This is a genomic window from Pseudonocardia sp. ICBG1034, from assembly GCF_020131375.1.
Classification (GTDB): Bacteria; Actinomycetota; Actinomycetes; order Mycobacteriales; family Pseudonocardiaceae; genus Pseudonocardia; species Pseudonocardia alni.
Map to the genome: position 1 here is coordinate 2735568 of NZ_JAHLEK010000015.1, position 115009 is coordinate 2850576.

A 115009-nucleotide genomic window follows, 5' to 3' on the forward strand; every position below is an offset into this window, starting at 1 on the left:
GGCCGCCACGTGGTCGTCAGTGCCGGTGGGACCCGGGAGGACCTCGACCCGGTCCGGTTCCTCGGCAACCGGTCCTCGGGCCGGCAGGGCTGGGCGCTGGCCCGGGTCGCCGCCCAGCGCGGCGCACGGGTGACGCTCGTCGCCGGGCACACCGCGGACCTCGGCGCCCCGGCCGGGGTGGACGTGGTCGTCGCGGGGACCGCCGTCGCCATGGAGGCCGCCGTCCGCGGTGCCGCCGCCGACGCGGACGCCGTGGTGATGGCCGCCGCCGTCGCGGACTTCCGGCCGGTCGACACCGCCGCCGACAAGATCAAGCGCGGCGACGCGGAGCCGGCGCCGCTGCGCCTGACCCAGAATCCCGACATCCTCGCCGGGCTCGTGGCCGACCCGCCGCGGCCGGGTCAGGTCGTGGTCGGGTTCGCCGCCGAGACCGGTGACGCCGACGGCGACGTGCTCCACCACGGCCGCGCCAAGCTCGCCCGCAAGGGCTGTGACCTGCTGGTGGTGAACGCGGTCGGCGACGGCAAGGCCTTCGAGACCACGGACAACGCCGGCTGGCTGCTCGCCCGCGACGGCGGCGAGGACGAGCTGCCGTTCGGCTCCAAGGCGCTGCTCGCCTCCCGCATCTGGGACGCGGTCGTCCCGCGCCTGCGCTGAGCATCCCCGCACACGACGACGGGCCCGCACCGGAGAACCACCCCCGGCGCGGGCCCGTCGTCGTGTGCGACCGGACTCAGTCCTCGTCGAAGAAGGAGCTGCGCGTCGGCTCCGCCTCGTCGGAGGAGGAGTCGGACCCCTCGCCCGACCCCTCACCCGACGTGGACGGCGTGGCCGACGAGGTCGACCGCGGCGAGGACGTGGACGGCGTCGCCGAGGAGGTCGAACGCGGGCTCGCGGTCGACGGCGACGAGGTCGACGGGGCCGACCGCTCGGTGCTGCTCGGGGTCAGCGAGTCCTCCGAGGACCCGGAGCGCTCGGCGCCGGAGGTCGAGACGTACCGGGACATCGCCCAGCCGCCGTACTCGGGGAGCTCGACGAACCCGTCCTGGGTCTCCCCGGTCGAGGTGGACTCACCCCGCTCGCACACACCGACGATCGGCGCGTCGGCCTCGGGCTCGGAGCGGACGTTGACGCTCTGGGTGCAGGTGCCGGTACCGGCGGCCGACGCGGTGCCGGCGATGATCCCGGTGGTGGTGACGCCGGCCACGGCCAGTGCGCCGAGGACGGCTGCGACGCGTCGCGAGTTCGGCTTCATGGTGGAACAACCTCCGTGCCGCCGGGGCCGGGGCGGCCACCGTGCGGATCCGTTCGTGGGCGACCCCGCGGGGCGTGCGAGGTGTTGTCCCGCCCAACGAGCCGACGCCCGTTCGATTCGTGAGCGGAGGGTCAATCACCCCATCCGGCGACGCCGGGTAGCGAACTCGCCGGGTGTCGTCACGCTCCGTGTGTGAGTTCCCTCCTGCGAGTCCCGTACGGGCGGCCGGTCTGGACTACCCTGCATCCCGAGGGGCGCTCGCGATCATGGTCGCGCGTCCGAGCGAGCGCGGCGGGGTCGTCGCGCCGGAGCGGAGAACGTTTCCAACGGGATGGAGAAACTGCGCGTGTCAACCACGAGCCGTCGCCTGTTCACCAGCGAGTCGGTCACCGAGGGCCACCCCGACAAGATCTGTGACGCGGTCAGCGACACCATCCTCGACGCGATGCTCGCGCAGGACCCGAGCAGCCGGGTGGCCGTCGAGACCCTGGTGACCACCGGTCAGGTGCACGTCGCCGGGGAGGTCACCACCAACGCCTACGTCGAGATCCCGCAGCTGGTCCGGGACAAGATCCTCGAGATCGGCTACGACTCCTCCGCCAAGGGCTTCGACGGCGCGTCCTGCGGCGTCAACATCGCGATCGGTGCGCAGTCGCCCGACATCGCCCAGGGCGTCGACACCGCCTACGAGAAGCGCGTCGAGTCCGCCGAGGACGAGATCGCCAAGCAGGGCGCGGGCGACCAGGGCCTGATGTTCGGCTACGCCTGCGAGGACACCCCCGAGCTGATGCCGCTGCCGATCGCGCTGGCGCACCGCCTGTCGCGCCGGCTGACCGAGGTCCGCAAGAACGGCACGCTGCCGTACCTGCGCCCGGACGGGAAGACCCAGGTCACCATCGAGTACGACGGCGACAAGCCGGTCCGCCTCGACACCGTGGTCCTGTCCTCCCAGCACGCCGCGGACGTCGACCTCGACGGCATGCTGGCCCCCGACATCCTCAAGCACGTCGTCACCCCCGAGGTGGAGGCGCTGGGCTGGGACCCGTCGCAGCCGCGGCTGCTGGTCAACCCGACCGGCCGCTTCGTGCTCGGCGGCCCGATGGGGGACGCGGGCCTCACCGGTCGCAAGATCATCGTCGACACCTACGGCGGCATGGCCCGCCACGGTGGCGGCGCCTTCTCCGGCAAGGACCCGTCGAAGGTCGACCGCTCCGCCGCGTACGCCATGCGGTGGGTCGCCAAGAACGCCGTCGCCGCCGGGCTCGCCGGGCGGATCGAGGTCCAGGTCGCCTACGCGATCGGCAAGGCCGCCCCGGTCGGGCTGTTCGTGGAGACCTTCGGCACGGAGAACGTCGACCCGGCGCGGATCCAGGCCGCCATCGAGGAGGTCTTCGACCTGCGCCCGGCCGCGATCATCCGCGACCTGAAGCTGCTGCGCCCGATCTACGGCCCGACCGCCGCGTACGGCCACTTCGGCCGCACCGACGTCGAGCTGCCGTGGGAGGACACCTCCCGCGCCGACGCCCTGAAGTCGGTCGCCGGCGGCTGAGCGCCGAGCACGTGCCCCGTGGCCGTCGACCGTCCCGCGCGGTCGGCGGCCACGGGCGTCTCCGGGGGGCGTCGGTGCCGCGTGGTAGACCCTCGGCGTGAGCTCTCCGCGTCCGGCCCCGGCGGCCCGCGCCCGCCGCCCGGGGCGCGACCGGGGGCAGTGGCAGCCCGCCCCGGCCCGTCCGGTCGCGCGGGTGCTGGTCGACGTCGCGCTGCCGCACCTGGACCGGGCCTTCGACTACCGCGTCCCGACCCATCTCGACGACGCCGCCGTCCCCGGTGTGCGGGTGCGGGTGCGGTTCGCCGGCCGGCTGGTCGACGGCTTCCTGCTGGAGCGCTCCGACGACACCGCCCACGCCGGGAAGCTCGCCTGGGTCGACAAGGTCGTCTCGCCCGAACCGGTGCTCACCGCCGAGGTGGCCGGGCTGGCCCGGGCCGTCGCCGACCGCTACGCCGGGGTGATGGCCGACGTCGTGCGCCTCGCGGTACCCGCCCGGCACGCCCGCGTCGAGTCCGAGACCCCGCGGGAACGCGGCGCCGCCGAGCCCGCCCCGGTCGACCGTGCGGGCTGGGAGGCCTACCCGCGCGGCGGTGCGTTCCTCGACGCGCTGGCGGGCGGGCGCGCCGCGCACGCCGTCTGGCAGGCGCTGCCGGGGGAGGAGTGGGCGGCCCGGCTGGCCGAGGCCGCCGTCGCCACCCGGTCGGCCGGCCGCTCGGCCCTGCTCGTCGTGCCCGACCAACGCGACGTCGCCCGGCTGCACGGCGCCTGCGCGGCGCTGCTCGGCGAGGACGGGGTCGTCGCCCTGACCGCGGAGCTCGGGCCCGCCGAGCGCTACCGGCGCTGGCTGGCGGTGCGGCGGGGGAGCGTGCGGGTCGTCGTCGGCACCCGGTCCGCGGCGTTCGCCCCGCTCGGCGAGCTCGGCCTGCTGGCCGTCTGGGACGACGGCGACGACTCCCACTCCGAGCCCCGCGCCCCCTATCCGCAGGTCCGCGACGTGCTGGTGCTGCGTGCACACCGCGAGGGCGCCGCGCTGCTGCTCGCGGGGTTCGCCCGGACCGCCGAGGCGCAGGTGCTCGTCGAGACCCGCTGGGCGAGTCCCATCGCGGCCGACCGTGCCGGGGTGCGTGCCCGGATGCCGCGGGTCACCGCGATCGGTGAGACCGACACCCAGCTCGTGCGTGACCCGGCCGCCCGCGCGGCCCGCGTCCCGGGCGTCGCGTTCGAGGCCGCCCGCGCCGCCCTGACCGCCGGGCGCCCGGTGCTGGTGCAGGTGCCGCGGTCGGGCTACCTGCCGTTCCTGGCGTGCGCGTCCTGCCGCGACGCCGCCCGCTGCCGGCACTGCGCGGGCCCGCTGGGCCTGCCGCGTTCCGGCGCGGGTTCCGAGGGTGCACTGCCCGCCTGCCGCTGGTGCGGCCGGGCTGAGCCGGCGTTCCGCTGCGGGCACTGCGGGTCGCGACGGCTGCGGGCCGGGGTGGTCGGCGCCGGGCGCACCGCCGAGGAGCTCGGCCGCGCCTTCCCCGGCGTCACCGTGCGGACCTCCGGCGGGGGCGCCGAGGTCCTCGACACCGTCCCGGCCGGGCCCGCGCTGGTCGTCGCCACGCCGGGGGCGGAGCCGGTCGTCGACGGCGGCGGCGGGGCCGGCTACGGCGCCGCGCTGCTGCTCGACGGCTGGGCGATGCTCGCCCGGCCCGACCTGCGCGTCGCCGAGGAGACGCTGCGCCGCTGGTTCGCCGCGGCCGCCGGGGTCGTGCCCCACACCGACGGCGGACGGGTCGTCGTCGTGGCCGAGGCGTCGGTGCCGACGGTGCAGGCGCTGGTGCGGTGGGACCCGGCCGGGCACGCCGAGGCCGAGCTCGCCGAACGCGCCGAGGTGGGGTTCCCGCCCGCGATCCGGATGGCCTCGGTGGAGGGGCCGCCCGCCGCCGTCGCCGAGATCTGCGACGCGGTGCTCGGCACCGGGCGCGTCGACCCGGCCCCGCCCGAGGGGGTGGAGCTGCTCGGACCGGTCGAGATCGACCCGCCGGACCGGCCCGGCGCCGGTCACGGCGCCGCCGACGAGGTCCGCGAGCGCGCGCTGCTGCGGGTCCCGCGCCGCGCCGGTCGCGATCTGGCCCGTGCCCTGCACGACGCGCAGGCCCTGCGCACCGCCCGCAAGGCCCCCGAGACCGTCCGGGTCCGGCTCGACCCCGACGAGATCGACTGAGCGGTGCGCCGCGTCACCGCCGTGACACCGGACGGGAGCGGCGGTGCCGCAGTGGCACAATGGAGCGCTGATCACCGCACTCGTCCGCCGTGAGGGGAAGCCCGTGCCCATCCAGCCCGTCCGGCTGTTCGGCGACCCGGTCCTGCGCACCCGCGCCACCGAGGTCACCGACTTCGACGCGGAGCTGCGCAAGCTCGTCACCGACCTGACCGACACCATGCACGACGAGGGCGGCGCCGGTCTGGCCGCGCCGCAGATCGGCGTCGGCAAGCGGGTGTTCGTCTACGACTGCGACGGCTTCTCCGGGCACCTGGTCAATCCGACCTGGGAGGCCGTCGGCGAGGACGAGCAGTTCGGCATGGAGGGCTGCCTGTCCATCCCCGGGCTCGGCTGGGACTGCCGGCGCAAGCTGCACGTCGTCGCGCGGGGCTGGGACATGCACGGCGAGCCGCAGGTGGTCGAGGGCTCCGAGCTGCTGGCGCGGGCCATCCAGCACGAGACCGACCACCTCGACGGCGTGCTGTTCGTCGACCGGCTCGACGCCGAGACCCGCAAGCTGGCGATGCGCGAGATCCGGGAGGCCGCCTGGTTCGGCGAGCCCGAGCCGGTGGTCAAGGCGAGCCCGCACCCCATGTTCGGCAAGGCTCGATGAGGCTGCTGTTCGCCGGCACCCCCGATCCGGCGGTGCCGTCGCTGCGGGCGCTGCTGGAGCACCCCGGCCACGAGGTCGTCGCGGTGCTGACCCGCCCGGACGCCCCCGCCGGGCGCGGCCGCAGGCTCACCCGCTCCCCGGTCGGTGAGCTCGCCGACGCGGCGGGGATCCCGGTGCTGACCCCCGCGAAGCCGTCGGACCCGGAGTTCCTCGACACCCTGCGCGCGCTCGCCCCGGACTGCGCACCGGTCGTCGCCTACGGGGCGCTGCTGCCCCGCCCGGTGCTGGACGTGCCCGTCCACGGCTGGGTCAACCTGCACTTCTCGCTGCTGCCCGCCTGGCGTGGCGCGGCCCCGGTGCAGTCCGCGATCCGGCACGGCGACGACGTCACCGGCGCCACCACGTTCCGGCTCGAGGAGGGCATGGACACCGGGCCCACCTACGGCCTGGTCACCGAGACCGTCGGCGCGACCGACACCGCGGGCGACCTGCTGGGCAGGCTCGCCGAGTCCGGTGCCCGGCTGCTCGCCGCGACCCTGGACGGCATCGCCGACGGCACGCTGACCGCCGTCCCGCAGCCCGCCGAGGGGGTGTCGCTCGCGCCGAAGGTCACGACCGCCGACGCCCGCGCCGACTTCACGGCCCCGGCCGCCGCGCTGGACCGGCTGATCCGCTCGGTCACCCCCGAGCCCGGTGCGTGGTGCGGGTTCCGCGACGACCGCCTCGGGCTCGGCCCGGTCCGCCCGTTGCGCACCGGTGAGGTCGAGCTCGCTCCGGGGGAGCTGCGGGTCGAGCGTCGCCGGGTGCTGGCCGGGACCGCGACCGTCCCGGTCGAGCTGGGCGAGGTGAAGCCGAAGGGCAAGCGGTTCATGCCCGCGCCGGACTGGGCCCGCGGCGCCCGGATCGACGGCGTCGAGTACCTGGGCTGACCGCCGCCACCCGCCCCGGTCCGGCGCACCGACCTCCCGACACCACACCGACTTCCCGACATCCCGGACGACGGCCGGCCCCCGGCCACGGCGGACCCCGCCGAGGAGACCACGTGAGCGAGCAGGACCCCCGACCCGACCGCGACCAGCCCGGCCGGTCCGACCGCCCCGAGCGGCGCGCCGGCGACGACGACCGGCACCGCGGCGGCGACAGGCCCGGCGGTGACCGGTCGGGCGGTGACCGGGCCCGCGGGGACCGGTCGCGCGACGACCGCGGCCCGCGCACCGGGTCCGGCTGGGGCGGCGGCCCGGGGTCCGGCGACCGGCGCGGCGGCTCCGGCTCCGGTGGTCCGGGTGGCTCCGGGGAGCGCCGTGGCGGTGGGTGGCGCGACTCCGACCGGCCCAGCCACTCGCGCTCCGGCGGCGACGTGGCCCGCCCGCGCGACGGCGGGGACCGGTCGCGCGACGACCGTCCCCGCGGCGACCGCCCGTTCCGGGGCCGCGACGACCGGCCGCGCGGCGACGACCGCGCCCGCGGCGGGGACCGCACCCGCGACGACCGTCCCCGTGGGGACCGGCCGTACCGGGACCGTGAGGACCGCTCCCGTGACGACCGCCCGCGCGGCGACCGCCCCGGCGGCGACCGTGCACGCGGCGACGGGCCCCGCCCCGACCGACGTGACGACCGCCCCCGCGGTGACCGTCCGCCGTACGACCGTGACGACCGCCCGCGTGGCGACCGGCCCCGGGGCGACCGACCCCAGGGCGACCGCGCCCGCAGTGACCGTCCCCGCAGTGACCGCCCGCAGGGCGACCGTCCCCGCCCCGACCGCGGGGACGACCGCCGCGGCGGCCGCGACGACCGCGGGGACCGTGGCGGGGACCGCGGCCCCCGCCGCGAGCGCACCTCCGGCCCCCGCAACTCCGGCCCGCCCCGTGGCCGCAGCGGCCCCGGCAGGCCCCCGGCCGTCGACCCCGCCCGGCAGGCGGCCTACGAGCTGCTGACCGCCGTCCGCGAGCGCGACGCCTACGCCAACCTCGCCCTGCCCGGCATCCTGCGCCGGCACCGGCTGCGCGACCGCGACGCCGGCCTGGCGACCGAGCTCGGCTACGGCACCCTGCGCGCCCAGGGACTGCTCGACACGATCATCGACGCCTGCACCGACCGCCCGCTGGCCAAGATCGAGCACGCCCTGCTCGACGCGCTGCGCCTGGGCGCCTACCAGCTGCTGCGCACCCGGGTGCCCGACCACGCGGCCGTCACCACCTGCGTCGAGCTGGTCCGGTCCGACCACGGTTCGCAGTCGGCCGGGTTCGTCAACGCGGTGCTGCGCCGCATCGGCGAGCACACCGAGGCCGAGTGGCTCGACCGCCTCGCCCCCGACCCCGCCGAGGACCCGGTCGGCGACGCCGCGCTGCGCCACGCCCACCCGCGCTGGATCGCGCAGGCCTTCGCCGACGCGCTCGGCGGCACCGGAGAGGAGCTGACCGCCGCCCTCGCCGCCGACGACACCCGGCCGCGCGTGCACCTGCTCGCCCGGCCCGGCGAGATCACCGCCGAGGAGCTGGCCCTGGCCACCGGCGGCGAGCAGGCGCCCTACTCGCCCTACGGCGTGCACCTGGAACCGGGCAGCGGCGACGTCGGCGAGCTCGACGCCGTCGCCGAGGGGCTCGCGATCGTCCAGGACGAGGGCAGCCAGCTCGTCGCCGCCGCGCTCGCCCGCGCCGAGCTGCTGGGCGAGGACACCGGCCGCTGGCTCGACCTGTGCGCCGGGCCGGGCGGCAAGGCGTCGCTGCTGGGCGGGCTCGTCGCCGCGCGGGGCGGGACGCTCGACGCGGTCGAGTCCAGCGAGCACCGCGCCGACCTCGTGCGCCGGTCCGTCGCGGAGCTGCCGGTCACCGTGCACGTCGCCGACGGCCGGGAGGCCCCGCTGCCCGACGGCGGCTACGACCGGGTGCTCGTCGACGCGCCCTGCACCGGGCTGGGCGCGCTGCGCCGCCGCCCCGAGGCCCGCTGGCGGCGCCGCCCCGAGGACATCGCGACGCTGACCCGGCTGCAGCGCGAGCTGCTCGTCGCCGCGCTGCGGCACGTCCGCCCCGGTGGCGTCGTCGCCTACGTCACCTGCTCACCCCACGTGTCGGAGACCGTCGGCGTCGTCGGCCGGATCGTCGGCCGCGAGGGACGCCCCGGCCCGGCCGGTGCCGTCGACCAGCTCGACGCGCGCGCCTGGCTGCCCGGCGAGGTCCCCGGCCTCGGGGACGGGCCGACCGTCCAGCTATGGCCGCACGTGCACGGCACCGACGCGATGTTCCTGGCGCTGCTGCGCCGCCCGCTCGAGGGCTGACCGCGGTGTGACGGCGGCCTCGCCCACGGGTGCGGGGCCGCCGGCGAGCGGCCAGTAACCTCCTCGGCGTGCACCCGATGATCGCGCCCAGCATCCTCTCGGCCGACTTCGCCCGACTCGGCGAGGAGGCCGCCGCCGTGGGCGGCGACGGGACCGGGGACGGCGCGGACTGGCTGCACGTCGACGTCATGGACGCGCACTTCGTGCCGAACCTGACGCTCGGCCTGCCGGTGGTGCAGAGCCTGCGCGCCGCCACCGACATCCCGCTCGACTGCCACCTGATGATCGAGGACCCGGACCGCTGGGCCCCGGGCTACGCCGAGGCGGGCGCCCGCAACGTGACCGTGCACGCCGAGGCCGCCCTCGATCCGGTGATGCTGGCCAAGAACCTGCGCGCCGCCGGGTCCCTCGCCGGGCTGTCGATCAAGCCCGGCACCCCGCTCGACCCCTGGGTCGAGGTGCTCCGCCACTACGACACGCTGCTGGTCATGAGCGTCGAGCCCGGCTTCGGCGGGCAGAGCTTCATCCCCGAGGTCCTCGACAAGGTCCGCACCGTCCGCAACCTGGTCGACACCGGGCACCTCACCGTGCTCGTCGAGATCGACGGCGGCATCAACGCCGACACCATCGACGCGGCCGCCGAGGCCGGCGTCGACTGCTTCGTCGCCGGGTCGGCCGTCTACGGCGCCGAGGACCCGGGCCGTGCCGTCGCGGCGCTGCGCGACAGCGTCCGCCGCGCGAACCCGCACCGCTGGGCCGGCTGAGCCCGCCCCGGCCCCCGGAGCGAGGAGCAGTGGACGGCCCGACCGGCCCGGACCGCCGCACGGTGGCGGCGATGCGCCGTGCGCTGGCCGCGTCCGTGGAGGTTCACGGCACCACCAGCCCCAACCCGGCGGTCGGCTGCGTCATCCTCGACCGGGACGGCGAGGTGGCGGGCGTCGGCGCCACCGCGCCACCCGGCGGCCCGCACGCCGAACGGGTCGCGCTCGCCGCGGCGGGCGCGCGGGCCGCGGGCGGCACCGCGGTGGTCACGCTCGAACCGTGCAACCACACCGGCCGCACCCCGCCGTGCGTGGAAGGTCTCCTGGAGGCGGGTGTCGCCCGCGTGCACGCCGCGGTCGCCGACCCGAACCCGGTCGCCGCGGGCGGTCTGGACCGGCTGCGCGCCGCCGGAGTGGATGTGACACTGGGCACGCTCGCCGACGAGGTCGCGCTCGGTCCGCTGCGCGGCTGGCTGCACCGCACGCGCACCGGACGCCCCCACGTGACCTGGAAGGTAGCCACCACGCTCGACGGCCGCGTCGCCGCCGCCGACGGCACCAGCCGCTGGATCACCGGCCCGGTCGCGCGCGGTACGGTGCATGACCTGCGCCGCAGGATGGACGCGATCGTCGCGGGCACGGGTACCGTCCTGTCCGACGACCCGGCGCTGACCGCCCGCCGGCCCGACGGCACCCTGTTCGACCACCAGCCCCTGCGGGTGGTGGTGGGACATCGCGACGTCCCGCCCGGCGCCCGGCTGGCCCGGACCGACGAAACCGGCACCGCCGACGTGGTCCACCTCCGCACCCGCGATCCGGGGGAGGTGCTCGCCGAGCTCAGCCACCGGACCGTGGTGGACGTGCTCCTCGAGGGCGGACCGACCCTCGCCGGTGCGTTCGTCGCCGCAGGACTCGTCGACCGGGTGCTCGTGCACCTGGCCCCGGCCCTGCTCGGCGCGGGACCGCACGCCCTCGGCGACGCGGGCGTGGTAACGATCGCCGACATCGTGCGGTTGCACGTGGACGAGGTCCACCGCGCCGGCGACGACGTGGTCATCGACGCACGACCGGCACCCGGCCCGACCGGGCCGGACGTGCCGCAGTAGGAGGGACGGGCGATGTTCACCGGGATCGTGGAGGAGGTCGGCGAGGTCGTCGACGTCCGCACCGACGACGACGTCGTCGTGCTGACCGTGCGCGCGGCCCTGGCCGCCGAGGTCGGGCACGGGGAGTCGGTCGCGGTGAACGGCTGTTGCCTCACCGCCGTCGTCACCGGGCCGGGCGCGGGCACGCTCACCCTGGAGCTGGTGCCCGAGACGCTGAAGCGGACCTCGCTCGGCGCCGTCGGCGCCGGGTCCGGGGTCAACCTGGAGCGCGCCGTACCCGCCGGGGGCCGGCTCGACGGCCACATCGTGCAGGGGCATGTGGACGGCGTCGGCACCGTCGTCTCCCGCACCCCCGGCGAGCGCAGCGACGAGGTCCGCTTCTCGTTGCCCGCCGAGCTCGCCCGCTACGTCGTGGAGAAGGGCTCCGTCGCCGTCGACGGTGTCTCGCTGACCGTCGCCACCGTGTACCCGGACGGGTTCGGGGTGGCGCTGATCCCGACGACCCTCGCCGAGACCACACTGGGGTCGCGCACCCCGGGGGACCCGGTCAACCTGGAGGTCGACGTGATCGCCAAGTACGTGGAACGCATGACCGCGGGGTACCTGCAGGGGCCCGGGTCCGGACAGGAAGGGGTCGCCCGGTGAGCGAGCCGTTGACGTCGCCGGTCACTCCGGCAGGCCAGGGGTCGGGCAAGCTGCCCGACGCCCCGCACACCGCGATGTCCCCCTCGGAGCGGGCCGAGCGCTTCGCCCAGATCGAGAAGGCCATCGCCGACATCGCCGAGGGCAAGCCGGTCGTCGTGATGGACGACGAGGACCGCGAGAACGAGGGCGATCTGATCTTCGCCGCGTCGAAGGCGACCGCGGAGCTGCTGGCATTCACCGTCCGCTACACCTCCGGCTACGTCTGCGTGGCCATCACCGGGGAGGCCTGCGAGCGGCTCGACCTGCCGCCGATGCACCACACCAACCGCGACTCCTTCCGCACCGCGTACACGGTCACCGTGGACGCGAAGGAGGGCATCACCACCGGCATCTCCGCCCAGGACCGCGCGCACACGATCCGCACGCTCGCCGACCCGGGGACCGACCGGCACGACCTGGTCCGGCCCGGCCACGTCGTGCCGCTGCAGGCCCGCGAGGGCGGCGTGCTGCGCCGCCCCGGGCACACCGAGGCCGCGGTCGACCTCGCCCGGATGGCGGGCCTGCCCGCCGCCGGCGCGCTGTGCGAGATCGTCTCGGAGAAGAACACCGGCGAGATGGCCCGCGGCGAGGAGCTCGGCGTGTTCGCCGCCGACCACGACCTCACGCTGATCACCATCGCCGACCTCATCGCCTACCGGCGCCGCTACGAGAAGCACGTCGAGCGGGTCGCCACCGCGCGGATCCCCACCGGCCACGGCGACTTCCTCGCGCACGGCTACGACTGCACCCTCGACGGCACCGAGCACATCGCCATGGTGATGGGCGACATCGCCACCCCCGCCGACGACGGCGAGGACGTGCTCGTCCGGGTGCACTCCGAGTGCCTCACCGGCGACGTCCTCGGCTCGCTGCGCTGCGACTGCGGCCCCCAGCTCGACGCGGCCCTGGAGGCCGTCGCGAAGGAGGGTCGCGGCGTCGTGCTCTACATGCGCGGACACGAGGGCCGGGGGATCGGCCTGCTGCACAAGCTGCAGGCCTACCAGCTCCAGGAGGCCGGCGCCGACACCGTCGACGCCAACCTCGCGATGGGCCTGCCCGCCGACGCCCGGGACTACGGCATCGGCGCCCAGATCCTCGCCGACCTCGGCGTCAAGTCGATGCGGCTGCTCACCAACAACCCGGACAAGCGGGCCGGGCTGGAGGGCTACGGACTGCGCGTGGTCGGCCGCGAGCCGATGCCGGTGCGCGCGACCCCGCAGAACCTGCGCTACCTGCGGACCAAGCGCGACCGGATGGGCCACGACCTGCCCGACCTCGGCGAGGTCGCCGATCCGGCGCGCTGACCCGGCCGCGCACCGCGCACCGGGAGACCCCGTGGCGCGGCGCGCGGGCCGAGAGGCGAGAATCGGCCCATGAGCGGTGAGGGCCGGCCCTCCGGGGCCACGCAGCTGGACGCGAGCGGACTGCGGGTCGGGGTGGTGGCGGCCCGCTGGCACGCCGAGATCGTGGACCGGCTGCTGGAACGGGCCGTCGCCACGGCCCGGGAGGCCGGAGCCGAGCCCACGGTCGTGCGGGTGCCCGGCACCGTCGAGCTGCCGGTCGTCGCCCAGGAGCTGGCCCGCGGCCACGACGCCGTCGTCGCGCTCGGTGTCGTCGTCCGCGGCGGCACCCCGCACTTCGAGTACGTCTGCGACGCCGTCACCGCGGGCCTCACCCGCGTGGCGCTCGACGAGTCGACCCCGGTCGGCAACGGCGTGCTCACCACCGACACGGTGGACCAGGCGATCGACCGCTCCGGTGCGCCGGGCGCCGCCGAGGACAAGGGGTCCGAGGCCTGCATCGCCGCACTCGAATCGGCGCTGGCGCTGCGCGACCTGCGCGCCGGCGCCCCGACCCGCCCGTGATCCCGACCCGGGGCAGCACAGGGAGACTCCAGTGACCGAGCAGCCGACCGACTCCACCGCCCCCGCCCCGGCGGCGCAGACCCGGACCGGACCCGGACCGGACGCGGTGACCCTGCGCCCGCGGGTCATCCGCTGGACCGCCTGGCTCAGCGCCGCCGGCGTGATGGTGTTCTTCCTCATCGCGGCCTACTTCATGCCCGCCGAGGACACCGGGGTGATCTTCCAGCCGGCCGACCAGGTCGCGATGATGGTCATCGGGGCGTTCGTCGCCGGCGGTCTGCTGCTCATGGCCCGCCCCCGGGTGCGCGCCGACAGCCACGGCATCGAGGTCCGCAACGTCATCACCGCCCGGTGGTACGACTGGGCCGACGTGCACGGCGTCTCGTTCCCCGACGGTGCCGCCTCGGCCCGCCTGGAGCTGCCCGACGACGAGTACCAGTCGGTGCTCGCCGTGCAGGCCGTCGACCGCGGGCTGGCCGTGCGCCACGTCCGCACCCTGCGCACCCTGCACCGCACCGCCGTCCTGGGGGAGTGACGGGTCAGGCGCCGATGCCCGGCGCCCCGGCCCGGTCGTCCAGGCGCGGGCCGCCCAGGTCGGCCCGGTCGGCCGCGGCGGCCCCGTGCCGGAACCCGCTGCCCGACACCTGCGGGCGGCGGGCGCGGCGCAGCCGGCCGAACTCGGCGTCGTAGGCGCGGTCCACCTCGGCGCCCCGGTCGGCCAGCACCAGCTCGGTCGACGCCGCCGCCCGCCCGGTCTCCGCCTCGGTCTCGCCCAGCGCGGAGCGCTCGGCCTCGCACAACCGCTCGTAGACCCGGCCCGCGAAGCCGTAGATCCAGGACCGCCGGTAGGCCGCCACCGACTCGCCCGGGTCCGGCGGGCGGACCGCGGCCAGCGCGGCCGTGGCCTGCAGCAGCAGCGAGGTGTAGAGCAGCTCCACCCGCTCCCGGTCGGAGGCGAACCCGAACACGGTGACCGCGGCGACCGAGCCGCCCCGCTGGTCGTGCATCACCCAGCGGCAGCGCAGCGCCGACGCCGTCCACCCCAGCAGCCGCGCCTTCGCCCCGCTGTAGGGGTTGTCGACGGTGATCCGGCTCCGGCCGATCGGGTCGGCCCGCGCCGCCCCGGCGCCGGGGGCCGCCGCGAGCAGCGCCTCGTCGATCCCGTGCCGCGCCATCAGGGCGAACGCCTTGTCGGTGTAGATCTCGGCCTCGTCCGGCGTGCCGGCCCGCTCCGCCTTCGCCAGCAGCTTGCGGATCCGGTCCAGCCGGGCCCCGGGCACCTGCTCACCCGGCGCGGTGCCGATGTCGGTGCGGGGGCCGGTCTCCTGCGCGGTGCTCACGGCGGTCTCCTCGGGCTCGGTATGGTCGAACTCGTGTTCGAGGGCGAGGTGTACCGGACCCTACCGACAGTTCCGGCGGGGCCGCGCGAGGTCCCCGGCCGACACGCGTCCCTACACCTCGTCCGGGGCCCGCGCCGAGGCCGGGGCCGGACCGGGACCGTCGGTGCCCGCAACTACCCTGGGAGTCACCATGGCCGACCCCAGCACCTACCGTCCGGCGACCGGGACGATCCCGGAGTCGCCCGGGGTGTACCGCTTCTCCGACCCCCGTGGCCGGGTGATCTACGTCGGCAAGGCCAAGAGCCTGCGGCAGCGGCTGAACTCCTACTTCGCCGACCTGTCCGGCCTGCACCCGCGCACCCGGCAGATGGTCACCACCGCGGCGAAGGTGGAGTGGACGGTCGTCGGGACCGAGGTCGAGGCCCTCCAGCTCGAGTACAACTGGATCAAGGAGTACGACCCTCGGTTCAACGTCCGCTACCGCGACGACAAGAGCTATCCCGTCCTCGCCGTGACGATGCACGAGGAGTACCCGCGGCTGCACGTCTACCGCGGCCCGCGCCGCAAGGGCGTCCGCTACTTCGGCCCGTACGCCCACGCCTGGGCCATCCGCGAGACCCTCGACCTGTTGCTGCGGGTCTTCCCCGCGCGCACCTGCTCGACGGGGGTCTTCAAGCGGCACGGCCAGATCGGGCGGCCCTGTCTGCTCGGCTACATCGACAAGTGCTCCGCCCCCTGCGTGGGCACGGTCACCGCCGACGAGCACCGCGACATCGTCGAGAACTTCTCCGACTTCCTGTCCGGACGCACCGACCGGATGGTCCGCCAGCTCGAACGCGAGATGGCCGAGGCCTCGGAGAACCTCGAGTTCGAGCGCGCCGCCCGGCTGCGCGACGACCTCGGGGCGCTCCGCCGCGCCCTGGAGAAGCAGGCCGTCGTGCTGGGCGACGGCACCGACGCCGACGTGGTCGCCTTCGCCGAGGACGAGCTGGAGGCCGCGGTCCAGGTCTTCCACGTCCGCGGCGGCCGGGTCCGCGGCCAGCGCGGCTGGGTGATCGACAAGGTCGAGCCGACCGACACCGAGCAGCTCGTCGAGCGGTTCGTCTCCCAGTTCTACGGCGAGCAGCACGCCCTCGCCGGCGCCGCCGACGACGCGGCGCAGCCGGTGCCCAAGGAGATCCTCGTCCCGGTGCTGCCCTCCGACACGCCCGCGCTGGAGCGCTGGCTGACCGGGCTGCGCGGCTCCAGGGTGGGGATCCGGGTGCCGCAGCGCGGTGACAAGCGGGACCTCGCCGCGACCGTCGCGCGGAACGCGAAGGAGGCGTTCGCCCAGCACAAGCTGCGCCGCGCCGGGGACCTCACCGCCCGGTCGGCCGCGCTGCAGGAGATCCAGGAGAACCTGGAGCTCGACCAGGCGCCGCTGCGCATCGAGTGCATCGACATCAGCCATGTGCAGGGCACGAACGTGGTCGCGTCGCTGGTGGTCTTCGAGGACGGGCTGCCCCGCAAGTCCGAGTACCGCCGCTTCGAGATCCGTGAGGCCGCCGCCGAGGGCGACGTGGCCTCGATCGCCGAGGTCGTGCGCCGCCGGTTCCGCCGCTACCTGGCCGAGACCGCCGACGAGCCGGCCCCCACCGAGGGCTCCGGGGAGGTCGCGCCCGGCGACACCGTGCGCACCGGGATCGACCCGGAGACCGGGCGGCCCAAGAAGTTCGCCTACCCGCCGAACCTGCTCGTCGTCGACGGCGCGAAGCCGCAGGTCGACGCGGCGGCCGCGGAACTGGCCGGGCTGGGGATCACCGACGTCGCGGTCTGTGGGCTCGCCAAGCGCCTCGAGGAGGTCTGGCTGCCCCACGACACCGACCCGGTGATCCTGTCCCGGACCAGCGAGGGGCTCTACCTGCTGCAGCGGATCCGGGACGAGGCGCACCGGTTCGCCATCACCTATCACCGCCAGCGTCGTTCGCAGGGCATGACGGCGTCCGCTCTCGACGGGGTCCCCGGGCTCGGCCCGGCCCGCAAGCAGGCGCTGCTCAAGCACTTCGGGTCGGTGCGCAAGCTGCGCGCCGCCGACGTCGACGAGATCGCCGGTGTGCCCGGCTTCGGTCGCCGGACCGCCGAGTCCGTGGTCGCGGCCCTGCACGCCGGAACCGAGGGGGAGAAGGCATGACCGACGACAACGGCGAGGTGACCGCGGGCCCGGGGATCGAGGTCGCGGTGGTCAGCGGCCTGTCCGGGGCCGGGCGCAGCACCGCGGCGAAGGTCCTGGAGGACCTGGGCTGGTTCGTGGTGGACAACCTGCCCCCCGAGCTCATCGCCACGATGGTCGAGCTGGGATCGCGGGCCCGGGGCGAGGTGGCCCGGATCGCGGTGGTGATGGACGTGCGCTCCCGCGCGTTCACCGACGACCTCGGTGCCGTCATCAAGGACCTCGACGGCCGTGGCTACCGGCCGAAGCTGCTGTTCCTGGAGGCGTCCGACGCGGTGCTGGTGCGCCGCTTCGAGCAGAACCGCCGCTCGCACCCGCTGCAGGGCGCCGGGCGCATCACCGACGGCCTGAACGCCGAGCGCGAGGTGCTGCGGCCGCTGCGCGAGGACGCCGACCTCGTCGTCGACACCTCGAACCTGTCGGTGCACGACCTGCGGACCCGGATCGAGGGCTCGTTCGCCCAGGAGAGCGCGCATGCCGCGACCCGGGTGACGGTGCTGTCGTTCGGCTACAAGTACGGGCTGCCGCTGGACTCCGACCTCGTCGTCGACGTGCGGTTCCTGCCCAACCCGCACTGGATCCCCGAGCTGCGCCCGTTCACCGGCCGCGACCGGGAGGTCAGCGACTACGTGCTGTCCCAGGAGGGCGCGGAGGAGTTCGTCGACCGCTACCTGGAGCTGCTCGACCTCGTCGGCGCCGGGTACCGGCGCGAGGGCAAGCGCTACCTGACCGTGGCCGTCGGCTGCACCGGCGGCAAGCACCGCTCGGTGGCGATCTCGGAGGAGATCGGGCGCCGGCTCGCCGACCGCGAGGGCATCCAGGTCAACGTCGAGCACCGCGACATGGGGCGCGAGTGAGCCCACGCCCACCCGAGCGCACCGGGGGACTGCGCGTGGTCGCGCTCGGCGGTGGGCACGGCCTGCACGCCACGCTGACCGCGTTGCGCCGCTGCCCGCCGGTCACCGACATCGCCGCCGTGGTCACCGTGGCCGACGACGGCGGGTCCTCGGGGCGGCTGCGTCGCGAGCTCGGTCTGCTCCCGCCCGGCGATCTGCGGATGGCACTCGCGGCGCTGGCCGGCGACGACGAGCGGGGCCGCTTCTGGTCCGGGCTGGTCCAGCACCGCTTCGGCGGGACCGGCGCCCTGGCCGGGCACGCGGTGGGCAACCTGCTGCTCGCCGGGCTGCTGGAACGCGACGGCGACCCCGTGCGCGCACTGGCGACCGTCGGCGAGTTGATGGGCTGCGCCGGACGGGTCCTGCCGATGGCCCGGGTGCCGCTGGACATCGAGGCGGAGGTCGCGCTGGACGGCGTCGACGGCGCCCACCTGATCCGGGGTCAGGTCGCCGTCGCCTCCACCCCGGGCCGGGTGCGCCGGGTCTGGCTGCGGCCCGCCGACCCGCCCGCCTGCGACGAGGCCGTCCGCGCGGTGCGCGACGCCGACGTCGTGCTCCTCGGACCCGGCTCGTGGTTCACCAGCGTGCTCCCGCACCTGCTCGTGCCCGGGCTGCGCGACGCGCTGCTGGAGACCCCGGCGGCCCGGGTCGTGCTGCTCAACCTGGCCCCCGAGCCGGGGGAGACCGCCGGTTTCTCCCCCGAACAGCACCTTGAAGTACTGTCCGGGCACGCTCCCGGTCTGCGGGTGCACGCCGTCCTGGCCGACGCCGGGTCGGTGAGCCTGCCGGACCGGCTGGACGCGGCCGCCGCCGACCTGCTGGTCCCCGGCGGACGGGTGTGGCCGGCCGCCGTCGCCGACGCCCGGGCGGCGACCCCGCGGCACGACCCGGACGCACTGGCCGGGGCACTCGCCGACGTGTTCGGCACTCTGACCCCCGGCCGTGTCCCGGCGGAGAACGGCACGCACGACAGGCCGCAGCACGACAGCCCGCAGCGCGGAAGGAGCTCCCGATGGCCATGACCGCCACGGTGAAGGACGAGCTGAGCCGGCTCACCGTCACCAAGCAGTCGTCGCGGCGCGCGGAGGTCGCCTCGTTGCTCCGCTTCGCAGGCGGCCTGCACATCGTGGGCGGCAGGGTGGTGATCGAGGCCGAGGTCGACACCGGTTCGGTCGCCCGCAGGCTGCGCCGCGAGATCCACGAGCTCTACGGCCACACCGCCGACGCGCACGTGATCACCGCGGGCGGTCTGCGCCGCAGCGCCCGCTACGTGATCCGGGTGATCCGCGACGGCGAGGGACTCGCCCGCCAGACCGGGCTGCTCGACAACCGCGGCCGCCCGGTGCGCGGGCTGCCACCGCCCGTGGTGTCCGGTGACCTGTCCGACGCCGAGGCCGCCTGGCGCGGTGCGTTCCTCGCGCACGGGTCGCTCACCGAGCCGGGCCGCAGCTCCGCACTGGAGGTCACCTGCCCCGGCCCCGAGGCCGCGTTGGCCCTGGTCGGCGCGGCACGCAGGCTGGGCGTCGCGGCGAAGGCCCGCGAGGTGCGCGGCGCCGACCGGGTCGTGGTCCGCGACGGCGACGCGATCGGCGCACTGCTGACCCGGATGGGCGCCCACCAGAGCGTCCTGTCCTGGGAGGAGCGCCGGATGCGCCGCGAGGTCCGGGCGACGGCCAACCGGCTCGCGAACTTCGACGACGCCAACCTGCGCCGCTCGGCGCGGGCCGCGGTCGCCGCGGCGGCCCGGGTCAGCCGCGCCCTGGAGATCCTCGGCGACGAGGTGCCCGAGCACCTGCAGGCCGCCGGTCGGCTGCGGGCCGAGCACACCCAGGCGTCGCTGGAGGAGCTGGGCCAGCTGGCCGACCCACCGATGACCAAGGACGCCGTGGCCGGCCGGATCCGGCGGCTGCTCCAGACCGCGGACAAGAAGGCCGCCGAGCTCGGCATCCCCGACACCGAGTCCGCCGTCACCGCCGAGATGCTGGAGGAGGAGGGCGGCGGGCGCTGACCGCGGTCACACCCCGTCACGAGGGGGGTGCGGGGCGTCGGGCATGATGCCGCCGTGACGATCCCGGGCTCCACCCTCCTCGCCGTTCATCTCGATCGATCCAGCATGCTGCGGCCGCTCCTGCCCGCGCTGCGCTCCGGTCTCGCGGACCTGCTCGCCGAGCAGGACGCCCACGACGGTCACCTGCAGGTCGTCGTCGCCACCGGGGACGACCTCACCCGCTCGCTGCCCGACGGCACGCACCCGCCCGCCGTCCCGGTCGGTGCCGCCGAGGCCCGCACCGCACTGCCCGCGAAGCTGCGCCCGCTCGGCGGCCCGGACCTGCGCGGCGGCGCGGCCCGGCTGCTCGGCGCCGTCGGCGACGAGCTCGCCGCCCGCGACGAGGCGGACCGCCCCGAGCGGGTCGTCGTCCTGCTCGTCGGGGAGGGCGCCGTCGGCGACACCTCCGCCGTCCGCGAGCGGATCGTCCACCAGCAGAGCACCTACGCCTGGGAGTTCGTGCTGGTCGACGTGACCACCGGCACGATCCCGGCCACCGCGGGCGCGCGGGCGGCCGCGTCCGGGGAGAACCGGGGCGAGGGCGGGGACGCCGCCGTCGCCGTCGCCGAGCGGCCCGCGGGCGACGGGGCCGAGCGCTTCGGCGTGCCGGTCACCGCCACCATCACCGCCGGTCCCGGCGCGGCCGGGGTCACCGCGGCGCTGTCCGCGGCCTCGGCGTTCGTGACCCGGGCCCGGGACGGCCGCCCGCACGAGCCCGTCGACGGCTTCTCCGACGACGAGCGCGCCGCCGCCGGTGTCCCCGACACCCGTCCGGGCTGGCGCCGCCTGCTCCGCCTGGCCTGAGCACGCCCGCGACGGCCCCGTGACCCGCCCGGGCACGGGGCCGTCGTGTGTCCGGATACCGGCCGGTACCGGTCCGTCTCCACACCGGGGCCCGTCCGGAGCGGTCCGACCGCGCCCGATCCCCGAGCGCGGCGCAGGTCACGGGCCCTACGGGGGTCGCGACGGCCGATGCGCCGATAGGGTGGCTGCCGAGCACGGCACGCGCCGGCGCCCGCCACGGGCGCCGACCCGCGATCGACCTGCCACACCCCACCGCCGGGACCCGGCGGGCCGGGGGAGAAGACGACAGGCACGACGAGCCCTGGAGGCATCTGTGACGGTCCGCGTAGGAGTCAACGGCTTCGGCCGCATCGGCCGGAACTTCTGGCGGGCGGTGGACGCCCAGCGCGCCGCCGGCACCACGGACATCGAGATCGTCGCGGTGAACGACATCACCGACAACGCGACGCTCGCGCACCTGCTCAAGTACGACTCGATCCTGGGGCGCCTGCCCTACGAGGTCACCACCTCGGGCGACGAGATCGTCGTCGACGGCAAGGGCTTCAAGGGCCTCGCCGTCCGCGACCCCGCCGAGCTGCCCTGGAAGGACCTGGGCGTCGACGTCGTCGTCGAGTCGACCGGCATCTTCACCAAGCGCGAGGCCGCGGCCAAGCACCTCGACGGCGGCGCCAAGAAGGTCGTCATCTCCGCCCCGGCGACCGACGAGGACATCACCATCGTCAAGGGCGTCAACGACGGCGACTACGACGGTTCGCAGACCATCGTCTCGAACGCGTCCTGCACCACCAACTGCCTCGCGCCGATGGCGAAGGTGCTCGACGACCTGGCCGGGATCGAGAAGGGTCTGATGACCACGATCCACGCGTACACCCAGGACCAGAACCTGCAGGACGGGCCGCACAAGGACCTGCGCCGCGCCCGCGCCGCCGCCCTGAACATCGTCCCCACCTCCACCGGTGCGGCGAAGGCGATCTCGCTGGTCATGCCGCACCTCAAGGGCAAGCTCGACGGCTACGCGCTGCGGGTGCCGATCCCCACCGGCTCGGCCACCGACCTGACCGTCGAGGTCCGCAAGGAGGTCACCGCCGCCGAGATCAACGCGGCGATGAAGGCGGCCGCGGAGGGCCCGCTCTCCGGCGTCCTGAAGTACACCGAGGACCCGATCGTCTCCTCCGACATCGTGACCGACCCGCACTCGTGCATCTACGACTCGGGTCTGACCAAGGTCATCGGCAACCAGGTCAAGATCGTCGGCTGGTACGACAACGAGTGGGGCTACTCCAACCGCCTCGTCGACATCACCGGTCTGGTGGCGTCGAAGCTGTGAGGACCCTCGACGACCTCGTCGCCGAGGGCGTACAGGGCCGGACCGTGCTGGTCCGCTCCGATCTGAACGTTCCCCTCGACGACGACCGGAACATCACCGACGACGGCCGCATCCGTGCGTCGGTGCCGACGATCCAGGCGCTGTCCGGTGCGGGCGCGCAGGTCGTCGTCACCGCGCACCTGGGTCGCCCGAAGAACGGGCCCGACGAGAAGCTCTCGCTGGCCCCGGTCGCGCAGCGGCTCGGCGAGCTGCTGGGCGCCCCGGTGCGCCTGGTCGAGCTCGGCACCCCGCTCCCGTCGATGGCCGCCGGCGACGTCGTGCTGCTGGACAACATCCGGTTCGACGCCCGCGAGACCAGCAAGGACGATGCCGAGCGCGGCGCGTTCGCCGACGAGCTCGTCGCCCTGGTCGGCGAGGACGCGGCGTTCGTCTCCGACGGGTTCGGCGTGGTCCACCGCAAGCAGGCGTCGGTCTACGACGTCGCGCAGCGGCTCGACGCCTACGCCGGCGGGCTCGTCCTGTCCGAGGTCGAGGTGCTCCGCACCCTGACCGGTTCGCCGGAGCGCCCGTACGCGGTCGTGCTCGGCGGATCCAAGGTCTCGGACAAGCTGGCCGTGATCGAGGCGCTGCTGCCGAAGGTCGACACGCTGCTCGTCGGCGGCGGGATGTGCTTCACGTTCCTCGCCGCGCAGGGCCACGGCGTCGGCTCCTCGCTGCTGGAGTCCGACCAGGTCGACATCTGCCGGACGCTCCTGGAGTCCGGCAAGATCGTCCTCCCGACCGACGTCGTCGTCGCCGACGCGTTCTCCGCGGACGCGAACACGAAGACGGTGCCGGTGGACGGGATCGACGACGGCTGGATGGGCCTCGACATCGGGCCCGACTCGGTGCGGGAGTTCGCGGCCCGCATCGCCGACGCGAAGACGATCTTCTGGAACGGCCCGATGGGCGTGTTCGAGCTGGCGCCGTTCGCCGAGGGCACCCGCGGTGTCGCGCAGGCGATCGCCGACGGCGACGCCTTCTCCGTCGTCGGTGGCGGGGACTCCGCCGCCGCGGTCCGGGCGCTCGGCATCGCCGAGGACGCGTTCTCCCACATCTCCACCGGGGGCGGCGCGTCCCTGGAGTTCCTGGAGGGAGCGACCCTGCCGGGCGTCGCCGTGCTGGAGGAGGACGCCTGATGGCCACCCGCAAGCCCCTCATCGCGGGCAACTGGAAGATGAACCTCAACCACCTCGAGGCCATCGCGGTGGTGCAGAAGCTCGCCTTCGCCCTGCCCGACCGGTACCTCGACAAGGTCGAGGTGGCCGTCCTGCCGCCGTTCACCGACATCCGCAGCGTGCAGACGCTGATCGACGGCGACAAGCTGCGCCTCGTGCACGGCGCCCAGGACCTGTCCCCGCACGACTGCGGTGCCTACACCGGTGACGTGTCGGGCGTCATGCTGGCCAAGCTGGGCTGCACCTACGTCGCCGTCGGGCACTCCGAGCGGCGCGAGATCCACGGCGAGGACGACGCGGTCGTCAACGCGAAGGTGCTCGCCGCGCTCAGGCACGGGATCACCCCGATCCTGTGCGTCGGCGAGGGCCTGGACGTCCGCGAGGCGGGCACCCACGTGCAGCACTGCACCGACCAGCTGCGCGGGGCGCTGAAGGGCGTCACCGCCGAGCAGGCGGCCGGTCTCGTGCTCGCCTACGAGCCGGTCTGGGCGATCGGCACCGGCAAGGTGGCGGGCCCGGCCGACGCGCAGGAGGTCTGTGCCGCACTGCGCACGACGCTGGCCGAGCTGTACTCCGACGAGGTCGCCGGGACCGTCCGCGTCCTCTACGGCGGCTCGGTGAAGTCGTCGAACGTGGGCGAGATCGTGGCCCAGACCGACGTCGACGGCGCACTCGTCGGCGGCGCCAGCCTCGACGCCGAGGAGTTCGCGAAGCTGTCGGCGATCGCCGCGGGCGGTCCGCTGCCGTAGACGGCTCCGCAGGCGTCCCGCGGCCCCGGTCCCCTGTCAGAGGGGGTCGGGGCCGCTGGAGTATTCTCTCCCCACTCCGGCGAGCGACCACTGATGGGGAAGCGCACGTGATCCTGACCCTCCAGATCATCCTGATCGTGACCAGCCTCCTGCTGATCGCGATGGTCCTGCTGCAGCGCAGCAAGGGTGGTGGTCTGACCAGTCTCTTCGGTGGCGGCGTGCAGTCGAGCCTGTCCGGCTCGGCGGCGGCGGACCGCAACATCGCTCGCTACACGGTCTTCGTCGGCCTCATCTGGCTCATCGCGGTGGTCGGCAACGGCCTGCTGCTGGCCACCGGCTGACACCTCGGACGGACGAGAGGGAACGGGACATGGCAGGCGGCAACGCGATCCGCGGTACCCGGGTCGGTGCGGGACCGATGGGCGAGAACGAGCGGGGCGAGACCGCTCCGCGCGAGCGCATCCCGTTCTACTGCGCGAACGGGCACGTCAACAACACCTGGTTCGCCGCGGAGGCCGAGGTCCCCGAGACCTGGGACTGCCCGCGCTGCGGGCTGCCGGGCGGACGCGACGCGGAGAACCCGCCCGCCGCGCCCCGCACCGAGCCGTACAAGACGCACCTGGCGTACGTGAAGGAGCGGCGCAGCGACGCCGACGGCGAGGCCATCCTCGAGGAGGCCCTCGGCCGGCTGCGGGCCTCCCGGGAGCTCTGACCCGGTCCCACGGCGCGCCCGGGTCGTGACCGGGCGCACGTCCGGGTTAGATTCGGTGGTCATGAGCCGCTGGACGCTGCCCCCGGACCGGATCCCCTCGGCATGGTTCAACGTCGTGCCGCACCTGCCGACGCCGCCGCAGCCGCCCCTGCACCCCGGGACCCGCGAGCCGGTCGTCCCGGACGACCTGGCGCCGCTGTTCCCGACCGCCCTGATCGAGCAGGAGGTCAGCGCCGAGCCGTGGATCGACGTCCCCGGTGAGGTCCTCGACATCCTGAGGCTGTGGCGGCCCACGCCGCTGGTCCGCGCGACCCGGCTGGAGAAGGCGCTGGGCACCCCGGCGCGGATCTACTTCAAGGACGAGTCCATCTCGCCCTCGGGCAGCCACAAGACCAACACGGCCGTGGCCCAGGCGTTCTACAACGCCCGGGAGGGCACCACCCGGCTCACCACCGAGACCGGCGCGGGCCAGTGGGGGACCGCGCTGTCGTTCGCCGCGGCCCAGTTCGACCTGGACCTGAAGGTCTACATGGTGCGGGCGTCCTATGGGCAGAAGCCCTACCGGCGGATCGCGATCGAGACCTGGGGCGGCGAGGTCGTGCCGTCACCCGTCGACGAACCCGACCACCCCGGCTCGCTCGGCTCGGCGATCTCCGACGCGGTCCGCGACTGCGTCGGCCGCCCCGACACCCACTACGCGCTCGGGTCGGTGCTCAACCACGTCCTGCTGCACCAGACCATGATCGGTCTGGAGGCGAAGGAACAGCTGGCGCTGGCGGGGGAGCGGCTGCCCGACGTCGTCATCGCGCCGTGCGGTGGCGGCTCCAACCTCGGCGGGATCGCCTTCCCCTTCGTGCCGGACCCCGGCGTGCGGCTGCTCGCCGTCGAGCCGCTCTCGTGCCCGACGCTGACCCAGGGCCGCTACGACTACGACTTCGGCGACACCGCGGGCCTCACCCCGCTCATGCCGATGTACACCCTGGGCCACGACTTCGTGCCGCCGTCGATCCACGCCGGCGGGCTGCGCTACCACGGTGACTCGCCGCTGGTGTCCTCGCTGGTCAAGGACGAGCGGATGGAGGCCGTCGCCTACCCGCAGGGGAAGGTGTTCGAGGCCGCCATCCAGTTCGCGCGCACCGAGGGCAAGATCCCGGCGCCGGAGTGCGGGCACGCCATCGCCGCCACCATCGACGAGGCGCTCGCCGCGAAGGAGACCGGGGAGGAGAAGGTGATCCTGTTCAACTACTGCGGTCACGGCTTCCTCGACCTGGCCGCCTACGACGACTACACGAACGGCCGGCTCGACGAGATGGGCTGACGGGATCGGCTGAGTCCCACCCGCACCACGACGGCCCGTCCCCGGACCAGGGGGACGGGCCGTCGCCGTGCGGCGGTCAGCGGTGCAGGCCGCGCAGCAGGGCCGCGGTGTCGCGGCGGCGGGCCCACGCGACCACGCACACCGCCACCAGGGTCAGCGCCGGGAACGCGACCATCGCGGGCATCAGCACCACGGTGACCGCGGTGGCCCCGACCATCAGCGCGACCTGGCAGACGGCGGCGAGCCCGCACAGCCGCGGGACCAGGAGGGCGACCGCGCCGGCCAGCTCCAGCCAGCCGACCACGACCATGCCGACGGTCCCCAGACCCAGCAGGTCGAACCCGGCGACCGCGACCGGGTCGGCGTTCACCTTCGGCAGCGCCGCCATCACGAAGACCCCGGCCAGCAGCACCTGCAGCACCCACAGGCCGACGGTGGCGGCCCGCGGACGGCGGGTGGCGGAGGTGGTGGACGCGGTCCCGGTACGGGTGGTGGCGGTCATGGCGGGCTCCCTCGGTGCTCGCGGTCCCGGGCCGGGGCCGCCGTCGCAGAGGAGACCGGGGCCGTCGCCGGAACTCATCGGTGCGCCCGGTCCGGGTTCGGACCGTCGGTCCCGGCTGCGTCGTGTGTCGCGTCGGCGGTGTCTGCGCGGGGCGCGCCGGATGCCCGGACCCGACACCCACCGGAAACCACACACGGTTGCTCCACGAAACACCGCGGGCGAACCATCCCTGCCGGGGTCGGGGAACTGCGACGACGGAGGACGCGTGGGCGTGAATGCGGGAGACACCGCGTGGGTGCTGGTCAGCGCCGCGCTGGTGATGTTGATGACGCCGGGGCTGGCGTTCTTCTACGGCGGGATGACCCGCAGCAAGTCCGTGCTCAACATGCTGATGATGAGCACCATCTGCCTGGCCGTGGTCAGCGTCCTGTGGGCGCTGTACGGCTACAGCTGGGCCTTCGGCAACGACGTGGGCGGCGGCCTGATCGGCGGCGGGGAGTTCGCCGGGCTGGCGAACACCGTCGGCGCGATGGTCGGCGTCGGCAGCGACTCGGCCCCGTGGCCGGGCACCGACGCCCTGCCCGCGCCGGCGTTCGTGATGTTCCAGCTCATGTTCGCGGTCATCACCCCGGCGCTGATCTCCGGCGCCGTCGCGGACCGCACGAAGTTCTGGGGCTGGACCGCGTTCGTCGTGCTGTGGGTGACCATCGTGTACTTCCCGGTCGCGCACTGGGTGTTCGCCTTCGACGGCTTCACCGGCCCGGACAACGTCGGCGGCTGGATCGCCAACACCCTCAAGGCCGAGGACTTCGCCGGTGGCACCGCGGTGCACATCAACGCCGGTGCCGCGGCGCTCGCGCTGGCGATCGTGCTCGGCAAGCGGCGCGGCTGGCCGCGCGAGCCGATGCGTCCGCACAACCTCCCGTTCGTGCTGCTGGGCATGGCGCTGCTGTGGTTCGGCTGGTTCGGCTTCAACGCCGGTTCCGCGCTCTCCGCGGGTGACCTCGCCGCGACCGCGTTCACCAACACCATGCTCGCCACCGCCACCGCGCTGATCGGGTGGCTGCTCGTCGAGCAGGTCCGCGACGGGCACCCCACCACCCTCGGTGCGGCCTCCGGTGCCGTCGCCGGGCTGGTCGCGATCACCCCGGCGTGCGGGTTCGTGCAGCCGGTCGGGGCGCTGGCCATCGGGCTCATCGCCGGTGCGGTGTGCGCGCTGGCCGTCGGGCTGAAGTTCCGCTTCGGCCTCGACGACTCCCTCGACGTCGTCGGCGTCCACCTCGTCGGCGGCATCGTGGGCACCCTGCTCATCGGCTTCTTCGGCGACAACAGCGTCAACTCCGCCGCCGCCGGCGACAACGGCCTGTTCTACGGCGGCGGGCTGGTCCAGCTGGGCCGCCAGGCGCTCGCCGCGGGTGCGGTGCTGCTGTACTCCTTCGTCGTCGCGCTGGTCCTCGGCTACCTGATCAAGGTGACCATCGGGTTCCGCATCGGCGAGGAGAACGAGGCCACCGGCATCGACGAGACCGAGCACGCCGAGACCGCCTACGACTTCTCGTCGCTGGGCAGCCGCGCGCTCGCCGGGGCCTCCCACCCCGCGACGCCGGCCACCCGTGAGCCCGTGGGGGAGAGCCGATGAAGCTCGTCACCGCCATCGTCAAGCCGTTCGCGCTGGAGGACGTCCGCGGTGCGCTCGAACACCTCGGTGTGCTCGGGCTGACCGTCGGGGAGGTCCGCGGGCACGGCAGGCAGAAGGGACACACCGAGATCTACCGCGGCGCGGAGTACTCGGTGGACTACGTGCCGAAGGTGCGTATCGAGACCGTCGTCGACGACGAGATCGCCGACAAGGTCGTCGACGCCATCGTCGAGGCGTCCCGCACCGGCAAGATCGGCGACGGGAAGATCTGGGTGCAGCCGGTCGAGACCATCGTGCGCGTCCGCACGGGCGAACGCGGCAGCGACGCGGTCTGAGCCGTCAGCGCGCCGCCGGACGGGCCGTCCGGCGGCGCGCCGTCCCGCCCTCGGGGGCGACGGCGCGCGCGGCGTGCGCCGCACCCAGGTCCGCCGCCGCGGCGGCGAACACCGGGTCGAAGAACAGGAAGCTGAGCAGCTCCGCGCCGTGGGTGGTGTCGGCGTCCGGCACCGCACCGCCCACCAGTCGCTCCAGCACGGCCAGCGACGGGTTCCGCAGCGCGCGCAGCCCGCCGTACTCGCGCCGGCGCACCGCGTCGGCCAGCTCCGCCAGCTCGGTGGCCCGGTCGGCGGGCGGCCCGGCGAACCAGGTCGCGATCCGGCGGTGCCGCCGGTCCTCGCCGCGGTCGACCAGCGCGTTGACCGCGCGCAGGGTCCGCAGGTCCTCGGTCACCCCGGCGCCCAGCACGATGCGCAGCGCCAGCGCGGCGACCGCGTACACGTCGGGCACCCGGTCCGCCGGGGACGGCGCCGCGGCGGACTCGCCGAACGGGACGTCCGGTGTCGTCGCGACGACGCCGACCCGGTCCGCGCCCAGGCGCAGTGCGGGCTTGAGCGGGGTGTTGAGCCGGACCCCGCCGTCGAGGTACCAGCCGGCCGCCTCGCCCTCGATGCGACGCGGCGCGAACAGCACCGGCACCGCGGCCGAGGCGAGCAGGTGGTCCGGGTCCAGCCGGGCGTCGACGTAGCGGATGTCGCGACCCGGGTCGTACGGCGGCAGCGCCACGTCCGGCCCGCGCTCGACGAACACCGTGGTCCCGCCGGTCCCGGCGGCGGTGCACGCCACCCCGACGGCGTCGACCCGGCCGCGGGCGACGGCCTCGTGCATCCGGTCCCAGTCGACGACCCGGTCCACCACCGGGCGCAGCCGGTCGGCGTCGAGGAGGCGGGTCACCCGGTCCGGCACCAGCAGCAGCCTCCGCAGCCACGACGGGACCCCGGCGAGGTCCCCGAGGTAGGCCGCGGTCGCCTCCACCGCCGACGACGGCAGCGCCACGACCTCCTCGGTGCGCACCGAGGACCAGCGGGCGACGAGCTCGGCGGCCGCGGCGTCCGGGGCGACGTCGGACAGCCCGGCCAGCGCGGCCACGTTGAGCGCGCCCGCGCTCGTGCCGACCAGCACCGACGGCGCCGACCACCGCCGCGCCATCCGCGGCAGGAGCTCGGTCAGCGCACCCGCCTCGTAGGCGCCGCGCGCTCCCGCGCCCGCCACGACGAGTCCGGTCCGTGCCGCCACCCGGACCAGGTTACCCGCGGTACGCCTTCTCCAGGGCGACGGCGTCGAGCTTGCCGTGGGTGGCGTACACGGCCCGCGCGACCCGGGACCGGGCCTCGGCGTCCGGCGAGGTCAGCCACTCCCGCACCCCCGGCGGGATCACCTGCCAGGACACCCCGTAGCGGTCCTTGAGCCACCCGCAGGGCTGCTCGACGCCGCCGTCGACCAGGGCGTCCCAGTAACGGTCGACCTCCTCGACGGACTCGCAGTGGACCTCCATCGAGATCGCCTCGGAGAGGGTGAACACCGGACCGCCGTTCAGCGCCGTCCAGGGCTGGCCGTTGATCCGGAACCCCACGGTGAGGACCCGGCCCTCCCGGTCGGGGACCTCGGGGCCGTAGTGCACGACGGTGTCGATGCCCGAGTCCGGGAAGATGCCGGTGTAGAACCGGGCCGCCTCCTCGGCGACGTCGTCGAACCACAGGCACGGCGTGATCGGCTTCATGATGTCGTCCCCTCCCGCGACGCCGGCTCTCGGCGTCACACGGGGGGAGACCGGCGCGGTGCGCCCTACTCATCGCTCCCGGGGGACCGGGCGCACGAGTCCGGCGGCGCGTGTCGCGCGCTCCCGGGCGGTGTCGACGTCGTCGGCGTGGGCGACCGCGACGCCCATCCGGCGCCGCTCGGTCGCGGAGGGCTTGCCGAACAGCCGCAGGTCCGCACCCTCGACCGCGAGCGCGTCGGCGACGCCCTCGTAGGCCGGGGCGTCCATCTCCTTGCCGCCGTAGACCACCGCCGACGCGCCGGGGGAGCGCAGCGCGGTGTCCACCGGCAGGCCCAGCACGGCGCGGGCGTGCAGCTCGAACTCCGAGAGCCGCTGGGTGGCGAGGGTGACCAGGCCGGTGTCGTGCGGGCGGGGGCTCACCTCGGAGAACAGCACCTCGTCGCCGCGGACGAACAGCTCCACCCCGAACAGGCCCCACCCGCCGAGGGCCTCGGTGATCCGGGCGGACACGTCGCGGGCGGCGGCCAGCGCGGCGTCGGACATGGGCTGGGGCTGCCAGGACTCGACGTAGTCGCCGTTCTCCTGGCGGTGCCCGATCGGCTCGCAGAACGCGGTGCCGCCGGCGTGCCGGACGGTGAGCTGGGTGATCTCGTAGTCGAACTCGACGAAGCCCTCGACGATCACCCGCGGGTTCGACACCCGGGCGCCGGTACGGGCGTACTCCCAGGCGGCGTCGGCGTCGTCGGCGCTCTGCAGGACCGACTGGCCCTTGCCGGAGGAGGACATCACCGGCTTGAGCACGCACGGCAGCCCGACCGTGGCGGCGGCGTCGCGGACCTCGTCGAGGGTGTCGGCGAACACGTAGGGGGAGGTGGGCAGGCCCAGCTCCTCGGCGGCGAGGCGCCGGATGCCCTCGCGGTCCATGGTCAGCTTCGCGGCCCGCGCGGTGGGGACCACGGTCGTCCCGGCCGCCTCGATCTCGGCCAGGGCGCCGGTGGCGATGGCCTCGATCTCGGGGATGACGAGGTCGGGCGCCTCCTGCTCGATGAGCGTCGCGAGCGTCACCGGGTCGGTCATGTCGATCGCGTGCCACCGGTGCGCCACCTGGTGGGCGGGGGCGTGCGGGTAGCGGTCGACGGCGACGACCTCCACGCCGAGGCGCTGGAACGCGATCGCGACCTCCTTGCCCAGCTCACCCGAGCCGAGCAGCAGCACGCGGGTGGGGTCCGGGCCGAGCGGGGTGCCGATACGCATGACGGGGACCCTAACCGCAGGTCCACGTGCGGCACCCCGCCCGGGCGCGGCATCTCACATCCGGGGGCCGCCCGTCAGGAGACGCGGGCGACGAACCCGTCGGGCAGGTCCGCGGCGGCCTCGGTGTCGAGCAGCCAGCGGGTCGTGACGGTGCCGCGGGCCCCGCCGACCGGCAGCTCGGTCTCCGGCGTGCCGGTGAGCGCACCCGCGACGGCCGGTGCCTTGCCCGCCCCGGCGGCCACCACCCACACCTCGCGCGAGCGGCGCGCCGCGGCCAGGGTCAGCGAGATCCGGGTCGGCGGCGGCTTCGGGCAGTCGAAGACCGCGACGACCGTCGCCGCCTGCTCGTGCACGGCGGGGGAGTCGGGGAACACCGACAGGGTGTGGCCCTCCTCGCCCATCCCGACCAGGGTCACGTCGAACGCGGGGACGCCGTCCTCGTCGGGGCCGGCCAGGTCGTCGAGCAGCCGGGCGTAGTCGGCGGCCGCGGCGAGGGCGTCGTCGCGGGTGCCGCCCCCCGGCGGGGCCGCGGGCATCGGGTGCACCCGGGCCGGGTCCAGCGCCACCGCGTCGAGCAGGGCCTCGCGGGCCTGGCGGTCGTTGCGCTCGGCGTCGTCGGCGGGGACGAAGCGCTCGTCGCCCCAGAACAGGTCCACCCGGGCCCAGTCGACGGCGTCGCGCGCCGCGGAGGCGGCGACGTCGCGCAGCAGCTGGATCCCGACCCCGCCGCCGGTGAGCACCAGCCGCGGGACGGTGCCCGCGGCCTGCAGGTCCACCAGCGCGGTGATCAGCCGGGCCGCGGTCGCCGCGGCGAGCGCCTCCTTGTCCGGGTGCACCGCGACCTGCACCTGCGTCGCGGCGCTCACGCGCGCACCTTCACCGGGGTGCGGCCGCGGGTCACCTTCGCCACCCCGGCGAGGGCCTCGGCGTAGACCTCGTCCGGGTCGAGCCTGCGCAGCTCCTCGGCGAGACAGTCCGACACGTGCCGCCGGGCCAGCGCGATCAGCCGTTCCGGCTGGCCGGGCTGGGTCAGCCGGGCGGTCTTGCCGTCCGGGCGGGCCAGCTCGACGTCACCGGACGGGCGCGTCAGCCGGACCAGCGAGAGCCCGTTGTCCCTCTCCGACGGAGAGCGCTTCACCTTCACCCCCAGGCTCGCGGCGAGCCAGCCCGCGATCAGCTCGGTGGACGGCGACACCGCCTCCCCGGCGACGACCGCGGCGCTGATGTCCTCGTACGGCGGCACGTCCAGCGCGGCCGCCAGCTGGGCCCGCCACTGCGTGAGCCGGGTCCAGGTCAGGTCGGTGTCGCCGGGCGCGTAGTCCTTGCGGCGCGCCTCGAACGCCTTCACCGGGTTCTTCGACGACAGCGCGTCGGTGATGCGGCGCTGCGCGAGGCGGCCCACCGCGTCCTCCGACGGCGAGGCGGGCGCCTCGTTCGGCCACCACGCGACGACCGGGGCGTCCGGCAGCAGCAGCGGCATGACCATGCCCGCGCCCGCCTCCTCGGCCGCGAGCGGGCCGTAGCCGCGCAGCACGATGACCTCGCTGGCGCCGGCGTCGCCGCCGACCCGGATCTGGGCGTCGAGCCGCGGCGAGGCCCGCCGCTGCCCGCGGGCCAGGACGATCACCCGGCAGGGGTGCTCGCGGCTGGCCGCGTTGGCGGCGTCGATCGCGCGTTCGAGCTCCGGGCCGTCGTCGGTGACGACGACCAGGGTCAGCACCCGGCCCAGCGCGAACACGCCGCCGGACTCGCGGAGCTCGACGAGCTTGCGGTTGACCGCCGAGGTGGTGCTCGACGGGAGATCGATGATCACGATGGGGTCTCCGTCTTCTCCGCGGCTGCCGTCCGTGCGCTCACGGCCGCCTCCAGTGGCGCCCGGTGCGGGCCAGCATCTCCTCGGCCGACACCGGGCCCCAGGACCCGGCGGGGTAGGAGTCCGGGCCGCGCGCGTCGGCGGCCCAGTGCTCCAGGACCGGGTCGAGGATCTCCCAGGACCGCTCGACCTCCTCGTTGACCGGGAACAGCGACGGCTCGCCGAGCAGCACGTCGAGGATGAGCCGCTCGTAGGCCTCGGGGGAGGCCTCGGTGAAGGCGTTGCCGTAGCCGAAGTCCATCGTGACGTCGCGGACCTCCATCTGGCTGCCCGGCACCTTGGACCCGAAGCGCATGGTGACGCCCTCGTCCGGCTGCACCCGGATGACCAGGGCGTTCTGCCCCAGCTCCTCGGTCATCGTCGCGTCGAACGGCAGGTGCGGGGCCCGCTTGAACACCACCGCGATCTCGGTGACGCGGCGGCCCAGGCGCTTGCCGGTGCGCAGGTAGAACGGCACCCCGGCCCAGCGGCGGTTCTCGACCTCGCAGGTGATCGCGGCGAAGGTCTCGGTGGTCGACTCCGGGTCGAACCCCTCCTCCTGGGCCAACCCGGGTACCTCCTCGCCGCCCTGCCAGCCGCCCTCGTACTGGCCGCGGGCGGTGGTGGCGTCGAGCGGGTGCGCGAGCTTGACCGCCTTGAGGACCTTGATCTTCTCGGCGCGCAGCTCGTCGGAGGAGAACGACGTCGGCTCCTCCATCGCGGTGAACGCGAGCAGCTGCAGCAGGTGGTTCTGGATGACGTCGCGGGCGGCGCCGATGCCGTCGTAGTAGCCGGCCCGCCCGCCCAGGCCGATGTCCTCGGCCATGGTGATCTGGACGTGGTCGACGTAGTTGGCGTTCCAGATCGGCTCGAACAGCTGGTTGGCGAACCGCAGCGCCAGCACGTTCTGGACGGTCTCCTTGCCGAGGTAGTGGTCGATGCGGAACACCGAGTCCTCGGGGAAGACGTCGTTGACGATCGCGTTCAGCTCGATGGCCGAGGCGAGGTCGTGGCCGAACGGCTTCTCGATGACGACCCGGCGCCACACGTCCGGGTCCTCCTGGGCGGACAGCCCCGAGCGGGCGAGCTGCTTGCAGACCACCGGGAACGCGCCGGGCGGGATCGACAGGTAGAAGGCGTGGTTGCCGCCGGTGCCGCGCTTCTCGTCGAGCTCGCGGACGGTGCGCTCCAGCTCGTCGAAGGCGGCGTCGTCGTCGAAGGAGCCCTGCACGAACCGCAGCCCCTCGGCGAGGCGGTCCCACACCTCCTGCCGGAACGGGGTGCGGGCGTGCTCGCGCACGGCCTCGTAGACGACCTGGCCGAAGTCCTCGTGGTCCCAGTCGCGGCGGGCGAAACCGGTGAGGGCGAAGCCCGGCGGCAGCAGCCCCCGGTTGGCGAGGTCGTAGATCGCGGGCATGAGCTTCTTGCGGGACAGGTCCCCGGTCACTCCGAAGATCACCAGTCCGCAGGGGCCGGCGATCCGGGGGAGCCGCTTGTCACGGGGGTCGCGCAGCGGGTTGGTCCGTCCGCCGTTCGCGGTGGGCATCGCCCCTCCTAGTACTGGTGTTCTCGTGATCGGGGCACCGGGGTCACGGCTCTGTCGAGGGCTCGGTCGACGTCGGTGTCGATGTCACCGCCCTGGCCAGGGTCACCAGCCCGGCGAGCCGGTCGGTCATGTGCAGCCGGAGCACCGGACGTCCCCGGCGTCGCTGGTCGTCCATGACCGCCCGGGCCTGTGCCGCGTGCAGGCTATCCAGTCCCGGCCCGGGAGGCACGGTGCCCGCGCCGACCGACCCCGGAAGATCACCGCCGGGCCCGTTCCCGGTCAGGTGACAGTGCACCGCGACGTCCGGTGCGCCGGTGTCGCCGCTGCGGCAGGCCGGGGCCCAGCCGAACGCGACGGGCAGCCCGAGCCGGGCCACCAGCGGCCCGCGCAGCACCGCGACCGAGGCGTCGGACTCCGGGTCCAGCCAGGCCGAGACGACCGCCGGGGCCCCGTCGGCGACGGCGGCCAGCGCGTCGAGCGCACCGGCGACGGTGCGGGTGGCGGGCGGCAGCCAGTCCCCGGCGTGCACGGCGATCCCGCCGTCGACGAACGACGGCTCGGGGTCGGGACCCTCGGCGGGCGCGGGCGGCGCGGGCGCGAACGGGTCGGTGTCGAGGACCCGCCCGGCCAGCGCCGCGGCGGCCTGCCACAGCACGACCGCGGCACCCGGGCCGGCGTCGAGCCGCACCGCGCCCTGGCCCGGCCCGGGCCGTGGGCCGGTGCCGTCGGCGTGCACGTCCACGACGCCCGCGGGTGCGGTGGGCTCCTGCGGGGCGGGGCCAGCGCCGACCGGTTCGTCGGGCGGGACCGGCACGACGGTGAGCCCGGCCGCGGTGAGCAGCGGGGCCAGCCAGCCGGTGAGGGCGGGGGAGCGCTCGGCGTCGCGCAGGGCCAGCAGCGAGCCGCGGCCCGCGGCCAGTGCGCCGGCCAGCAGCAGCGCCGGGTTGTCCGGGTCGTCGGCGGCCAGCGCGCGCTCGGCGGCGACGGCGTCGGCCAGGACGGCGGGCACGTCCGCCCCGGCGAGCCCCGCGGGGACCAGCCCGAGCGGGCCCAGCACGCCGAAGCGGCCCGGCACGTCGGCGTCGAGGGTGACCACGACCGGGCCGGGGTCGCCGGGTGTGTCGAGCGGCGAGCCGGGCTCGGTGAGGTGCACGGTGCGCGCGGCGAGGGCGTCGGCACCGACCTCCTCGGCGATCGCGGCGGCGACGACCCGGGTGACGGCCGCGACGACGGGGTCGGTGCCCGCCGCGTCGGCGACGACGAGGACGGTCTCGCCGAGCTCGCCGGACAGCGCCTCCGCGACCTGCACCGGGTCCGCGGAGTCCAGCGCGGTCAGCCGGGTCCCACCCGGATCGGTGCCGGCGACGACGCGGGCCGCGGCGACCGCGTCCGGCGTGCCGACGAGCAGCACCCGGTGCGCACCGGCGACGGCGAACCGCTCGCGCAGCGCGGCGACCTGCCCGACGAGGGGCCGGCTGCGGGCGGCGAGCCCGGTCCAGCCGGTACGGGGCGGGGCCCCCGCGGCGCGGGGCCCCCAGACGCTGGCGTCGGCGTCGGCGAGCCGGGAGGCGACGGTCTCGCCGGCCAGCTCGGCGGCGATCCGCCGGGCCGCTCCGGCGAACGGCTCACCGGCGAGCCGCACCCGCACCGGGGACGGTGCGGGTGCGGACGGGCCGCCGGTGGCGGCGGAGCCGAGGTCGGCCCCGTCGCCACCGGGAGTGGCCTCGCTCAACTACTTCGCGGAGTCGAGCTGGCCGCGGACGGTGTCCTGCAGCTCGGTCCAGGACTTCTCGAACTTGTCGACGCCCTCGTTCTCCAGGGTGAGGAACACGTCGTCGAGATCGATGCCGAGGTCCTCCAGGTCGGTGAACACCGTCTGGGAGGCGCCCGCGGTGTCGGTGACCTTGTCCCCGTCCACCTCACCGTGGTCGGCGAAGGCCAGCAGGGTCTTCTCCGGCATGGTGTTGACGGTGTTGTCCACGACCAGCTCGGACACGTAGAGCGTGTCCGGGTAGTCCGGGTTCTTCACCCCGGTGGAGGCCCACAACGGGCGCTGGGCGTGCGCGCCGTGGGCCGCGAGGGCGTCCCAGCGGGCACCGGAGAACGCGTCGCGGTAGGCGGCGTAGGCCAGCCGCGAGTTCGCGACGGCCGCCTTGCCGCGCAGGCCGAGCGCGGCGTCGCCCCCGATCTTCTCCAGCCGGCCGTCGATCTCGGAGTCCACCCGGGACACGAAGAACGAGCCGACCGAGTGGATCCGGGACAGGTCCTGCCCGTTCTCCTTCGCCTGCTCCAGACCGGTCAGGTAGGCGTCCATCACGAGCTTGTAGCGCTCGACGGAGAAGATCAGCGTCACGTTCACGCTGATGCCCTCGGCGGTCGCCCGGGTGATGGCGGGCAGGCCCTCCTCGGTCGCCGGGATCTTCACCAGCAGGTTGGGCCGGTCGACGGCCTTGAACAGCTCGCTCGCCTGGGTTGCGGTGCCCTCGGTGTCGTGCGCCAGGCGCGGATCCACCTCCAGGGAGACCCGGCCGTCGACACCGCCGGTGCGCTCCCACACCCCGGAGAACACGTCGCAGGCGTGCTGGACGTCGGCGACGGTGATCTCGCGGATCGCGGTGTCGACGTCGGCACCGCGGGCGGCCAGCTCACGGACCTGCTCGTCGTAGGCGGCGCCGTCGGACAGCGCACCGGCGAAGATCGTCGGGTTGGTGGTCACCCCGACGACGTGCTTGTCCTCGATCAGGGCGGCGAGGTTGCCGCTGGCCAGGCGCTCCCGGGACAGGTCGTCGAGCCAGATGGACACCCCGGCCGCGGACAGCGCGGCCAGTCGATCGTTGCTCATGATTCTCTCTCCTTGCGATCGGGTGCCGTCGGTTCAGGAGGACTTCTCGGTCGCGGCGAGGGTCTCCCGCGCGGCCGTGGCGACGGTGTCGGCGGTGAAGCCGAACTTCTCGAACAGGGTGGCCTGGTCGGCGCTGGCACCGAAGTGCTCGATCGACACCGACCGGCCGAGCTCACCGACGTAGCGGTACCAGGGCATCGCGATGCCGGCCTCGACCGAGACACGGGCCGTGACCGCGGTCGGCAGGACCGACTCCCGGTACTGCTCGTCCTGGGCCTCGAACCACTCGACGCACGGCATCGAGACGACCCGGGTGCCGACGCCCTCGCCCTCGAGCTGCTCGCGGGCGGCCAGCGCCAGGTGCAGCTCGGAGCCGGTGGCGATGATGATCACCTGCGGGACGCCGGACGCGGCCTCGGCGATGACGTAGCCGCCGCGGGCGACGCCCTCGGCGGAGGTACCGGCCAGCGTCGGCACGTTCTGCCTGGTCAGCGCGAAGCCGACCGGGCCGCCGTCGGGCCGCTCCAGGGCGGCCTTCCAGCCGTACACGGTCTCGTTGGCGTCGCCGGGGCGGACCACCGACAGGCCGGGGATCGCGCGCAGCGACGCCAGGTGCTCGATCGGCTGGTGGGTCGGGCCGTCCTCGCCCAGGCCGATCGAGTCGTGCGTCCACACGTAGATCGGGTTGGTCTTCATCAGCGCCGCGAGCCGCACGGACGGGCGCATGTAGTCGGAGAAGACCAGGAACGTGCCGCCGTAGGCGCGGGTGGGGCCGTGCAGGGCGATGCCGTTGAGGACCGCGCCCATGGCGTGCTCACGGACACCGAAGTGCAGCGTGCGCCCGTACGGCGAGGTGGACCACATGCCGGTCGAGGCCGACTTCGGGCCGAACGAGTCGACGCCCTTCATGGTGGTGTTGTTCGACTCGGCGAGGTCGGCCGAGCCGCCCCACAGCTCCGGCAGCACCTCGGCGAGCGCGCCGAGCACCGAACCGGACGCCTTGCGGGTCGCCAGCCCCTTCTCGTCGACGTCGAACGACGGCAGCGCGGACTCCCAGCCCTCGGGCAGCTTCTTGGCGAGCAGCCGGTCGAGCAGCTGCTTGCGCTGCGGCTCGCGCTGCGCCCACTCGTCGAAGGTGCCCTGCCAGGTGTCGTGGGCGGCGCGCGAGCGCTCGCCGACCGCGCGGGTGTGGGCGAGGACGTCGTCGTCGACCTCGAACTCCTGGTCCGGGTCGAACCCGAGGACCTTCTTGACCTCGCGGACCTCGTCGTCGCCCAGCGCGGCACCGTGCGCGGCGCCGGTGTTCATCTTGTTCGGCGACGGGTAGCCGATCACCGTCCGCAGGATGATGATCGACGGGCGGTCGGTCTCGGCCTTCGCGGCCTCCAGCGCGGCGAGGATGCCGGTGACGTTCTCGCCGCCCTCGACGACCTGCACGTGCCAGTTGTAGGCCTCGTAGCGCTTGGCCGTGTCCTCGTTGAGGGCGATGTTGGTGTCGTCCTCGATGGAGATCTCGTTCGCGTCGTAGATCACCGTGAGGTTGCCCAGCTCCTGGCGACCGGCCAGCGACGACGCCTCGGAGGTGACGCCCTCCTCGATGTCGCCGTCGGAGGCGATCACGTAGATCTGGTGGTCGAACGGCGAGGCACCCTCGGGGGCGTCCGGGTCGAACAGGCCGCGCTCGCGGCGGGCCGCGATCGCCATGCCCACGGCCGAGGACAACCCCTGGCCCAGCGGGCCGGTGGTCATCTCGACACCGCGGGTGTGGCCCCACTCCGGGTGGCCCGGGGTCAGCGAGCCCCACTTCCGCAGCTGCTCCAGGTCCTCCCGCTCCAGGCCGTAGCCGGCCAGGAAGAGCTGGATGTAGAGGGTGAGGCTGGAGTGCCCCGCGGACAGGACGAACCGGTCGCGGCCCATCCAGTCGGGGTCGGCCGGGTCGTGCCGCATGACGCGCTGGAACAGCGTGTACGCCAGCGGGGCCAGGCTCATCGCGGTGCCGGGGTGTCCGCTGCCGCACTTCTGGACCGCGTCCGCGGCCAGTACACGAACGGTGTCCACGGCCCTGCGGTCGAGGTCGGTCCAGTCGTCGGGGACGTGCGCGCGGGTGAGCGCGGCGACGGCGCCGTCCCCGGCGTGGGGGGACGTAGCGGTGTCGGACAAGGCGATGGCTCCTGTACTCGCGTCGACGAATGTCGGTCTGCCGGTCGTGGATCCGGATGCCCGCCCGGTGGTCGCGGCCGTTCCGCGGCGGCGACGTCGGCGGGTGTGTGGTGCGACCCGGATCACCTGGCGGCATCGTCGCCGCCCCGACGCGGAACACCCTACTGCTCACGCCCGCGGCCTGCGGCTTTGCGCCTCGTGGCGATCGGCGGACCGGGCCGCCGGTGTCGGCGTACCCGGCGGGCCCGCGACGCATGCCACCGGTTAGCATCGACGCGCTGTAGAACTAGGGAGGTCGCCACCGCGGCGACCACCCCGTGTCCACGGCACCGAGCCGGTGCGGCCCCTCGGGCGGCGCGGCACGGGATCACTACGTCGAACCGAGCGAGGTACGGACAGGTGAGCGCACCCGCGTCAGGGCGGAGCCGGGCCGACGAGGCCGGTGTCCCGGCCGAGCACGTCCCGGCCGGGCCGGACGCCGCGCCGGCGGCGACGCCCCCCGCGACGACCGTGGTGGTGCCGCCGGCACCGACCAGGCGTCCCGCGCGCGTCCGCGCCACGGTGGCGGCCTATCTGGGCCTCACCAAGACGCGGATCATCGAGCAGCTGCTCGTGGTCACCGTGCCCGCCATGTTCCTGGCCCAGCGCGGTGTGCCCTCGCTGGTGCTGATCGCGGCCACTCTGGTCGGCGGCGCGATGGCCGCGGCCGCGGCCCACGCGCTGAACTGCGTCGTGGACGCCGACATCGACCAGAAGATGGCGCGCACCGCCCGCCGCCCGCTGGCGAGGGGACAGGTCCCCACCCGCAACGCGCTGGTGTTCGGCCTGGTCCTGGCCGCGCTGAGCTCGGTGTGGCTGGGCCTGACCACGAACTGGCTGGCCGCCGTGCTGTCGCTGGCCGCGATCGCGTTCTACGTGCTCGTCTACACGATGCTGCTCAAGCGGCGGACCTCGCAGAACATCGTGTGGGGCGGCGCCGCGGGCTGCATGCCGGTGGTGATCGGCTGGGCCGCGGTGACCGGCACCGTCGAGTGGCCCGCGCTGGTCATGTTCGGTGTGATCTTCTTCTGGACGCCGCCGCACTTCTGGGCGCTGGCGATGCGCTACCGCGAGGACTACGCCGCCGCCGGGGTGCCGATGCTCCCGGTCGTCGCGCCCGCGCCGGCGGTGTCGGTGCGGATCGTGGTCTACAGCTGGGTGATGGTGGCCTGGAGCCTGCTCCTGCTGCCGGCGACGTCGTGGGTGTACCTCGCGGTGGCGCTGCTCGGCGGGGCGTACTTCGTGTACCGGGCGCACCGGCTGCACCACCAGGTGAAGTCCGGCGGCGAGATCTCCCCGATGCCGCTGTTCCACCTGTCGAACATCTACCTGTGCGTGCTGTTCGCGGCGATCGCCGTCGACGCCGCGCTGGGGCTGCCGGTCCTGTTCTGACCCCGGCACCGGCAGCCCCGGTGGCCGCGCTCAGCGCAGCAGGTGCGGGGTCTCCCACTCCGCGCCCAGCACGTGGTGGTCCAGGAACGCCCACACCGTGCGGTACCAGACCTTCGCGTGGTTCGGCGCGAGCACCCAGTGGTTCTCGTCGGGGAAGTACAGGAACCGGTGCGGGTTCGCCTCCGGGTCGGCCTGCCGGGACACCAGGTCCCACCACAACCGCAGTCCCTCGCCGATCGGGACCCGGTGGTCGCGGTCGCCGTGGATCACCAGCATCGGGGTGACGATCGCGTCGGCGTGGTGGTGCGGGCTGTTGGCCTGCGCCATCGCCGGGGTCATCTCGGTGAGCCAGTACTCGGCGTGGTCTGTCGTCGGCCCGAACTGGTCGAGCGCCCACAGGCTGGCGTGGGTGACGACCGCGGCGAACCGGTCGGTGTGCCCGGCCACCCAGTTCGCCATGTAGCCGCCGAAGGAGCCGCCCATCGCCGCGGTGCGGGTGCCGTCGACCTCCGGCCGGGCGACGGCGGCGTCGGTGGCGGCCATCAGGTCGGTGAACGGCGCGTCGCCCCAGGCGCCCCAGCCGCGCTGCACGAAGTCCTGGCCGTAGCCGGTCGACAGCGCCGGGTCGGGCAGCAGCACCGCCCAGCCACGGGCCGCCATCAGCCACGGGTTCCACCGCCACGACCAGGCGTTCCAGCTGGCCAGTGGGCCGCCGTGGATCCACAGCAGCAGGGGCGCCGGGTGCTCGGTGTCGGCGCCGTCGGGCAGGACCAGCCAGGCCCGGACCCGGGTGCCGTCGGCCGCGGTGGTCTCCAGCTCGGTGAGCGTGCCCGGCAGCGCGGGCGCCGCGGCGGGGGCGGGCAGGAGCTCGGGGTCGGCGTCGCGGCCGTCGGCGGGTACGCGGACCGGGGCCGGAGGCGCGTCGTAGGCGTGGCGCAGCGCGTAGACCCACCGCCCGTCCGGCGACGGGCACGGGTCGGAGTAGGTGCCGTGGTCGCCGGTGAGCCGGGTGACGGTGTCGTCCTCCGGGGTCGCGCCCAGGTCGACCCGGAACAGCGGGCCGCGGCCGTCGGAGTCTGCGGTCACCACCAGCGCCGATCCGTCGCGCGTCCAGCGGGCCGCGGTCGGCCAGCGGTCCCAGCCCGGCGCCACCGGGCGCGGCGCGCCCCCGGCGAGCGGCACCAGGACCAGGTCGATCCGCGGCGCGACCTCCGGGGTGGAGACGCGTTCGCGCAGGGCGACGACGGTCCGCCCGTCCGGGCTGATCCGGGGCGCGCCGTACTCGTGGCCGTCGTCGTCGGTCAGGTCGCGGTGCTCCCCGGTCGCGGTGTCGACCACGACCAGGCCGGGCCGCCAGGTGCCGTGACCGTGCGCGCGGTACCAGCCGGTCACCACCGAGCCGCCGTCGGGGGAGACGTCGAACGCGGTCTCGTCCAGCGCGCGGCCGGGTGCCGGCGTGAGGTCCGTCCACGGGTCCGTGCCCTCCGGACGGGCCAGGAGCAGCCGTTCCTCGGCCGGGCCGAGGTCGTGGTCCCAGTGCCGCACCGGGTAGCCGGTGTGCAGGATCGCGGTGACCTTGCCCTCGGTGCGCGCGGCGCGGCGCTGCTCGTCGTCGTCGGTCGTCACCGCGCCGGGCAGCGTGGGGGAGGACACGACGACCGTCTCCGCGTCGGCGGCGACGGCGACCGCGGAGATCCCGCCGGGCCGCGACCCGGCGGGCCCGGCCTCACCGCCGGCCGCGGGCAGCCGCCACAGCGCGGTCGGCGGCTCGGTCTCCCCGGTGGCGTCGGGGTCCGGGCGGGCCGACCGGAACAGCAGGTCGCCGTGGGGGGTGAAGACCGGCCCGGACTCGCCGGCCGCGCCCCGGGTCAGCCGCCGCGCCGGGGCCTCGCCCGCGGGGTCGACCTCCCACAGCGCGGTCCGGTAGCGGGTGCCGTCGGCGTCGAGCTCGGCGACCCCGGTGACCAGCCGGGTGCCGTCGGGGGACAGGGCGAGCCCGCCGAGGCGGGGGAGCGCGACGTAGGCGTCGAGGTCGTGGAAGGGGGTGTCGGTCACGCCGTCGGTTCTACCGCACGCCGCGCGGCGGACCGACCCCGTTCCGGACCCGTCAGGGGACGAGCAGCACCTTGCCGGTGGTGCGGCGGCCCTGCAGGTCGTCGTGTGCGGTACGGGCGTCCGCCAGGTCGTAGCGGTGCCCGATCCGCACGTCGAGGCGGCCCGCGGCGACGTCGCCGTAGACGGCGGCGGCGCGGGTGCGCAGCTCGTCGGTGGTGGCGATGTAGTCGAACAGCTTCGGGCGGGTCAGGTACAGCGACCCGGCCGCGTTGAGCCGCTGCGGGTCGAACGGCTCGACCGGGCCGGACGCGGCGCCGTAGAGCACGAGTGTGCCGCGCGGGCGCACCGAGGCGAGGCTCGCGTCGAAGGTGCTGCGCCCGACCGAGTCGAACGCGGCGTGCACGCCCGCGCCGCCGGTGAGGTCGCGGACGGCGGCGGCGAGGTCGTCGACGGCCGTGTAGTCGATCACCTCGGCGGCGCCGGCGCCGCGGGCCAGCTCGGCCTTCTCCGGCGTCGACGTCGTCGCGATCACCCGGGCGCCCTTCGCGACGGCCAGCTGGGTGAGCAGCAGCCCGACGCCACCGGCGGCGGCGTGCAGCAGGATCGTCTCCCCGCCGTGCAGCGGGAAGCAGTCGTTGACCAGGAAGTGGGCGGTCATGCCCTGCAGCGCCGCACCGACCGCGACGTCGTCGGCGACGCCCTCGGGCACCGGGACGGCCTTCGCCCAGGGCACGGCGACCTGCTCGGCGTAGCTGCCCAGGGTGTTGGCCCAGGCGATGCGGTCCCCGACCGCGACACCGTCGACGTCCGCGCCCAGCGCGGTGACCCGGCCCGCACCCTCCAGCCCGGCGACGTACGGCGTCTCCATCGGGTAGATGCCCTCGCGCTGGTAGGTGTCGATGAAGTTCACCCCGGCCGCGGCGACCTCCACCAGCACCTCGCCCGCACCCGGGACCGGGGCGTCGGTGTCGACCACCTCCAGCACCTCGGACCCGCCGGGCTCGCTCACCCGTACCGCACGCATGTGTCCTCCTCGTCGCTCACCGCTGCTGACGGGCCCGATCATGCCCTCACGCGTCGCGGCGGAGCATCCGGGACACGAGCACGACCGCGGCGGCGGCGAACCAGCCCGCCGCGAGCCCGGTGCTCGACACGAGCCCGGGGGTCGGCAGCGGGTCGCGCAGCACGTCGACCCCGGCGGACCAGCCGTCGGTGAGCAGGAACGGGCGGATCGGCTCCAGGGCGGGGATCGCGCCGAGCACCCCGGACAGGATGATCCCGCCGAGCACCGAGGACAGCACCACCAGCGGGTGCTCGGTGAACGACGACACCGCCAGCGCCACCGCGCCGACCGCGGCGAGCTGCCCCAGCGTCCACAGCGCGACCAGGGCGATCCGGCCGACGGCCGACGTCAGGTCCAGCACCGAGCCGGACATCGTCAGCAGCGCGCCGCCGTCGCCGACGACCGCGGGGGGCCCGATCAGCGCCCATCCCGCCACCAGCCCGACCACGCAGACCACCGTGACCGCGACCGCGGCCACCACCAGCACCCCGAACGCCTTCATCGCGACCAGCCGCAGCCGCCCCACCGGGGCCAGCAGCAGCCCGCGCAGGGTGCCGTGCTGGGCCTCCCCGGCGATCGCGTCCGCCGCCGCGACGGTGACCACCAGCGGCAGCAGCAGCGCCATCAGCAGGGTCAGCGCCGCGACGGGCAGGGTCAGCCCGTTGCCGACGACCTCCGAGAGCAGGCCGCGGCGCGGCCCGTCGGCCAGCACGAGCCCGACCGCCATCAGGACCGGCACCGCCCCGAGCAGCGCGACCATCACCCAGGTCCGGGGCCTGCGCAGCACCCAGCGCAGCTCGGCCCCGAGCAGCCGCCGCCACGACACCGGCCGGGGCGGGGCGGGCGGGGCGCTCACGCGGCGCCCTCGGTGATCCGGGTGAACAGCTCCTCCAGGCCGGCGCGGCGCCGGGCCAGCCCGTGCACCGCCACCCCGGCCCCGACGAGGCCGGCGAACAGCCGCGGCCCGTCGGCGTCGGCGGCCAGGACGACGGCCGCGCCCTCGGCCCGGGCGTCGGCGCCCGCGGCCCCGAGCTCCCGCAGCGCCGCCGCCGGGTCGGTGGTCGCGATCTCCCAGTCACCGTCGGCGGCGCCGAGCAGCCGGTCCAGCGGTCCCGCCGCGAGCAGCGTGCCCTGCTTGAGCACGGCCACGTGCGTGCACACCGCCTCGACCTCCGACAGCAGGTGCGACGACAGCAGCACCGTCGCCCCGCCCGCCCGCAGCTCGGCGACGATCGCCCGGATCTCCCGTGTCCCGGCCGGGTCGAGGCCGTTGGTGGGTTCGTCGAGTACGACGAGCCGCCGCGGGACGAGCAGCGCCGCGGCCAGCCCGAGACGCTGCTTCATCCCGAGGGAGTAGCCGCGGAACCGGCGACCGGCGGCCGCGGCCAGCCCGACCCGCTCCAGGGCCGCCTCCACCGCGGGCCGCACCTCGCCCGGCGCGAGCCGCGGCTCGGTCGCCGCGACCCGCCGCAGGTTCTCCCGCCCGGACAGGAACGGGTGGAACCCCGGCCCCTCGACCAGCGCGCCGACGTCGGGGAGCGTCGCGGCGAGCCCGCCCGGTACCGGGAGCCCGAGCAGCTCGACGCTGCCCGAGGTCGGCGTGGTCAGCCCGAGCAGCATCCGGATCAGCGTCGTCTTGCCCGAGCCGTTGGGGCCGAGCATCCCGAACACCGACCCGGCCGGGACGTCGAGGTCCACGCCGTCGACGGCGGTGACCCGCCCGAACACCTTGCGCAGGTCCCGGACGCGGGCGGCCGGCTGCGGCTCGTCCGCGGCCCCGTCCGCCACGTGGCCGGCGGGGGCGGAGCGGGTGGTCGTCACCGGGCCAGGGCCTCGCCGAGGACATCCGGGCCGACGGCACCGGCGGCGACGCGGCCGTCGTCGGTCAGGATCGCCGAGCCCGCGTTCGTGGTGATCTCGCGGCCGGCGCCCCACGGCCCGGACACCGGGGTGCCGAGCGCGGACAGGTCCGGGCCCTGCCGGTCGCCGGAGCGCTGCGGGACGCGGCCGACGACCACGGTGTCCCAGCCGTCGCCGACGACGGTCGGCGCGGCGGCCCGTGCGGGCGTGCCGCCGGGACCCCCGGGGCCGGGCTGCTCCACCGTCCCGGCGGTGCCGTCGCGGACGGTCGCGCCGGGCGGCGGGGTGAAGGTGAACAGGGCCGGGTCCTGCGGGCCGAACGTGACGTCGTCGAACCCGATCCGCAGCACCGGGTCGGCCCCGGCGCCGAGGACGGTCAGCTCCAGCGGGGTCCGGGTCTGTGCGTCGACGGCGGCGCGGACCTCGCGCAGCACGGTGCGCTCACCGGGCTTCGGCGCCAGGACCAGGGTGTAGGCGGGGCGGCCGGCGACCTCGGTGGTGCCGTCGACCCGCAGCACGCTGGTGGCGCTCAGCCGCGCGACGACGGTCCTGGCGACCTCGGCCGGGTCCTTCGCGGCGTCGGCGTCCGGGGTGTGTCCCCGGCTCGGGAACCGGGTCGCGGTGCGGTCGGTGGAGTCGTAGGCCCAGGTCGTGGCGCCGTCGCGGACGTAGGTGCGCTCGCCGTCGTCGCGGGGGACGGCGAGGCGGCCGTCGCCCTTCCCGTCGGACCAGACCCGTGCGGTGGAGGTGCCGTCGGTCAGCCCGTCGGAGGGCAGTCCCGGCACGGCGGGCAGCCCCAGCCGGTTGTCGACGGCGACGGTGCCGGCCAGCGCGACCGGCTCCGCCGCGACGACCGAGGCGACGAGCTGCTCCGGGGTGACCGGCGGCAGCTCGGGGGCGGCGGAGGCCCGCGTGCCGAGCAGGCCCACCGACAGCGACACGGTGAGGGCGACGGCGAGGGCGGCCGCGAGGACCACGGCGATCCCGCCGCGTCGCAACCGGGATGCGGAGGTCATGACCCCAGAGTGCCCGAGTGTCACCCGATCGTGCAGCGGCCGGTCGGACCGACTCAGACCGACGCGGCGGCGGGCTCGGGCGCGGCGGTGCCCGCCGGGTCGCCGGTCGGGGCGGCGCGGGGGTCGACGGGGGCCGGGCGGGTCGCGGTACCGGCCCACACCCAGGCGGCCGCGGCGGCGGTCAGCCCGGCGCCGAGCACGTGCAGCGACACCAGCAGCTCCGGGACCCCGAGGGCGTACTGGACCCCGCCGAGCGCGCCCTGGGCGAGGACGACCACGACGAGCACCCGGAACCGGCGCACCAGCGCACGCGGGGCGGACACCGCGTGCAGCAGGAACCCGAGCCCGACCAAGGTGCCGAGGTAGAGGAACAGCGTGTCCACGTGCAGCTGCGCGAGCGCGGGGATCGGCACGTCCAGGCGCGGGGTCTCCGGGTCCCCGCCGTGCGGGCCGGCCGCGGTGACCAGGGTCCCCGCGACGAGCAGGACGCCCAGCACGGCGGTGGAGAACAGCACCAGCCCACGCCCGGCGACGGGCACGGTGCGGGTCACCGGGCCGTCGGCCTCGCCGGCGGCGCCGACGAGCAGCACGGCGAACCAGACCAGCACCATGGAGGCCAGGAAGTGCAGCATCACCGTCCACCAGGCCAGCCCGAGCAGCACGGTGATCCCGCCGATGACGGCCTGCGCGACGACGCCGAGCGGCATCGCCAGCGCCAGCCCGGTGAGGCGGCGCCGCCGCGGCCGGGTGTACAGCGCGCCGAGCAGCGCCGCGCCCGCGGTGAGCACCACCAGGATGCCGAGCAGCCGGTTGGAGAACTCGATCCACATGTGCAGCGGCGCGATCTCGGCGTGGTCGACCGGGATCATGCTGCCCGGCTCGCACTGCGGCCAGGTCGAGCAGCCGAGGCCGGAGCCGGTGACCCGGACCACCGAGCCGGTCACCCCGATCCCGATCTGGGCGACGAGGTTCGCGATCGCCAGCCGGCGCATCAGCACCGGCGGTGTGGAGGGCACGCGCGACAGCAGCACACTACGCATCGTAGAAGACGGGGCTCAGGTCCAGCGCACCAGCCGCGACGCCGCCACCCCGGCGACGACCGCCCAGCCGGTCAGCACCAGCAGCGGCCCGGCCGCGGGGAACTCACCCGCGCCGAGCGCCGAGCGCAGCGCCTCGGCCAGCGCGCCCGAGGGCAGCCACGGCGCGAGCGCCGCCAGCGGCCCCGGCAGGTCCGCGACCGGCACGACGATCCCACCGGCCAGGAGCAGCGCGAACCACACCAGGTTGGCGACGGCGAGCACGATCTCCGCGCGCAGCGTCCCGCCCAGCAGGATGCCCAGCGCCCCGAACGCGGCCGCGCCCAGCAGCACCGCCAGCGCGGCGCCGTCGAGCCGGGCACCGGCCGGGGACCACCCCAGCAGCGCCGCCAGCACGCCGAGCAGCACCACCTGGATCACGACGACGGCGGCGACCGCGGCCAGCCGCCCGCACACCAGCAGCCAGCGGGGCAGCGCCGTCGCGGCCAGCCTGCGCAGCGCGCCGTAGCGGCGGTCGAAGCCCAGCGCGATGGCCTGGCTGGTGAACGCCGAGCTCATCACGGCCAGCGCCAGCATGGAGGCGAACAGCCACGCCACCCGCGGCTCCGGGGCGGGCACCGCCGGGACGAGCGTGAGCCCGGCGAGCAGGGCCGCCGGGATGAGCAGGGTCAGCAGCACCTGCTCGGCGTTGCGCAGCGCGAGCCGGGTCTCCAGCCCACCCTGGGCCCGCAGCATGGTCAGCGCGTTGCCGCGGCCGGGGGCGGGGGTGAACAGGCCCTCGGGGAAGGGGGTCGTCACGAGCGCAGCTCCCGTCCGGTGAGGTCGAGGAAGACGTCCTCCAGGCTGCGGCGCACGACCTGGACGTCGTCGGCGAGCACCCCCTGGTCGGCGCACCACGAGGTGATGGCGGCGAGTGCGCCCGGGTCGATCCGGCCGCGGACCCGGTAGCGGCCGGGGGCGGTCTCGCAGCTGGCGTAGCCGGCGGGCAGCCGGGCGTCGAGACCGGCGACGTCCATCCCGGGCCGGGCCCGGAACCGCAGCTCGGTCTGGTCGCCCGCGGTGAGCTGGGCGGGCGAGCCGTGTGCGACGACCCGGCCGTGGTCGATGATCACGACGTCGTCGGCGAGCTGCTCGGCCTCGTCCATCAGGTGGGTGGTCAGCAGCACCCCGACGCCGTCGCGGCGCAGCGCCCGGACCAGGTCCCACACCAGGTGGCGGGCCTGCGGGTCCAGACCGGCGGTCGGCTCGTCGAGGAACACCAGCTCCGGGCGCCCCACGACGGCGCAGGCCAGCGCCAGGCGCTGCTGCTCCCCGCCGGACAGCCGCTTGTACGGGGTGCCCGCCCGCGGGCGCAGGCCGAGCACGTCGAGGAGCATGTCGACGTCGAGCGGGTGCGCGGCGCAGTCGGCGACCAGGTGCAGCATCTCCCCGGTCCGCACGGCCGGGTAGGCGCCGCCGCCCTGCGGCATGACGCCCACCCTGGGGCGGACGGCCTCGTCGGCCGGGTCGTGACCGAGGACCCGCACCCGTCCGGCCGAGGGTGCCCGGAACCCGGTGCACACCTCGACGGTCGAGGACTTGCCGGCGCCGTTCGGGCCGAGCAGGGCCAGCACCTCGCCGCGGGCGAGGTCGAGGTCGATCCCGTCGACGGCGGTCGTGGCCCCGTAGCGCACGACGAGGCCGCGGATCTCCAGGGCGGCGCTCACCGGGCGGGCTCCGGGTCCGACGGCGCGCGGGTGGCGCCGGGGGCCCTGGTGTCACCGGCGTCGCCGGTGTCGCCGCCGGGGGAGCGGATCAGCCGGGCGACCACGTACAGCGCGAGGGTGTACATGGCGGCGCCCGCGGTGATGGCCAGCGGCAGCTGGAACCCGCGGAAGAAGAAGTCGGCGCCGGTGGGCGGCACGGCCAGCGCGAGCACCACCGACAGCAGCAGCAGGCCGCGGCGGTAGAACGGCATCGCCCGGGTCACGACCAGCGGCAGCAGCGCCCAGAACAGGTACCAGGGGTGCACGACCGGGCCGAGCAGCACGACGGCGCCGAGCCCGAGGCCCGTGCCGGTGACCGGGTCGACCTTCCCGCGCAGGCAGCCGAGCAGCAGCACGACCACGATCACCGCGATCGGCAGCACGAACAGGCTGCGCATCAGGCCCATCGTGGTCTCGGTGTGGTCGCCGAGCCCGGCGAGCCGGCCGACCTGCCCGGCGAGCAGCCCCAGGTTGGTGCTGATCGACATGGGCGAGATGAGCACGCTGGGTGCGGACAGCCCGCGCACCCAGTTGAAGCCCAGCCCGGTGGCCAGGCTGAAGAAGGTGAGCACGGCCGCGGCGATCGCGGACAGCCAGGCCGTCATCACGGCCCAGTCGAGGAGCCTGCCGCCGCGCCTGCGGACCAGGTACACGCCGACGAAGCCGAGCGCGAGCAGCGCCGGGAGCTTCACCGAGGCCGCGGCGACGACCAGCGCGGCACCGCCGGTGATCCGCCACCACGGCTGGACCGTGTCGTCGCGCCCGAGCATCACCCAGAGCCCGAGCAGCAGCAGCGGCAGCATGATCGACTCGTTGTGGATGCCGCTGACCATGTGGAACAGCACCAGCGGGTTCGCCGCGCCGAGCCACAGGACCAGGCCGGCGTCGAGGTCGAACCGGGAGGCCAGCCGGGGCAGCACCCACACCATCAGCGCGACGCCGAGCAGCGCGAGCAGCCGGTGCTCGAGGATGCCGAGCACCACGTTCTCCCCGGACAGCGCGGTGATCCCGCGGCCGAGGCCGAGGAACAGCGGGCCGTAGGGCGCCGGGGTGTCGCGCCAGACCGTGGGGATCCCGCGGACCAGCGGGTCGTCGATGCCGAGCGCCTGCGCCGGACCGATCGAGTACGGGTCGATCCCGCGGGCGAGCGTCGCACTCTGGGCGAGGTAGCTGTAGATGTCCTTGGAGAACATCGGCGGCGCCAGCGCCAGCGGCACCCCCCACAGGATGGCGGTGCGGCCGAGCTCGCGGCGCTCGGGCGCGGGGTGGTGCGCTCCGCGGGTGGTGAGCATCCGGGCGATCCACAGCCAGGCCGTGACCACCATGAGCAGGCCCGCGTAGGTGACGGCGATCGCGAGGGTGACGTTGCGCGAGGGCAGCCCGATCACGCGCAGCCCGTTGAGCGGGTTCGGCACCGGGAACGCCCCGGAACCCAGCGCGCTGATCCCCATCAGCAGGGCGCCGGTCAGGCCGAGGACCCGCGCGATCCGGGCCTGCTCACGCAGGCCGCGCCGGGCCCGGTGGCCGGTCGACGGTGGTGTGGCGGGGGGATCGGACGGCGCCGCACGCGTCGGGGGGTCGTCGCGCCCGGGCGGGGCGACCTCGGGCGTCACCATGGGAGAAGAGGTTAGTGGTGCGGCCACGGGGGGTCCGGTACCGGCCCTCACCTGCGGGTGGAGTGAGCCCGGTCACCACGGCGGGGGGTCTGTTTTGCCGTGCCGGGCCATATACGCAACACTGATGTTGTGAAAACGGACCGGACAGCGCCGCGGCGCCTCGACGACCCTGCCTGCGGGCACGGCGTCGGCGGCGACGCCGTGGTGCCCGCCGGGTCCGGGACGGGTACCCGCGCCCTCGTGGCGCGGGTGCTCATGGAGCAGGGTCCGGTCACGGCCGCCGTCGTGGCGGCCGAGCTGGAGCTCACCGAGGCCGCCGTGCGCCGGCACCTCGACGCGCTGATCGCCGACGGCGAGGCGGAGGTCCGGGCCCCGGCCCGGTCCGCCCGTCCGCGCGGCCGGGGCCGTCCGGCCCGGGAGTACCTGCTCACCGACACGGGCCGGGTCCGGTTCGGGCACGGGTACGACGACCTGGCCACCCAGGCACTGCGCTTCCTCGCCGAGACGGCGGGGGAGGAGGCGGTCGACGCCTTCGCCCGGCACCGGGTGCGCGAGCTGCTCGGGTCCGACCTCGACGCGGTGACCGCCCCGGCGGAGCCCGCGGAACGGGTCGAAGCGCTGGCCCGGGTGCTCAGCGCCCGTGGCTACGCTGCGCAGGCCCGCCACGGCGGCTTCGGGGTGCAGCTGTGCCAGCACCACTGCCCGGTGGCCCACGTGGCCACCGAGTTCCCGGAACTCTGCGAGGCCGAGACGCGTGCCTTCGCCGAGCTCCTGGGCACGCACGTGCAGCGGCTGGCCACGATCGCCCGCGGCGACGCCGCGTGCACCACACACGTCCCGCTCGAGGATCCCGAACTCCTCGCGCGGGCGAGAGGTAAGAAGCAAGGCCGTTCCGTCACCGTGAGTGGAAGACCCACTGCGCAGGTGCGGCAGGTGCAAGAAGAAGGGGGCCCCGCCGACGGCGGGACCCTCTCCCACCACGGTCCCCGAAAGGGAGGCAGTCCTTATGACGACCACTCCTGATGTGCGCACCGAGCTCACGCAGGAGGAGACGATCGCGGCGCTCGGCCGGTACGACTTCGGCTGGGCCGACTCCGACGAGGCGGGCTCCATCGCGAAGCGTGGCCTGTCCTCCGAGGTCGTCGCCGACATCTCCCGCCTGAAGAGCGAGCCCGAGTGGATGCTGGAGTTCCGGCAGAAGGCGCTCGACATCTTCGGCAAGAAGCCGATGCCGCGCTGGGGCTCCGACCTGTCCGGGATCGACTTCGACAACATCAAGTACTTCGTGCGCTCCTCGGAGAAGCAGGCCGCCACCTGGGACGACCTGCCCGAGGACATCAAGAACACCTACGACAAGCTGGGGATCCCGGAGGCCGAGAAGGCCCGCCTGGTCTCCGGTGTCGCAGCGCAGTACGAGTCCGAGGTCGTCTACCACTCGATCCGCGAGGACCTCGAGCAGCAGGGCGTCATCTTCCTGGACACCGACACCGCGCTGAAGGAGCACCCGGAGCTGTTCCGGGAGTACTTCGGCTCGGTCATCCCGTCCGGTGACAACAAGTTCTCCGCCCTGAACTCCGCGGTCTGGTCCGGTGGCTCGTTCATCTACGTGCCGCCGGGCGTGCACGTCGACATCCCGCTGCAGGCCTACTTCCGGATCAACACCGAGAACATGGGCCAGTTCGAGCGGACGCTGATCATCGTCGACGAGGGTGCCTACGTGCACTACGTCGAGGGCTGCACCGCGCCGATCTACAAGACCGACTCGCTGCACTCGGCCGTCGTCGAGATCGTGGTCAAGAAGGGCGGCCGCTGCCGCTACACCACGATCCAGAACTGGTCGAACAACGTCTACAACCTGGTCACCAAGCGCGCCAAGGCCGAGGAGGGCGCGACCATGGAGTGGGTCGACGGCAACCTCGGCTCCAAGGTGACCATGAAGTACCCGGCCGTGTGGCTGATGGGCGAGCACGCCAAGGGCGAGGTCCTCTCGATCGCGTTCGCGGGCGAGGGCCAGCACCAGGACGCCGGCGCCAAGATGGTCCACCTCGCGCCCAACACCTCCTCGACGATCGTGTCGAAGTCGGTGGCGCGCGGGGGCGGACGTACGTCCTACCGCGGCCTGATCCAGGTCAACCCGCGGGCGCGCAACTCCCGCTCGACGGTGAAGTGCGACGCGCTGCTGGTCGACACGATCTCGCGCTCGGACACCTACCCCTACGTCGACATCCGCAACGACGACGTGTCGATGGGGCACGAGGCCACCGTCTCCAAGGTCTCGGACGACCAGCTCTTCTACCTGATGAGCCGCGGTCTGACCGAGGACGAGGCCATGGCCATGGTCGTGCGCGGGTTCGTCGAGCCCATCGCGCGCGAGCTGCCGATGGAGTACGCGCTGGAGCTGAACCGGCTGATCGAGCTGCAGATGGAGGGTTCCGTCGGATGACGACGAGTGACGTTGCCGGCCTCGCGCCCGAGCTGAAGGGCGCCAAGGAGGGGCAGGGCGAGGTCCCGATCGCCTCGGCCGGCGAGCGCTTCCAGTCCTTCGACGTGGAGGCGTTCGAGGTACCCGGTGGCCGCGAGGAGAACTGGCGGTTCACCCCGCTGCGCCGGCTCAAGGGCCTGCACGACGGCAGTGCCGCGTTCGAGGGCACCGCGCCGGTCTCGGTCACCGAGGCCGCCGGGGTGACCGTCGAGAAGGTCGGCCGCGACGACGCCCGGATCGGCGAGGGCGGTGTCCCGTTCGACCGGGTCGCCGCCGCGGCCTGGTCCGGGTTCGGCGAGGCCACCCTGGTCACCCTGGACGGGGAGAAGCTCGACCCGGTGACCGTCACCGTGGACGGCCCCGGTGAGGGCGTCACGGCGGCCGGCCACCTGCACATCCGCACCACCCCGCACACGCAGGCCACGGTCGTCGTGGTGCACCGGGGGTCGGGCGTGCTGGCCGACAACACCGAGGTCGTCCTGGGGGACGGCTCGCAGCTCACGCTGGTCGTGACCGAGGAGTGGGCCGACGACGCCGTGCACGTGGGCGCCGAGCACTACTCGATCGGGCGCGACGCCACCCTGCGGGCCACCACGGTCCAGCTGGGCGGCGACCTGGTCCGGGTCTCCTCGACCGTGCGCTACGCCGGCCCCGGCGGCGACGCCGAGCTCGTCGGGCTCGGCTTCACCGACGCCGGCCAGCACCTCGAGCAGCGGCTGCTGGTGGACCACGCGGTGCCGAACTGCAAGTCCAACGTGCTCTACAAGAACGCGCTGCAGAGCCTGACGAAGGACTCCTCGCACGTGGTGTGGATCGGCGACGTGCTGATCCGGGCCGCCGCCGAGAACACCGAGACCTTCGAGTTCAACCGGAACCTGGTGCTCACCGAGCACTGCCGCGCCGACTCCGTGCCCAACCTGGAGATCGAGACCGGCGAGATCGTGAGCGCGGGCCACGCCAGCGCCACCGGCCGGTTCGACGACGAGCAGCTGTTCTACCTGCGCAGCCGCGGCATCCCCGAGGACCAGGCGCGTCGCCTGGTCGTCCGCGGGTTCTTCGGCGAGGTCCTGAACAAGATCACGCTGCCGGAGCTCAAGGAGCGCCTCGAGGCGGCCGTCGAGGCCGAGCTCGCGCTCACCGGCGTCTGAGCGCAGCTCGGCACCGATTCCGCACACTTCCCGAATACGGAGCGACCACCACCGATGTCCACTCTGGAGATCAAGGACCTGCACGCCTCGGTCGAGACCGAGGACGGCCCCAAGGAGATCCTGCGCGGTGTGAACCTCACCGTCCGCGCGGGCGAGACGCACGCGATCATGGGGCCGAACGGCTCCGGCAAGTCCACGCTGGCCTACGCCATCGCCGGGCACCCGAAGTACACCGTCACCGGTGGCGAGGTGCTGCTGGACGGCGAGAACGTCCTGGAGATGTCGGTCGACGAGCGGGCGCGGGCCGGGCTGTTCCTGGCCATGCAGTACCCGGTCGAGGTCCCGGGCGTGTCGATGGCGAACTTCCTGCGCTCGGCGGCCACCGCCACCCGCGGCGAGGCGCCGAAGCTGCGGACCTGGGTCAAGGAGGTCAAGGAGGCCATGGCCGGCCTCGACATCTCCCCGGAGTTCGCCGACCGCTCGGTCAACGAGGGCTTCTCCGGCGGTGAGAAGAAGCGCCACGAGGTGCTCCAGCTCGAGCTGCTGAACCCGAAGTTCGCCGTGCTCGACGAGACCGACTCCGGCCTCGACGTCGACGCCCTGCGCGTCGTGTCCGAGGGCGTGAACCGGTACCGGTCGGGCGGCGAGACCGGCGTCCTGCTGATCACGCACTACACGCGGATCCTGAACCACATCAAGCCGGACCGCGTGCACGTGTTCTCCGGCGGCCGTGTCGTCGAGTCCGGCGGCCCCGAGCTGGCCGACGAGCTGGAGAAGAACGGCTACGTCCGGTTCACCCAGGCCGACAAGGCGGCGGCGGACCAGAAGGCACTGGCCTGACCATGACCCTCACCCACGGAACCGGGACCACGGCCGGCCTCGACGCCGACGCCGTGGCCCGGATCCGGGCGGACTTCCCGATCCTCGCGCGCACCGTGCGCGAGGAGAAGCCGCTGGTCTACCTCGACTCCGGTGCGACCTCCCAGCGGCCGCGCCAGGTGCTCGACGCCGAGCGCACGTTCCTGGAGCGGCACAACGCGGCCGTCCACCGGGGCGCGCACCAGCTCGCCGAGGAGGCCACCGACGCCTACGAGTCCGCCCGGGCACGCATCGCGGCGTTCGTCGGTGCGAACGACGACGAGGTCGTGTTCGTCAAGAACGCGACCGAGGGCATCAACCTGGTCGCCTACGGTCTGGGCAACGCCTCGGTCCGGACCGGGCTCGACGCCGCCTCCGAACGGTTCGCGCTCGGCCCCGGTGACGAGGTCGTCGTCACCGAGCTGGAGCACCACGCGAACCTCATCCCGTGGCAGGAGCTGTGCCGGCGGACCGGTGCGACCCTGCGCTGGTACTCCGTCACCGACGACGGCCGGATCGACCTCGACTCGCTCGAGCTCACCGACCGGACGCGGGTCGTGGCGTTCACCCACCAGTCGAATGTCACCGGCGCCGTCGCGCCGGTCGCGCAGCTGGTGGAGCGGGCCGCCGCGGTCGGCGCGCTGACCGTGCTCGACGCCTGCCAGTCGGTGCCGCACATGCCGGTCGACCTGCACCGGCTCGGGGTGGACTTCGCGGTCTTCTCCGGGCACAAGATGCTCGGGCCCTCCGGGGTCGGCGTCCTCTACGGCCGCCGGGAGCTCCTCGAGGCGCTCCCGCCGTTCCTCACCGGTGGTTCGATGATCGAGACCGTCCGGATGGAGGGCGCGACCTGGGCGCCGCCGCCGCAGAAGTTCGAGGCCGGGGTGCCGATGACGTCGCAGGCCGTCGGCCTCGGCGCCGCGGTCGACTACCTCGGGGCGATCGGGATGGACACCGTCGCCGCGCACGAGGCGTCGCTGACCGCGGCCGCGCTCGAGCAGCTGTCCGCGATCGACGGGCTGCGCATCGTCGGCCCGCCCGGGGCGGAGCTGCGCGGGGGAGCGGTGTCGTTCGTCGTGGACGGCATCCACGCCCACGACCTGTCCCAGGTGCTCGACGACGCCGGTGTCGCCATCCGCGTGGGTCACCACTGCGCCTGGCCGCTGCACCGGCGCTTCGGCATCGTGGCCAGCGCCCGGGCGTCGTTCGCGGTGTACAACACCCTGGACGAGGTCACCGCGCTGGCCGACGGGGTGCGCGCCGCCCAGACGTTCTTCGGGACGGTGTGACGTGCAGCTCCAGCAGATGTACCAGGAGATCATCCTGGACCACTACCGCGACCCGCACGGTGCCGGTCTGCGCGAGCCCTACGACGCCGAGACCCACCACGTGAACCCCACCTGCGGGGACGAGGTCACGCTGCGGGTCAAGGTCGACGGGGACGTGGTCACCGATGTGTCCTACGAGACGCTGGGCTGTTCGATCAGCCAGGCGTCGGTGTCCGTGCTGCACGACCTCGTCGCCGGGAAGCCGGTCGGCGAGGCGTGGAAGATCATGGCGTCGTTCCAGGAGATGGCCCAGGGACGCGGCAGGGTCGAGCCCGACGAGGACGTCATCGGCGACGGCGTGGCCTTCGCCGGCGTCGCCAAGTACCCGGCGCGGGTCAAGTGTGCTCTCCTGGGCTGGATGGCATTCAAGGACGCGGTGAGCCGCACCGACGCCCGCATCGAGAACTCCGAGGGGAGTCCGGCATGAGCGAGACCACCGAACAGAGCACCTCCGAGGACGTGGTGCGCGGCGCGGCGGGCATGCCCGAGCCGCCCGCCCGGGCCGACGCCGGTGACGGCGCGACCCTCGAGGCCCTGGAGGAGGCGATGAAGGACGTCGTCGACCCCGAGCTGGGCATCAACGTCGTCGACCTCGGCCTCGTCTACGGCATCGACCGGGACGGCGGGACCGCCGTCATCGACATGACGCTGACCTCGGCGGCCTGCCCGCTGACCGACGTGATCGAGGAGCAGACCCGCTCCGCGCTCACCGCCGGTCCCGACGGCGGCCTCGTCGACGACGTCCGGATCAACTGGGTCTGGATGCCGCCGTGGGGCCCCGAGAAGATCACCGAGGACGGCCGCGAGCAGCTGCGGGCCCTCGGCTTCCGGGTCTGACGACCCCGCACCGCCCCCGACGGGCCGGATCCCCACCAGGGGGTCCGGCCCGTCATCGTCTCACGGGAAGTAGACCTCCCGCAGCCGGTCCTCCAGCCCCGCGACGGCGCCGGTGTCGACACCGAGGTGCTCCTCCAGTGCGTCCTGGACCCGGGCGGGGGAGGTGAGGTCGTGCCGCGCCACGTCGCCGTCGGCGGTGCGCACGGTGAGCCGGGTCCCGTCGAGGGTGGTCCGGTGCTCCGGGGTGGTGCGCGCGGCGACGAGCCCGGTCCGGAAGTGCGACGCCGGGTGGTGGGTCAGGTACCAGGAGCCCATCGCGAAGTCGACGTCCGGGGCGGGGACCAGGTCGAAGACGTACTGGTCGGCCCAGTCACCGCTGCCGCGCCGCTGCAGGACCCAGGCACCGTGGTCGTCGCGGGCGTAGCGGTAGGTCGCCTGCGGGGTCGGCTGCTCCAGCCCGGCGACGAGCCGCAGGGCGGTGGTCGGCACCGTCGAGCCGAACCCGGCGTCGACGGTGAAGCGGCCCTCCGTGGTGTCGACGAGGGTGAGCCGGTGGGTGCGCGACGTCGGCGGGTCCGCCGGGGCCAGCCCGAGGCGGACCCGGCCGACGAGCGGGGTGACCTGGTATCCCACCGCGCCCAGCACGTCGTACAGCAGGCGGTTGTGCTCGAAGCACCAGCCGCCGCGCCGGCCGTGGACCAGCTTCGCCGCGACGCCGTCGGAGGTGGTCGGCGGCTCGACGCCGGTGAACGGGTCGAGGTTCTCGAACGGGATGGTCGCGTTGTGCGCGGTCACGACCCGGTCGAGCAGCGCCCGGTCCGGTGTCGCCCGGTCGACCCCGAGGAGGTCGAGGTACGCGGCGGCTGAGGTGGTCACCGTGCTCGTCATGGTGCCCGAGGCTGTCACCTCGACCCGGGTTCAGGTCAAGGATCAGCGTTCGCGGGCGCCGCGCAGCGCCCACGCCCGCAGGTGGGAGTAGCCGCGGGTGTGCAGTGTCGCGATCCGCCGCAGGTCGAAGCGCGGGTCGTCGCGCAGCGACTCGAACATCTCCTTGTCGACCAGCACCGTGTCCGGGCGGGCCTCGGAGGTGAGCCGGGCCGCGACGTTGACGACCTCGCCGTAGACGTCGCCGTAGCGGGCCAGCACCATGCCGTGGGCGAGGCCGATCCGCAGCTGCGGAAGCGCCGGCTCGGTCCGGACCCGGTCGCGGAGGCCGAGCGCGATGGCGGCGGCGTCGGCGGGGTGCTCGGTGACGTAGAGGACCTCGTCGCCGACGGTCTTGATCACCCGGCCCCGGCCGTTCGCGATGACCTCGGTCGTCACCGAGCCGAACCGCTCGATCATCTCGCCGAGCTCGTCCATCGAACGGCGGCGGGTGGTGCGGGTGAAGCCGACCATGTCGGCGAATCCGACCGACAGCGGCCAGGTGTCGGCCGCGATGTCCGCGGCGTCCATCCGCTGCGCCCCCGCGACCCAGCGCGACGCGGTCGCCGCGAGGTGGCGGCGCCACACGTAGGACTGCAGCGACTCCAGCTCGGGCAGCACGTCGGCGGCGAGCCGGGCCGCGTCGCGCGGGGTCAGCTCGCCGATGTGTGCGGCGGCGACCTGGGCGAGCATGCCGATCTGCCACTCGGCCAGCCGCGACAGCGACTGCGCGACCGCGCGGGCGACGGCCTCGCGGGCGTTCTTGTCGGGCAGCCAGTCCCGGGTGAGACGGGCGACGGTGCTGGCCGCCTCCAGGTCGGCGCGGGTGTAGACGCGGTCCTCCGGGTCGGAGTCCGCGAACCCCAGCGCCCGCCAGAGCCGCCCCGACTCCTCCGGGTCGAGCCCCGCGGCCTCCACCAGCTCGTCGCGGGTGAACTCGCGGGGCGCGCCCAGGATGAACTCGTCCAGCGCCCCGTCGTCGATCTCGCTCCAGTCGATCGAGGCGGGGTCGGGCAGCGGACGGGGCGGTCCGGGCTCGGACGTCACGCGATCACGTGGTGTGCACGACGAGCACGTCCACGCCGGCACGGCGGGTCGCGTCGGCGGGCACCGAGCCGAGCAGCCGCCCGGAGAAGGTGTTCAGACCGCGGTTGCCGATCACGAGCAGATCGGCGCTGTGCTCCTTGACCGCCTTGCGGAGCACGTCGACCGGTGCGCCGTCCTCGGCGAAGGTCGAGACGTCCTTCGCACCGCCGGCGGCGGCCCGGTCGGCGGCTTCGCGCAGCGCCTCCTCGGCGGGGGTCCAGCCGGTGACGAGGAAGGCCTCGTCCTTCAGCGCGTCCTCCGCGGCCGAGGTGTCCTCCCGGCTGGCCGGGGTGTAGGCGGAGACGATGACCAGCTTCGCGCCGCTGTCCGCGGCCACCCCGGCCGCGCGCTCGACGGCCGCGAACGACGTCGACGAGCCGTCGGTGCCGACGACGATGGTCTTGTATGCGGACACAGGTGCCTCCCGGGGGAACGGTCGCGCGTCGCCGGTCCTGCGGCCGGCGTCACCGCGTGCGACGACGTTACTACGTGGTATCCGATCAACTTGTCCCGACTCCCTCCCGTCATCGCCCTTTCGAGTGAAATGCGGCGGCCGATCGCAGCATGTGCGCTCGTACGGGTGGCGGAGCGGCCCGGAACACACCGGCCATCCCGGCGAGGGTGCCGGTCAGGTCGTCGCGGCCGGTGAGGAACGCGCGGCCGCTGCGGCCGGCGAAGAACGCGTCGAAGAAGTCCGGCACCAGCCGCGGCGGCATCTCCAGCACGGTGCGCAGCCCGTGGCGGCGCAGGCGGTGCACCGCGCGGGCCGACCGGGGCCAGAGCAGCCGGCGGGCCGCCGTCGTCGCGGCGGCGGGGTCGTGCGGCAGGTGCCGGGCCAGCTCGGCGGCCAGCCGCGGGGCCAGCCCGAGCGCGGGGGCGACGCTGAACCCGGTCGCGGGGTGCACCAGCGGGGTCGCCGCCCCGAACCCGACGGGGTGCCGTGGGCCGCGCGGGGTGTCGACCGGGAAGCGGACGCGCTCGACGGGGGCGGTGTCGGGCACGGCGACGCCCGCCCCGGCGAGCCGGGCCGCGAGCCGGTCGCGCAGCTCGGGCAGCCCCAGCCCCGGCCGTCGCGCCAGGGAGGTCTCCTCCAGCAGGACGGTGCCGTCGCCGTAGGGGACGGCGTAGAGGAACGTCGGCCAGTCCGTCCACCCCGGGCGGTGCGGGCCGGGGGAGCGCCAGTCCATGAAGACGGCCTCGCCGGGCCCCACCACCGGCGCGGCCACCCGCTCGTCGACGACGACGCCCCAGGCGGTCTGCTCGGTCCCGCCCGCCGGGCCGGGGCGCAGCCGCGACGGTGCCCCGGTGGCGTCGACGACCAGGGCCGCGTCGACGACCCGTGCCGCGTCGTCCCGCGGGGCCCCGCCGTCACCGGGGCCGCCGCTCGCGCCCCGGCGGCCCGGAGGGTGCAGCCGCACCCGGTACCGGTGCCCGTCGGACCGGACGTCGTCGGCGGCGGCGCGTCCGGGCAGCACCGTGACCCCGGCGAGCCGGGCGTCGAGGTGGGCGCGCAGCCCGGCGGTGTCGAGCACCGCGTACGGGCCCAGCGCGCGGGTGCCACCGCCGGGCAGCACGGCCACCGCCTCCGGCCGGGTCGCGACCATCGCCGCGGGCAGGTGCGGGGGGAGCTCCTCGGGCCACGCGCAGTAGGTGGCCGTCCACGCCCGCTCCGGGGCGGGGTCGGCGAGCGTGGTGCGCAGCCCGGCCTCCGCGCACGCCGCCGCGAGCGCCCGCCCGGCCGGACCACCGCCGAGGACCAGCACGTCGGCCACCGTCGTTCCGGGGGCACCCGACCGGCTCGACGACGCCGTCCCGCTCCTCGTCCCCGTCATCGCGGGCCCGGCCGGTGCCGGCCGGCGGACAGGCTGCCGCCGTCGATCCGCAGGGTGGCCCCGGTGACCCAGGACGCGGCGTCGGAGACGAGGAACGCCACCGCCTCGGCGACGTCCGCGGGCTCGCCGAGGCGCCCCAGCGGGTAGCCCGCGACGACGGACGCCTCGTCGTGGGCGTAGAGCGCCTCGGCGAACCTCGTCCGCACCACGGCGGGGGCGACGGCGTTGACCCGGACGCCGGGGCCGAGCTGGCCGGCCAGCTCCTCGGTCAGGGTGAGCAGTGCCGCCTTCGACGCGCCGTAGGCCCCGATGACGCCGGTGGGCCGCAGCGCCGCGACCGAGGCGACGTTGACGACGGCGCCGCCGTGCGCGCCCATCCACACCCGGTGCGCCTGCTGGACGAACCCGAGCGCGGCGACCACGTTGACGTCGAGGATCCTGCGGACGGCGTCGAGGTCGGCCTCGACCAGCGGCCCGTGCTGGGGGTTGATCCCGGCGTTGTTGACCAGCACGTCCAGCGAGCCGAACGCGGCCACCGTCGCCTCCGCCGCGGCGGCCCGGTGCGCCGCGTCCCCGACGTTGCCGGCGACGGCGAGCACCCGGCCGGTGCCGACCCCCGCGCCCGCCGCGAGCTCCGCCGCCGCCGCGTCGAGCTCCGGGGCGCGCCGGCCGGTGATCGTCACCGACGCGCCGCGCGCCAGCAGCGCGGCGGCGACGCCGTACCCGATGCCCCGCGAGGCGCCGGTGACCAGTGCCGCCCGACCGGCCAGGGAGGTGAGATCGGTCATGGGGCCCGACCCTACGTGGGGAATCCGGTGGACCCGGCCGGTACTGTGGACGCGTGATCCTGATCGAGTAGACCGGCGCACCCGGGCACCGCCGTGCCCGCACCCCGGTCCTCTCAGCGTCACTCCTCGTCCTCCGTCTGGAGCTCCTCCACGTGATCACCACGACCGACCTCGAACTGCGCGCCGGATCCCGCATCCTGCTCTCCGGTGCCACCCTGCGGGTGCAGCCCGGCGACCGGATCGGTCTGGTCGGGCGCAACGGCGCCGGCAAGACCACCTCGATGCGGGTGCTGGCCGGCGAGGGCGAGCCGTACTCCGGGCAGCGGAGCGCGAACTCCCCGGTCGGCTACCTGCCGCAGGACCCGCGCGAGGGCGACCTGTCGGTCACGGCGAAGGACCGGGTGCTCTCGGCCCGCGGCCTGGACGTGCTGCTGGCGAAGATGGAGAAGGCGCAGACGGCGATGGCCGAGCTGGCCGACCCGGCCGCGAACGACAAGGCGGTGCGCGAGTACGGGCGGCTCGAGGAGCGGTTCTCCGCCCTCGGCGGCTACGCCGCGGAGTCCGAGGCCGCGCGGATCTGCACCCACCTGGGGCTGCCCGAGCGGGTGCTGGCCCAGCCGATGCGCACGCTCTCGGGCGGTCAGCGCCGACGCGTGGAGCTGGCCCGGATCCTGTTCGCCGCCTCCGACGGCGGGTCGCAGTCGGCGACCACGCTGCTGCTCGACGAGCCCACCAACCACCTCGACGCCGACTCGATCACCTGGCTGCGCGGGTTCCTGCAGCAGCACGAGGGCGGTCTGGTCGTCATCAGTCACGACACCGACCTGCTGGCCGCGGTGGTGAACAAGGTCTGGTTCCTCGACGCGACCCGCGGCGAGGCCGACCAGTACAACATGGACTGGAAGCGGTACCTGGAGGCGCGCTCCACCGACGAGAAGCGTCGTCGCCGCGAGCGGGCCAACGCCGAGAAGAAGGCGTCCGCGCTGCACGTCCAGGCCGCCAAGATGGGCGCGAAGGCCACCAAGGCCGTCGCCGCCAAGAACATGGCCCGCCGGGCCGACGCCCTGCTCGCCGGACTCGACGACGAGCGTCAGGCCGACCGCGTCGCGCACATCCGTTTCCCGACCCCGGCGCCCTGCGGGCGCACCCCGCTCACCGCGGAGAACCTGTCCAAGGCCTACGGGTCGCTGGAGGTGTTCACCGGGGTGGACCTCGCGGTGGACCGCGGGTCGAAGGTCGTGGTGCTGGGCTTCAACGGCGCCGGCAAGACCACGCTGCTGCGGATCCTGGCCGGCACCGAGGAGTCCGACTCCGGCGGGGTCGTGCCCGGCCACGGGCTGCGACGGGGCTACTTCGCCCAGGAGCACGACACTCTCGACATGGACGCCTCGGTCTGGGACAACATCCGCCACGCCAGCCCGGACGCCGCCGAGCAGCAGCTGCGGACCCTGCTCGGGTCGTTCATGTTCTCCGGGGAGCAGCTCCAGCAGCCCGCCGGGACGCTGTCCGGCGGTGAGCGGACCCGGCTCGCCCTGGCCGGTCTGGTGTCCTCGGCGGCGAACGTGCTGCTGCTCGACGAGCCGACGAACAACCTGGACCCGGCCAGCCGCGAGCAGGTGCTCGACGCGCTGCGCCGCTTCGAGGGTGCCGTCGTGCTCGTCACCCACGACCCGGGTGCGGTCGAGGCGCTGGAGCCGGACCGGGTGATCGTCCTGCCCGACGGCACCGAGGACCACTGGTCGGCCGACTACCTGGAACTCGTCCAGCTCGCGTGACCGGTCACCGCACGCGGCGGTGATCACCCGACCGGACCACCAGAGATCATCGGACGTGTCCGGGCCGTCCCGGGTGCGGGTGCCGCGATCGTGCACGACTCCTTCCGACGGGGTGATCCACTGCGCTGCCCGACGGATGACGATTCCGAACGGCACCCGCGGTGCTGCGCCGTTCGGGGTAACCGTTCGCCGATCGCGTTTTCCGCGTTCTGGTCATAAATCGTCAACTGGATCATCATGACCTGATCGTCGCGCCAGATGCGGCGGTCCGCGGGGGCATCCGCGGAGGGGATGAGGAGGGCCGATGGCCGAGCTGAAGAAGGGCGCCCGGATCACCGGGACGCAGCGGGGCAAACTCGCTGCCGACCTGAGGAAGAAGTACGAGAAGGGCGCCAGCATCCGTTCGCTGGCCGAGCAGACCGGGCGGTCGTACGGCTTCGTCCACCGGGTCCTGTCCGAGACGGGTGTGACGCTGCGCGGGCGCGGCGGCGCCACCCGTACCAAGAAGAAGTAGTCCTCTCGTCGGCGCCGCCGACCGGGTCGAGCAGCGAGCCCGGGGCGGCGTCGTCGTGCGTCCGGTGTGTGTCGTGGGGCGCCCCGCGCGGGACCACCGCGCCCGCCCGCCGAACGCGCCGTAACGTGAACCCTCGCCGTCCACCACCGGCGAAGGGGAACACCGTTGGATCGCCCGCTCACCCTGATGCGCGGGGTCATCCGGGGGGCGGACTCGACGTCCATCCGCCGTGGCTCCATCGCGCGGGGCACCTGGCCCCGGATCTGGGGCTTCGTCCGGCCCTACCGCCGCTGGCTGCTGTCCTACCTGGCCCTGACCACCGTCACGGCCGTGATCGGCGTCGCGACGCCGGTGCTGGCCGGGCGCGTGGTCAACACGATCGTCGCCGCGAACGAGCTGCCCGACGCCGCCCGCGTCGTGATGGTGATCGCCGGGGCGATCGCCGGGATGGCCGTCCTGGAGGCGGTGGTCGGGCTCGCCGGCCGCTGGTTCTCCGCGCGGCTCGGCGAGGGACTCATCGAGGACCTGCGGGTGGCGGTGTTCCGCCACGTCCAGTCGATGCCGCTGGCGTTCTTCTCCCGCACCCGGACCGGGGCGCTGGTCAGCAGGCTCAACAACGACGTGATCGGCGCCCAGACCGCCATCACCGGCACCCTGTCCACGGTGCTGTCCAACAGCATCCAGCTCGTGCTGGCCATCGCGGTCATGATCGGTCTGGCCTGGCAGGTCACCGTGCTGGCGATGCTGCTGCTGCCGGTGTTCGTGCTCCCGGCCCGGCGGATGGGGACCTGGCTCGCCGAGCTGCGCCGCGAGGCCGCCGAGCTCAACGCCACCATGGGCAACCAGATGACCGAGCGCTTCTCCGCGCCGGGCGCCACCCTGGTGAAGCTGTTCGGCGACCCCGACTCCGAGGCCGCCGTCTTCCGTGGCCAGGTGTCCCGGGTGCGCGACATCGGTGTCCGGTCGGCGATGGTGTCGCGGTTGTTCGTCACCGCGCTGCAGCTGGTGTCGGCACTGGCCCAGGCGATGATCTACGGCCTCGGCGGCTACCTCGCGGTGACCGGGGCGATCCCGGCGGGCACCGTCGTCGCGCTCGGGCTGCTGCTGACCCGGCTCTACACCCCGATGACGGCGCTGGCCAACGCCCGCGTCGACGTGATGACCGCGCTGGTCGCCTTCGAGCGGGTCTTCGAGGTGCTCGACCTGCGCCCGATGCTGACCGAGCGGCCCGACCCCGCCGCGCTGCCCGACGGCCCCGTCGACGTCGCCCTGCGCGGGGTCCGGTTCACCTACCCCAGCGCCACCGACGTCTCCCTGGCCTCGCTGGAGGAGGTCGCGGTGCTCGACCAGCGGGTCAACACCGAGGTGCTGCACGGCGTCGACCTGCACGTCCACGGCGGCGGGCTGCTGGCCCTGGTCGGGTCGTCCGGGGCAGGGAAGTCCACGCTCGCCTCGCTGGTCCCCCGTCTCTACGACGTCGACGCCGGCTCGGTCGAGCTGTCCGGGGTGGACGTGCGGGACCTGTCGTTCGCCACTCTGCGCGGCGCCGTCGGGATGGTCACCCAGGACGGCCACCTGTTCCACGACACCATCGCCGGCAACCTGCGCTACGCCTCGCCCGACGCCACCGACGACGAGATGGTCGACGCACTGCGCCGCGCCCGGCTCGGCGACCTGCTCGACACGCTGCCCGACGGCCTCGACACGGTGGTGGGGGAGCGCGGCTACCGTCTGTCCGGCGGTGAGCGCCAGCGCCTGACGATCGCCCGGCTGCTGCTGGCCCGCCCGCGGGTGGTGATCCTCGACGAGGCCACCGCGCACCTCGACTCCGAGTCCGAGGCCGCGGTGCAGGAGGCACTGGCCGAGGCGCTGGTCGGGCGGACCGCGATCGTCATCGCGCACCGGCTGTCCACCGTGCGGGCGGCCGACCGGATCGCGGTGCTGGAGGGCGGGCAGGTCGTCGAGTCCGGCACCCACGACGAGCTGCTGGCCGCCGACGGCCGCTACGCCACGCTCTACCGGACCCAGTTCCTCCCGGCGGCGACGACCGCGGGCTGAGCCACGCCGGCGGGCCGGCGCTCAGGCCCGGCCCGCCAGCGGGTCCGCCACCTCGGCACCGGGCTCGGCCACCGCGGCGACGGCGGCGAACAGCAGCGCGACGCCGACCGCGCCGGGGTCCGGCGCGCCCTTCGCGCGGTCGCCGACGTAGGACGCGCGGCCGTGCCGGGCCGCGAGCTCCGCGGTCCGCTCGGCGCCGTCGAGGGCCGCGGCCGCCGCGGCGGCGTACCCCGAACGGTCGAGCGCGGTCACGGCCGGGGCCAGCGCGTCGACCATCGTCCGGTCGCCCACCTCGGCCTCGCCGACCCGCTGGATCGCGGTCAGCCCGGCCCGGGCGCCCGCGGCGAACGCGGCCGCGTCGGCCGAGCCGTAGGACATCGCGCGGGCGATCTCGGAGAACAGCAGGCCCAGCAGCGGGCCGCTGGTGCCGCCGACCTCGTCGAGGAAGACCTCGCCGAGCGCGCCGAACCCGCGCTGCGGTCCGCGCCCGGCCGACTCGACGGCCAGCCGGACCCCGGCGCGCAGGTTGTCGCCGTAGTCGCCGTCGCCGGAGTGCTGGTCGAGATCGGTGAGCACGCCGTGGCCGTCCTCGACGGCCCGGGCGAAGCGGGCCAGCACGGCGTCCTGGTCGAGGGGGTGGCCGGTCATGAGGTCTCCGTCCGGGGGAAGGCGGCCGTCTGCGCCGGCGCGGCCCACAGGGCCGTCCACTCCGGGCGCATCCGGGTCAGGGTGAGCGAGAACCCGGCCATGTCCAGGGCGGGCACGAACGTGCCGACGAGCAGGCCCACCCGCTCCAGCCCGCGCGCCTCCAGCCCGGCGGCGGCCAGCTCGGCGAGCACGTAGAGCTCCAGCAGTGCCGTGCCCCCCATGCCGTTGACGACCAGGACGACCTGGTCGGGGCCGTCGGGCAGGCCCGCGACGACCTCGTCGAGCATCCGGTCGACGAGCTCCTCGGTGGGCGGCCGGTCGACCGAGCGCCGGGCCCGCTCGCCGTGGATGCCGACGCCGTAGTCGAGCTGCCCGTCGAGGGCGAACGCGGGCTCCCCGGTGCGCATCGAGGTCTGCGCGCGGGAGGCGACGGCGAGGCTGCGCGAGGCGGCGGCGACGTCCGCACCGACCGTCGCGAGCTCGGCCAGCCCGGCGCCGGTGTCCGCGGCGGCGCCGAGGATCTTCTCGACGACGACGGTCGCCGCGGTCCCGCGCCGCCCGGTCGCAGTGTCGAGCCCGTCGGTGGCCAGGTCGTCGTCGACGAGGACGCGGGCGACGTCGACGCCCTCCATCCGCAGCCGCTCCGCGGCGATGCCGAAGTTGATCCGGTCGCCGGTGTAGTTCTTGACGATGTGGATCACCCCGTCCGGGCCCGCCGCGGCCCGGGACGCGTACAGCACGGCCTTGTTGTGCGGGGAGGTGAACACCGGCCCGGGGGCGACGGCGTCGAGCATCCCGCGGCCGAGGAACCCGGCGTGCAGCGGCTCGTGGCCGGAGCCCCCGCCGGAGACCAGCCCGACCCGTCTGCCGGGTGCCCGGTGGCGCGCGAGGAGGTGGATCGGGTCCTCGTGCAGCGCGACGAGGTCGGCGTGGGCCCGGGCGAACCCGCGGACGGCGGCCGGGACGGGGTCGTCGCCCGCCGGGTGGAAGGGGAACGGCATGGCGCCGATCATGCTGGCCGTCGGCGCTCAGCGCATCAACGGCGCGCGGACGGCGTTCTCCACGAGGTCGAGCACCGGGCCGAGGTCGTCGGCGGGCAGCCCCATCGCCAGGTGGGAGACCAGCCCCTCCAGCACCAGCTCCAGGTACTGGGCGAGCACCGGCACCGGCACGTCGTCGCGCAGCGCGCCGGCCGCGGCCTGGCGTTCCAGCCGGGCCCGGGTCGCGGCGGTCAGGGCGCCGGAGTGCTCCTGCCAGCGGGCCCGGAACTCCGGTTCGGTGCGGAGCCGTCGGGAGACCTCCAGGCGGGTGCCCAGCCAGCTGCGGTCCGAGTCGCCGCGCAGCAGGTCGCGCATGACCTGCACCAGGCCCTGCTCGGCGACGACGTCGGCCATCCGGGTGGCGTCCTGCTCGGCCAGGGCCAGGAACAGCGCCTCCTTGTCGCGGAAGTAGTGGAAGATCGCGCCACGGGACAGCCCGGTGTACTCCTCGAGCCGCCGGACGGTGGCGCCCTCGTAGCCGTGGTCGGCGAAGCAGGTCCGGGCACCGGTGAGGATCTGCTGCCGCCGTGCGGCGAGCTGGTCGGTGCTGACGCGGGGCATGCCCCCCAGTATTCCGTACGCTTGTCCTGTATGTGGGGACGGTCGTGTCGCCGGTCACCGGCGGTGCCTGCGACCATGATTTCATCGCGTGCGGGTGTCACACGGCGGGGGTAGCGTCGACGTGGTGACCCTGGACGACCAGAGCACCGACGGTGTGCTCCGCAGCGTGGGGGAGGCCGAGGCCTACGTGGCCTCGGTCTGCTTCAAACACGGCCCCCCGACCCTGGCCGGTGTCGAGATCGAATGGATGCTCCACCGACCCGGTCGACCAGCCGACCCGGTCGACCTCGACGCCGTGCGTGCCGCTCTCGGCCCGCACTGCCCGGCCTCCCTGGACCCCGCCTCGCACGCGGCCCCGCTCCCCGCGGGCGGCACCGTGACCGTCGAGCCGGGCGGCCAGATCGAGATCTCCAGCGCTCCCGCTGACTCGCTCGAGGCCCTCCTCGGCGCCCTCGGCGCCGACTCGGCCCACCTCCACGGTCTGCTCGCCGAGCACGGCCTGCGCCCGCACGACCGCGCCGCCGACCCGGTCCGGCCCGCCCGGCGGCTGCTGGACCTGCCGCGCTACGCGGCCATGGAGTGCGTGTTCGACGGCGTCGGCCCGCACGGACGCAGCGGGATGTGCTCCACGGCCGCGGTCCAGGTCAGCCTGGACGCCGGCCCGGCCGCCGGGATCGCCGACCGCTGGGCGGTCCTGCACGAGCTGGGCCCGGTGCTGCTCGCAGCGTTCGCGAACTCGCCGGTGCAGCACGGCCGCCGGACCGGCTGGAAGTCCTCCCGGCAGGCGTGCTGGCTCAGCCTCGACCCCGCGCGGACCGCGCCGCCGCCCACCGCGACGCCCGGGACCGACCCGGCCGCCGCCTGGGCCCGCCGGGTGGTCACCACCCCGCTGCTGTGCGTGCGCGGCACCGGGACCTGGTCGGTGCCGGCCGGGGTCACCTTCGCCGACTGGGTGTCCGGCCGCGCCCGCGCCGGGGTCCTCGACCGGCCCCCGACACTGGCCGACCTCGACTACCACGTCTCGACCCTCTTCCCGCCGGTCCGCCCGCACGGCCACCTCGAGGTGCGCTACGTCGACGGTCAGGCCGGCGACGACTGGGCGCTGCCCACCGCGGTGCTGCTGGCGCTCACCTCCTCCGGTGCGGTCGTCGACCGGGCCCGGGAGCTGTGCGAGCCGGTCCGCGACGAGTGGGTCGCCGCCGCCCGCCACGGGCTGGACCACCCGGGTCTGGCCGCGGCGGCCGCCGGCCTGTTCCCGCTGGCCTGCGACGTGCTGGCCGCCGCGGACCATCCGCTGACCACCGCGCCGGGCCCGGTGCCGGCCCGGCTGCGCGAGGTCACCGAGCGGCGCGTGCTGCAGGGGCGCTGCCCCGCCGATGACACCGACCCCGCCGAGCAGGGTGTGGGCCCGACCGCCGATCCGTTCCCGCCGGGGCTCCATCTGGGTTCCGCCCTGCCCGGCGCGCCCGCCGCACGAGAGGTGACCGGTCGAGAACCCGGCCGGTCCGCCGTCGACACCGCCGACCAGGCTGCCCAGGAGGACGTGGCATGACCGCCGATCCCGCCGTTCCCGCCGGACCGCTGACCGGCCCCGCGACCCCGGGGGAGAGCCCGGAGGCGATGCGTACCCGCGTCGCCGCCCTGCTGGGCCGCTCCCGCGACCGCAGCACCGCGCTCACCGCCCTCGACGACGGCGAGCTGGCCGCCCAGCACTCGCCGCTGATGTCGCCGCTGGTCTGGGACCTCGCGCACATCGGGTCGATGGAGGAGCTGTGGCTCGTCCGCGACGTGGGCGGCCGCGAGCCGCTGCGCCCGGAGATCGACGGCCTCTACGACGCGTTCCAGCACTCCCGTTCCTCGCGGGTCGAGCTGCCGCTGCTCACCCCGGCCGAGGCCCGCGGCTACGTCGCCGAGGTGCGGGACAAGGCGCTCGACGCGCTGCACCGCAGCCCGCTGCGCGGTCGCCCGTTGGAGGCCGAGGGCTTCGCGTTCGGGATGATCGTGCAGCACGAGCAGCAGCACGACGAGACCATGCTCGCCACCCACCAGCTGCGCTCCGGGGGGCCGGTGCTCGACGCCGCCCCGCCGCTCCGCCCGGCCGGTGCGGTCGACCCGGCCGCGGAGGTGCTCGTCCCGGCGGGCCCGTTCGAGATGGGGACCTCGGCCGAGCCGTGGGCGCTGGACAACGAGCGGCCCGCGCACGTCGTGGACCTGCCCGCGTTCCGGATCGACGTGCACCCGGTGACCAACGGCGCGTTCGCGGCGTTCGTCGACGCGGGCGGCTACGACGACCCGCGGCTGTGGACCGACGCCGGGTGGGCGCACCGCACCGAGGAGGGACTGGTCGCGCCGCGGTTCTGGTCCCGCGACAGCGACGGCACCTGGTGGCGGCGCCGGTTCGGCGTCGTCGAGCGGGTGCCCGACGACGAGCCCGTCGTGCACGTGTCCTTCCACGAGGCGCAGGCCTACGCCCGCTGGGCCGGCAAGCGCCTGCCCACCGAGGCGGAGTGGGAGAAGGCCGCCCGCCACGACCCGGCGACCGGCCGCTCGCGGCGCTTCCCCTGGGGCGACGACGAGCCGCGCGCCGAGCACGCCAACCTCGGACAGCGCCACCTCCAGCCCGCCCCGATCGGCTCCTACCCGGCGGGGGCGTCCGCGTTCGGCGTGCAGCAGATGGTCGGCGACGTCTGGGAGTGGTGCGACTCCGGCTGGCACCCCTACCCGGGGTTCAGCGTGTTCCCGTACCCCGAGTACTCCGAGGTGTTCTTCGGCGGGGACTACGCGGTGCTGCGCGGCGGGTCGTTCGGCACCGACCCGGCGGCGATCCGGGCGACGTTCCGCAACTGGGACCACCCGATCCGCCGGCAGATCTTCGCCGGTTTCCGGCTGGTCCGCGACGCCGGTGTGTAGGCACCTCGCGTACCTGGGGGAGCCGGCCACGCTGGCGTCGCTGGTCCTGGAGCCGGAGCACGGGCTGCTCGCGCAGTCCTACGCCCCGGCCGACATGCGCGGCGGCGGCACGATCAACGCCGACGGTCACGGCACCGGCTGGTACCCGCCCGGCAGCACGACGCCGGTGCGCGTCCGGTCGGCGTCGCCGCTGTGGGCCGACACCTCCTACGCCGCGCTGGCCGGGGCGACGACGTCGGGCGCCGTGCTCGCCGCCGTCCGCTCGGCGACGGTCGGGATGCCGGTGACGGCGACCGCCGCCGCCCCCTTCACCGACGGGCGGTGGCTGTTCAGCCACAACGGCGTCGTCCGCGGCTGGCCGGACTCCCTCGCGGCCGCCGCGGCGGCGCTGCCCGTCACCGACCTGATGACCCTCGACGCCCCCACCGACGCCGCGCTGCTGTGGGCGGTGGTCCGGCGCGGTCTCGCCGACGGCGCCGACCCCGCCGACCTGCTGGCCCGGGTCTGCGCCGACACCGAGCGGAGCGCACCCGGCTCGCGGCTGAACCTGCTGCTGACCGACGGCACGACGATCTGGGCCACGGCCTGGCGGCACGCACTCGCCGTCCGGGCCGGACCGGCGGGCGTCACCGTCGCCTCCGAACCCACCCATGCGTTCCCCGACTGGACACAGGTGCCCGACCGGCACCTGGTGGTGGCCCGACCGGGCCATCACGAGAGTCATGACCTAGGAGCTCCGTGAGCACTCCCGGCGCCATCCAGCTGGACGTCCACCTCTCCGACACCGATGCCGGCACCGCGCTGCGGTCCGACGTGGCGCGCGGGCTCGCCGCGTCGCCGAAGGAGCTGCCGCCGAAGTGGTTCTACGACGCCCGGGGGTCCGAGCTGTTCGAGCGGATCACCGAGCTGCCCGAGTACTACCCGTTCCGCACCGAGCGGGCGCTGCTCACCGACTCCGTGGACGACATCGCCCGGTCCTCGGGTGCCGACACCGTCGTCGAGCTGGGGTCCGGGTCGTCGACCAAGACCCGGCTGCTGCTCGACGCGTTCGCCCGCGCCGGGACGCTGCGCCGCTACGTGCCCCAGGACGTCAGCGAGTCCGCCCTGCGCGGCGCCATCGACGAGCTGCACCGCGACTACCCGGAGCTGGAGCTGCACGGCGTGGTCGGCGACTTCACCCGCGACCTGGACCGGCTGCCCGGCGCCGAGCCCGGCGGGAAGCGGATGATCGCCTTCCTCGGCGGGACCATCGGCAACCTGATGCCCGGCCCGCGCCACGACTTCCTCCGCCACGTCCGCTCGGTGCTCCGGCCGGGTGAGCAGCTCCTGCTCGGCACCGGCCTGGCCACCGACCCGGCCGTGATGGTCCCCGCCTACGACGACGCCGCCGGGGTCACCGCGGAGTTCAACCGCAACGTGCTGCACGTGCTCAACCGCGAGCTCGACGCCACCTTCGACGTCGAGGCGTTCGACCACGTCGCCGTCTGGGACGCGGAGAACTCCTGGATCGAGATGCGGCTGCGCGCCACCCGCGACATGCGGGTCCGGATCGCCGACCTCGACCTCGACGTCGCGTTCGCCGCGGGGGAGGAGCTCGCCACCGAGATCTCGGCGAAGTTCACCCCCGCGACGGTCGACGCGTTCGCCGCCGCCGCCGGGTTCGCCACGACGCGGCGCTGGGTCGACCCCGACGCGCGGTTCGCGCTGACGCTGCTCACCGCCGCCTGAGGTCCGGCGGTGCTGCGCCGGCCGGGCGCAGCACCGCCGAGGGCGTGGTCCCGGTCTCCCGGCGGAACGCCGCGACGAACGCCGAGGGCGTCGCGTAGCCGACGTGCCGGGCGACCGCGCCGACCGGGCGGCCCGCGGCCAGCTGCTCCAGCGCGACCCGCATCCGCAGCAGCGTCCGCCACCGGCCCGGGCCCACTCCGGTCTCGGCGCGGAACAGCCGGGACAGGGTGCGTTCCCCCGCCCCGACGGACCGGCCCCAGGCGGCGGTGTCGCGGTCGTCGGCGGGGTCGTCGAGCAGGTCCAGGGCGACCCGGCGGGCCCGCGGGTCGGTGGGCAGGACGAGGCGGACCGCCGCGCCGGGCCCGCCGGCGTCGCGGGCCGGGCGGAGCCGGTCGAACAGCACCGCCTCGGCCCGGGCCCGCTCGGGCGTCGCGGGTCCGGGTCCGGCCAGGTGTTCCAGCAGGGCGGCGACCAGCGGCTCGACCGCGAGCACGCACGGCGTGGGCCAGTCGATCGGGCAGCGGCCGGGCCACAGGTAGATCCCGCGCATCGCCGCGGTCTCGGTGGCGGCCGTGATGTGCGGAACCCCGGCCGGCAGCCACAGCGCCCGTCCGGGGCCGAGGACCCAGCTGGTGTCGGCGACGGTGACCCGCAGGACCCCGGCCGCCGCCCAGGCGAGCTGGTGGGCCGGGTGGGTGTGCTCGGCGAACGCGTGCCCGCGGTCGAGCGGGATGCGGGAGACCAGCACCGCGGCGCCCGGCACGTCGGGGACGTGCGCGGGCAGGCCGGAACGCGACACGATGCGGCAGCCTAACGGCTCCCGGCCACCGTGGGTGGCCCCTAGCGTCGCGGCCATGGCGATGAACGCGCTGCACCGACGGATCTGCCGCTCCGACTCCTGGGCCGACCGGATGCACGGGACGACGCTGCCCTGGGCCGTCCGCGACGTCGACCTCACCGGCGAGGTCCTGGAGATCGGCCCCGGCTACGGCGTCACCACCCGCTGGCTCGCGCCGCGCACGGGGGCGCTGACCGCGCTGGAGGTCGACCCGGAGCTGGCCGCGGAGCTGCGCGCGGGCCTCGGGGGTGAGCTCGGCGTCGACGTCCGGCACGGCGACGGCGCCGCGCTGCCGTTCCCGGACGGCAGCTTCGACGCCGTCGTCTGCTTCACGATGCTGCACCACGTCCCGACCCCGGGGGAGCAGGACCGGCTCTTCGCCGAGGCCGCGCGGGTGCTGCGCCCCGGCGGGACGTTCGCCGGGATCGACTCCCGGATGTCGCTGCGGTTCCGGACGATCCACATCGGGGACACCCTGACCGCGGTGGACCCGGCGACGCTGCCGCGGCGGCTCGGGGCGGCCGGGCTCGCACGGCCGGAGACCGAGCTGGGTGCGCGGTCGTTCCGGTTCCGGGCCGGCCGCGGCTAGGGTCGGGTGCATGAGCACCGACTGGCGCCACGACGGCGTCCGGGTCATCCCCGGCGACATGCTCGACGCCAACACCCCGCAGACGCCCGGCATGCACCGCGCCGCCGCCGTCACCGGGGACCGGGTCGGCGCGCAGCGGCTGTGGGCGGGCACGGTGACCATCCACCCCGGCGCCCGCACCGGTGCGCACCACCACGGGGAGCTGGAGAGCGTCATCTACGTCGTCCGTGGCCGGGCCCGGATGAGGTGGGGCGAGAACCTGGAGTTCACCGCCGAGGCCGGGCCGGGCGGGTTCATCTTCGTGCCGCCGTTCGTGCCGCACCAGGAGATCAACGCCCTCGACGACGAGCCGCTGGAGTGCGTGCTGACCCGCTCCGGTCAGGAGCCGGTCGTGGTCAACCTCGACATCACCGGGGTGCCCGACCCCGAGCACGTCCCCTGGGTCGACCCCCTGCACCCACGGCACTGAGCAGCGTCACCGCGAGGACGACCGCGAGCAGCGTCCCCAGCACGACGTCGATCACCGGCCAGGCCCGCACCGACGGGTCCAGCCCCAGGGTGAACACGGCCAGCGGATCCACGAGCCGCCCGCGGTAGGCGAGCAGCGTCGCCGGGCCCAGCGCGAGCAGCAGCCCCACGACCCGGCCCACGGTGCCCGCCGGCCCCGGGTGCCGGCGACCCCACAGCGCCGCGAGCGCGAGCAGCACCAGCCCCGCCAGGATCAGCGGGAGCCAGGCCCGCCACAGCCCGACCGGCAGCACCGGCACCGCCGTCCCGTGCCGGAAGACCAGGCCCGGGACCTGCTGGGCGACCACCAGGACGGCGACCACCGCGGCGACGACCGGCGTCGCACGCGACGGCGCCCCGGACGGCGACCCCTCGGACGGCTCCTCGGGCGGCACGGCGCTCACGGGGGCCGACGATACGGGGCCGTCCCGGGCCGGTCGGCGACGCCGCAGCACCGGCCGTCGACCGCGGGTGGCGCGGCTCCGTCGCCGGCCGGGGCCGGTTCAGGGGTGGCTGAGCGCGACGAGTGCCTCGAGCGCCCGGACGACCTGGTCGGGAGCCTCCTCGGGGATGAAGTGGCCGGCACCGACCACCCGGATGTCGAGCACGTCGGCTCCGTCGCCGACCAGGGGTCGCACGGACGCGGCCATGTCGGGGATCGAGCCCCGGTCGCTGGAGATCGCCGCGACCGGCACGTCGATCCTGCGTGCGGCCGCGAGCTCGCGGTTCTGTCGCGCCGACTCCGGAACGGACCGGTAGTAGGCCAGGATCGCCCGCACCCCGTCCGCCTCGGCGAACAGCTGTGCGTACCGGTCGATCTCGGCGTCGGAGAACACCTCGGGCGACGCGGTCTTGTGGGTCAGGAACCAGGCCACGTACTCCCGCTCGTGGCCGCTGATGAGCGTCTCGGGGAGATCGGGCACGAGGTGGAAGGCGAAGTGGGCGAGCGTGTGCGCGGTCGCGGGGTCGAGCGACACACTGGTGGGCAGGCTGACGCCGGGGATGCCGGCGTCGAGCAGTGCCAGGCCGAGCAGCTCGGGCCCCTCGGGCGCCGTCGGGGGGTCGAGGGCATAGGTGGCGGCGACCCAGGCCCCGATGTCATGGGCGACGAGCCAGTGCCCGCCGACCCCCAGGAGCCCGACGGCACGCTGCACGAGGCGCGCCACGGTGTGGGTGTCGTAGCCGTCGGTGGGGCGGTCGGAGTGACCCTGCCCGGGCAGGTCGAGGGCCACGACCCGGTGGGTCGTGGCGAGGACGGGCATGACCAGGTGCCAGGCCCACCAGGTCTGTGGCGCGCCGGCCAGGAGCACCACCGTCCGGGCCCCCGGGACGCCCCCGTCGACCGCGTGCACCGACACGCCGTCGACGTCGACCATGTGGTGGGTGAAGCCGGCGAGGACGTCGAACGGCACGTCGACGTCGCTCCGAGCGTGTGCAGTCATCATGAACTCCTCCCCGGGGCACGAGCGTAGAACATGTTGAACTGACCAGTCCAAGATTGTGGCGGGTGCGACCCGCCCGGAGAGGGCGACGCATGGCGGGACGCAAGCAGTTCGACGTCGACGCGGCACTCGAGCAGGCCATGACGGTCTTCTGGGAGCGCGGCTACGCCGCGACGTCGGTCGACGACCTGACCGCGGCGACAGGGCTAGGCCGGAGTTCGCTCTACGGCACCTTCGGGGACAAGGAGACGCTGTACCTGGCCTGTCTCGAGCGGTACGCGCGGCGCTACGGCGCGCTCTACGACGCGGCGCTCGTCGACGCCGCCGAGGCGCCGCTGGAGGCGGTGGGCGCCTTCTTCGACGTCACCCTGGCCCGCATCGCCGACCGCTCCCGCCCCGACGGCTGCCTCGCGGCGCAGACCGTGATGACGGCGCCCTCGCTGCCCGCCGAGATCGCCGCGCGTGCACGCGCGATCGTCGACGACCAGCGTGCCCGGCTCCGGCGCGCCCTCGCCGGCACCGCCGTCACCCCGGCCGAGCAGGACGACCTCGCCCTCTACTGCGCTGCGGTCAACCAGTCGCTCGCCGTGCTGAGCCGCCGCGGTTCCACCGCGGCCGAGCTGCGTGCGGTCGTCGCCGTCGCGCTGGTGCCGGTGGAGCGGGCTCTGGCACCGGAGGCCGCCGGGGACGGTCGGTAGTCAGCGGGACGGAGGGCAGGGCGTTCGCCGGGACGCCCTGCGGTGGCCCCGCTACAGGTACGGCCGGGTGAGCATCTCCAGGTAGTGACCGGCCGGATCGAGGAAGTACACCCCGCGCCCGCCGTGGCCGTGGTTGATCTCCCCGGGACGCGTGCGCTGCGGGTCGGCCCAGTGCTCCGTCCCGTCCTCGACGAGCCGGGCGTACGCGCGGTCGAACAGCGCGTCGTCGACGAGGAACGCGTAGTGCTGCGGCTGGATCTCGGGCACCACGTCGAGCGGCAGGTCGGCGAACTGGAGGAGGACACCGCCGTCGAGGGCGAGGTTGGTGAACGGCCCCCAGGACGGCGCCTGCGCCGCCTCCAGGACGTGCCGGTAGAACGCGGCGGAGGCCGCCCGGTCCCGGGCGGCGATGATCGTGTGGTTGAACGTGCAGGGCATACGGGTCTCCTGACGACAGCGGGGACCACGCGCACGACCTGCGGGAGGAGCTGCGCCCGCGGGCCCGTGCGGGACTGGCGGGAACTCCTTCCGGCTGGGCCCATCGGGGGCGCACCGCGGAGGATATCAGCGCAGGGCCGCGTTGCCGATGTCCTGCGCCGCCCGCAGACCCGGGCCGACCGGCACCCGGCCGGCGAACAGCTCGTCGAGCGCGGGCTCCATCGCCGTCGTCGCCGCGCCCACCTTCGGGCCGGACGGGGCCGGGGTCGTCGGGCCGTCCGCGACGAACTCCCGGGTGTCGACGCCGCGCCGGGCCCAGTGGTCGAACCAGCCCCGCTGGGCCGCCGTCACCGCGGGCAGCCCGGCGCCGCTGTCGCCGACCGGGGCGGCTCCCTCGGGGGAGCCCAGCCAGCGCAGCACCCGCAGGATCTCCGGACGCCTCGGGCTGTCGGCGTTGCCGGCGGCCACGATGCTCGACACCACGCTGACCCGGCCCCGCGGGCCCTCGACCATGGGGGCGACGCCCCAGTCGAACGTGGCGCCCTCGGCGATGTTGGCGAGGTTGTAGGTGCCGCTCTGGAACAGCGCCATCCGGCCCTGCAGGAACTGGTCGCGGCTGAAGTCCGGGTTCTGGTTCGTGTCCGCCGCGGACGGCGCCACCCGCTCGCTGCCGATCATGTTCACCAGGTAGCCGAACGCCTGCTCGCCCTCGGGGGTCGCGAAGGCGAACGTCTCGTCGGGAGCCTGCAACCGGCCGCCCGCGGAGCCGAGGAAGTTCACGTAGATCGCCTGCAGGTCCCGGGCGGCGTTGAAGCCGTACCGGCGCACCGTGCCGGGGTCGAAGCCGGGCGTCGCCGCGCTGCGCCCGGCGGCGTCGACGGTCAGCCTCCTCGCCGCGGGGAGCAGGGTGTCGCGCGCGGCGTCGGTCGGGTCCCAGCGCAGCGCAGCCGGGTCGACCCCGGCGGCCCGGACCAGGTCCTTGTTGTAGAACAGGGCGATCCGCCCGTCGGTCAGTGCCGGGACGCCCCACAGGGTGCCGCCGCGGGTGTACTGCTCGGCCGCCGCGTCCACCCAGCCGGCGCGCTGGTCGGCCAGCGCCGATCCGACGTCGATCAGCTTCCCGGCGTCGGCGAACGCCCCGAAGTTCGACGAGTTGACCCAGTAGACGTCGGTCGCGGTTCCCGAGGCGACGTCGAGCGGCAGCGAGGTGAAGTAGTCCGCGAACGGAACCTGCACCAGCTCGACCCGGATGTCGGGGTTGGCCGCGGAGAACGCGTCGAACGAGCGCCGGTAGGCCTTCGCGACCTGGGGGTCCCACAAGCGCAGCGTCACCGTGGTGACGCCGTCGGCGTCCTCGTCGAACCGCGACGCCGGGGAGCAGGCCGCCAGCACCAGCGTCGCGACCAGCAGCAGCGTGGCGCCCAGCCGGCGCCTCACCGGAACCCCGTGATCGTGATCGAGCGGACGACACTGCGCTGGAAGACCAGGAACAGCACGATCAGCGGGACGATCGAGACCGTCGTCGCGGCCATCACGACCGGCCAGTTCCCGTTGTACTGCGTCTGCAGCCCGGCGGTCGCCACCGTCATCACCTGCCAGGTCCGGCCGGAGGTGATGACCAGCGGCCACAGGAAGTTGTTCCAGTGCGTCACCACGGTGATCACCGCCAGCGTCGTGAGGATCGGCCGGCTGACCGGTATGACCACGTGCCGCAGGATCCCGACCGTCCCGGCGCCGTCGAGCCGGGCGGCGTCGATCAGGTCCTGGGGGATGGTCCGGAAGTGCTCACGCAACAGGAAGATCGCGAACGGCGACCCGAGCACGTAGGGCAGCACCAGCGCCCAGAACGTGTTCCGCAGCCCCACCTCGGTCATCATCAGGTACAGCGGGATCACCGTCACCGCCTGCGGCACCATCAGCGTCCCCAGGTACACCCAGAACAGCCCGTCCCGGCCCGGGAACTCCAGCCGCGCGAACGCGTACGCCGCCAGCACCGAGAACAGCAGCTGCCCCACCAGCACGACGACCACCACCTGGGCGGTCACCGCGATCGGGGTCACGAAGTCGTAGTCCCGGCCGAACAGGGTCACGATGTTCTCCACCGTCGGCGGGGCCGGCGGTGACAGCACCGGCGTCGACGCGAACTGCCGGGTCGTCTTCAGTGCCGTCGTCACGCTCAGCACGAACGGCGCCAGCGTCGCCACCGCGCCCACCAGAAGCGCGACCAGCACGGCCGCGTCGACGAGCCTGCGCCGCCTCACGTGTCGAGCTCGTAGGTCGTACGACGGCTGAACCACCGCTGCTGGGCCACGGTCACCACCACCAGGATCACGAACAACACCACCGCCATCACCGCGGCCTGCCCGACCGCGCGGTTCTCGAACGCCTCGTAGTAGATCCGCCCCGCGACGACGTCGGTGACACCCTGCGGGCCGCCGTTCGGTGTGAGGGCGTACACCGAGTCGAACACCTGGAAGCTGGAGATCACCCCGGTGACCAGCACGAAGAACAGTGTCGGGCGCAGCAGCGGCAGCCGGATCCGCCACAGCAGCTGCCACGCCGAGGCCCCGTCGAGCCGGGCAGCCTCCACGATCGTGTCCGGGATGGCGCGCAGCCCGGCCAGGAAGAACAGGGCGACGTAGCCGACCTGGGTCCACGCGGTCACCGCGGCGACCGACGGCAGCGCCAGCGCGGGGTCGGCCAGCCACTCGACGCGGATCCCGAGCAGCGCGTTGAGCGCGCCGTCGGTGGGGGACAGGATCCACCGCCACACCACGCCCAGCACCAGCGGCGCGCAGATCCACGGCAGCACGAAGACCACCCGGAACACCGTCGTCCCGGGCAGCCCGCGGTCCAGCAGCAGCGCCGCCGCCAGCCCGAGCACGGTCTGCGCCGGGATGACGATGAGTACGAAGAACGCCGTCACCAGCAGGGACCGCGCGAACCGGCCGTCCGCGGCGACCGCGACGACGTTGTCCAGCCCGACGAAGGTCCGCGGCCCGACCAGGTCCCACCGGAACAGCGCCAGCCCCAGCACGATCAGCACCGGGACCAGCAGGAACAGCAGCACGCCCACCAGGCTGGGGGCCAGCAGCAGGTAGGCGGTGCGGGTGTCCCGCCGGGACCGGCTCACGTCCCGTGGGCGAAGCCCGCGGCCTCGCTCCCGCGGACGGGACCGGCCTGGCGGCGCAGCCGCTCCAGCAGGCGCGCCAGGTCGTCGAGCAGCAGCGCGGCCAGGTCGTGGCTGAACCCGTTGCGGACCACGATCCGCAGCGCCGCCAGGTCCTCCCGGTTCTCCGGGAACGTGTACGCCGGGACCAGCCATCCCGTCTCGCGCAGACCCGCCGACACGTCGAACACCGAGAACGGCTCGCCGTCGGCGACGGTGAACGCGAACACCGGCAGCTGCGAGCCGTCGGTGAGCAGCCGGAACGCGCCCGTCGCCTCGATCCGCCGGGCCAGCCCGGTCGCGATCTCCCGGCAGGTGCCCTGCACCCGGGCGTAACCCTCGTGCCCCAGCCGCAGGAAGTTGTAGTACTGGGCGATGACCTGGCCGCCGGGGCGGGAGAAGTTCAGCGCGAACGTCGGCATGTCACCGCCGAGGTAGTTCACCCGGAACACCAGGTCCTCGGGCAGCGCGTCGGTGTCGCGCCACACCGCCCACCCGACGCCCGGGTGCACGAGGCCGTACTTGTGGCCGGAGGTGTTGATCGACGCCACCCGTGGCAGCCGGAAGTCCCACTCCAGGTCCGGGTCGCAGAACGGCGCGATCATCGCCCCGGACGCGCCGTCGACGTGCACCGGCACGTCCAGCCCGGTGCGGGACTGCAGGTCGTCGAGCGCCGCGCACAGCTGCGCGACCGGCTCGTAGCTGCCGTCGAAGGTGGACCCGAGGATCGCGACGACGCCGATGGTGTTCTCGTCGCACAGCGCGACGGCCTCCTCGACGCCCAGGTGCAGCCGGTCGCCCTCCATCGGGACCAGCCGCGGCTCCACGTCCCAGTAGTTCGCGAACTTGTCCCAGCAGATCTGGACGTTCACGCCCATCACGATGTTCGGCCGGTCCGTCGGGAGACCCGCCGCCTTCCGCCGGTGCTGCCAGCGCCGCTTGAGCGCCAGCCCGCCGAGCATGCACGCCTCCGACGACCCCGTCGTCGAGCAGCCGACGGCCCGCCCCGCGTCGGGGGCGTGCCACAGGTCGGCGAGCATCCGCACGCACCGCTGCTCCAGGTCCGCGGTCCGCGGGTACTCGTCCTTGTCGATCATGTTCTTGTCGAAGGACTCGGCCATCAGCCGTTCGGCCTGGGGCTCCGCCCACGTCGTGACGAACGTGGCGAGGTTCAGCCGGGCGTTCCCGTCGAGCATCAGCTCGTCGTGCACGACCTGGTAGGCGACCTCCGGGTGCATCCCGGAGCCGGGCATCCGGAACCGCGGGATGTCGGCGGGCTCGGAGGCGAAGACGGGGTTGACCGGGACCGCGCGGTCGTCGCCGCGGTCCTCCGAGGGTGAGTGCGCACCGGGCATGATCCGAACCTAGGACCGATCGTCCCGGTCCGCTCAGGTTCCGAGCAGCTTCTTCTGGACCTTGCCCATCGGGTTGCGGGGCAGGGCGTCCAGGAACACGACCTCGCGCGGCCGCTTGTGCCAGGACAGCTGCCCGGCGACGTGGTCGATGAGGGCCTGGGCGTCGTGTCCGTCGCCGACGACGTAGGCGACGATCCTCTGGCCGAGGTCGGGGTCGGGGGCCCCGACGACGGCGACCTCGGACACGGCGGGGTGGTCGAGCAGGACGGCCTCGATCTCGCCGGACCCGATCCGGTAGCCGCCGGACTTGATGAGGTCGGTGGACTCGCGGCCGACGATGCGGTGGAACCCGCCCGCGTCGCGGACGGCGAGGTCACCGGTGCGGAACCAGCCCTCGCCTGCCCAGCACTCGTCGTTCGCGTCCGGGCGGTTCAGGTAGCCCTCGAACAGCATCGGGCCGCGGACCTCGAGGCGCCCGACGGTCTCGCCGTCGTCGGGGACGTCCTCGGGTGCCTCGTCGGACGCGGGGAGCAGCCGGGTCTGCGCGCCCGGGACGGGCAGCCCGACCCAGCCGGCGCGGCGCTCCCCGGAGGCGTGTGCGGACAGGGTGATCATGGTCTCGGTCATGCCGTAGCGCTCGACGGGTGCCTGCCCGGTGAGCGCGGCGATCCGGTCGAACAGCGATGCGGGCAGGGGCGCGCTGCCCGACACCAGCAGCCGGGCCCGGGACAGGGCGCGGGCGGCGTCGGGCTCGTCGACGATCCGGTTCCACACCGTCGGCACCCCGAAGTACATCGACGCCCCGACCGCGGCGTAGCGAGCGGGCTGCGGCTTCACCGTGTGCACGACCCGCGACCCGCGGCGCAGCGATCCCAGCACACCCAGGATCAGGCCGTGCACGTGGAACAGGGGCAGGCCGTGGGCGACGGTGTCGTCGGGGGTCCAGTCCCAGACCTCGTACAGGGCGTCGAGGCCGGCGGCGATCGCGGCGCCGGACAGCTGGGCGCCCTTGGGGCGGCCGGTGGTGCCGGAGGTGTAGAGCAGCATCGCGGTGGCCGCGGGGTCGACCGGGCGCGTGCCGATCGGCTGCGACCCCGGGAGGACCACGGGGAGGTCGACGTCGTCGGGTCGTTCCCCGGCCCACGCGGTGGCGCCGGAGTCGGTGAGGACGTGGCCGCGCTCGGCGGGTCCGGAGTCCGGCGGCACGGGCACGACCGGCACGCCGGCGAGGATCGCGCCGGTGATCGCGACGACGGTGTCGATCGAGGCGGTCGCGTGCACCGCGACCGGGCCGTCCGTGGGGATGCCCGCGGCGAACCGGCCCGCCCGGTCGACGAGCTCGGCACGCGAGAGCACGTCGTCGCCGACGGTGACGGCGCGGTCGAGGTCGTGGCTGTCGGTGAGCGAGGTGAGGAACAACGTCGTTCTCCTGGTGGTGACGGGGTCAGACCGCCATGGCGGGCAGCACGAGGGCTCCCACCAGCGCGATCGGGCCGATGACGACCATGGACAGGCCCCAGCGGGTCAGCAGCGCGGTCATGCGGGGACGTTCCTGCTCGTCGACGGTGGTGGCGACCAGCGTCGCACCCACCGTCGAGAAGGGTGACACGTCCACGATGGACGAGCAGACCCCCAGCGCGCAGATCAGCGCCCAGCCCGGGATCCCGCCCTGCTGGACCAGCGGGATCGCCAGCGGCACCAGCGCGGCGAGGATGCCGGTGGTCGACGCGAACGCCGACACCAGCCCGCACACCGCGCAGACCACCAGGGCGGCGAGCAGCGGGACGGTGAGGCTCGCGGCGAGGTCACCCAGCAGGTCGACCGAGCCGATCTCCTGCAGCACACCGACGTAGGTGATGATCCCGCCGACCAGCAGGACGGTGGACCAGTCGATCTCCTTCAGGGCGCCGCGGCCGCTGTCCGGGTCGACCAGGGTGAGCACCGCGCCGAAGGCGAAGGCCAGCACCCCGACGTCGGGCTCGGCGCCGAGCACCGCCAGCACGACGACCGCCGCGACCAGACCGACCATCGCGACGACGGTGATCCGGTGCGTCACGCGGAACGGCTCGCGGGCCGGGGGCTCCTCGTCGCCGGGCACCTCGGGCCCGGCGCCGCCGCCCGTCGTGACCGGGACGCGGCTGCGGGCGGAGAACATCAGGTAGGACGCGCCCAGCAGCACCAGGTTCGCGATGATCGCGACCGCGAACAGGGTCAGCGGATTGAGGGCGATGCCCGCCGCCGACGCCGTCCCCCAGGTGACGATCCCGAACAGCGACGTCGGCGCGAACCCGCCCGCCGACAGGCCGGTGCCGATCGCCAGCGCCATCAGCATCGGGTCGATCCCGCGCCGGTGCGCCACCGTCATCCCGATCGGCGCCATGACCAGCCCGCCCAGTGGCGAGCCCATCGCCGACACCACACCGGTGAGCACGAAGAACGTCAGCGGCAGCGCCGCGGTCCGGTCGCCGACGACGACCAGCGCCCGGTCCACCAGCCGGCCGATGGTGCCGTTGGACTTCGCGATCCCGAAGAAGAACGTCACCCCGACCAGCAGGACCAGGATGTCGACGGGGAAGCCCGCGACGATGTCGTCGAGCGGCAGGCCCGCGACGAGCAGCCCCATGCCGGCGGCGGCCGCGAACATGACGATCCCGATGTGGGACCGGCGGACCTCGGCGATCACGAAGACCGCCGCGAACACCACCAGCGTGATGACCTGCACCGCCATGCCTACCCCCGTTGGTACGCGCTTGTCGTATCGGTCCATTTGGTGGCACAGTGGTTCGTACAGTGGACCGTCTGGGAGCGGACACTAGGTCGCCCGAACGGGGGAGGTCAACACCGGACATGGCTCCGACCAACAGCGTCGTCTCCGCGGTCCGCGTGCTGGAGGCGGTGGGGGAGCGGCAGCCCGTCGGGCTGTCCGACCTCGCCCGCGCCGTCGCGCTGCCGAAGTCCACCGTGCAGCGGATCCTGCGCACCCTGGGCGAGGTCGGCTGGTGCGTCGCCGACGACACCGCGCGCTGGCGGCTCACCTACCGCGCGTTCGCCGTCGGCAACCAGGCCCGCGACGCCGGGGGCCTGCGCGCGGTGGCGGTCCCGGTGCTGCACGAGCTGCAGCTCGCGACGGGGGAGACCGTGCACCTGGCCGCCCCGGACGGCCGCGAGCTGGTCCTGCTCGAACGGCTCGACACCGCGCACCGGCTGCGCGCGTTCCTGCCGCTGGGCCACCGCATCCCGCTGCACGCCTCGGCCACCGGCCAGGCCTACCTCGCCGCCTGCACCCCGGCGGAGGTCGACGCCTACCTCGCCGGCCCGCTGGAACCCTCCACCCGGCACACCGTCGTCGACCCCGACCTGCTGCGGGTCCGGATCGCCGAGGTGCGCGAGCGCGGGTGGTCGGTCAATCCCGAGGGGCTCTCCGACGGCATCGCCGCGGTCGGCGCCCCCGTCCTCGGTCCCGACGGCCGTCCGGTCGGGGCGCTGTCGGTGTCCGGCCCCACGGTGCGCATGTCCGAGGAGGTCTTCGACGACCACGGCCGCGCCGCCGCCGACGCGGCCCGGCGCATCTCCCGCGACCTGGGGGCCCGCCCGTAGGAACGACCCCGTAGGAACGACCCCGCAGCAACGAGCCCGCAGAACGACGGAGCCCGCCCCCTCGGTGAGGGGACGGGCTCCGTGTGGTGGTGGGTGCTGCGCGCGTCAGCTCTTCAGCATGCCCCGCAGGACGTACTGCAGGATGCCGCCGTTGCGGTAGTAGTCCGCCTCACCGGGGGTGTCGATGCGGACCTTCGCGTCGAACTCGACGGTCTCGCCGGAGTCCTTCGTCGCGGTCACGTGCACCGACTTCGGGGTCTTCCCGTCGTTCAGCGCGGTGATGCCGGCGATGTCGAAGGTCTCGGTTCCGTCGAGCCCGAGGCTCTTCGCCGACTCGCCGTCCGGGAACTGCAGCGGGACGACGCCCATGCCGATCAGGTTCGAACGGTGGATCCGCTCGAAGGACTCGACGATGACGGCGCGCACGCCCAGCAGTGCGGTGCCCTTGGCCGCCCAGTCACGCGAGGAGCCGGAGCCGTACTCCTTGCCGCCCAGCACGACCAGCGGGGTGCCCTGCGCGGCGTAGTTCTGCGCGGCGTCGTAGATGAACGACTGCGGCGCCCCGTCCTGGGTGAAGTCGCGGGTGTAGCCACCCGAGACGTCGTCGAGCAGCTGGTTGCGCAGCCGGATGTTCGCGAACGTGCCGCGGATCATCACCTCGTGGTTGCCGCGCCGCGAACCGAAGGAGTTGTAGTCCTTCTTCTCGATGCCGTGCGAGTCCAGGTACTCCGCGGCCGGGGTGCCCGGCTTGATCGCACCGGCCGGCGAGATGTGGTCGGTGGTGACCGAGTCGCCGAGCAGCGCGAGGACACGGGCGCCGGAGATGTCGGTGACCGGGTCCGGCTCGCCCTTCATGCCCTCGAAGTACGGGGGCTTGCGGACGTAGGTGGACTTCTGGTCCCACTCGAAGGTCCGGCCCTCCGGGGTCGGCAGCGCGCGCCAGCGGTCGTCGCCGCGGAACACGTCGGAGTAGCTCTTGGTGAACATCTCCGAGGTGATCGAGGAGTCCACGACCGCGTTGATGTCCTCGGTCGAGGGCCAGATGTCGCGCAGGTAGACGTCGGCGCCGTCCGAGTCCCGGCCCAGGGGCTGGTTCTCGAAGTCGAAGTCCATCGTCCCGGCCAGCGCGTAGGCGATGACCAGCGGCGGGGACGCCAGGTAGTTCATCTTGACGTCGGGGTTGATCCGGCCCTCGAAGTTCCGGTTGCCCGAGAGCACCGAGACGACGGTGAGGTCGTTGTCGTTGACCGCCGCCGAGATCTCCTCCGGCAGCGGGCCGGAGTTGCCGATGCAGGTGGTGCAGCCGTAGCCGACCAGGTTGTAGCCGAGCTTGTCGAGGTAGGGCCAGAGACCGGCCTTCTCGTAGTAGTCGGTGACGACCTGGCTGCCCGGGGCCATCGAGGTCTTGACCCACGGCTTGGTGGTCAGGCCCTTCTCGACGGCGTTCTTCGCCAGCAGCGCCGCGCCGAGCATGACGCTGGGGTTCGAGGTGTTGGTGCAGGAGGTGATCGAGGCGATCACCACGGCGCCGTGGTCGAGCACGAACTCACCGCGCGAGTCGGACTTCACGGTGACCGGCTTGGACGGGCGGCCCTCGCAGCCGTCCGCGGCCGACATGACGACCGGCGCGGCGTCGTCGTCGGCGAAGGAGAGCGCCGGGGCGTCGCTGGCCGGGAAGGACTCGTTCGACGACTCGTCGACGCCGGCGAGCGGGCTCGGGGCCACGCCGTCGTCGGTGTAGTCGTGCACGGTCTTGCGGAACGCCGGCTTGGCGTCGGTCAGCTCGATGCGGTCCTGCGGGCGCTTCGGGCCGGCGATCGACGGGACGACCGTCGACAGGTCGAGCTCGAGGGTCTCGGAGAAGACCGGCTCGTGGTCCGGGTCGTGCCAGAGGCCCTGCTCCTTGGCGTAGGCCTCGACCAGCGCGATCTGCTCGGCCGAGCGGCCGGTCAGCTTCAGGTAGCGGACGGTCTCCTCGTCGATCGGGAAGATCGCCGCGGTCGAGCCGAACTCCGGGCTCATGTTGCCGATGGTGGCGCGGTTGGCCAGCGGCACCGCGCCGACGCCGGCGCCGTAGAACTCGACGAACTTGCCCACGACGCCCTGGCGACGCAGCATCTCGGTGATCGTGAGCACCACGTCGGTGGCGGTCACACCGGTCGGGATCTCCCCGGTGAGCTTGAAGCCGAGCACCTGGGGGATGAGCATCGAGACCGGCTGGCCGAGCATCGCGGCCTCGGCCTCGATGCCGCCGACGCCCCAGCCCAGCACGCCCAGGCCGTTGACCATGGTGGTGTGGGAATCGGTGCCGACCAGGGTGTCGGGGTAGGCCTGCCCGTTGCGCGGCATGACCACGCGCGCCAGGTTCTCGATGTTGACCTGGTGCACGATGCCGGTGCCGGGCGGGACGACCTTGAACTCGTCGAAGGCGCCCTGGCCCCAGCGCAGGAACTGGTAGCGCTCCTTGTTGCGGCCGTACTCGAACTCGATGTTGCGCTCGAACGCGTCGGCCGTGCCGAAGAAGTCGATCATCACCGAGTGGTCGATGACCAGCTCGGCGGGCGCGAGCGGGTTGACCTTGGACGGGTCGCCGCCCATCTCGGTCACGGCCTCCCGCATGGTCGCCAGGTCGACGACGCAGGGCACGCCGGTGAAGTCCTGCATGATCACCCGGGCGGGGGTGAACTGGATCTCGGTGTCCGGGTCGGCCTGCGGGTCCCAGTTCGCCAGGGCGGTGATGTGGTCCGCCGTGACGTTCGCACCGTCCTCGGTGCGGAGCAGGTTCTCGAGCAGGACCTTCAGGCTGAACGGCAGGCGCGCGGAGCCCTCCACCGCGGAGAGCCGGAAGATCTCGTAACCGGTGCCCCCGACGTCGAGCTGTCCTCGGGCGCCGAAGCTGTCGGTGCTGGCCACTTGGTGGTCCTCCCGTGGTGGTGGGCGGTCGCTTTGTCCGGTGCGGTGAACGCGCCCGGCCTCGCGGGCCGGGGGTGCTCACCTGCGTCGTGCCGGAGTCTCGCGCACCGCCGTGCCGGCAGCAGCGCGGACCCTCGTGACGCAAATAGTACGCCTGTCCTATAAGCCTGGCGAGGCGGGTGTGGTCGGGGTCGCGGTGCCGTCACGGGTGTGGTGTCCCTCGTGCGGTGGACGGGTCCGGTGTGTCGCACGGGGTTCGGGTGACACGAGTGGCACTGTTCCCAGTCGATTCCCCGTCGATCCCGCCCGCCCCCCGGAAGGAACCTCCCCGTGACGCGCCAGCCGTCGGCGACCCTCGTCGTGGTGGCCGTGCTCGTCGCGGTCGCGCTGGCCTCGCCCGGGGTGGGTGCGGCCGCGACCGTCGTCGTGCCCGCCGCCGCGGTGCTCCCGGCCCAGCCGCCGCCCCCGCCGCCGCCGAACCCCGGCGACGACGAGCTGGAGCGCAGCCGCCAGTCGGTGCAGGATCGGGCCGCCGAGGTCGGCCGGCTCACCGCCCGCCTCGCCGAGCTCGACGCGCAGGCCGAGCAGCTGCAGATGGAGGTCGCGGGGCGCAACGAGGAGGCGCTCGCCGCCCGGGACACCGCCGACGCCGCCGGTCGTGAGGCCGAGACCGCCGCGGCCCGGGCCGCCGACGCCCGCGCCGCGACCGAGGCCGCGGGCCGCGCCGTCGACGACGCCCGGACCCGGATCGACGCCTTCATCGGTGACGTCTACACCCACGGTCTCGACCTGGGCCCGCTCGGGCTGCTCTCGCGGGCGACCGACCCGCAGGACCTGATGGACCGGGCCCGGCTCACCGACGCGCTCAGCGAGGACCAGGCCGCGGTCCTGGAGCAGCTCCAGCAGGCCCGTATCGCCCAGGCCAACGCCGACTCCCTCGCCCGCGCGGCGCAGGAGGAGGCCGACCGGCGCCGCGCCGACGCCGAGCAGGCGTCCGCGGCGGCCGACTCCGCCGTCGACGAGGCCGTCGCGGCCGCCGACGCCCAGCAGACCCGGCTCGACGCGGTGCACACCGAACGCACCGACGTGCAGTCGCGGCTCGACGCCGCCGAGAACGCCGACGCCGGGCTGCGCGCCCAGCGTCAGCGCTACGAGGCGTGGCGGGCCGAGCAGGCCCGGCTCCAGGCCGAGGCCGACCGGCGGGCCCGGGAGGAGGCGGCGTCGCGGGTCGCGCAGGAGTCCGCGCCGTCGGACGGCCCCGCGCCGCGGCGCACCGGGTCGGCGGCGATCGAGACCGTGATCGACCGGGCGATGGCCCAGCTCGGCACCATCTACGCCTGGGGCGGCGGCAACTCGCGCGGACCTACCCGCGGTATCCGCGACGGCGGCGTCGCCGACGCCCACGGCGACTTCCGCAAGGTCGGTTTCGACTGCTCCGGTCTGATGCAGTTCGCCTTCGCCGGGGTCGGCATCAGCCTGCCCCGCTACAGCGGCAACCAGGCCAACGCCGGCCGGCTGGTGCCGATCTCGGACATGCGGCGCGGGGACATGCTGTCCTGGGCCGAGGGCGGTCGCACCCACCACATCGCCATCTACCTCGGCGACGGGAAGATGCTCGAGGCCCCGTACTCGGGCGCGAGTGTCCGGGTGACCCCGGTCCGCTACGACGGCCTGAACAAGGTCACCCGGCTGCTCTGACGGCCGCGGCCTCGCCGGTCAGCTCGTCGAGCACCAGCCGCACCGCGGGCCGGGTCACCGCACCGCGGGTCACGGCCCGCACCAGGCGGGCGGCCCGCACCCCGGCGAGCGGGCGCAGTGCGAGCCGGGCGCCGTCGCGGTGGTCGGTGGAGTAGCGGGGCAGCAGCGCGACGCCGTGCCCGTGCGCGACGAGCTCCTCGGTGACCGAGAAGTCGTTGATCCGCTGCACCACCCGCGGCACGGTGCCGGTGACCAGTGCGAGCGAGTTGAGCACGTCGTCGACCGGCCACCCGACGGCGACCGAGATCCAGTCGGCGTCGACGAGGTCGGACAGGTGCACCTCGGCGCGGTGGGCCAGCGGGTGGTCCGGGGGCAGGGCGACGTCGAGGGGCTCGCGCAGGAGCGGGTGCACGGTGAGCCGGCCCGTGCGCAGCGGGTCGAGCCGTTCGTCGTGGTGGGTGACGACGACGTCGGCGTCGGCCGCGGCGGCCGGTACCTCCTCCGGGCGCAGGTCGAGGTCACGGCAGGACAGCGCCAGCCCGGGGTGGGCCGACGCCCGGCGCAGCAGCCCGGGCAGCAGCAGCCGGGCCGCCGACGGGAAGAACACCACCCGGACCGTGCCCAGCGGCTGCTCGCGCAGGCCCGCGGTGGTCTCCTCCAGCCGGCCCAGCGCGTCGAGCACCTCCTGCGCCCCGTCGACGACGGCCCGCCCGGCCGCGGTGAGCCGCAGCCCGCGCCCGTCCGGTGCCGTCAGCTCCAGACCCGCCTCCCGGGACAGTGCCTTGAGCTGCTGGGACACCGCGGACGGGGTGAAGTTCAGCGCCGCGGCGACGGCGGTGACCGAGCCGCGGTCGGCGAGCTCGCGCAGGATCCGGAGCCGCCGCACGTCCATGCAGGAACGCTACAACATCGTTTCAGTTGTTGTCGCTGGTCTGCACGGTCTCGGGACGGCAGCGTGGACGCCGTGACCGTTCGTGACCGCCTGCTCGCCGTCGTGGTCGCCGTGTTGTGGGGCGCCAACTTCATCGCCATCCACGTCGGGCTCGAGCACTTCCAGCCGCTGTTCCTGGCCGGGCTGCGGATGCTCGTGCTGGCGGTCCCGACGGTGCTCCTCGTGCCGCGGCCGCGGGTTCCGCTGCGCTGGCTCGTCGGCTACGGGCTCGGGTTCGGCACGGTGCAGTTCCTCTTCCTGTTCCTGGGGATGTACGCCGGGATGCCGACCGGGCTCGCGTCGCTGGTCCTGCAGGCGTCGGGACCGTTCACGCTCGTGCTGGGCGCGCTGCTGCTGCGCGAGAGGGTGACGCCGCGGCAGTGGGCCGGGATCGGCGTCGCCGTGCTCGGCCTGGGGTGCATCGCCCTCGCCCGCGCCCAGTCCGCGGCGCTGCTGCCGGTCGTGCTGACCCTGCTCGGCGCGCTCGGCTGGGCGGCCGGGAACCTGTGCAGCCGCCTGGCCCAGCGCGACGGCGAGGCGGTCGACCCGCTGCACCTGACGCTGTGGATGACCGTCGTGCCGCCGGTGCCGCTGCTGGCCGCCTCGGCCGTGGTGGAGGGTCCGGGCGCCTGGGGCGACGTCGTCGCGATGGCGACCCCCGGCGGCGTCGCCGGGCTGCTCGCGCTCGTGTACCTGTCGCTGGTCGCGACGGTGCTCGCCGCCGGGATCTGGACCGGGCTGATGCGCCGCTACCCGGCGGGGCTCGTCGCGCCGCACTCGCTGCTCGTGCCGGTGGTCGGGATGAGCCTGGCGATGGTGCTCCTGGGGGAGCGGCCGTCGGTGACCGAGCTGGTCGCCGGGGCGGTGGTCGTCGGCGGGGTGCTGGTGGCCTCCGCGCCGGCCCGGCGTCGGGTACCGGTGGCGGCATGAGACCGCGCTGCTCCACGCTCGTGGTCGACGACCACGACGCCGCCGCGGAGTACGAGCGGCTCGTGGCGCTCGGGGTGGAGTTCGAGGGACCGCCGCGGGTGGCGGCCCACGGCACGGTCGCGGTGTTCCGCGACGTCGCCGGGAACCGGTGGGACCTGCTCTCCGGGCCGTGAGTCAGGCGCGCCGGCGCCGTCGTCGGTTGCGGCGACGGCGGCTCGGGACGAGGAACGCCGCCGCGGTCCCGACCAGGGCGACGACCCCGAGCGCGACGAGAGCGGTCACGAACGCGCCCGTCGACACCGTGGTCACCGGGGGCTCGGGCGGTGCCGCGGGCGCGGCTGCGACCTCGTGGGTGGCGGTGCACGGGTTGTCCTCGTCCGTACTCGCCGGGTTCAGCGGACGGAACTCGTAGCGGGTCCCGGTGGCGTACGACCGGTCGACCGAGGTCGCGGTGTTCGGTCGGGGGGTGGGGGAGCCGACCACCTGGACGTCGCGGCCGTCGTCGGTACGGACCTGCGCGACGCGGCCGTCGGCGGAGGTCGAGGCGACGGTGCCGGTGAACGCGTGGGCGGAGCGGGGTGGGTCGGCGATGCACGAGGCCCTGGCCGCCGGGCTCGTCGTCCCGCTCGCCGCGGTCGCCGCACCCGTCGCGCTCGTCGGGGCGAGGAGCGCCAGGGCGGCGAGCAGCGGGACGACGAGACGGGGCACGGGGTCATCCTCGCGCGTGCGGGGGTCGCGCGCCTCCGCCGTCCAGCCGAGTGGTCGGGTCAGGGACGCCGTCTTCGGAGCGGAGCTCGAGTCGTGGTGGGACGGCCTGGCCGTCGAGGCGCGACCGCTGTGCTCCGGCGGGCGCGTCGGTCGGGGGCTCGGGGAGTGGCCGCGGGGGCGCGAGGCCCGGGCGTGATGAGGTCGGGGCGGTGGCGGCGCGAGCTGGTGCGCGGGGATCGTCCGCTGCCGGGCTGCGGCGGACGGGCGGATGCGAGCGCCGAACGACCTGGAAACGCCCAGCTAGGAGACCTGTAATCGAGCATATGATCGACCAGGTGGACGTGCTGGACGTGCTGAGCCACACCGATCCCGCCGACGACCCGGCCTGGCTCGAACACCGGCGCCGTCGTGAGGCGGTGGAGGAGGCGACCCGGTGCCCGCACGGTCTCGCGATCGACCTGTGCGACGAGATGTGTGGTCCCGAGCCCCCGCCCGACCCCTCCGGCGGGATCGACGACGTCGCCTGGGAGGCGCTGCGGTGCCTGGTCGCCGGAGCCCCGCCCGACCGGCTCACCGACCTGCAGGTGCTCGACGTCCTCGAGGGCGCCGAGCACTGGGTGCGGCGCTCGACCGCCCTGCGGATGCGGTCGGTCGCGCAGATCGCGGAGCGCCACCCGGCCGGGAGCGGCGCCGCGCCGCCGGGCGCGGACCCGCGTGCGGTGCAGCCCGTCTCGCGCTGGCTGCCGGACCAGGTGGCGATCGTGCCGCGGGTCCCTCGCGACCACGCGCGGTCGCTGATCGGGCAGGCGCAGCGGTTCGCCCAGGTGCTGCCGGAGACCCTGGCCGCGTGGGAGTCGGGGGCGATCGACCAGGGCGCCGCCGAGGCGATCTCGTCGTCGACACTCGTCCTCGACGACGAGCGCGCCCGCCGGGTGCAGGCCGCGGTCCTCCCGGGGGCTCCGGAGGCGCACCGCCGGTTGCTGCGGGACCGGCTGCGCCGCCACATCGCCCGCGTCGACCCGGACGGCGCCCGCGAGCGCCACGAGCGGGCCCGGTCGGAGCGGCGGATGTCGCTCTCCCCAGGTGACGACGGCATGGGCTCGCTGTGGCTGGGCGGCACCGCCGCGCAGGTGGAGGCGTCGTGGCAGTGCGTCGACCGGCTCGCGCGCTCCCCGGACGACCCGTGCGACGACCGCACCCTGGACCAGAAGCGCGTCGACCTCGCCCACCAGCTGCTGCAGGGCACGCTGACGCTCACCGAGGTCGGCACGGTCCGGGACGCGCTCGGCGCGGACGGGGCGGGCACCGACGAGGACGGCCTGCTCGCAGCGGTCGCGCGGGTGCTCGCCGCGAAGCCGGACCCGGAGGAGGCGGTGGGGCGCCGCCCGCTGATCCAGGTCGTCGTCCCGCTCAGCACGCTGATGGGTGGTGCGGCACCGGCCGAGCTGGTCGGGCACGGCCCGATCCCCGCCGACCTCGCCCGCGCCCTCGCCGCCGACGCCGTCGTCGCGCCCTTCTGATCACCGTGCCGAACGGGCAGGGTGGGGTCGTGGAGCGTCACCGGGAACGCAGTGAGGCCCAGGCGGTCGAGACCGTCCGGGCGGTGCTGCTCGGTGTCCTGGTCGCCGGTGTCGTGCTCACCCTCGTGTGGGCCGTGCGGGCAGGGCTCGACGTCGTGCACCCGTGGTGGTCGTTCCGCACCGGGTTCCCGCTCCCGGTGGCCGGGGCGGTCGCGTTGGTCGTCGTGCTCGTCGTCCTCCTGCGGGCGCGTCGCCGGGGGATCTGAGCGCTGTTCAGGCGGCCGGGGCGGCGAGCTGCCAGGACACGCCGAAGCGGTCCTCGACCCAGGCGAAGGGGCCGAAGCCGTAGTCGTCGAGCGGCATGAACTCCCGCCCACCGGTCGCGAGGGCCGCCAGCAGCCGCTCCTGCTCGTCGCCGGACTCGCAGTCCACCCACAGCGAGACGGCGGGGGAGAAGTCCCACTGGTGCACCGGCGGGCTGTCGCTGCACCGCAGGCGCTGCCCGGCGACGACGAACTCGGCGAGGACCACCGCGGTCGGGTCGTCGGGGCGGTGGGTGACCGAGACGATCTCGCCGTCGTCGAACAGGGAGGTCCAGAACTCCATCGCCTCGCTCGCGCTCGGGCCACGCGGCGGCTGGAAGGTCAGGAACGGCAGGGCGCGGGCGGGCATCGGTCCTCCGGTGGGACGGGGCGGGTGGGGCGTGTCCGAAACCGGACGACACGGACACCTGCCGGTGGGTAGGCTCGACACCATGGCACGAGGCATCTGGTCGCAGAAGGTCCGCACCGCCCGCTGACGGCGGCGCCCTTCACCCCTTCCGAACCGCGTCCGCCGTCCCGGTCCCCGCCGGGCGGCGCATCCCGTGCTGCCCGGCTCCGATCTCGGATGCCGCGGAGCCCTCTCGTGCACACCACCCCCGAACCGTCCTCACCCCTGCCCGCCCTCGACGCCGGCGCGGCCGCCCACGTGCGTGCCGAGGACGTTGTCGTCACCCGCGGGACGCACCGCGTCCTCACCGGCGTGACGCTGACCGTCTCCGCCCGCTCGCGGCTCGCCGTCGTCGGGGAGAACGGGCGCGGCAAGTCCACGCTCCTGTACGTCCTCGCGGGCCTGCTCGCGCCGGACGCCGGGGTCGTGCACCGCGCCGGCACCGTCGCCCTGGCCCGCCAGGAGGTGCCCGCCCGCGACGGCGAGACCGTCGGCACCCTGACCGCGGAGTCGCTCGCCGCCCCGCGGACGGCGCTGCGCGAGCTCGACGCGGCGACCGCGGCGCTCACCGACGGCGCGCCCGGCGCCGACGACCGGTTCGCCGCCGCCCTGGACACCGCGACCCGGCTCGACGCCTGGGACGCCGAACGCCGCGTCGACGTCGCCCTCGGTGCGCTCGGCGCCTGCACCGACCGCACCCGGCCACTGGCGACGCTGTCGGTGGGACAGCGCCACCGCGTGCGGCTGGCGTGCCTGCTCGGTGCCCGCCACGACGTCCTGCTCCTCGACGAGCCCACGAACCACCTCGACGCCGCCGGGCTCGACTTCCTGACCCGCACCCTGCGCGCCCACCCGGGCGGGCTCGCCGTGGTCAGCCACGACCGGGCCCTGCTGCGCGACGTCGCCGACGAGTTCTGCGACCTCGACCCGACCCGCGACGGCGCGCCCCGGCTCACCGCGGGCGGCTACGACGGCTGGCGGACCGCGCGGGACCGGGCCCGCGCCGCCTGGGAGGCCGAGCACGCCGAACAGCAGGCCGAGCACCGCCGCCTCGCCGACGCCGTCGCCACCGCGCGGGACCGGCTCTCGACCGGCTGGCGTCCGGACAAGGGGACCGGCAAGCACGCCCGCCAGTCCCGGGCCCCGGGGGTGGTGCAGGCGCTGCACCGGCGCCGGGCCGAGCTCGACGCGCACCGGATCGACGTCCCGGTACCGCCGCCGTCGCTGCGCCGTCCCGACCTCGACGTGCGCCCCGGCGCGCCCCAGCTGCGCGCGCTCGGGGTCGGGGTGCGGGGCCGGCTCGCCCGTCCGGTCGACCTGGTCCTCGACGCGGGCGACCGGCTGCTCGTGACCGGTCCGAACGGGGCCGGGAAGTCGACGCTGCTCGCCGTGCTGGCCGGGGCGCTCGCTCCGGACGCCGGGTCGGTGCGCACCGCGAGCGGCGCCCGGGTCGTCCGGCTGGAGCAGGAGACCGCGGTGTCCGACCCGCGGCGGCCCGCGCGTGCCGTGCTGGAGCACGTCGGTGGTGGCGCCCACGGCCTGCTCGACGCGGCGGCGTTGCGGACCCCGGTGGGTCGGCTGTCGGAGGGCCAGCGGCGCCGGCTCGACCTGGCCCGCGCACTGGCGGAGCGCCCGACGACGCTGCTGCTCGACGAGCCGACCAACCACCTGTCCGCGCGGCTCGTGGACGAGCTCACCGCGATGGTCCGGGACACCTCGGCGGCCGTCGTCGTCGCCACCCACGACCGGCAGCTGCTGCGCGACCTGGCCGACTGGCCGCGGCTGGAGCTCGACCCGGCCGGGTGATCAGGGCCGGAGCCCGGCCTCGACGGCGTCGAGGGTGCGGCGCAGCCCGGAGTCGAACAGCGGCTCGCCGCCGCCGGGCCCGCGCACGACGGCGCCGCCGAGCAGCCGGGACAGCACCGGCAGGCGCTCCGCCCGGCCGGAGCGGCGGACGTCGTCGAGGGTGGGCAGGCGGTCCCCGGCCAGGGCCGCCGCGCCCCGGACGTAGCCGTGCAGCAGGTGCAGCACCTCGACGGCCGCGTGCAGCGGGTGCCCCGCCCCGACGACGTGCGCCAGCAGGGCCTCCGACCACGCGCACTCGGCGGGGCCGGTGGCGCGGGGACCGGCGAGCAGCCCGACGGTCCACGGGTGCTCGTCGAGCACGTCGCGCAGGGCGGCCGCCCAGATCTCGCAGCCCAGCCGCAGCCTGCAGCCCGACAGGTCCGGCGGCTCGCCCAGTGCGACGTCCAGGACGAGGTCGACCAGCGCGTCCTTGCCGGGCACGTGCCGGTACAGCGACATCGGCGCGGACCCCAGCTCGCGGGCCAGCCGCGGCATCGACACCGCGGCCAGCCCGTCGGTGTCGGCGAGGTGCAGCGCCGTGGCGACGATCGACCCGCGGTCCAGCCTCCGGCGCACCGGGGCCGGGGGAGCGGCCCATCGGGGGTCGTCGGCGGCGGTCACGCGTCGATGATGCCACGCACCTCGTAGGTGACCCTACGCGCGCTGCGTAAGCCCTACGCGTGCCGCGCCGGGAGGAGTGCCGATCTGCGGTTCGTAGGGTGTCCCGATGGAGTTGTGGGAGGTCGGGGTCATCGCGCTGGCCGGGCTCTGGGCGGGGTTGATCAACACCGTCGTCGGGTCGGGGACGCTGGTGACCTTCCCGGTGCTCGTGGCGCTGGGCTTCCCCCCGGTGACGGCGACGACGTCGAACGCCATCGGGCTGATCACCGGCTCGATCACCGGCGCCGTCGGCTACCGCAAGGAGTGGGCCGGGCACGGTCGCCGCCTGGCGAAGTACGGCGTCGCGTCGTTCCTGGGGGCCGTGGTCGGTGCGGCGCTGCTGCTGTCGCTGCCGCCGGACGCGTTCGAGACGATCGTGCCGGTCCTGGTCGGCACCTCGGTGCTGCTGGTCGCCGTGCAGCCCCTGCTGGCCCGCCGGCTGCGCGACCGCCCGCGTCCGGACCGGACCGGCTCGCCGGTGCTCTACGTGCTGGTGTTCCTGGTGGGCGTCTACGGCGGCTACTTCACCGCAGCCCAGGGGATCATGCTGGTCGGGGTGATGGGGTTGCTCGTCGCGGACCCGCTCCAGCGGCTCAACGCCTTCAAGAACACCCTCGCCTCGGTCGTGAACATCGTCGCCGGGGCGATCTACGCCGTCGTCGCGCCGGTCGACTGGACGGTCGTCGGGATCATCGCGGTCAGCTCGATCGTCGGCGGGCTGCTCGGTGCGAAGGTCGGCCGCAGGCTGCCGCCCGCGGTGCTGCGGACCGTGATCGTCGTGATCGGGGTCGCGGCGATCGTGTTCCTGCTGGTGGAGTGAGCGCCCGGAACCGTCGGGGGTGTCTGCTCTCCTGGGGTGGTGGACGACGACCGCGCCGCCGAGCTGGCCGTGGCCCTCGCCGCGCTGGCCGGTCGCGAGATCGGTCCGGCCGAGGCGCGGGCCGTCGTCGCGCACGCCCACGACCTGACCCCGGCCCGGGCGAACACGGTCTGGACCCGGCACCGGGCCGCGCCGCGGACCGTGTCGCTGCGCGACTACCTGGCGATGACGATCCGGTTCACCGCGCAGGACCCCGCCGCCGGCGGATCCGGCGGCACGGAGCCGCACGCCTCACCGGATCCACACGGCCGACACGGTGGGATGGGACCGTGAGCACGACTGCCTCGACCGGTCCGGACCCGATCACCCCCGCCCGCGACGCCGAGCGGCTCGAGCGTGCGGTGCTCGAGGTGAAGCGGGTGATCGTCGGCCAGGACCGCCTCGTCGAGCGGATGCTGGTGGGGCTCCTCGCGAAGGGGCACCTGCTGCTGGAGGGCGTGCCCGGCGTCGCGAAGACCCTCGCCGTGGAGACGTTCGCGACGGTCGTGGGCGGCAGCTTCTCGCGGCTGCAGTTCACCCCCGACCTGGTGCCCGCCGACATCCTCGGCACCCGCATCTACCGGCAGGGCCGCGAGGAGTTCGACGTCGAGCTCGGTCCGGTCGTCGCGAACTTCGTGCTCGCCGACGAGATCAACCGTGCGCCGGCCAAGGTGCAGTCGGCGATGCTCGAGGTGATGGCCGAGCGCAAGCTCTCCCTCGCCGGGCGCGACCACCCGATGCCCGACCCGTTCCTCGTGCTCGCCACCCAGAACCCGATCGAGAACGAGGGCGTCTACCCGCTGCCCGAGGCGCAGCGCGACCGCTTCCTGTTCAAGCTGATCATCGAGTATCCGGGCGTCGAGGAGGAGCGGGAGATCATCTACCGGATGGGGTCCACCCCGCCGGTGCCCTCCCAGGTCCTCACCCCCGAGGAGCTGGTCCGGCTGCAGCGCACCGCGGCGGACGTGTTCGTGCACCACGCCCTGGTCGACTACGTCGTGCGGCTGGTCGTCGCGACCCGGCTGCCGTCCGAGCACGGCCTGGCCGACGTCGCGTCCTGGATCGCCTACGGCGCCTCGCCGCGTGCGTCGCTCGGCATCGTGTCCGCCGCCCGCGCGCTGGCCCTGGTCCGCGGCCGGGACTACGTCCTCCCGCAGGACGTGCTGGAGGTCGCCCCGGACGTGCTGCGCCACCGCCTGGTGCTGTCCTACGACGCGATCGCCGACCAGGTGCCGGTCGACCACATCGTCACCCGGGTCCTGCAGACCGTGCCGTTGCCGCAGGTCAGCGCCCGGCCCGGGGGAGGGCCCGAGGGTGCGTCGACGGCGTGGCCGCCCGCACCGGGTGCCGGCCAGGGCCCGGCGTGACGGCGGGGTCCGCCGACCTCGTCCGGCTCGAGGCATCCCTGCGGACCCTGGAGCTCACCGTCCGGCGCCGGCTGGACGGGCTGCTCCAGGGCAACCACATCGGCCTGCTGCCCGGGCCCGGCACCGAGCCCGGTGACGCCCGGCCCTACCAGCCCGGCGACGACGTCCGCCGGATGGACTGGTCGGTCACCGCCCGCACCACCGCGCCGCACGTGCGCGAGACCGTCGCCGACCGCGAGCTGGAGACCTGGGCGGTGGTCGACCTGTCGCGCAGCATCGACTACGGCACCGCCCGCACCGACAAGCGGCACCTGGCGCTGGCCGGGCTCACCGCGGTCGCCCAGCTGACGGCCGGCGGCGGGAACCGGCTCGGCGCCGTCGTCGCGAACGGGGAATCGACGCTGCGGCTGCCCGCCCGCGGCGGCCTGGCGCACGCCCGCGGCCTGGTCCGCCGGGTCGCGACGATGCCGCCGGCACCCGAGGGCACCCGGGGCGACCTGTCCGGTGCGCTCGACGAGCTGCGCCGCCCGCCGCGCCGGCGCGGGCTGGTCGTCGTGGTGTCGGACTTCCTCGGCGAGCCCACCTGGGAGCGGTCCCTGCGGGCGCTGTCGGCCCGCCACGAGCTGCTCGCGATCGAGGTCGTCGACCCGCGGGAGCTGGAGCTGCCCGACGTCGGGACCGTCGTGCTCGCCGACCCCGAGACCGGGCGCCAGCGCGAGGTCGACACCACGCCGCTGCTGCGCCGCGAGTTCGCGGCCGCCGCCTCCGAGCACCGCGACCGGGTGGCCACCGCGCTGCGCCGCTGCGGGGCCGGGCACCTGACCCTGCGCACCGACACCGACTGGGTGGCCGACATCGTGCGGTTCGCCGTCGCCCGCAAGCACGCCGCTGCTCCGCGGAGGCTCGCGTGACGTTCACCGCCCCCTGGTGGCTGCTCGGGTTGCTCGTCGTCGCCGCGCTCGCGGCGGCCTACGTGTGGCTGCTGCGGCGGCGCCGTCGCGACGTCGTGCGGTTCACCAACCTGGAGCTGCTGGAGTCGGTCGCCCCGAAGCGGCCGGGCCGGTGGCGGCACCTCCCGGCGATCGCGCTGATCGCGGCGCTGGCGGTGCTCACCGTGGCGCTCGCCGGGCCGCAGGCCATGGCGAAGGTGCCGCGCAACCGGGCCACGGTGATGCTGGTGATCGACGTGTCGCTGTCGATGAAGGCCACCGACGTCGCCCCGACCCGGCTCGCCGCCGCGCAGGCCGCGGCCAAGCAGTTCGCCGACCAGCTGACCCCCGGCGTCAACCTGGGGCTGGTGTCCTTCGCCGGGACGGCGGCGGTGCTCGTCTCGCCCACGACCGACCGCAGCGCGGTCAAGAACGGCGTCGACAACCTGCAGCTCGCCGAGTCCACCGCGACCGGTGAGGCGATCTTCACGGCCATGCAGTCGATCGACACCTTCTCCCGCTCGCTGCAGGGCGGCCCGGACGCGGCGGGCGTGCCGCCACCGGCGCGGATCGTGCTGCTCTCCGACGGCACCCAGACCGTCCCGGGACCGGACGGGGAGAACGAGCCCCGCGGCTCGTTCACCGCGGCCGCCGAGGCGAAGAACCGCGGCGTCCCGGTGTCCACGATCTCCTTCGGCACCAGCTACGGCACGATCGAGCTCGACGGCGGGCGTACCCCCGTCGCCGTCGACGACGCCTCCATGGAGCGCATCGCGCAGCTCTCGGGCGGCCGGTTCTTCACCGCCGCCACCGAGTCCGAGCTGCGCGCGGTCTACTCCGACCTGTCCGAGGAGCTCGGCTACGAGGAACGCGAGGTCGACGCGAGCAGGCCCTGGATGATCGGCGGGTTCGTGCTCCTGATCGGCGGGCTCGGCGCGGGCATCCTGCTCGGCAGGCGACTGCCGTGAGGGTGATCTCCGCTCGCGGGTACCGGCCGGTAGTGCGTTAGGTTCACCCCCCGTGGGACGTAGCGTGCTCGTGACCGGAGGAAACCGCGGCATCGGCCTGGCGATCGCACAGGCATTCGCGGCGGAGGGCGAACAGGTGGCGGTGACCTACCGCTCCGGGAAGGACGACATCCCCGACGGGCTGTTGCCGGTGCACTGCGACGTCACCGACGCCGAGTCCGTCGACGCCGCGTTCACCGAGGTCGAGGCCGCGCACGGCCCGGTCGAGGTGCTGGTGTCGAACGCCGGCATCACCGACGACGGCCTGCTCATGCGGATGGCCGAGGAGTCCTTCACCAAGGTCGTCGACGCCAACCTCACCGCGGCCTACCGGGTCGCGAAGCGGGCCTCGCGCGGGATGCTGAAGGCCAAGAAGGGCCGGATGATCTTCGTATCGTCGGTCGTGGGCCTCTCCGGCTCGGCCGGGCAGGTCAACTACGCCGCCTCGAAGTCCGGGCTCGTCGGCCTGGCCCGCTCGGTCGCCCGCGAGCTGGGCAGCCGCGGCATCACCGCGAACGTGGTCGCCCCCGGGTTCGTCGACACCGACATGACCCGTGCGCTGCCCGAGAAGCGGCGCGAGGAGATCCTGGGGACCATCCCGCTCTCCCGCTACGCCGACACCGGCGAGATCGCCTCGGTCGTCGCCTTCCTCGCCTCGCCCGGCGCCGGCTACGTCACCGGAGCGGTCGTCCCGGTCGACGGCGGCCTGGGCATGGGGCACTGAGCGAGGTCCGCGGAGCGGACATCGACACCGTGCCCACCGGCCCGGGCATGCAGAACTCTCGAAAGGACGTCATGGGACTGCTCGACGGCAAGCGGCTGCTGATCACCGGTGTGATCACCGACGCCTCGCTGGCCTTCCACTCCGCCAAGATCGCCCAGGAGCAGGGCGCCGAGGTCGTGCTCACCGGTTTCGGCCGGATGCGGCTGGTCGAGCGGATCGCGATGCGGCTGCCGAAGCCCGCACCGGTCGTCGAGCTGGACGTGTCGGACCAGGAGCAGCTGGACTCGCTCGTCGAGCGGATCACCCCGCACCTGGGCGACGAGCCGCGCCTCGACGGGGTGCTGCACTCCATCGGGTTCGCCCCGCCCGGCGCGCTCGGCGAGGGCGCCTTCCTCAACGCGCAGTGGGAGGACGTCGCCACCACGATCCAGGTGTCGGCGTACTCGTTGAAGTCCCTGGCGATGGCGTGCAAGCCGCTGCTCGGCCCGGGCAGCTCGATCGTCGGGATGGACTTCGACAACCGGCAGGCGTGGCCCGCCTACGACTGGATGGGCGTCGCGAAGTCCGCGCTGGAGTCGGTCACCCGATACCTGGCCCGTGACCTGGGCCGCGACGGCATCCGGGTCAACCTGGTCGCCGCCGGCCCGGTGAAGACGATGGCCGCCAAGTCGATCCCGGGCTTCTCCGCGTTCGAGGACGTGTGGGACAAGCGCGCCCCGCTCGGCTGGGACATGAACGACCCGGTGCCGGTCGCCAAGACCGTGTGCGCCGCGCTGTCGGACTGGATGCCGACCACCACCGGTTCGATGATCATGGCCGACGGCGGGGTGCACGCCGTCGGCGTGTGAGCCGGTACCGGCCCGCGCGCGTCGGCGCGGGCCGGGGTCGATAATCGGGGTCGTGCCCGAACAGTTCGACGCGATACTGCTGCTCAGCTTCGGTGGCCCCGAGGCCCCCGACGAGGTTCGCCCGTTCCTGGAGAACGTGACCCGGGGGCGCGGGGTCCCGCCGGAGCGCCTCGATGCCGTCGAGGAGCACTACCAGCACTTCGGCGGGGTCTCGCCCATCAATGCCCGCAACCGCGAGCTGGTCGCGGCGATCGCCGCGCGCACCGAGCTGCCGGTGTACTTCGGCAACCGCAACTGGGGGCCGTTCGCCGAGGACACCGTGCGCGAGATGGCCGAGGACGGCGTCGGGCGGGCGCTGGTGTTCGCGACCAGCGCCTACGGCGGCTACTCCGCCTGCCGCCAGTACCACGAGGACATCTCCCGGGCCCGGGACGCGGTCGGCGACGCGGCCCCCGAGCTGGTCAAGCTGCGCCACTTCTACGACCACCCGGACTTCGTGCGCGCCAACGCCGACGCCGTGCGGACCGCGTGGGCGCAGCTGCCCGAGGGCCGTCGCGAGGCGGCACGGCTGGTGTTCACCGCGCACTCCATCCCGACCTCGGCCGACGCGGCCGCCGGGACCCCGGCCGACGGCGGGCACCGCTACTCCCGCCAGGTCGCCGAGGCCGCGGCGCTGGTCGCCGCCGAGGTGGGCGTCGACGAGTTCGACGTCGTCTGGCAGTCCCGCTCCGGTCCGCCGCAGGTGCCGTGGCTGGAGCCCGACATCGTCGACCACATCGACGACCTGCACGCCAAGGGTGTGCCCGCGGTCGTCGTCGCGCCGGTCGGGTTCGTGTCCGACCACGTCGAGGTCGTGTGGGACCTCGACAACGAGGCGGCCGAGCGAGCCGCCGAGCACGGCATGGGCTTCGCCCGCGCCGCCACCGCCGGACCCGACCCACGCTTCGCCGACATGGTGGTCGAGCTCGTGCGGGAGCACTCCGACGGCGTGCCCGCCCGGCGGCTGGGCACCGGCCCGTCCGCCGGGTGCACCCGCAACGGGGCGCCCTGCGCGGTCGACTGCTGCGTGCCGCAGCGGCGGCCCGCCCGGCCGAGCTGATCAGCGCCGCCGCACCCGGGCCAGATGGGCGGGGACCTCGACCCTGGTCCCGGCCGGCTCGCCGTAGGACCCGGCCAGGCCGGCGGTCACGACCCCCCGGTAGGACGCCGGTCCGACGGTCTCCACCGTCCAGTCCGGTCCGGTGAACGCGGCCCGGATGTCGGTCGCGTCGATCACGGGGCCGAACTCGGCGGCGGCGCCGGTCCGGGCCAGGGCGAGCACGTGCACCACACCGCCGGGACGCACGACCCCGGCCAGCGCGTGGGCGTAGCGGGCCTGGTCACCGGGGTCGAACAGGTGGAACAGGGCACTGTCCACCACCGTGTCGAACGGGCCGAGGCCGTCCGGGGCGAGCGCGTCGGCGACGACGAAGCGGGCGTCCACGCCCGCGGCCGCGGCCCGCTCCCGGGCCCGCCGGACCGCGGTCGGGGCCGCGTCGGCGCCGAGCACGTCGTACCCGAGCCCGGCGAGCAGGATCGTGTGCTCGCCGGTGCCGCAACCCGGGTCGAGGACGGTGCCGGCGACCGCTCCCGAGCCGACGAGTGCGACGACCGCCGGCTGCGGCTCGTCGATCACCCAGGGCGGGTCGCCGTCGCGGTAGGCCTGATCGAACCGGGAGACGGGCGGGGTCAGCTCCATCGGATGCTCCTCTCGGGGGACGTCCCGGGAGCATCCGACCTCCACCTCGGTCGAGGTCAAGGCCCCGGCCGACATCGACGATCCGGTAACCGTTCGTCCGTATTGTTGTGGTTCGTGTCCACATGGGGTGAAGTTCCGCCCCATGACCTCCGTACCGACCACGGCACCGCCGCGACCCGGCGTGCTCGAGAGCATCGAGCTGTCCATCAACTCGGTGTTCGACCCGATCTCGACCGGGCTGTCGAACATCGTCTTCTACGAGGTGACCGTCCTCGGAGCGGACTTCCCGCTGATCGTGGGCTGGCTGATCCTGGCCGGGGTGCTGTTCACCCTCTACTTCGGGTTCGTCCAGTTCCGCAGCATCGGGCTCGCCCTGCGGATCGTCCGTGGCCGCTACACCCGGCGCGACGAGCCGGGGGAGATCACCCACTTCCAGGCTCTGGCCTCCGCGTTGTCGGGCACCGTCGGTCTGGGGAACATCGCCGGCGTCGGTGTGGCGGTCACGATCGGTGGTCCCGGCGCGACGTTCTGGATGATCGTCGCCGGGTTGCTCAGCATGGCCACCAAGTTCGTCGAGTGCACCCTCGGCGTGAAGTACCGCGAAGTGCACCCCGACGGCACCGTGTCCGGCGGTCCGATGCACTACCTGCGGATCGGTGTCGCCGAGCGCATCCCCAACGCGTTCGGCCGCGGGCTGGGCAAGGTCCTTGCCGCCGGTGCGGCGGTGATGATCCTCTTCTTCGGCGTCGCCGGCGGGAACATGTTCCAGGCCAACCAGACCTTCGCCCAGCTCCGCAACGTCACCGGGGGCGAGACCGGTCTGCTCGGCAGCGGCGGCGCCGCGTTCGTCTTCGGTCTGCTGCTGGCCGCGCTCGTCGGGGCGGTCGTGTTCGGGGGCATCAAGTCCGTCGGTGCGGTCACGGGTCGTCTCGTCCCGGCGATGGCGATCGTCTACGTGACCGCCTGCCTCGTCGTGATCGCCGTGAACATCGCGCAGGTCCCGACGGCGTTCGGCCTCATCCTCTCGGGAGCGTTCTCCGCCGAGGGCGTGGTGGGCGGTGCGCTCGGCGCCATGATCGTCGGTTTCCAGCGGGCGGCCTTCTCGAACGAGGCGGGCCTGGGCTCCTCGCCGATCGCGCACTCGGCGGTGCGGACGAGGAACCCGGCCACCGAGGGGTACGTGGCCCTGATCGAGCCGTTCGTCGACACCGTGGTCATCTGCACGATGACCGCGCTGACCATCGTGATCGCCGGTACGCCCTTCTGGCAGCAGGCCCAGGCGACCGCCTTCGCGAGCGGCGGCTCCGACGTGGCCGACGGCGTGCTCATCACCTCCGACGCGTTCGCCACGGTGCTGCCGTGGTTCCCCTACGTGCTCGCGGTCGCGGTGTTCCTGTTCGCCGTCTCCACGATCATCACGTGGGGCTACTACGGGCAGAAGGCCTGGACCTACCTGTTCGGCAAGAACACGGTGTCCGAGCGCGTCTACCAGACGGTCTTCTGCTTCTTCGTGGTCGTCGGCTCGGTGCTGACCCTGGGCAGCGTGCTCGACTTCGCCGACGCGGTGCTCTTCCTGCTCGCCTTCTTCAACATCCTGGGCCTGTACGTCCTGGCCCCGGTGGTCAAGAAGGAGGTCCGGGCGTTCCGCGCGAAGCTCGCCTCCGGCGAGGTCACCGAGGTGGAACCGTCCGAGCGGGCGATGCTCTGACCCGTCGCGTGGGCCCGGTCAGATCCGGGCCCACGCCCGGGCGATCAGCTCGTAGGACCGCAGGCGGTCGTCGAGGGTGGGGGCGACGGTCTCGACGACGAGCTCGTCGGCCTCCGCGGCCTCGACGATCGCGGCGAGCCGGCTCGCCACCGCGTCCGCCCGGCCGACGACGCGGGTCCGCAGGCGGTCGTCCAGCGCGACCTGCTCGTCCGGGTCCAGCGGGGGGAGACCGGCCCGCTCGTCGGCGGTGGGGTAGTGGTGCGCACCGGCGTCGAGGGCGAGCCCGCGCAGCCAGACGTCGTAGCCGGAGCCCAGTGCGGCGGCCTCGTCCTCGGTGTCCGCGGCCAGCGCCGATACCGCGATCGCGACGTGCGGGCGGTCCCGGTAGGGGCCCGGTACGAACCGCTCGCGGTACAGATCGATCGCCTCGAGCACGGTGGTCGGCCGGGAGAAGTAGGCGACGCCCATCGGCAGCCCGTTGCGCGCGGCGTACTCGGCGCTCTCGCCCGCGCCCGCTGCATGCACCCAGACCTGTGGGGTCACGGCGTCGAGCAGGTCGACCGGCGTGCCCTGCAGTCCCGGCTCCTTGCCTGCGAGCAGGCGCAGGAGCTGGTCGCAGCGCCCGCTGAAGGTGCCCAGGCCGCGTTCGAGCAGCCGGGCCTCGACGTGCGGGCGGTCGTGGTCGAACCCGACGGTGCGCGGCGTGCGGGCGGCGACCGAGCGGCCCAGCCCGAGGTCGGTGCGGCCACCGGACAGGGCGGACAGCAGCGTCGCGTCCTCGGCCAGGCGCAGCGGCGGGTGGTAGGCGACCAGGGTGGCGGCGACGCCCAGCCGGATGTGTTCGGTCCGGGCCGCGAGGTGCGAGAGCAGCATCATCGGACTGGTCGACCCGAGCACCGGGTTGAGGTGGTGCTCGCCGACCCAGTAGCGCAGCATGCCGAGCGACTCGGCGTGGCGTGCGAGCACGATCGCGTCGGAGACGACGTCGGTGGCGGTTCCGCCGGGCCGGACCGGGTTCAGGTCCAGGCAGGACAGCGGGATCGTGGACAGGGTGCACTCCTGCGACAGGCGGGGTGCACGGAGTCGGCACCGGGGATCGTCACCGGAATGTAGAGCCGCTGTGGGCGGAGGGTCAACGCGCCGGGGACCACAGCGCCGGGACTCACGGTGTCAAGGAATCATTGACGCGTACGCCCGGTCAACCGAGCGGCGACACCCGTCGGCCGCGGAGCCGGGGGAGGGGAGGCCGGCTCGCGCTGTCGGCCGGAACGACCGTGGCCGGGCCGGTCGTGCCGGCGCTACCCCGGTCGGCGCGGATCACCAGGCGGTCCGGGCCGGGGAGCCGAGGCCGGGGGCCGGTCTGGCCTCGGCTCCCCGGCCCGGTCGGTCATCGACGCCCCGTGTTCGTGCGTCGACAGGACACGTGGGCGTGCCGCCGGGGTGGACGGGTTCTCACGCCGATCGCGTCCAGGGCGGGGGCGAGGTCCGGGCGGCCGTGCGGACGAGGGGCCGCCGGCGACTCCCACGTCGCAGCCCTTCTCTGTCAATGAAGCATTGACGCCAGCGAATCGTCGACGAAACGACGACAACCGAACCGCCAAGACCGGGAGAGGCCGGCGCCGGCCGGGGAGGTCCGGTGGCCGGGCCGGCGACCGGTGTGCGGTGTGGTGTGGTGCGGACCCCGGGTCAGCGGGTCGCCGGGTCCTCGGAGCGTCGGCTCGGCCGGTGGCCCGGTGCGAGGGAGACGTGGGTGTCCTCCCAGCGGCACCACTCGCGGGCGGCGTCCTCGCGCACGGCCGGGTCGGGGTCGGCGAGCAGGGTCGCGTAGGCGTCCACGAGGCGGATGCCACGCAGGTGGGCGGGCACGGCGCCGGCGAAGCGGTCCCACGCGGAGGGGAAGATGCGGCGCATGTCCTCGGTGACCCAGCGGACCTCCCGCCCGGTCGTCGTGGTGACCGCGGCGAGGACGAGCGCGTCGACGCGCTGTGGGTGGGCCTGGGCGTAGGCGAGGGCGAGGGTGCTGCCCCAGGAGCCGCCCCGCACGACCCAGGAGTGGATGGCCAGCAGCTCGCGGAGCCGCTCGATGTCGTCGAGGAGCAGCTGTGTGGTCTGCGTGCGCCCCAGGTCGACGCCCGGGTCGGAGGCGAGCGGTCTGCTGCGGCCGCAGCCGCGCTGGTCGAGCAGCACGATCCGGTACCGCTCGGGGTCGTAGTACCGGCGGGCCCCGGCCGAGGCACCCGATCCGGGGCCCGCCGTGCAGGTCCAGCGCGGGTCGTCCGTCGGGGTTGCCGCAGGTCTCCCAGTAGAGGGCCTGGCCGTCGTCGGTGGTGAGGACACCGGCGTCGTGGGGCTCGATCGGCGGGTGGAGGGGCACGGCTACAGACCTGCCAGCAGGGCGGCGGAGTTGTCCTCCCAGGCGTTGTCGATGCGGATGTAGGCGCCGACGGTGGCCAGGGAGCGGTGTCGGGTCTGGTGGGCGATGGCCCGGTCGGAGGCGCCGCGCTGGTGGGCGTAGGTGACGTGGCCCGCGCGCAGGGAGTGCGCCGACCAGGGGCCGGGGCCGATGTCGGCACGGGCCACCGCGCGCTGGACGATCTCGTTGACCGACTCCGGGTGCAGCGGCCGGTCGGTCACCCGGTTGCCGCGGGTGACCTTGCGCAGCACCGGGCCCTCGGTGATCCCGGCTGCGTCGAGCCAGGTCCGCAGCGCGGTGACCGGGCAGCGCGCGGCCCGGTGCGCGTGCGGGAGGACGACGAGCTCGGGTTCGGTGCCGTACGGGTTGGTCTTGGAGCGGGGGATCGACAGGACGCGGCCGCGCGGGTGGTCGGCGACGTCGGCGACGGTGAGCGCGGCCAGCTCGGAGCGGCGCAGCGCGGAGAAGAACCCGACCAGCAGCAGGGCCCGGTCGCGCAGGCCGGCGAGGTCGTCCTCACCCGGGCGGGTCGCGTAGCTGCGGGTGGTGGGGCAGGCGTCGACGACGTCGTCGAGGTCGGGGGGCATCAGCGGCCGGGCCTGGACCGGCGGGGCGCCGTGGGTGCGGCGGATGCCTTCCCAGACGGCGGTGACGCGGCGGGCGTCGGTGGGGTCGGGCAGGTCGCGCATGACGTGCACGAACCGGATCGAGGACAGCCGGCGGCTGATGGTCCCGACCTTCGCCCCGGCCCCGGCGAGCTCGGTGATGTAGCCGGACAGCGCCTCGGGGGCGGCAGGCAGGGCCTCGTGCCCGTGCCGGGCGCACCAGCCGCTGAACTCCCGCCAGTCCGAGGCGTAGCCGCGACGGGTGTTGGCCGACCGGGCGGCCGCGACGTAGGCGGCCTCCTGCTCGGTCAGTGGCAGGTCCACCTGTGGTGCGAGCAGCTCGGCGCCGGGGACGCCGGTGGGGGCGGGGTCGGTCACGGGGTCATCCTGCCGGTCCCGGTGCCCGCGCCATGATCACCACGCCCGGGCCGGTCCGTTCGTCGGGATGCAGGAGGAGCTCGGCCTCGGGGTGCAGTCCGGCCCGCCCGAGGAGGTCGCGCAGCTGCTCGGGCCGCCACAGGTGGGTGGTCCAGCGGACGGGCACGCCGCCGTAGCACTCGGTGCGTTCGAGCTCGCCGTCGCCGACGTGGGTCGCCAGGATCAGCCGCCCACCGGGGGCGAGGGCGCGGGTGAAGGAGGCCAGGACGTGCGGAAGGACGTCGCGGGGCAGGTGGAACAGCGACCACCAGCCCAGGACCCCGGCGAGCGAGGCGTCGGGGACCGCGAGCTCGGTGGCCGAGCCGACCGAGAACCGGCAGTGCGGGTACAGCCGCCGGGCGTGGGCGACCATGGCGGGGGAGAGGTCCATCCCGGACGCGTCGACGCCGCGCTCCACGAGGTGGGCGGTGACCTGCCCCGGCCCGCAGCCGACGTCGAGGACCGGCCCGCGGCCCGCGACGGCGTCGGCGAAGGTGTCCATGGCGGCCCGGAGCCAGGGATGGGTGCGGACGTCACCGAGGCCGGTGGTGACGACCATGTCGACGTAGTTGTCGGCGACGCGGTCGTAGGAGTCGCGGACGGCGTCGAGGTCGGCGGGGCGCGGGACCGGGTGCACGGTCAGTGCACGACCGGGACGACGAGCAGTGCGGCGGCGGACGCCGCCGTCACCACCCGGCCCTGCCGGGTCTGCGGGCGCAGCCCCCACCCGACCCGCTTCGGCCCGATCCACGGTGTCCTGCCCATCGCTGCTCCTCCCGCCCGGGTCACGACCAGGCTATCGCCGGTGACCGGGGCCCGACGCCGCGCGGCCACGCTCGATCCCTCCGCCGCCCCCCGGTTCCCCGCGTGCTCCCGCGCGCCCCGGCGACGGTCGATGCACCCGTGGCTCGGCCGACCCGGGATTCTCTGCATTATCCCGTGTTGTGCTAGTTCAGGTAACTGAACCAAGAACCGTGCAGCAGTTCGTATGAACCGAACCGGTAGCATGGCCGACGTGACGGACACGGTGGTGCGGTGCGGATACAGCCGGTGCCGGGCGGAGCTGCCCCCGCCCGGGCCGCAGGGCGGCCGTCCGCGGTCGTTCTGCCGGGATACCCGGTGGGAGCAGGGGCGGACGTGCGCGCAGATGGCCCGCGCCGAGCGGGAGGCCCTCGGTGCTCTCGGCCTCGACACCGGGACCGGGGCGTTCGCGCTCGACGCGGACCGGCTCCGCGAGCACGTCGGCGCGCTCGCCGGGCCGGTGGCCGAGCTGTCCGGGGCGCTGACCGCTGTGCTGGACCGGCTCGACGAGATCGAGCGCGACGCCCTGGCCGCCACCGAGGCGGCCCGCGCGGGCGCCGCCGAGTCCGACGCCGCCCGTCGGCAGGCCGACACCGCCCGGGAGACGGCCGAGCGCCGGGCCCGCGAGGCGGACCGGGCCGCGACCGAGGCCCGGCAGGAGCGGGCGGAGGCGGTGACCCGGGCCGAGGAGGCCGCCGCCACCGCCCTCGCGGCGACCGAGGCCCTCGGTGCGGCGCGGCAGCAGGCCGCCGACGCCGTCGCCGCCCGGGACGCCGCCGTCGCCGACGCCCGCGAGGCCCGGGACACCGCCGCGACCGCCACCCGGGACCGGGAGGCCGCGCTGCTCGCCGCCCGGACCGCCGAGCACGAGCGCGATACCGCCCTCGCCCGCGCCGACGCCGCCACCCGCGACCGGGACCGCCTGGACGCCGACCTGACGGCGCTGCGGGCCGACCACGCCGCGGTCGTCGCCGACCGGGCGGGTCTGGTCGAGACCGTCGTCGAGCAGCGCAGCCGGCTCGCCGCGCAGCGCGACCTGCTGACCGAGGCCCGCGCCGTCGCCGAGGGGCTGCGTGCGCAGCACGAGAGCGCCCGCACCGCGGTCGAGGAGCTGACCCGCCGGCTCGACGACACCCGCCGGGAGCGGGACGGGCTCGCCGCGGAACGGGACCGGCTGCGTGCCGCGGCACCGGAGCCGGTCCCGGCCCGGATGCACCCCGACGACCTCGCGGCCCTCGCGGCCGCGGTGCGGGGGTGAGGCCCGGCGACGTCGTCGCCCACCTCGCCGTGCACGGGCACACGCACGGCTGACCTCAGCCACCCGGGACCGCCCCGGGACGGGTGGTGGCCCGCGGCGGTGTGCACACGGTGCCCGCCGCCGGCAGCGTGGTGTCGAGCAGCGTGGCCTCCACCGCGGCGTCGACGCAGGGGTCGGTGCCGTACGAGCCGTGCCCGACACCCTCGCGGGTCAGCAGGACCGCCCGGTCCAGGGTGTCGGCCGTCCGCTCCGCCCAGGCGTGGGGCGTGACCGGGTCGAGCCTGCCGCCGACCACCAGCGTCGGCGGGGCGCCCGCGCCGGTCAGCGGTGCGGTGACCCGGTCGGTGTTCGGCGCGGGCCACACCGCGCAGGCCAGCGCGCTGTAGGCGGCGCGGGTGCCGATCCGCGGTGCGTGCTCGACCGCGCGCTCGGCGGCCGCGGTGTGCGCGCCGACGTCGGCCGGGGTGTTCCAGTCCGCGCAGCGCACCGCGGTGTGCTGCTCCTGCGTCGCGGTCGGGACACCGAACGGCGAGACCGTCAGGTTGCGGTGGAGCAGGTGGGCGAGGGTGCCGTCGCCCTGTTGCGCGGTCGCCAGCGTCGTCGTCAGCACCGGCCAGAGGGTGCGTTCGCCCGCCGCGCCGCGGGCGGTCTCCAGCAGCATGGCGCCGTCGACGACGCCGGCCGGGGCGAGGCCCTCCACCACCCGGGCCGGGGCGGGGCGCCGCTCGAGACCGGCGACGAGCGCGTCGAACGCGGCGGCCGGGTCGCCGGCGCCGAACGGACAGACCGCGGCACCGTCCGTACGGCAGGTGTCGAACCAGGCGCCGAGGGTCCGCTCGCTCGCGACGGCGACCTCGTCGAGGAACTCCAGGGGGTCCCCGGTCCACAGCGTGGTGTCGACGGGCGCGTCGAGGACCATCTGCCGGACCCGGTCCGGGAACAGGGTGGCGTACATCGGGCCGACGACGGTGCCGTAGGAGATGCCGTAGTAGGTGATCGTCTCCTCGCCGAGCGCGGTGCGGAGCCGGTCCAGGTCGCGGGCGACGTTGTCGGTGGACAGGCTCGCCAGGAACGCCGGGGTCCGGTGCGTCGCGCAGCCCTCGGCCAGCGCCCTCGCCTCGGCGGCGAGCAGGGTCGGCAGCGGGGCGCCGCCGGGGACGGCGGGGTCGGCGGCGGTGCTCGCGGCGGCCGTGGCGCGCTCGGCGTCGGTGCGGCAGCGCACCGCCGACGAGGCGCCGACGCCGCGTGGGTCCATCGCGACGACGTCGAAGCGCGCCAGCACCTCCGGCCCGAACGTGCCCGCCGACCCCGGGGTGGCGGGCATCGCGCGCAGCGTGTCGGTCGCGGCGACCCCGGGGCCGCCCGGGTTGAAGAACAGGGTGCCGATCCGGCGCTGGGGATCCGTGGCGCGGTGCCGCATCACCGCGAGGGCGACCCGGGGGCCGTCGGGGTCGGTGTACTCCTGGGGGACCTCGAGGGTGCCGCACTCCAGGCCGGGACCGCACCCGGTCCAGGTGACCGGGTCGGGCGGCGGGACGGCGGGTGCGGCGGGTACGGCCGCGGCGCAGCCGGTGACGGCCAGTGCGACGGCGGCGGCGAGTACGGCGAGCGGTCGGAGGCGTCGGTG

110 protein-coding genes and 1 pseudogene (2 of these 111 only partly in view) are annotated in these 115009 nt (G+C 74.7%); 60 read left to right on the forward strand and 51 right to left on the reverse strand.

All coding sequences use genetic code 11. The features are described 5' to 3' along the window. Positions 1–657: the 3' portion of a bifunctional phosphopantothenoylcysteine decarboxylase/phosphopantothenate--cysteine ligase CoaBC gene (gene coaBC, locus KPF22_RS14305; protein WP_208821240.1), read on the forward strand. The gene continues 561 nt to the left of window position 1, outside the view; the window shows 657 of its 1218 coding nt (coding positions 562–1218); its start codon lies beyond the left edge, outside the window; the stop codon is at positions 655–657. 76 nt (positions 658–733) lie between these two features. On the opposite strand, the gene KPF22_RS14310 is transcribed toward coaBC, so the two are convergent. Beyond that, entirely contained in the window at positions 734–1255 is a 522-nt protein-coding gene (locus KPF22_RS14310) for a hypothetical protein (RefSeq protein ID WP_224402321.1), read from the reverse strand. Between the two features lie 346 nt (positions 1256–1601). Between KPF22_RS14310 and metK the strand changes: the two genes are divergently transcribed. The 11 genes and pseudogenes from metK (at position 1602) to KPF22_RS14365 (ending at position 13884) form a co-directional block, all read left to right on the forward strand. Next, positions 1602–2804, forward strand: coding sequence for a methionine adenosyltransferase (gene metK, locus KPF22_RS14315; RefSeq protein WP_238590020.1), 1203 nt, complete (start codon positions 1602–1604; stop codon positions 2802–2804). A gap of 97 nt (positions 2805–2901) precedes the next feature. Continuing rightward, positions 2902–5007, forward strand: a complete 2106-nt coding sequence (locus tag KPF22_RS14320) for a primosomal protein N' (RefSeq protein ID WP_224402322.1) — start codon at positions 2902–2904, stop codon at positions 5005–5007. A gap of 103 nt (positions 5008–5110) precedes the next feature. Beyond that, entirely contained in the window at positions 5111–5659 is a 549-nt protein-coding gene (gene def / locus KPF22_RS14325; protein ID WP_208821234.1) for a peptide deformylase, read from the forward strand. After that, positions 5656–6588: a methionyl-tRNA formyltransferase gene (gene fmt, locus KPF22_RS14330; protein WP_224402323.1), complete on the forward strand. Its 933-nt coding sequence runs from the start codon at positions 5656–5658 to the stop codon at positions 6586–6588. The genes def and fmt overlap by 4 nt, the downstream gene beginning before the upstream one ends. A gap of 893 nt (positions 6589–7481) precedes the next feature. Next, positions 7482–8933 (forward strand): annotated as a pseudogene (locus tag KPF22_RS14335) (RsmB/NOP family class I SAM-dependent RNA methyltransferase); the annotation flags it as partial. A 77-nt stretch (positions 8934–9010) separates the two neighbouring features. Continuing rightward, complete coding sequence (rpe, locus tag KPF22_RS14340; RefSeq protein ID WP_208821272.1) at positions 9011–9697, forward strand: ribulose-phosphate 3-epimerase; 687 nt, start codon at positions 9011–9013, stop codon at positions 9695–9697. Positions 9698–9768: 71 nt separating this feature from the next. Further along, the gene (gene ribD, locus KPF22_RS14345) at positions 9769–10800 is read left to right on the forward strand and encodes a bifunctional diaminohydroxyphosphoribosylaminopyrimidine deaminase/5-amino-6-(5-phosphoribosylamino)uracil reductase RibD (protein ID WP_208821270.1); all 1032 of its coding nucleotides are present in this window, start codon (positions 9769–9771) and stop codon (positions 10798–10800) included. A gap of 12 nt (positions 10801–10812) precedes the next feature. Then, on the forward strand, positions 10813–11445 hold the full coding sequence (locus KPF22_RS14350) for a riboflavin synthase (RefSeq protein ID WP_208821230.1): 633 nt from the start codon (positions 10813–10815) through the stop codon (positions 11443–11445). A 74-nt stretch (positions 11446–11519) separates the two neighbouring features. Beyond that, positions 11520–12788: a bifunctional 3,4-dihydroxy-2-butanone-4-phosphate synthase/GTP cyclohydrolase II gene (locus KPF22_RS14355; protein WP_208821268.1), complete on the forward strand. Its 1269-nt coding sequence runs from the start codon at positions 11520–11522 to the stop codon at positions 12786–12788. 69 nt (positions 12789–12857) lie between these two features. Next, entirely contained in the window at positions 12858–13349 is a 492-nt protein-coding gene (ribH, locus tag KPF22_RS14360) for a 6,7-dimethyl-8-ribityllumazine synthase (protein ID WP_208821212.1), read from the forward strand. A 31-nt stretch (positions 13350–13380) separates the two neighbouring features. After that, entirely contained in the window at positions 13381–13884 is a 504-nt protein-coding gene (locus KPF22_RS14365; RefSeq protein ID WP_374107477.1) for a PH domain-containing protein, read from the forward strand. 4 nt (positions 13885–13888) lie between these two features. On the opposite strand, the gene KPF22_RS14370 is transcribed toward KPF22_RS14365, so the two are convergent. Continuing rightward, positions 13889–14689: a DUF2786 domain-containing protein gene (locus KPF22_RS14370; protein WP_307799303.1), complete on the reverse strand. Its 801-nt coding sequence runs from the start codon at positions 14687–14689 to the stop codon at positions 13889–13891. A gap of 190 nt (positions 14690–14879) precedes the next feature. Between KPF22_RS14370 and uvrC the strand changes: the two genes are divergently transcribed. The 11 genes from uvrC (at position 14880) to KPF22_RS14425 (ending at position 25968) form a co-directional block, all read left to right on the forward strand. After that, positions 14880–16859 carry an excinuclease ABC subunit UvrC gene (uvrC, locus tag KPF22_RS14375; protein WP_208821210.1) on the forward strand — a complete coding sequence of 660 codons (1980 nt, stop codon included), beginning with the start codon at positions 14880–14882 and terminating at the stop codon, positions 16857–16859. Next, on the forward strand, positions 16856–17755 hold the full coding sequence (gene rapZ, locus KPF22_RS14380; protein WP_208821208.1) for an RNase adapter RapZ: 900 nt from the start codon (positions 16856–16858) through the stop codon (positions 17753–17755). The genes uvrC and rapZ overlap by 4 nt, the downstream gene beginning before the upstream one ends. Positions 17756–17784: 29 nt before the next feature. Beyond that, positions 17785–18816, forward strand: coding sequence for a uridine diphosphate-N-acetylglucosamine-binding protein YvcK (gene yvcK / locus KPF22_RS14385; protein WP_208821264.1), 1032 nt, complete (start codon positions 17785–17787; stop codon positions 18814–18816). Then, the gene (gene whiA, locus KPF22_RS14390; RefSeq protein ID WP_062395598.1) at positions 18807–19802 is read left to right on the forward strand and encodes a DNA-binding protein WhiA; all 996 of its coding nucleotides are present in this window, start codon (positions 18807–18809) and stop codon (positions 19800–19802) included. The genes yvcK and whiA overlap by 10 nt, the downstream gene beginning before the upstream one ends. Positions 19803–19907: 105 nt before the next feature. Then, a complete protein-coding gene (locus KPF22_RS14395) occupies positions 19908–20645 on the forward strand; it encodes a hypothetical protein (RefSeq protein ID WP_208821206.1) in 738 nt (245 codons plus the stop codon). A gap of 313 nt (positions 20646–20958) precedes the next feature. Beyond that, the gene (gene gap / locus KPF22_RS14400; RefSeq protein WP_208821204.1) at positions 20959–21972 is read left to right on the forward strand and encodes a type I glyceraldehyde-3-phosphate dehydrogenase; all 1014 of its coding nucleotides are present in this window, start codon (positions 20959–20961) and stop codon (positions 21970–21972) included. Beyond that, positions 21969–23150, forward strand: coding sequence for a phosphoglycerate kinase (gene pgk / locus KPF22_RS14405; protein ID WP_224402324.1), 1182 nt, complete (start codon positions 21969–21971; stop codon positions 23148–23150). The genes gap and pgk overlap by 4 nt, the downstream gene beginning before the upstream one ends. Continuing rightward, positions 23150–23938 (forward strand): triose-phosphate isomerase, encoded by a 789-nt coding sequence (gene tpiA, locus KPF22_RS14410; RefSeq protein ID WP_224402325.1) that lies wholly within the window; start codon positions 23150–23152, stop codon positions 23936–23938. The genes pgk and tpiA overlap by 1 nt, the downstream gene beginning before the upstream one ends. A 107-nt stretch (positions 23939–24045) precedes the next feature. After that, complete coding sequence (secG, locus tag KPF22_RS14415; RefSeq protein WP_020627703.1) at positions 24046–24279, forward strand: preprotein translocase subunit SecG; 234 nt, start codon at positions 24046–24048, stop codon at positions 24277–24279. Between the two features lie 29 nt (positions 24280–24308). Beyond that, entirely contained in the window at positions 24309–24650 is a 342-nt protein-coding gene (locus KPF22_RS14420) for an RNA polymerase-binding protein RbpA (RefSeq protein WP_020627702.1), read from the forward strand. 61 nt (positions 24651–24711) lie between these two features. Next, the gene (locus KPF22_RS14425; protein ID WP_208821198.1) at positions 24712–25968 is read left to right on the forward strand and encodes a TrpB-like pyridoxal phosphate-dependent enzyme; all 1257 of its coding nucleotides are present in this window, start codon (positions 24712–24714) and stop codon (positions 25966–25968) included. Positions 25969–26044: 76 nt separating this feature from the next. On the opposite strand, the gene KPF22_RS14430 is transcribed toward KPF22_RS14425, so the two are convergent. Continuing rightward, a complete protein-coding gene (locus KPF22_RS14430) occupies positions 26045–26470 on the reverse strand; it encodes a DoxX family protein (protein ID WP_224402326.1) in 426 nt (141 codons plus the stop codon). Between the two features lie 319 nt (positions 26471–26789). On the opposite strand from KPF22_RS14430, the gene KPF22_RS14435 reads away from it, so the two are divergent. Next, entirely contained in the window at positions 26790–28109 is a 1320-nt protein-coding gene (locus KPF22_RS14435) for an ammonium transporter (RefSeq protein WP_374107491.1), read from the forward strand. Beyond that, the gene (locus KPF22_RS14440) at positions 28106–28444 is read left to right on the forward strand and encodes a P-II family nitrogen regulator (protein ID WP_062395424.1); all 339 of its coding nucleotides are present in this window, start codon (positions 28106–28108) and stop codon (positions 28442–28444) included. The genes KPF22_RS14435 and KPF22_RS14440 overlap by 4 nt, the downstream gene beginning before the upstream one ends. Positions 28445–28448: 4 nt before the next feature. Here KPF22_RS14440 and KPF22_RS14445 read toward each other — a convergent pair whose 3' ends face one another. The 9 genes from KPF22_RS14445 to tkt form a co-directional block, all read right to left on the reverse strand. Continuing rightward, the gene (locus tag KPF22_RS14445; RefSeq protein WP_208821192.1) at positions 28449–29681 is read right to left on the reverse strand and encodes a patatin-like phospholipase family protein; all 1233 of its coding nucleotides are present in this window, start codon (positions 29679–29681) and stop codon (positions 28449–28451) included. Between the two features lie 10 nt (positions 29682–29691). Next, positions 29692–30165 carry a VOC family protein gene (locus KPF22_RS14450; RefSeq protein ID WP_208821190.1) on the reverse strand — a complete coding sequence of 158 codons (474 nt, stop codon included), beginning with the start codon at positions 30163–30165 and terminating at the stop codon, positions 29692–29694. Positions 30166–30234: 69 nt separating this feature from the next. Beyond that, the gene (gene purT / locus KPF22_RS14455; RefSeq protein WP_208821189.1) at positions 30235–31419 is read right to left on the reverse strand and encodes a formate-dependent phosphoribosylglycinamide formyltransferase; all 1185 of its coding nucleotides are present in this window, start codon (positions 31417–31419) and stop codon (positions 30235–30237) included. A 74-nt stretch (positions 31420–31493) separates the two neighbouring features. Then, positions 31494–32285: a 6-phosphogluconolactonase gene (gene pgl, locus KPF22_RS14460; protein WP_224402328.1), complete on the reverse strand. Its 792-nt coding sequence runs from the start codon at positions 32283–32285 to the stop codon at positions 31494–31496. Further along, a complete protein-coding gene (gene opcA / locus KPF22_RS14465) occupies positions 32282–33232 on the reverse strand; it encodes a glucose-6-phosphate dehydrogenase assembly protein OpcA (protein ID WP_208821184.1) in 951 nt (316 codons plus the stop codon). The genes pgl and opcA overlap by 4 nt, the downstream gene beginning before the upstream one ends. Positions 33233–33272: 40 nt before the next feature. After that, positions 33273–34817, reverse strand: coding sequence for a glucose-6-phosphate dehydrogenase (gene zwf / locus KPF22_RS14470; RefSeq protein WP_062395412.1), 1545 nt, complete (start codon positions 34815–34817; stop codon positions 33273–33275). A 43-nt stretch (positions 34818–34860) separates the two neighbouring features. Beyond that, a complete protein-coding gene (locus KPF22_RS14475; RefSeq protein WP_224402441.1) occupies positions 34861–36549 on the reverse strand; it encodes a hypothetical protein in 1689 nt (562 codons plus the stop codon). Beyond that, complete coding sequence (gene tal / locus KPF22_RS14480; protein ID WP_224402329.1) at positions 36550–37659, reverse strand: transaldolase; 1110 nt, start codon at positions 37657–37659, stop codon at positions 36550–36552. A 33-nt stretch (positions 37660–37692) separates the two neighbouring features. Then, a complete protein-coding gene (gene tkt / locus KPF22_RS14485; protein WP_224402330.1) occupies positions 37693–39819 on the reverse strand; it encodes a transketolase in 2127 nt (708 codons plus the stop codon). 510 nt (positions 39820–40329) lie between these two features. Between tkt and KPF22_RS14490 the strand changes: the two genes are divergently transcribed. Next, the gene (locus KPF22_RS14490; RefSeq protein WP_224402432.1) at positions 40330–41250 is read left to right on the forward strand and encodes a heme o synthase; all 921 of its coding nucleotides are present in this window, start codon (positions 40330–40332) and stop codon (positions 41248–41250) included. A 30-nt stretch (positions 41251–41280) separates the two neighbouring features. Here KPF22_RS14490 and KPF22_RS33145 read toward each other — a convergent pair whose 3' ends face one another. The 9 genes from KPF22_RS33145 to mptB are packed head-to-tail and all read right to left on the reverse strand — an operon-like array spanning position 41281 to position 51642. Beyond that, positions 41281–43305, reverse strand: coding sequence for a prolyl oligopeptidase family serine peptidase (locus tag KPF22_RS33145; RefSeq protein WP_308010394.1), 2025 nt, complete (start codon positions 43303–43305; stop codon positions 41281–41283). A 52-nt stretch (positions 43306–43357) separates the two neighbouring features. After that, positions 43358–44329: a quinone oxidoreductase gene (locus KPF22_RS14500; RefSeq protein WP_208821172.1), complete on the reverse strand. Its 972-nt coding sequence runs from the start codon at positions 44327–44329 to the stop codon at positions 43358–43360. Positions 44330–44375: 46 nt separating this feature from the next. Further along, positions 44376–45224 (reverse strand): ABC transporter permease subunit, encoded by an 849-nt coding sequence (locus KPF22_RS14505; protein WP_208821170.1) that lies wholly within the window; start codon positions 45222–45224, stop codon positions 44376–44378. Then, a complete protein-coding gene (locus KPF22_RS14510; protein WP_374107478.1) occupies positions 45221–46189 on the reverse strand; it encodes an ABC transporter ATP-binding protein in 969 nt (322 codons plus the stop codon). Before KPF22_RS14510 ends, KPF22_RS14505 begins: the two co-directional genes overlap by 4 nt. Further along, complete coding sequence (locus tag KPF22_RS14515; RefSeq protein WP_208821166.1) at positions 46186–47244, reverse strand: outer membrane lipoprotein carrier protein LolA; 1059 nt, start codon at positions 47242–47244, stop codon at positions 46186–46188. Before KPF22_RS14515 ends, KPF22_RS14510 begins: the two co-directional genes overlap by 4 nt. A gap of 53 nt (positions 47245–47297) precedes the next feature. Beyond that, the gene (locus tag KPF22_RS14520; RefSeq protein WP_374107479.1) at positions 47298–48284 is read right to left on the reverse strand and encodes a heme A synthase; all 987 of its coding nucleotides are present in this window, start codon (positions 48282–48284) and stop codon (positions 47298–47300) included. 15 nt (positions 48285–48299) lie between these two features. Continuing rightward, positions 48300–49079 (reverse strand): ABC transporter permease, encoded by a 780-nt coding sequence (locus KPF22_RS14525; RefSeq protein ID WP_073574729.1) that lies wholly within the window; start codon positions 49077–49079, stop codon positions 48300–48302. Beyond that, positions 49076–49987 carry an ABC transporter ATP-binding protein gene (locus tag KPF22_RS14530; RefSeq protein ID WP_208824391.1) on the reverse strand — a complete coding sequence of 304 codons (912 nt, stop codon included), beginning with the start codon at positions 49985–49987 and terminating at the stop codon, positions 49076–49078. Before KPF22_RS14530 ends, KPF22_RS14525 begins: the two co-directional genes overlap by 4 nt. Next, entirely contained in the window at positions 49984–51642 is a 1659-nt protein-coding gene (mptB, locus tag KPF22_RS14535; RefSeq protein WP_224402332.1) for a polyprenol phosphomannose-dependent alpha 1,6 mannosyltransferase MptB, read from the reverse strand. The genes KPF22_RS14530 and mptB overlap by 4 nt, the downstream gene beginning before the upstream one ends. A 201-nt stretch (positions 51643–51843) precedes the next feature. Here mptB and KPF22_RS14540 point away from each other — a divergent pair, with 201 nt between their 5' ends. From KPF22_RS14540 to KPF22_RS14570, 7 genes are read left to right on the forward strand one after another with little or no spacing between them, the layout of a single operon-like run. Further along, positions 51844–52665 (forward strand): transcriptional regulator, encoded by an 822-nt coding sequence (locus KPF22_RS14540; RefSeq protein WP_224402435.1) that lies wholly within the window; start codon positions 51844–51846, stop codon positions 52663–52665. Beyond that, the gene (gene sufB, locus KPF22_RS14545; protein WP_062395386.1) at positions 52649–54085 is read left to right on the forward strand and encodes a Fe-S cluster assembly protein SufB; all 1437 of its coding nucleotides are present in this window, start codon (positions 52649–52651) and stop codon (positions 54083–54085) included. Before KPF22_RS14540 ends, sufB begins: the two co-directional genes overlap by 17 nt. Next, positions 54082–55272, forward strand: a complete 1191-nt coding sequence (gene sufD / locus KPF22_RS14550) for a Fe-S cluster assembly protein SufD (protein ID WP_224402333.1) — start codon at positions 54082–54084, stop codon at positions 55270–55272. Before sufB ends, sufD begins: the two co-directional genes overlap by 4 nt. 54 nt (positions 55273–55326) lie before the next feature. After that, complete coding sequence (sufC, locus tag KPF22_RS14555; protein ID WP_208824395.1) at positions 55327–56112, forward strand: Fe-S cluster assembly ATPase SufC; 786 nt, start codon at positions 55327–55329, stop codon at positions 56110–56112. 2 nt (positions 56113–56114) lie between these two features. After that, the gene (locus tag KPF22_RS14560; protein WP_062395382.1) at positions 56115–57419 is read left to right on the forward strand and encodes a cysteine desulfurase; all 1305 of its coding nucleotides are present in this window, start codon (positions 56115–56117) and stop codon (positions 57417–57419) included. A gap of 1 nt (position 57420) precedes the next feature. Continuing rightward, on the forward strand, positions 57421–57885 hold the full coding sequence (sufU, locus tag KPF22_RS14565) for a Fe-S cluster assembly sulfur transfer protein SufU (RefSeq protein ID WP_062395379.1): 465 nt from the start codon (positions 57421–57423) through the stop codon (positions 57883–57885). Next, positions 57882–58295: a metal-sulfur cluster assembly factor gene (locus tag KPF22_RS14570; RefSeq protein ID WP_020624271.1), complete on the forward strand. Its 414-nt coding sequence runs from the start codon at positions 57882–57884 to the stop codon at positions 58293–58295. The genes sufU and KPF22_RS14570 overlap by 4 nt, the downstream gene beginning before the upstream one ends. A 60-nt stretch (positions 58296–58355) precedes the next feature. Here KPF22_RS14570 and KPF22_RS14575 read toward each other — a convergent pair whose 3' ends face one another. The 5 genes from KPF22_RS14575 to KPF22_RS14595 all read right to left on the reverse strand — a co-directional run bounded on the left by KPF22_RS14575 (position 58356) and on the right by KPF22_RS14595 (position 62925). Continuing rightward, positions 58356–59183, reverse strand: a complete 828-nt coding sequence (locus tag KPF22_RS14575) for an arylamine N-acetyltransferase (protein ID WP_224402334.1) — start codon at positions 59181–59183, stop codon at positions 58356–58358. A gap of 42 nt (positions 59184–59225) precedes the next feature. After that, positions 59226–60266 carry an adenylate/guanylate cyclase domain-containing protein gene (locus KPF22_RS14580; RefSeq protein WP_208824399.1) on the reverse strand — a complete coding sequence of 347 codons (1041 nt, stop codon included), beginning with the start codon at positions 60264–60266 and terminating at the stop codon, positions 59226–59228. A gap of 4 nt (positions 60267–60270) precedes the next feature. After that, positions 60271–60720 carry a universal stress protein gene (locus KPF22_RS14585; protein ID WP_208824401.1) on the reverse strand — a complete coding sequence of 150 codons (450 nt, stop codon included), beginning with the start codon at positions 60718–60720 and terminating at the stop codon, positions 60271–60273. Between the two features lie 109 nt (positions 60721–60829). Further along, positions 60830–62077, reverse strand: coding sequence for a lycopene cyclase family protein (locus tag KPF22_RS14590; RefSeq protein WP_224402335.1), 1248 nt, complete (start codon positions 62075–62077; stop codon positions 60830–60832). A 56-nt stretch (positions 62078–62133) separates the two neighbouring features. Beyond that, entirely contained in the window at positions 62134–62925 is a 792-nt protein-coding gene (locus KPF22_RS14595) for an SDR family oxidoreductase (protein ID WP_208824405.1), read from the reverse strand. Positions 62926–63077: 152 nt separating this feature from the next. Between KPF22_RS14595 and KPF22_RS14600 the strand changes: the two genes are divergently transcribed. The 3 genes from KPF22_RS14600 to KPF22_RS14610 all read left to right on the forward strand — a co-directional run bounded on the left by KPF22_RS14600 (position 63078) and on the right by KPF22_RS14610 (position 67272). Continuing rightward, the gene (locus KPF22_RS14600) at positions 63078–64700 is read left to right on the forward strand and encodes an ABC-F family ATP-binding cassette domain-containing protein (protein ID WP_062395368.1); all 1623 of its coding nucleotides are present in this window, start codon (positions 63078–63080) and stop codon (positions 64698–64700) included. A 304-nt stretch (positions 64701–65004) separates the two neighbouring features. Further along, positions 65005–65214, forward strand: a complete 210-nt coding sequence (locus KPF22_RS14605) for a helix-turn-helix domain-containing protein (protein ID WP_208824407.1) — start codon at positions 65005–65007, stop codon at positions 65212–65214. 165 nt (positions 65215–65379) lie between these two features. Next, positions 65380–67272: an ABC transporter ATP-binding protein gene (locus KPF22_RS14610; protein WP_208824409.1), complete on the forward strand. Its 1893-nt coding sequence runs from the start codon at positions 65380–65382 to the stop codon at positions 67270–67272. Between the two features lie 21 nt (positions 67273–67293). On the opposite strand, the gene KPF22_RS14615 is transcribed toward KPF22_RS14610, so the two are convergent. Genes KPF22_RS14615 through KPF22_RS14625 form a run of 3 tightly spaced genes read right to left on the reverse strand, consistent with a single transcriptional unit; the run spans position 67294 to position 69521 of the window. Then, on the reverse strand, positions 67294–67920 hold the full coding sequence (locus KPF22_RS14615) for a DAK2 domain-containing protein (RefSeq protein ID WP_224402336.1): 627 nt from the start codon (positions 67918–67920) through the stop codon (positions 67294–67296). Next, a complete protein-coding gene (locus KPF22_RS14620; protein WP_224402337.1) occupies positions 67917–68921 on the reverse strand; it encodes a dihydroxyacetone kinase subunit DhaK in 1005 nt (334 codons plus the stop codon). The genes KPF22_RS14615 and KPF22_RS14620 overlap by 4 nt, the downstream gene beginning before the upstream one ends. A gap of 27 nt (positions 68922–68948) precedes the next feature. Then, positions 68949–69521 carry a TetR/AcrR family transcriptional regulator gene (locus KPF22_RS14625; RefSeq protein WP_062395362.1) on the reverse strand — a complete coding sequence of 191 codons (573 nt, stop codon included), beginning with the start codon at positions 69519–69521 and terminating at the stop codon, positions 68949–68951. 124 nt (positions 69522–69645) lie between these two features. Between KPF22_RS14625 and egtA the strand changes: the two genes are divergently transcribed. The 4 genes from egtA to egtD are packed head-to-tail and all read left to right on the forward strand — an operon-like array spanning position 69646 to position 74159. Continuing rightward, positions 69646–71073: an ergothioneine biosynthesis glutamate--cysteine ligase EgtA gene (gene egtA / locus KPF22_RS14630; RefSeq protein ID WP_224402338.1), complete on the forward strand. Its 1428-nt coding sequence runs from the start codon at positions 69646–69648 to the stop codon at positions 71071–71073. Further along, the gene (egtB, locus tag KPF22_RS14635) at positions 71070–72431 is read left to right on the forward strand and encodes an ergothioneine biosynthesis protein EgtB (RefSeq protein WP_224402339.1); all 1362 of its coding nucleotides are present in this window, start codon (positions 71070–71072) and stop codon (positions 72429–72431) included. The genes egtA and egtB overlap by 4 nt, the downstream gene beginning before the upstream one ends. Then, positions 72424–73173, forward strand: a complete 750-nt coding sequence (gene egtC / locus KPF22_RS14640; protein ID WP_224402340.1) for an ergothioneine biosynthesis protein EgtC — start codon at positions 72424–72426, stop codon at positions 73171–73173. Before egtB ends, egtC begins: the two co-directional genes overlap by 8 nt. Next, the gene (gene egtD / locus KPF22_RS14645; protein WP_208824423.1) at positions 73170–74159 is read left to right on the forward strand and encodes an L-histidine N(alpha)-methyltransferase; all 990 of its coding nucleotides are present in this window, start codon (positions 73170–73172) and stop codon (positions 74157–74159) included. Before egtC ends, egtD begins: the two co-directional genes overlap by 4 nt. Here the strand turns inward: egtD and KPF22_RS14650 are convergent. After that, complete coding sequence (locus tag KPF22_RS14650) at positions 74146–74958, reverse strand: helix-turn-helix transcriptional regulator (RefSeq protein WP_224402341.1); 813 nt, start codon at positions 74956–74958, stop codon at positions 74146–74148. The two genes, egtD and KPF22_RS14650, sit on opposite strands and share 14 nt — an antisense overlap. A gap of 55 nt (positions 74959–75013) precedes the next feature. On the opposite strand from KPF22_RS14650, the gene KPF22_RS32680 reads away from it, so the two are divergent. Both KPF22_RS32680 and KPF22_RS14660 read left to right on the forward strand, forming a co-directional pair. Further along, the gene (locus KPF22_RS32680; protein WP_208824427.1) at positions 75014–75586 is read left to right on the forward strand and encodes a class I SAM-dependent methyltransferase; all 573 of its coding nucleotides are present in this window, start codon (positions 75014–75016) and stop codon (positions 75584–75586) included. Positions 75587–75596: 10 nt separating this feature from the next. Next, entirely contained in the window at positions 75597–76055 is a 459-nt protein-coding gene (locus tag KPF22_RS14660) for a cupin domain-containing protein (RefSeq protein WP_208824429.1), read from the forward strand. On the opposite strand, the gene KPF22_RS14665 is transcribed toward KPF22_RS14660, so the two are convergent. Further along, positions 75994–76497 carry a hypothetical protein gene (locus tag KPF22_RS14665; protein ID WP_208824431.1) on the reverse strand — a complete coding sequence of 168 codons (504 nt, stop codon included), beginning with the start codon at positions 76495–76497 and terminating at the stop codon, positions 75994–75996. The two genes, KPF22_RS14660 and KPF22_RS14665, sit on opposite strands and share 62 nt — an antisense overlap. A gap of 99 nt (positions 76498–76596) precedes the next feature. Further along, entirely contained in the window at positions 76597–77538 is a 942-nt protein-coding gene (locus KPF22_RS14670; protein WP_224402342.1) for an alpha/beta fold hydrolase, read from the reverse strand. An 89-nt stretch (positions 77539–77627) separates the two neighbouring features. On the opposite strand from KPF22_RS14670, the gene KPF22_RS14675 reads away from it, so the two are divergent. Next, a complete protein-coding gene (locus KPF22_RS14675) occupies positions 77628–78233 on the forward strand; it encodes a TetR/AcrR family transcriptional regulator (RefSeq protein WP_208824435.1) in 606 nt (201 codons plus the stop codon). 51 nt (positions 78234–78284) lie between these two features. Here KPF22_RS14675 and KPF22_RS14680 read toward each other — a convergent pair whose 3' ends face one another. The 7 genes from KPF22_RS14680 to KPF22_RS14710 form a co-directional block, all read right to left on the reverse strand. Then, positions 78285–78671 carry a VOC family protein gene (locus KPF22_RS14680; protein WP_224402343.1) on the reverse strand — a complete coding sequence of 129 codons (387 nt, stop codon included), beginning with the start codon at positions 78669–78671 and terminating at the stop codon, positions 78285–78287. Positions 78672–78797: 126 nt separating this feature from the next. Beyond that, complete coding sequence (locus tag KPF22_RS14685) at positions 78798–80108, reverse strand: sugar ABC transporter substrate-binding protein (protein WP_224402344.1); 1311 nt, start codon at positions 80106–80108, stop codon at positions 78798–78800. After that, positions 80105–80932 carry a carbohydrate ABC transporter permease gene (locus tag KPF22_RS14690; protein WP_208824441.1) on the reverse strand — a complete coding sequence of 276 codons (828 nt, stop codon included), beginning with the start codon at positions 80930–80932 and terminating at the stop codon, positions 80105–80107. The genes KPF22_RS14685 and KPF22_RS14690 overlap by 4 nt, the downstream gene beginning before the upstream one ends. Continuing rightward, a complete protein-coding gene (locus KPF22_RS14695; protein ID WP_224402345.1) occupies positions 80929–81804 on the reverse strand; it encodes a carbohydrate ABC transporter permease in 876 nt (291 codons plus the stop codon). The genes KPF22_RS14690 and KPF22_RS14695 overlap by 4 nt, the downstream gene beginning before the upstream one ends. Next, positions 81801–83195, reverse strand: coding sequence for a glutamate decarboxylase (locus tag KPF22_RS14700; RefSeq protein ID WP_208824443.1), 1395 nt, complete (start codon positions 83193–83195; stop codon positions 81801–81803). The genes KPF22_RS14695 and KPF22_RS14700 overlap by 4 nt, the downstream gene beginning before the upstream one ends. Before the next feature lie 33 nt (positions 83196–83228). Continuing rightward, positions 83229–84614: an acyl-CoA synthetase gene (locus tag KPF22_RS14705; RefSeq protein ID WP_208824445.1), complete on the reverse strand. Its 1386-nt coding sequence runs from the start codon at positions 84612–84614 to the stop codon at positions 83229–83231. A 25-nt stretch (positions 84615–84639) separates the two neighbouring features. Then, positions 84640–85923, reverse strand: coding sequence for an SLC13 family permease (locus KPF22_RS14710; protein ID WP_224402346.1), 1284 nt, complete (start codon positions 85921–85923; stop codon positions 84640–84642). 119 nt (positions 85924–86042) lie between these two features. On the opposite strand from KPF22_RS14710, the gene KPF22_RS14715 reads away from it, so the two are divergent. After that, complete coding sequence (locus KPF22_RS14715; RefSeq protein ID WP_208824450.1) at positions 86043–86792, forward strand: IclR family transcriptional regulator; 750 nt, start codon at positions 86043–86045, stop codon at positions 86790–86792. A gap of 105 nt (positions 86793–86897) precedes the next feature. On the opposite strand, the gene KPF22_RS14720 is transcribed toward KPF22_RS14715, so the two are convergent. Beyond that, a complete protein-coding gene (locus KPF22_RS14720) occupies positions 86898–89705 on the reverse strand; it encodes an aconitate hydratase (protein WP_224402347.1) in 2808 nt (935 codons plus the stop codon). A 330-nt stretch (positions 89706–90035) separates the two neighbouring features. Here KPF22_RS14720 and KPF22_RS33150 point away from each other — a divergent pair, with 330 nt between their 5' ends. Next, on the forward strand, positions 90036–91403 hold the full coding sequence (locus KPF22_RS33150) for an NlpC/P60 family protein (RefSeq protein WP_208826993.1): 1368 nt from the start codon (positions 90036–90038) through the stop codon (positions 91401–91403). Here the strand turns inward: KPF22_RS33150 and KPF22_RS14730 are convergent. Further along, positions 91387–92295: a LysR family transcriptional regulator gene (locus tag KPF22_RS14730; RefSeq protein ID WP_224402348.1), complete on the reverse strand. Its 909-nt coding sequence runs from the start codon at positions 92293–92295 to the stop codon at positions 91387–91389. The genes KPF22_RS33150 and KPF22_RS14730 overlap by 17 nt on opposite strands. A gap of 72 nt (positions 92296–92367) precedes the next feature. Here KPF22_RS14730 and KPF22_RS14735 point away from each other — a divergent pair, with 72 nt between their 5' ends. Further along, entirely contained in the window at positions 92368–93264 is an 897-nt protein-coding gene (locus KPF22_RS14735; protein ID WP_224402349.1) for an EamA family transporter, read from the forward strand. Then, a complete protein-coding gene (locus tag KPF22_RS14740; RefSeq protein ID WP_208826999.1) occupies positions 93261–93437 on the forward strand; it encodes a VOC family protein in 177 nt (58 codons plus the stop codon). Before KPF22_RS14735 ends, KPF22_RS14740 begins: the two co-directional genes overlap by 4 nt. Position 93438: 1 nt before the next feature. Here KPF22_RS14740 and KPF22_RS14745 read toward each other — a convergent pair whose 3' ends face one another. Continuing rightward, positions 93439–93972 (reverse strand): hypothetical protein, encoded by a 534-nt coding sequence (locus tag KPF22_RS14745; protein ID WP_224402350.1) that lies wholly within the window; start codon positions 93970–93972, stop codon positions 93439–93441. Between the two features lie 323 nt (positions 93973–94295). Between KPF22_RS14745 and KPF22_RS14750 the strand changes: the two genes are divergently transcribed. Both KPF22_RS14750 and KPF22_RS14755 read left to right on the forward strand, forming a co-directional pair. Continuing rightward, positions 94296–95492 carry a DUF222 domain-containing protein gene (locus KPF22_RS14750; RefSeq protein WP_208827003.1) on the forward strand — a complete coding sequence of 399 codons (1197 nt, stop codon included), beginning with the start codon at positions 94296–94298 and terminating at the stop codon, positions 95490–95492. A gap of 29 nt (positions 95493–95521) precedes the next feature. Next, the gene (locus KPF22_RS14755) at positions 95522–95758 is read left to right on the forward strand and encodes a hypothetical protein (RefSeq protein WP_208827005.1); all 237 of its coding nucleotides are present in this window, start codon (positions 95522–95524) and stop codon (positions 95756–95758) included. Positions 95759–95765: 7 nt separating this feature from the next. On the opposite strand, the gene KPF22_RS14760 is transcribed toward KPF22_RS14755, so the two are convergent. Next, positions 95766–96164, reverse strand: a complete 399-nt coding sequence (locus KPF22_RS14760) for a VOC family protein (RefSeq protein WP_208827007.1) — start codon at positions 96162–96164, stop codon at positions 95766–95768. A 234-nt stretch (positions 96165–96398) separates the two neighbouring features. Between KPF22_RS14760 and KPF22_RS14765 the strand changes: the two genes are divergently transcribed. Next, entirely contained in the window at positions 96399–98009 is a 1611-nt protein-coding gene (locus KPF22_RS14765) for an ATP-binding cassette domain-containing protein (RefSeq protein WP_224402351.1), read from the forward strand. Here the strand turns inward: KPF22_RS14765 and KPF22_RS14770 are convergent, their stop codons facing one another. After that, positions 98010–98669: a TetR/AcrR family transcriptional regulator gene (locus KPF22_RS14770; protein WP_224402352.1), complete on the reverse strand. Its 660-nt coding sequence runs from the start codon at positions 98667–98669 to the stop codon at positions 98010–98012. It lies immediately after the preceding gene. 106 nt (positions 98670–98775) lie between these two features. Between KPF22_RS14770 and KPF22_RS14775 the strand changes: the two genes are divergently transcribed. The 8 genes from KPF22_RS14775 to KPF22_RS14810 all read left to right on the forward strand — a co-directional run bounded on the left by KPF22_RS14775 (position 98776) and on the right by KPF22_RS14810 (position 105541). Next, entirely contained in the window at positions 98776–99528 is a 753-nt protein-coding gene (locus KPF22_RS14775; RefSeq protein ID WP_208820818.1) for a sulfite exporter TauE/SafE family protein, read from the forward strand. A 39-nt stretch (positions 99529–99567) separates the two neighbouring features. Further along, positions 99568–99861 (forward strand): hypothetical protein, encoded by a 294-nt coding sequence (locus KPF22_RS14780; RefSeq protein ID WP_208820821.1) that lies wholly within the window; start codon positions 99568–99570, stop codon positions 99859–99861. Continuing rightward, the gene (locus KPF22_RS14785; protein WP_208820825.1) at positions 99858–100934 is read left to right on the forward strand and encodes a MoxR family ATPase; all 1077 of its coding nucleotides are present in this window, start codon (positions 99858–99860) and stop codon (positions 100932–100934) included. The genes KPF22_RS14780 and KPF22_RS14785 overlap by 4 nt, the downstream gene beginning before the upstream one ends. Then, complete coding sequence (locus tag KPF22_RS14790) at positions 100931–101845, forward strand: DUF58 domain-containing protein (RefSeq protein ID WP_224402353.1); 915 nt, start codon at positions 100931–100933, stop codon at positions 101843–101845. Before KPF22_RS14785 ends, KPF22_RS14790 begins: the two co-directional genes overlap by 4 nt. Continuing rightward, a complete protein-coding gene (locus KPF22_RS14795) occupies positions 101842–102831 on the forward strand; it encodes a VWA domain-containing protein (protein ID WP_208820826.1) in 990 nt (329 codons plus the stop codon). The genes KPF22_RS14790 and KPF22_RS14795 overlap by 4 nt, the downstream gene beginning before the upstream one ends. 52 nt (positions 102832–102883) lie before the next feature. Beyond that, positions 102884–103594 (forward strand): 3-oxoacyl-ACP reductase FabG, encoded by a 711-nt coding sequence (gene fabG, locus KPF22_RS14800; RefSeq protein ID WP_224402354.1) that lies wholly within the window; start codon positions 102884–102886, stop codon positions 103592–103594. Between the two features lie 71 nt (positions 103595–103665). Beyond that, positions 103666–104442 carry an enoyl-ACP reductase FabI gene (gene fabI / locus KPF22_RS14805; protein ID WP_208820912.1) on the forward strand — a complete coding sequence of 259 codons (777 nt, stop codon included), beginning with the start codon at positions 103666–103668 and terminating at the stop codon, positions 104440–104442. Positions 104443–104494: 52 nt separating this feature from the next. Next, positions 104495–105541: a ferrochelatase gene (locus tag KPF22_RS14810; protein WP_224402355.1), complete on the forward strand. Its 1047-nt coding sequence runs from the start codon at positions 104495–104497 to the stop codon at positions 105539–105541. Here KPF22_RS14810 and KPF22_RS14815 read toward each other — a convergent pair whose 3' ends face one another. Next, positions 105542–106180 carry a class I SAM-dependent methyltransferase gene (locus KPF22_RS14815; RefSeq protein ID WP_208820832.1) on the reverse strand — a complete coding sequence of 213 codons (639 nt, stop codon included), beginning with the start codon at positions 106178–106180 and terminating at the stop codon, positions 105542–105544. A gap of 142 nt (positions 106181–106322) precedes the next feature. Here KPF22_RS14815 and KPF22_RS14820 point away from each other — a divergent pair, with 142 nt between their 5' ends. After that, positions 106323–107888: a sodium:alanine symporter family protein gene (locus tag KPF22_RS14820; protein WP_208820834.1), complete on the forward strand. Its 1566-nt coding sequence runs from the start codon at positions 106323–106325 to the stop codon at positions 107886–107888. Between the two features lie 18 nt (positions 107889–107906). Here KPF22_RS14820 and KPF22_RS14825 read toward each other — a convergent pair whose 3' ends face one another. From KPF22_RS14825 to KPF22_RS32110, 5 genes are all read right to left on the reverse strand, one after another. Continuing rightward, positions 107907–108956 carry an MsnO8 family LLM class oxidoreductase gene (locus KPF22_RS14825; protein WP_208820914.1) on the reverse strand — a complete coding sequence of 350 codons (1050 nt, stop codon included), beginning with the start codon at positions 108954–108956 and terminating at the stop codon, positions 107907–107909. A gap of 618 nt (positions 108957–109574) precedes the next feature. Continuing rightward, entirely contained in the window at positions 109575–110225 is a 651-nt protein-coding gene (locus KPF22_RS14830; RefSeq protein ID WP_224400882.1) for an alpha/beta fold hydrolase, read from the reverse strand. 39 nt (positions 110226–110264) lie between these two features. Then, positions 110265–111284: a site-specific integrase gene (locus KPF22_RS14835; protein WP_208820836.1), complete on the reverse strand. Its 1020-nt coding sequence runs from the start codon at positions 111282–111284 to the stop codon at positions 110265–110267. Positions 111285–111288: 4 nt separating this feature from the next. Further along, entirely contained in the window at positions 111289–111960 is a 672-nt protein-coding gene (locus KPF22_RS14840) for a class I SAM-dependent methyltransferase (RefSeq protein ID WP_224400883.1), read from the reverse strand. A gap of 2 nt (positions 111961–111962) precedes the next feature. Next, positions 111963–112088, reverse strand: a complete 126-nt coding sequence (locus KPF22_RS32110) for a hypothetical protein (protein ID WP_255623970.1) — start codon at positions 112086–112088, stop codon at positions 111963–111965. A 250-nt stretch (positions 112089–112338) separates the two neighbouring features. Here KPF22_RS32110 and KPF22_RS14845 point away from each other — a divergent pair, with 250 nt between their 5' ends. Next, the gene (locus KPF22_RS14845) at positions 112339–113382 is read left to right on the forward strand and encodes a response regulator receiver protein (protein ID WP_224400884.1); all 1044 of its coding nucleotides are present in this window, start codon (positions 112339–112341) and stop codon (positions 113380–113382) included. A gap of 55 nt (positions 113383–113437) precedes the next feature. On the opposite strand, the gene KPF22_RS14850 is transcribed toward KPF22_RS14845, so the two are convergent. Continuing rightward, positions 113438–115009 carry the 3' portion of an alpha/beta hydrolase gene (locus tag KPF22_RS14850; RefSeq protein WP_224402356.1) on the reverse strand. It continues 12 nt past the right edge of the window, so 1572 of the gene's 1584 nt are visible here — the last part of the coding sequence; the start codon falls outside the window, past its right edge; its stop codon occupies positions 113438–113440.

Bases quoted from the DNA above. Each gene is read 5' to 3' on its own strand.
- KPF22_RS14310 (WP_224402321.1), bottom strand. From the start codon at position 1,255: ATGAAGCCGAACTCGCGACGCGTCGCAGCCGTCCTCGGCGCACTGGCC.
- fmt (WP_224402323.1), top strand. From the start codon at position 5,656: ATGAGGCTGCTGTTCGCCGGCACCCCCGATCCGGCGGTGCCGTCGCTG.
- rpe (WP_208821272.1), top strand. From the start codon at position 9,011: ATGATCGCGCCCAGCATCCTCTCGGCCGACTTCGCCCGACTCGGCGAG.
- ribD (WP_208821270.1), top strand. From the start codon at position 9,769: ATGCGCCGTGCGCTGGCCGCGTCCGTGGAGGTTCACGGCACCACCAGC.
- KPF22_RS14350 (WP_208821230.1), top strand. From the start codon at position 10,813: ATGTTCACCGGGATCGTGGAGGAGGTCGGCGAGGTCGTCGACGTCCGC.
- KPF22_RS14355 (WP_208821268.1), top strand. From the start codon at position 11,520: ATGTCCCCCTCGGAGCGGGCCGAGCGCTTCGCCCAGATCGAGAAGGCC.
- ribH (WP_208821212.1), top strand. From the start codon at position 12,858: ATGAGCGGTGAGGGCCGGCCCTCCGGGGCCACGCAGCTGGACGCGAGC.
- uvrC (WP_208821210.1), top strand. From the start codon at position 14,880: ATGGCCGACCCCAGCACCTACCGTCCGGCGACCGGGACGATCCCGGAG.
- rapZ (WP_208821208.1), top strand. From the start codon at position 16,856: ATGACCGACGACAACGGCGAGGTGACCGCGGGCCCGGGGATCGAGGTC.
- whiA (WP_062395598.1), top strand. From the start codon at position 18,807: ATGGCCATGACCGCCACGGTGAAGGACGAGCTGAGCCGGCTCACCGTC.
- KPF22_RS14395 (WP_208821206.1), top strand. From the start codon at position 19,908: ATGCTGCGGCCGCTCCTGCCCGCGCTGCGCTCCGGTCTCGCGGACCTG.
- tpiA (WP_224402325.1), top strand. From the start codon at position 23,150: ATGGCCACCCGCAAGCCCCTCATCGCGGGCAACTGGAAGATGAACCTC.
- KPF22_RS14420 (WP_020627702.1), top strand. From the start codon at position 24,309: ATGGCAGGCGGCAACGCGATCCGCGGTACCCGGGTCGGTGCGGGACCG.
- KPF22_RS14425 (WP_208821198.1), top strand. From the start codon at position 24,712: ATGAGCCGCTGGACGCTGCCCCCGGACCGGATCCCCTCGGCATGGTTC.
- KPF22_RS14430 (WP_224402326.1), bottom strand. From the start codon at position 26,470: ATGACCGCCACCACCCGTACCGGGACCGCGTCCACCACCTCCGCCACC.
- KPF22_RS14435 (WP_374107491.1), top strand. From the start codon at position 26,790: ATGTTGATGACGCCGGGGCTGGCGTTCTTCTACGGCGGGATGACCCGC.
- KPF22_RS14440 (WP_062395424.1), top strand. From the start codon at position 28,106: ATGAAGCTCGTCACCGCCATCGTCAAGCCGTTCGCGCTGGAGGACGTC.
- KPF22_RS14450 (WP_208821190.1), bottom strand. From the start codon at position 30,165: ATGAAGCCGATCACGCCGTGCCTGTGGTTCGACGACGTCGCCGAGGAG.
- purT (WP_208821189.1), bottom strand. From the start codon at position 31,419: ATGCGTATCGGCACCCCGCTCGGCCCGGACCCCACCCGCGTGCTGCTG.
- zwf (WP_062395412.1), bottom strand. From the start codon at position 34,817: ATGCCCACCGCGAACGGCGGACGGACCAACCCGCTGCGCGACCCCCGT.
- tal (WP_224402329.1), bottom strand. From the start codon at position 37,659: ATGAGCAACGATCGACTGGCCGCGCTGTCCGCGGCCGGGGTGTCCATC.
- KPF22_RS14500 (WP_208821172.1), bottom strand. From the start codon at position 44,329: ATGCGTGCGGTACGGGTGAGCGAGCCCGGCGGGTCCGAGGTGCTGGAG.
- KPF22_RS14515 (WP_208821166.1), bottom strand. From the start codon at position 47,244: ATGACCTCCGCATCCCGGTTGCGACGCGGCGGGATCGCCGTGGTCCTC.
- KPF22_RS14520 (WP_374107479.1), bottom strand. From the start codon at position 48,284: ATGCGTAGTGTGCTGCTGTCGCGCGTGCCCTCCACACCGCCGGTGCTG.
- mptB (WP_224402332.1), bottom strand. From the start codon at position 51,642: ATGGTGACGCCCGAGGTCGCCCCGCCCGGGCGCGACGACCCCCCGACG.
- sufB (WP_062395386.1), top strand. From the start codon at position 52,649: ATGACGACCACTCCTGATGTGCGCACCGAGCTCACGCAGGAGGAGACG.
- sufD (WP_224402333.1), top strand. From the start codon at position 54,082: ATGACGACGAGTGACGTTGCCGGCCTCGCGCCCGAGCTGAAGGGCGCC.
- sufC (WP_208824395.1), top strand. From the start codon at position 55,327: ATGTCCACTCTGGAGATCAAGGACCTGCACGCCTCGGTCGAGACCGAG.
- KPF22_RS14560 (WP_062395382.1), top strand. From the start codon at position 56,115: ATGACCCTCACCCACGGAACCGGGACCACGGCCGGCCTCGACGCCGAC.
- KPF22_RS14570 (WP_020624271.1), top strand. From the start codon at position 57,882: ATGAGCGAGACCACCGAACAGAGCACCTCCGAGGACGTGGTGCGCGGC.
- KPF22_RS14575 (WP_224402334.1), bottom strand. From the start codon at position 59,183: ATGACGAGCACGGTGACCACCTCAGCCGCCGCGTACCTCGACCTCCTC.
- KPF22_RS14595 (WP_208824405.1), bottom strand. From the start codon at position 62,925: ATGACCGATCTCACCTCCCTGGCCGGTCGGGCGGCACTGGTCACCGGC.
- KPF22_RS14605 (WP_208824407.1), top strand. From the start codon at position 65,005: ATGGCCGAGCTGAAGAAGGGCGCCCGGATCACCGGGACGCAGCGGGGC.
- KPF22_RS14615 (WP_224402336.1), bottom strand. From the start codon at position 67,920: ATGACCGGCCACCCCCTCGACCAGGACGCCGTGCTGGCCCGCTTCGCC.
- KPF22_RS14620 (WP_224402337.1), bottom strand. From the start codon at position 68,921: ATGCCGTTCCCCTTCCACCCGGCGGGCGACGACCCCGTCCCGGCCGCC.
- KPF22_RS14625 (WP_062395362.1), bottom strand. From the start codon at position 69,521: ATGCCCCGCGTCAGCACCGACCAGCTCGCCGCACGGCGGCAGCAGATC.
- egtB (WP_224402339.1), top strand. From the start codon at position 71,070: ATGACCGCCGATCCCGCCGTTCCCGCCGGACCGCTGACCGGCCCCGCG.
- KPF22_RS32680 (WP_208824427.1), top strand. From the start codon at position 75,014: ATGGCGATGAACGCGCTGCACCGACGGATCTGCCGCTCCGACTCCTGG.
- KPF22_RS14660 (WP_208824429.1), top strand. From the start codon at position 75,597: ATGAGCACCGACTGGCGCCACGACGGCGTCCGGGTCATCCCCGGCGAC.
- KPF22_RS14670 (WP_224402342.1), bottom strand. From the start codon at position 77,538: ATGATGACTGCACACGCTCGGAGCGACGTCGACGTGCCGTTCGACGTC.
- KPF22_RS14675 (WP_208824435.1), top strand. From the start codon at position 77,628: ATGGCGGGACGCAAGCAGTTCGACGTCGACGCGGCACTCGAGCAGGCC.
- KPF22_RS14680 (WP_224402343.1), bottom strand. From the start codon at position 78,671: ATGCCCTGCACGTTCAACCACACGATCATCGCCGCCCGGGACCGGGCG.
- KPF22_RS14700 (WP_208824443.1), bottom strand. From the start codon at position 83,195: ATGCCCGGTGCGCACTCACCCTCGGAGGACCGCGGCGACGACCGCGCG.
- KPF22_RS14710 (WP_224402346.1), bottom strand. From the start codon at position 85,923: ATGGCGGTGCAGGTCATCACGCTGGTGGTGTTCGCGGCGGTCTTCGTG.
- KPF22_RS14715 (WP_208824450.1), top strand. From the start codon at position 86,043: ATGGCTCCGACCAACAGCGTCGTCTCCGCGGTCCGCGTGCTGGAGGCG.
- KPF22_RS14730 (WP_224402348.1), bottom strand. From the start codon at position 92,295: ATGGACGTGCGGCGGCTCCGGATCCTGCGCGAGCTCGCCGACCGCGGC.
- KPF22_RS14740 (WP_208826999.1), top strand. From the start codon at position 93,261: ATGAGACCGCGCTGCTCCACGCTCGTGGTCGACGACCACGACGCCGCC.
- KPF22_RS14750 (WP_208827003.1), top strand. From the start codon at position 94,296: ATGATCGACCAGGTGGACGTGCTGGACGTGCTGAGCCACACCGATCCC.
- KPF22_RS14760 (WP_208827007.1), bottom strand. From the start codon at position 96,164: ATGCCCGCCCGCGCCCTGCCGTTCCTGACCTTCCAGCCGCCGCGTGGC.
- KPF22_RS14775 (WP_208820818.1), top strand. From the start codon at position 98,776: ATGGAGTTGTGGGAGGTCGGGGTCATCGCGCTGGCCGGGCTCTGGGCG.
- fabI (WP_208820912.1), top strand. From the start codon at position 103,666: ATGGGACTGCTCGACGGCAAGCGGCTGCTGATCACCGGTGTGATCACC.
- KPF22_RS14815 (WP_208820832.1), bottom strand. From the start codon at position 106,180: ATGGAGCTGACCCCGCCCGTCTCCCGGTTCGATCAGGCCTACCGCGAC.
- KPF22_RS14820 (WP_208820834.1), top strand. From the start codon at position 106,323: ATGACCTCCGTACCGACCACGGCACCGCCGCGACCCGGCGTGCTCGAG.
- KPF22_RS32110 (WP_255623970.1), bottom strand. From the start codon at position 112,088: ATGGGCAGGACACCGTGGATCGGGCCGAAGCGGGTCGGGTGGGGGCTG.